The 115343-nt window shown below is 33.3% G+C and carries 132 protein-coding genes, 2 tRNA genes and 4 pseudogenes (2 of these 138 cut by a window edge); 63 read left to right on the top strand and 75 right to left on the bottom strand.

The window, feature by feature from the left end:
- The 3 genes from nadA to DSQ20_RS07890 form a co-directional block, all read right to left on the bottom strand.
- Positions 1-275, bottom strand: the beginning of a protein-coding gene (nadA, locus tag DSQ20_RS07880; RefSeq protein WP_179365227.1) for a quinolinate synthase NadA. Its footprint begins 682 nt before the window's first position; only the first 275 of its 957 coding nucleotides appear in the window; its start codon is at positions 273-275; its stop codon lies beyond the left edge, outside the window.
- A 92-nt stretch (positions 276-367) separates the two neighbouring features.
- Positions 368-1186, bottom strand: a complete 819-nt coding sequence (locus tag DSQ20_RS07885) for an aspartate dehydrogenase (RefSeq protein WP_179365228.1) — start codon at positions 1184-1186, stop codon at positions 368-370.
- A gap of 19 nt (positions 1187-1205) precedes the next feature.
- Positions 1206-1790 carry a PEFG-CTERM sorting domain-containing protein gene (locus tag DSQ20_RS07890; protein WP_255458202.1) on the bottom strand — a complete coding sequence of 195 codons (585 nt, stop codon included), beginning with the start codon at positions 1788-1790 and terminating at the stop codon, positions 1206-1208.
- Between the two features lie 115 nt (positions 1791-1905).
- Between DSQ20_RS07890 and DSQ20_RS07895 the strand changes: the two genes are divergently transcribed.
- From DSQ20_RS07895 to DSQ20_RS07915, 5 genes are all read left to right on the top strand, one after another.
- Positions 1906-2928 carry a hypothetical protein gene (locus DSQ20_RS07895; RefSeq protein WP_255458203.1) on the top strand — a complete coding sequence of 341 codons (1023 nt, stop codon included), beginning with the start codon at positions 1906-1908 and terminating at the stop codon, positions 2926-2928.
- A gap of 74 nt (positions 2929-3002) precedes the next feature.
- On the top strand, positions 3003-3839 hold the full coding sequence (locus tag DSQ20_RS07900; RefSeq protein ID WP_179365230.1) for a DNA double-strand break repair nuclease NurA: 837 nt from the start codon (positions 3003-3005) through the stop codon (positions 3837-3839).
- A complete protein-coding gene (locus DSQ20_RS07905; protein WP_179365231.1) occupies positions 3836-5368 on the top strand; it encodes an ATP-binding protein in 1533 nt (510 codons plus the stop codon). Before DSQ20_RS07900 ends, DSQ20_RS07905 begins: the two co-directional genes overlap by 4 nt.
- Positions 5368-6522: a DNA repair exonuclease gene (locus DSQ20_RS07910; RefSeq protein ID WP_179365232.1), complete on the top strand. Its 1155-nt coding sequence runs from the start codon at positions 5368-5370 to the stop codon at positions 6520-6522. Before DSQ20_RS07905 ends, DSQ20_RS07910 begins: the two co-directional genes overlap by 1 nt.
- Positions 6506-8584: an AAA family ATPase gene (locus DSQ20_RS07915; RefSeq protein ID WP_179365233.1), complete on the top strand. Its 2079-nt coding sequence runs from the start codon at positions 6506-6508 to the stop codon at positions 8582-8584. Before DSQ20_RS07910 ends, DSQ20_RS07915 begins: the two co-directional genes overlap by 17 nt.
- 102 nt (positions 8585-8686) lie before the next feature.
- Here DSQ20_RS07915 and DSQ20_RS07920 read toward each other — a convergent pair whose 3' ends face one another.
- Entirely contained in the window at positions 8687-10444 is a 1758-nt protein-coding gene (locus tag DSQ20_RS07920; RefSeq protein ID WP_255458204.1) for a plastocyanin/azurin family copper-binding protein, read from the bottom strand.
- Between the two features lies 1 nt (position 10445).
- Entirely contained in the window at positions 10446-10934 is a 489-nt protein-coding gene (locus DSQ20_RS07925) for a HEAT repeat domain-containing protein (protein ID WP_007551095.1), read from the bottom strand.
- 103 nt (positions 10935-11037) lie between these two features.
- Between DSQ20_RS07925 and DSQ20_RS07930 the strand changes: the two genes are divergently transcribed.
- Complete coding sequence (locus DSQ20_RS07930; protein ID WP_179365235.1) at positions 11038-11700, top strand: peroxiredoxin; 663 nt, start codon at positions 11038-11040, stop codon at positions 11698-11700.
- Positions 11701-11702: 2 nt separating this feature from the next.
- Here the strand turns inward: DSQ20_RS07930 and DSQ20_RS07935 are convergent, their stop codons facing one another.
- From DSQ20_RS07935 to DSQ20_RS07950, 4 genes are all read right to left on the bottom strand, one after another.
- The gene (locus tag DSQ20_RS07935; RefSeq protein WP_179365236.1) at positions 11703-11954 is read right to left on the bottom strand and encodes a hypothetical protein; all 252 of its coding nucleotides are present in this window, start codon (positions 11952-11954) and stop codon (positions 11703-11705) included.
- 287 nt (positions 11955-12241) lie between these two features.
- Positions 12242-12385, bottom strand: a complete 144-nt coding sequence (locus tag DSQ20_RS07940) for a hypothetical protein (RefSeq protein WP_179365237.1) — start codon at positions 12383-12385, stop codon at positions 12242-12244.
- Between the two features lie 52 nt (positions 12386-12437).
- Positions 12438-13268, bottom strand: coding sequence for a CFI-box-CTERM domain-containing protein (locus DSQ20_RS07945; RefSeq protein ID WP_255458205.1), 831 nt, complete (start codon positions 13266-13268; stop codon positions 12438-12440).
- Position 13269: 1 nt separating this feature from the next.
- Complete coding sequence (locus tag DSQ20_RS07950) at positions 13270-13728, bottom strand: 50S ribosomal protein L15e (RefSeq protein ID WP_007551103.1); 459 nt, start codon at positions 13726-13728, stop codon at positions 13270-13272.
- Positions 13729-13935: 207 nt separating this feature from the next.
- Here DSQ20_RS07950 and DSQ20_RS07955 point away from each other — a divergent pair, with 207 nt between their 5' ends.
- Genes DSQ20_RS07955 through DSQ20_RS07960 form a run of 3 tightly spaced genes read left to right on the top strand, consistent with a single transcriptional unit; the run spans position 13936 to position 15077 of the window.
- A complete protein-coding gene (locus tag DSQ20_RS07955; protein ID WP_255458206.1) occupies positions 13936-14565 on the top strand; it encodes a hypothetical protein in 630 nt (209 codons plus the stop codon).
- A 3-nt stretch (positions 14566-14568) separates the two neighbouring features.
- Positions 14569-14754 carry a hypothetical protein gene (locus DSQ20_RS10860; RefSeq protein WP_255458207.1) on the top strand — a complete coding sequence of 62 codons (186 nt, stop codon included), beginning with the start codon at positions 14569-14571 and terminating at the stop codon, positions 14752-14754.
- Positions 14721-15077, top strand: coding sequence for a hypothetical protein (locus DSQ20_RS07960; RefSeq protein ID WP_255458208.1), 357 nt, complete (start codon positions 14721-14723; stop codon positions 15075-15077). The genes DSQ20_RS10860 and DSQ20_RS07960 overlap by 34 nt, the downstream gene beginning before the upstream one ends.
- Before the next feature lies 1 nt (position 15078).
- Here the strand turns inward: DSQ20_RS07960 and DSQ20_RS07965 are convergent, their stop codons facing one another.
- From DSQ20_RS07965 to DSQ20_RS07975, 3 genes are all read right to left on the bottom strand, one after another.
- Positions 15079-15927: a hypothetical protein gene (locus tag DSQ20_RS07965; protein ID WP_255458209.1), complete on the bottom strand. Its 849-nt coding sequence runs from the start codon at positions 15925-15927 to the stop codon at positions 15079-15081.
- Between the two features lie 98 nt (positions 15928-16025).
- Positions 16026-16958, bottom strand: a complete 933-nt coding sequence (locus tag DSQ20_RS07970; protein WP_179365238.1) for a D-2-hydroxyacid dehydrogenase — start codon at positions 16956-16958, stop codon at positions 16026-16028.
- A 74-nt stretch (positions 16959-17032) separates the two neighbouring features.
- Positions 17033-18427, bottom strand: coding sequence for a multicopper oxidase domain-containing protein (locus tag DSQ20_RS07975; RefSeq protein WP_179366362.1), 1395 nt, complete (start codon positions 18425-18427; stop codon positions 17033-17035).
- A 127-nt stretch (positions 18428-18554) separates the two neighbouring features.
- On the opposite strand from DSQ20_RS07975, the gene DSQ20_RS07980 reads away from it, so the two are divergent.
- From DSQ20_RS07980 to DSQ20_RS07990, 3 genes are all read left to right on the top strand, one after another.
- Positions 18555-19916: an aspartate ammonia-lyase gene (locus tag DSQ20_RS07980; RefSeq protein WP_179365239.1), complete on the top strand. Its 1362-nt coding sequence runs from the start codon at positions 18555-18557 to the stop codon at positions 19914-19916.
- A gap of 3 nt (positions 19917-19919) precedes the next feature.
- Positions 19920-21188: a tRNA (N(6)-L-threonylcarbamoyladenosine(37)-C(2))-methylthiotransferase gene (locus DSQ20_RS07985; RefSeq protein ID WP_179365240.1), complete on the top strand. Its 1269-nt coding sequence runs from the start codon at positions 19920-19922 to the stop codon at positions 21186-21188.
- A 73-nt stretch (positions 21189-21261) separates the two neighbouring features.
- Positions 21262-22212: a cell division protein FtsZ gene (locus DSQ20_RS07990; RefSeq protein ID WP_179365241.1), complete on the top strand. Its 951-nt coding sequence runs from the start codon at positions 21262-21264 to the stop codon at positions 22210-22212.
- 34 nt (positions 22213-22246) lie between these two features.
- Here DSQ20_RS07990 and DSQ20_RS07995 read toward each other — a convergent pair whose 3' ends face one another.
- The 3 genes from DSQ20_RS07995 to DSQ20_RS08005 are packed head-to-tail and all read right to left on the bottom strand — an operon-like array spanning position 22247 to position 23542.
- A complete protein-coding gene (locus DSQ20_RS07995) occupies positions 22247-22798 on the bottom strand; it encodes a 50S ribosomal protein L31e (RefSeq protein ID WP_179365242.1) in 552 nt (183 codons plus the stop codon).
- Positions 22799-22957: a hypothetical protein gene (locus tag DSQ20_RS08000; protein ID WP_007551116.1), complete on the bottom strand. Its 159-nt coding sequence runs from the start codon at positions 22955-22957 to the stop codon at positions 22799-22801.
- Between the two features lie 36 nt (positions 22958-22993).
- Positions 22994-23542 (bottom strand): CoA pyrophosphatase, encoded by a 549-nt coding sequence (locus DSQ20_RS08005; protein WP_007551117.1) that lies wholly within the window; start codon positions 23540-23542, stop codon positions 22994-22996.
- Between the two features lie 74 nt (positions 23543-23616).
- Between DSQ20_RS08005 and DSQ20_RS08010 the strand changes: the two genes are divergently transcribed.
- Entirely contained in the window at positions 23617-24366 is a 750-nt protein-coding gene (locus tag DSQ20_RS08010; RefSeq protein WP_179365243.1) for a methylenetetrahydrofolate reductase, read from the top strand.
- Here the strand turns inward: DSQ20_RS08010 and DSQ20_RS08015 are convergent.
- A complete protein-coding gene (locus DSQ20_RS08015) occupies positions 24363-26864 on the bottom strand; it encodes a dihydropteroate synthase (RefSeq protein WP_179365244.1) in 2502 nt (833 codons plus the stop codon). The two genes, DSQ20_RS08010 and DSQ20_RS08015, sit on opposite strands and share 4 nt — an antisense overlap.
- Before the next feature lie 32 nt (positions 26865-26896).
- Entirely contained in the window at positions 26897-27859 is a 963-nt protein-coding gene (locus DSQ20_RS08020) for a homocysteine S-methyltransferase family protein (protein ID WP_007551121.1), read from the bottom strand.
- A gap of 110 nt (positions 27860-27969) precedes the next feature.
- Here DSQ20_RS08020 and DSQ20_RS08025 point away from each other — a divergent pair, with 110 nt between their 5' ends.
- Positions 27970-29094, top strand: coding sequence for an MFS transporter (locus DSQ20_RS08025; RefSeq protein ID WP_179365245.1), 1125 nt, complete (start codon positions 27970-27972; stop codon positions 29092-29094).
- Here the strand turns inward: DSQ20_RS08025 and DSQ20_RS08030 are convergent.
- Genes DSQ20_RS08030 through DSQ20_RS08040 form a run of 3 tightly spaced genes read right to left on the bottom strand, consistent with a single transcriptional unit; the run spans position 29075 to position 31628 of the window.
- Entirely contained in the window at positions 29075-29833 is a 759-nt protein-coding gene (locus DSQ20_RS08030; protein WP_179365246.1) for an ABC transporter permease, read from the bottom strand. The two genes, DSQ20_RS08025 and DSQ20_RS08030, sit on opposite strands and share 20 nt — an antisense overlap.
- A 9-nt stretch (positions 29834-29842) precedes the next feature.
- Positions 29843-30601: an ABC transporter ATP-binding protein gene (locus DSQ20_RS08035; RefSeq protein ID WP_179365247.1), complete on the bottom strand. Its 759-nt coding sequence runs from the start codon at positions 30599-30601 to the stop codon at positions 29843-29845.
- Positions 30588-31628: an ABC transporter substrate-binding protein gene (locus tag DSQ20_RS08040; RefSeq protein ID WP_179365248.1), complete on the bottom strand. Its 1041-nt coding sequence runs from the start codon at positions 31626-31628 to the stop codon at positions 30588-30590. The genes DSQ20_RS08035 and DSQ20_RS08040 overlap by 14 nt, the downstream gene beginning before the upstream one ends.
- Before the next feature lie 126 nt (positions 31629-31754).
- Here DSQ20_RS08040 and DSQ20_RS08045 point away from each other — a divergent pair, with 126 nt between their 5' ends.
- The 13 genes from DSQ20_RS08045 (at position 31755) to DSQ20_RS08105 (ending at position 42585) form a co-directional block, all read left to right on the top strand.
- Positions 31755-32954 (top strand): argininosuccinate synthase, encoded by a 1200-nt coding sequence (locus DSQ20_RS08045; RefSeq protein ID WP_007551128.1) that lies wholly within the window; start codon positions 31755-31757, stop codon positions 32952-32954.
- Entirely contained in the window at positions 32951-33118 is a 168-nt protein-coding gene (lysW/argW, locus tag DSQ20_RS08050) for an alpha-aminoadipate/glutamate carrier protein LysW (RefSeq protein ID WP_007551129.1), read from the top strand. The genes DSQ20_RS08045 and lysW/argW (DSQ20_RS08050) overlap by 4 nt, the downstream gene beginning before the upstream one ends.
- The gene (lysX, locus tag DSQ20_RS08055) at positions 33118-33975 is read left to right on the top strand and encodes a lysine biosynthesis protein LysX (RefSeq protein ID WP_179365249.1); all 858 of its coding nucleotides are present in this window, start codon (positions 33118-33120) and stop codon (positions 33973-33975) included. The genes lysW/argW (DSQ20_RS08050) and lysX (DSQ20_RS08055) overlap by 1 nt, the downstream gene beginning before the upstream one ends.
- A 28-nt stretch (positions 33976-34003) precedes the next feature.
- Positions 34004-35050, top strand: coding sequence for an N-acetyl-gamma-glutamyl-phosphate reductase (gene argC / locus DSQ20_RS08060; RefSeq protein ID WP_179366363.1), 1047 nt, complete (start codon positions 34004-34006; stop codon positions 35048-35050).
- Positions 35051-35052: 2 nt separating this feature from the next.
- Positions 35053-35856 (top strand): [LysW]-aminoadipate/[LysW]-glutamate kinase, encoded by an 804-nt coding sequence (locus DSQ20_RS08065; protein WP_179365250.1) that lies wholly within the window; start codon positions 35053-35055, stop codon positions 35854-35856.
- On the top strand, positions 35849-37024 hold the full coding sequence (locus DSQ20_RS08070) for an aspartate aminotransferase family protein (protein WP_179365251.1): 1176 nt from the start codon (positions 35849-35851) through the stop codon (positions 37022-37024). The genes DSQ20_RS08065 and DSQ20_RS08070 overlap by 8 nt, the downstream gene beginning before the upstream one ends.
- Positions 37017-37436, top strand: coding sequence for an HTH-type transcriptional regulator LysM (lysM, locus tag DSQ20_RS08075; RefSeq protein ID WP_179365252.1), 420 nt, complete (start codon positions 37017-37019; stop codon positions 37434-37436). The genes DSQ20_RS08070 and lysM overlap by 8 nt, the downstream gene beginning before the upstream one ends.
- A 116-nt stretch (positions 37437-37552) precedes the next feature.
- The gene (locus DSQ20_RS08080; RefSeq protein ID WP_179365253.1) at positions 37553-38719 is read left to right on the top strand and encodes a LeuA family protein; all 1167 of its coding nucleotides are present in this window, start codon (positions 37553-37555) and stop codon (positions 38717-38719) included.
- A 22-nt stretch (positions 38720-38741) separates the two neighbouring features.
- A complete protein-coding gene (gene lysW/argW / locus DSQ20_RS08085) occupies positions 38742-38909 on the top strand; it encodes an alpha-aminoadipate/glutamate carrier protein LysW (RefSeq protein ID WP_007551139.1) in 168 nt (55 codons plus the stop codon).
- Positions 38906-39754 carry a lysine biosynthesis protein LysX gene (gene lysX, locus DSQ20_RS08090; RefSeq protein ID WP_179365254.1) on the top strand — a complete coding sequence of 283 codons (849 nt, stop codon included), beginning with the start codon at positions 38906-38908 and terminating at the stop codon, positions 39752-39754. Before lysW/argW (DSQ20_RS08085) ends, lysX (DSQ20_RS08090) begins: the two co-directional genes overlap by 4 nt.
- Positions 39755-39757: 3 nt before the next feature.
- A complete protein-coding gene (locus DSQ20_RS08095) occupies positions 39758-40885 on the top strand; it encodes a M20/M25/M40 family metallo-hydrolase (protein WP_179365255.1) in 1128 nt (375 codons plus the stop codon).
- Complete coding sequence (gene dph5, locus DSQ20_RS08100) at positions 40885-41922, top strand: diphthine synthase (RefSeq protein ID WP_179365256.1); 1038 nt, start codon at positions 40885-40887, stop codon at positions 41920-41922. Before DSQ20_RS08095 ends, dph5 begins: the two co-directional genes overlap by 1 nt.
- A 45-nt stretch (positions 41923-41967) precedes the next feature.
- Complete coding sequence (locus DSQ20_RS08105; protein WP_007551145.1) at positions 41968-42585, top strand: adenylyltransferase/cytidyltransferase family protein; 618 nt, start codon at positions 41968-41970, stop codon at positions 42583-42585.
- Positions 42586-42597: 12 nt separating this feature from the next.
- Here the strand turns inward: DSQ20_RS08105 and DSQ20_RS08110 are convergent, their stop codons facing one another.
- From DSQ20_RS08110 to DSQ20_RS08135, 6 genes and pseudogenes are all read right to left on the bottom strand, one after another.
- Positions 42598-43281: a DUF120 domain-containing protein gene (locus tag DSQ20_RS08110; protein WP_007551146.1), complete on the bottom strand. Its 684-nt coding sequence runs from the start codon at positions 43279-43281 to the stop codon at positions 42598-42600.
- A 9-nt stretch (positions 43282-43290) separates the two neighbouring features.
- A pseudogene (gene dnaG / locus DSQ20_RS11035) lies at positions 43291-44435 on the bottom strand (DNA primase DnaG).
- Between the two features lie 153 nt (positions 44436-44588).
- Positions 44589-44939 carry an iron-sulfur cluster insertion protein ErpA gene (gene erpA / locus DSQ20_RS08120; protein ID WP_007402159.1) on the bottom strand — a complete coding sequence of 117 codons (351 nt, stop codon included), beginning with the start codon at positions 44937-44939 and terminating at the stop codon, positions 44589-44591.
- A gap of 91 nt (positions 44940-45030) precedes the next feature.
- A complete protein-coding gene (locus tag DSQ20_RS08125; protein WP_007551148.1) occupies positions 45031-45792 on the bottom strand; it encodes an enoyl-CoA hydratase/isomerase family protein in 762 nt (253 codons plus the stop codon).
- A 36-nt stretch (positions 45793-45828) separates the two neighbouring features.
- The gene (locus tag DSQ20_RS08130) at positions 45829-47946 is read right to left on the bottom strand and encodes a 3-hydroxypropionate--CoA ligase (RefSeq protein ID WP_179365257.1); all 2118 of its coding nucleotides are present in this window, start codon (positions 47944-47946) and stop codon (positions 45829-45831) included.
- Between the two features lie 42 nt (positions 47947-47988).
- Positions 47989-48672 (bottom strand): type 1 glutamine amidotransferase, encoded by a 684-nt coding sequence (locus tag DSQ20_RS08135; RefSeq protein WP_179365258.1) that lies wholly within the window; start codon positions 48670-48672, stop codon positions 47989-47991.
- Positions 48673-48721: 49 nt separating this feature from the next.
- On the opposite strand from DSQ20_RS08135, the gene DSQ20_RS08140 reads away from it, so the two are divergent.
- Positions 48722-49099, top strand: a complete 378-nt coding sequence (locus DSQ20_RS08140) for a toprim domain-containing protein (protein ID WP_179365259.1) — start codon at positions 48722-48724, stop codon at positions 49097-49099.
- 2 nt (positions 49100-49101) lie between these two features.
- Here DSQ20_RS08140 and DSQ20_RS08145 read toward each other — a convergent pair whose 3' ends face one another.
- A complete protein-coding gene (locus DSQ20_RS08145; RefSeq protein ID WP_179365260.1) occupies positions 49102-50376 on the bottom strand; it encodes a Glu/Leu/Phe/Val dehydrogenase in 1275 nt (424 codons plus the stop codon).
- Between the two features lie 79 nt (positions 50377-50455).
- Positions 50456-50842, bottom strand: a complete 387-nt coding sequence (locus tag DSQ20_RS08150) for a winged helix-turn-helix domain-containing protein (RefSeq protein ID WP_179365261.1) — start codon at positions 50840-50842, stop codon at positions 50456-50458.
- Between the two features lie 121 nt (positions 50843-50963).
- Here DSQ20_RS08150 and DSQ20_RS08155 point away from each other — a divergent pair, with 121 nt between their 5' ends.
- From DSQ20_RS08155 to DSQ20_RS08165, 3 genes are read left to right on the top strand one after another with little or no spacing between them, the layout of a single operon-like run.
- Positions 50964-51689, top strand: a complete 726-nt coding sequence (locus DSQ20_RS08155; protein ID WP_179365262.1) for an archaeal proteasome endopeptidase complex subunit alpha — start codon at positions 50964-50966, stop codon at positions 51687-51689.
- Between the two features lie 52 nt (positions 51690-51741).
- Positions 51742-52431, top strand: a complete 690-nt coding sequence (locus DSQ20_RS08160) for a class I SAM-dependent methyltransferase (protein ID WP_007551158.1) — start codon at positions 51742-51744, stop codon at positions 52429-52431.
- A complete protein-coding gene (locus tag DSQ20_RS08165) occupies positions 52428-53588 on the top strand; it encodes an MFS transporter (protein WP_179365263.1) in 1161 nt (386 codons plus the stop codon). The genes DSQ20_RS08160 and DSQ20_RS08165 overlap by 4 nt, the downstream gene beginning before the upstream one ends.
- A 17-nt stretch (positions 53589-53605) precedes the next feature.
- On the opposite strand, the gene DSQ20_RS08170 is transcribed toward DSQ20_RS08165, so the two are convergent.
- Positions 53606-53920, bottom strand: coding sequence for a P-II family nitrogen regulator (locus DSQ20_RS08170; protein WP_179365264.1), 315 nt, complete (start codon positions 53918-53920; stop codon positions 53606-53608).
- Between the two features lie 138 nt (positions 53921-54058).
- Here DSQ20_RS08170 and DSQ20_RS08175 point away from each other — a divergent pair, with 138 nt between their 5' ends.
- Positions 54059-54406 carry a twin-arginine translocase TatA/TatE family subunit gene (locus DSQ20_RS08175; RefSeq protein ID WP_179365265.1) on the top strand — a complete coding sequence of 116 codons (348 nt, stop codon included), beginning with the start codon at positions 54059-54061 and terminating at the stop codon, positions 54404-54406.
- On the opposite strand, the gene DSQ20_RS08180 is transcribed toward DSQ20_RS08175, so the two are convergent.
- Complete coding sequence (locus DSQ20_RS08180; protein ID WP_179365266.1) at positions 54407-55180, bottom strand: site-specific DNA-methyltransferase; 774 nt, start codon at positions 55178-55180, stop codon at positions 54407-54409.
- Between the two features lie 106 nt (positions 55181-55286).
- On the opposite strand from DSQ20_RS08180, the gene DSQ20_RS08185 reads away from it, so the two are divergent.
- From DSQ20_RS08185 to DSQ20_RS08205, 5 genes are all read left to right on the top strand, one after another.
- Positions 55287-57797 (top strand): DEAD/DEAH box helicase, encoded by a 2511-nt coding sequence (locus DSQ20_RS08185; protein WP_179365267.1) that lies wholly within the window; start codon positions 55287-55289, stop codon positions 57795-57797.
- A 41-nt stretch (positions 57798-57838) separates the two neighbouring features.
- On the top strand, positions 57839-58669 hold the full coding sequence (locus DSQ20_RS08190; protein ID WP_179365268.1) for an SDR family oxidoreductase: 831 nt from the start codon (positions 57839-57841) through the stop codon (positions 58667-58669).
- A 75-nt stretch (positions 58670-58744) separates the two neighbouring features.
- Positions 58745-60412: a DNA topoisomerase I gene (locus DSQ20_RS08195; protein ID WP_179365269.1), complete on the top strand. Its 1668-nt coding sequence runs from the start codon at positions 58745-58747 to the stop codon at positions 60410-60412.
- An 81-nt stretch (positions 60413-60493) separates the two neighbouring features.
- A tRNA-Met gene (locus tag DSQ20_RS08200) sits at positions 60494-60608 on the top strand.
- A gap of 144 nt (positions 60609-60752) precedes the next feature.
- Positions 60753-61007, top strand: coding sequence for a hypothetical protein (locus tag DSQ20_RS08205; RefSeq protein ID WP_179365270.1), 255 nt, complete (start codon positions 60753-60755; stop codon positions 61005-61007).
- 82 nt (positions 61008-61089) lie between these two features.
- Here the strand turns inward: DSQ20_RS08205 and DSQ20_RS08210 are convergent, their stop codons facing one another.
- The 5 genes from DSQ20_RS08210 to DSQ20_RS08230 form a co-directional block, all read right to left on the bottom strand.
- Positions 61090-61437: a hypothetical protein gene (locus DSQ20_RS08210; protein WP_179365271.1), complete on the bottom strand. Its 348-nt coding sequence runs from the start codon at positions 61435-61437 to the stop codon at positions 61090-61092.
- A 284-nt stretch (positions 61438-61721) separates the two neighbouring features.
- Positions 61722-63011, bottom strand: coding sequence for a sorbosone dehydrogenase family protein (locus DSQ20_RS08215; RefSeq protein WP_255458213.1), 1290 nt, complete (start codon positions 63009-63011; stop codon positions 61722-61724).
- A gap of 105 nt (positions 63012-63116) precedes the next feature.
- Complete coding sequence (locus DSQ20_RS08220) at positions 63117-63746, bottom strand: DM13 domain-containing protein (RefSeq protein ID WP_179365272.1); 630 nt, start codon at positions 63744-63746, stop codon at positions 63117-63119.
- A 93-nt stretch (positions 63747-63839) separates the two neighbouring features.
- Positions 63840-64019, bottom strand: a complete 180-nt coding sequence (locus DSQ20_RS08225) for a hypothetical protein (protein WP_179365273.1) — start codon at positions 64017-64019, stop codon at positions 63840-63842.
- A 124-nt stretch (positions 64020-64143) separates the two neighbouring features.
- Positions 64144-65025: a methyltransferase domain-containing protein gene (locus DSQ20_RS08230; protein WP_179365274.1), complete on the bottom strand. Its 882-nt coding sequence runs from the start codon at positions 65023-65025 to the stop codon at positions 64144-64146.
- A gap of 78 nt (positions 65026-65103) precedes the next feature.
- On the opposite strand from DSQ20_RS08230, the gene DSQ20_RS08235 reads away from it, so the two are divergent.
- Both DSQ20_RS08235 and DSQ20_RS08240 read left to right on the top strand, forming a co-directional pair.
- Entirely contained in the window at positions 65104-66318 is a 1215-nt protein-coding gene (locus DSQ20_RS08235; RefSeq protein ID WP_255458214.1) for a hypothetical protein, read from the top strand.
- Between the two features lie 3 nt (positions 66319-66321).
- Positions 66322-67140, top strand: coding sequence for a SirB1 family protein (locus DSQ20_RS08240; protein ID WP_179365275.1), 819 nt, complete (start codon positions 66322-66324; stop codon positions 67138-67140).
- On the opposite strand, the gene DSQ20_RS08245 is transcribed toward DSQ20_RS08240, so the two are convergent.
- The 3 genes from DSQ20_RS08245 to DSQ20_RS10875 form a co-directional block, all read right to left on the bottom strand.
- Complete coding sequence (locus DSQ20_RS08245; RefSeq protein WP_007551204.1) at positions 67137-67307, bottom strand: hypothetical protein; 171 nt, start codon at positions 67305-67307, stop codon at positions 67137-67139. The genes DSQ20_RS08240 and DSQ20_RS08245 overlap by 4 nt on opposite strands.
- A 74-nt stretch (positions 67308-67381) precedes the next feature.
- Positions 67382-67543: a hypothetical protein gene (locus tag DSQ20_RS08250; protein ID WP_007551205.1), complete on the bottom strand. Its 162-nt coding sequence runs from the start codon at positions 67541-67543 to the stop codon at positions 67382-67384.
- Between the two features lie 210 nt (positions 67544-67753).
- A complete protein-coding gene (locus DSQ20_RS10875; RefSeq protein WP_255458215.1) occupies positions 67754-68230 on the bottom strand; it encodes a hypothetical protein in 477 nt (158 codons plus the stop codon).
- A gap of 429 nt (positions 68231-68659) precedes the next feature.
- On the opposite strand from DSQ20_RS10875, the gene DSQ20_RS08260 reads away from it, so the two are divergent.
- Together DSQ20_RS08260 and DSQ20_RS08265 are read left to right on the top strand one after the other, a co-directional pair.
- Positions 68660-70546, top strand: a complete 1887-nt coding sequence (locus tag DSQ20_RS08260; RefSeq protein ID WP_255458216.1) for a sensor histidine kinase — start codon at positions 68660-68662, stop codon at positions 70544-70546.
- Between the two features lie 32 nt (positions 70547-70578).
- Positions 70579-70944, top strand: coding sequence for a response regulator (locus DSQ20_RS08265; RefSeq protein WP_007551210.1), 366 nt, complete (start codon positions 70579-70581; stop codon positions 70942-70944).
- Here the strand turns inward: DSQ20_RS08265 and DSQ20_RS08270 are convergent.
- The gene (locus DSQ20_RS08270) at positions 70941-71786 is read right to left on the bottom strand and encodes a hypothetical protein (RefSeq protein ID WP_179365277.1); all 846 of its coding nucleotides are present in this window, start codon (positions 71784-71786) and stop codon (positions 70941-70943) included. The two genes, DSQ20_RS08265 and DSQ20_RS08270, sit on opposite strands and share 4 nt — an antisense overlap.
- A gap of 127 nt (positions 71787-71913) precedes the next feature.
- On the opposite strand from DSQ20_RS08270, the gene DSQ20_RS08275 reads away from it, so the two are divergent.
- The 3 genes from DSQ20_RS08275 to DSQ20_RS08285 all read left to right on the top strand — a co-directional run bounded on the left by DSQ20_RS08275 (position 71914) and on the right by DSQ20_RS08285 (position 74483).
- A complete protein-coding gene (locus DSQ20_RS08275; RefSeq protein WP_179365278.1) occupies positions 71914-72123 on the top strand; it encodes a hypothetical protein in 210 nt (69 codons plus the stop codon).
- On the top strand, positions 72113-73123 hold the full coding sequence (locus DSQ20_RS08280) for a hypothetical protein (RefSeq protein WP_255458217.1): 1011 nt from the start codon (positions 72113-72115) through the stop codon (positions 73121-73123). Before DSQ20_RS08275 ends, DSQ20_RS08280 begins: the two co-directional genes overlap by 11 nt.
- A gap of 82 nt (positions 73124-73205) precedes the next feature.
- On the top strand, positions 73206-74483 hold the full coding sequence (locus DSQ20_RS08285) for a hypothetical protein (RefSeq protein WP_179365279.1): 1278 nt from the start codon (positions 73206-73208) through the stop codon (positions 74481-74483).
- 278 nt (positions 74484-74761) lie between these two features.
- On the opposite strand, the gene DSQ20_RS11040 is transcribed toward DSQ20_RS08285, so the two are convergent.
- From DSQ20_RS11040 to DSQ20_RS08300, 3 genes are all read right to left on the bottom strand, one after another.
- Positions 74762-74887 carry a hypothetical protein gene (locus tag DSQ20_RS11040; RefSeq protein WP_179365280.1) on the bottom strand — a complete coding sequence of 42 codons (126 nt, stop codon included), beginning with the start codon at positions 74885-74887 and terminating at the stop codon, positions 74762-74764.
- Between the two features lie 443 nt (positions 74888-75330).
- Positions 75331-75417 (bottom strand) — tRNA-Ser (locus tag DSQ20_RS08295).
- A 32-nt stretch (positions 75418-75449) separates the two neighbouring features.
- The gene (locus tag DSQ20_RS08300) at positions 75450-76196 is read right to left on the bottom strand and encodes a metallophosphoesterase (protein ID WP_179365281.1); all 747 of its coding nucleotides are present in this window, start codon (positions 76194-76196) and stop codon (positions 75450-75452) included.
- A gap of 108 nt (positions 76197-76304) precedes the next feature.
- On the opposite strand from DSQ20_RS08300, the gene DSQ20_RS08305 reads away from it, so the two are divergent.
- Positions 76305-77336, top strand: coding sequence for an isocitrate/isopropylmalate dehydrogenase family protein (locus DSQ20_RS08305; protein WP_179365282.1), 1032 nt, complete (start codon positions 76305-76307; stop codon positions 77334-77336).
- Between the two features lie 8 nt (positions 77337-77344).
- On the opposite strand, the pseudogene DSQ20_RS08310 reads toward DSQ20_RS08305, so the two are convergent.
- From DSQ20_RS08310 to DSQ20_RS08365, 12 genes and pseudogenes are all read right to left on the bottom strand, one after another.
- A pseudogene (locus DSQ20_RS08310) lies at positions 77345-77883 on the bottom strand (methyltransferase domain-containing protein).
- On the bottom strand, positions 77858-78565 hold the full coding sequence (locus tag DSQ20_RS08315; RefSeq protein ID WP_179365283.1) for an rRNA adenine dimethyltransferase family protein: 708 nt from the start codon (positions 78563-78565) through the stop codon (positions 77858-77860). Before DSQ20_RS08315 ends, DSQ20_RS08310 begins: the two are co-directional and overlap by 26 nt.
- Positions 78562-79128 carry a DUF655 domain-containing protein gene (locus DSQ20_RS08320; RefSeq protein ID WP_179365284.1) on the bottom strand — a complete coding sequence of 189 codons (567 nt, stop codon included), beginning with the start codon at positions 79126-79128 and terminating at the stop codon, positions 78562-78564. Before DSQ20_RS08320 ends, DSQ20_RS08315 begins: the two co-directional genes overlap by 4 nt.
- An 18-nt stretch (positions 79129-79146) precedes the next feature.
- Positions 79147-79470: an RNA polymerase Rpb4 gene (locus DSQ20_RS08325; protein WP_007551223.1), complete on the bottom strand. Its 324-nt coding sequence runs from the start codon at positions 79468-79470 to the stop codon at positions 79147-79149.
- A gap of 2 nt (positions 79471-79472) precedes the next feature.
- Positions 79473-79772 carry a 50S ribosomal protein L21 gene (locus DSQ20_RS08330; RefSeq protein ID WP_048109986.1) on the bottom strand — a complete coding sequence of 100 codons (300 nt, stop codon included), beginning with the start codon at positions 79770-79772 and terminating at the stop codon, positions 79473-79475.
- 43 nt (positions 79773-79815) lie between these two features.
- Positions 79816-80877 (bottom strand): 23S rRNA (adenine(2503)-C(2))-methyltransferase RlmN, encoded by a 1062-nt coding sequence (gene rlmN / locus DSQ20_RS08335; protein WP_179365285.1) that lies wholly within the window; start codon positions 80875-80877, stop codon positions 79816-79818.
- Positions 80878-81000: 123 nt separating this feature from the next.
- Positions 81001-82164: a DNA repair and recombination protein RadA gene (gene radA / locus DSQ20_RS08340; protein WP_179365286.1), complete on the bottom strand. Its 1164-nt coding sequence runs from the start codon at positions 82162-82164 to the stop codon at positions 81001-81003.
- A gap of 116 nt (positions 82165-82280) precedes the next feature.
- Positions 82281-83153: a matrixin family metalloprotease gene (locus DSQ20_RS08345; protein ID WP_218841286.1), complete on the bottom strand. Its 873-nt coding sequence runs from the start codon at positions 83151-83153 to the stop codon at positions 82281-82283.
- A 364-nt stretch (positions 83154-83517) separates the two neighbouring features.
- On the bottom strand, positions 83518-83700 hold the full coding sequence (locus tag DSQ20_RS08350) for a 30S ribosomal protein S30e (RefSeq protein WP_007402857.1): 183 nt from the start codon (positions 83698-83700) through the stop codon (positions 83518-83520).
- A gap of 40 nt (positions 83701-83740) precedes the next feature.
- Positions 83741-85465 (bottom strand): radical SAM protein, encoded by a 1725-nt coding sequence (locus DSQ20_RS08355; protein ID WP_048109988.1) that lies wholly within the window; start codon positions 85463-85465, stop codon positions 83741-83743.
- Positions 85466-85517: 52 nt separating this feature from the next.
- The gene (locus DSQ20_RS08360; protein ID WP_048109990.1) at positions 85518-86330 is read right to left on the bottom strand and encodes a dihydroorotate dehydrogenase electron transfer subunit; all 813 of its coding nucleotides are present in this window, start codon (positions 86328-86330) and stop codon (positions 85518-85520) included.
- Positions 86314-87225: a dihydroorotate dehydrogenase gene (locus DSQ20_RS08365; RefSeq protein WP_179365287.1), complete on the bottom strand. Its 912-nt coding sequence runs from the start codon at positions 87223-87225 to the stop codon at positions 86314-86316. Before DSQ20_RS08365 ends, DSQ20_RS08360 begins: the two co-directional genes overlap by 17 nt.
- A gap of 88 nt (positions 87226-87313) precedes the next feature.
- Between DSQ20_RS08365 and DSQ20_RS10885 the strand changes: the two genes are divergently transcribed.
- The 3 genes from DSQ20_RS10885 to DSQ20_RS08375 are packed head-to-tail and all read left to right on the top strand — an operon-like array spanning position 87314 to position 89571.
- On the top strand, positions 87314-87529 hold the full coding sequence (locus tag DSQ20_RS10885; RefSeq protein ID WP_255458220.1) for a hypothetical protein: 216 nt from the start codon (positions 87314-87316) through the stop codon (positions 87527-87529).
- 11 nt (positions 87530-87540) lie between these two features.
- Positions 87541-88971, top strand: coding sequence for a ribonucleotide-diphosphate reductase subunit beta (locus tag DSQ20_RS08370; protein WP_255458221.1), 1431 nt, complete (start codon positions 87541-87543; stop codon positions 88969-88971).
- A gap of 57 nt (positions 88972-89028) precedes the next feature.
- A complete protein-coding gene (locus DSQ20_RS08375) occupies positions 89029-89571 on the top strand; it encodes a fibrillarin-like rRNA/tRNA 2'-O-methyltransferase (RefSeq protein ID WP_370464185.1) in 543 nt (180 codons plus the stop codon).
- 50 nt (positions 89572-89621) lie between these two features.
- Here DSQ20_RS08375 and rnhB read toward each other — a convergent pair whose 3' ends face one another.
- A complete protein-coding gene (gene rnhB, locus DSQ20_RS08380; protein WP_048109992.1) occupies positions 89622-90248 on the bottom strand; it encodes a ribonuclease HII in 627 nt (208 codons plus the stop codon).
- Positions 90249-90309: 61 nt separating this feature from the next.
- Here rnhB and DSQ20_RS08385 point away from each other — a divergent pair, with 61 nt between their 5' ends.
- The gene (locus DSQ20_RS08385; protein ID WP_179365288.1) at positions 90310-91476 is read left to right on the top strand and encodes a tRNA (guanine-N1)-methyltransferase; all 1167 of its coding nucleotides are present in this window, start codon (positions 90310-90312) and stop codon (positions 91474-91476) included.
- Here the strand turns inward: DSQ20_RS08385 and DSQ20_RS08390 are convergent.
- The 4 genes from DSQ20_RS08390 to DSQ20_RS08405 form a co-directional block, all read right to left on the bottom strand.
- Positions 91449-92042, bottom strand: coding sequence for an RlmE family RNA methyltransferase (locus tag DSQ20_RS08390; protein WP_007551237.1), 594 nt, complete (start codon positions 92040-92042; stop codon positions 91449-91451). The two genes, DSQ20_RS08385 and DSQ20_RS08390, sit on opposite strands and share 28 nt — an antisense overlap.
- The gene (locus DSQ20_RS08395; RefSeq protein ID WP_048110507.1) at positions 92039-92398 is read right to left on the bottom strand and encodes a transcriptional regulator; all 360 of its coding nucleotides are present in this window, start codon (positions 92396-92398) and stop codon (positions 92039-92041) included. Before DSQ20_RS08395 ends, DSQ20_RS08390 begins: the two co-directional genes overlap by 4 nt.
- A gap of 98 nt (positions 92399-92496) precedes the next feature.
- Positions 92497-92799 carry a hypothetical protein gene (locus DSQ20_RS08400; protein WP_179365289.1) on the bottom strand — a complete coding sequence of 101 codons (303 nt, stop codon included), beginning with the start codon at positions 92797-92799 and terminating at the stop codon, positions 92497-92499.
- Positions 92800-92849: 50 nt separating this feature from the next.
- A complete protein-coding gene (locus DSQ20_RS08405; RefSeq protein WP_179365290.1) occupies positions 92850-93308 on the bottom strand; it encodes a hypothetical protein in 459 nt (152 codons plus the stop codon).
- A gap of 103 nt (positions 93309-93411) precedes the next feature.
- On the opposite strand from DSQ20_RS08405, the pseudogene DSQ20_RS08410 reads away from it, so the two are divergent.
- From DSQ20_RS08410 to DSQ20_RS08425, 4 genes and pseudogenes are all read left to right on the top strand, one after another.
- A pseudogene (locus DSQ20_RS08410) lies at positions 93412-95504 on the top strand (AAA family ATPase).
- Between the two features lie 99 nt (positions 95505-95603).
- Positions 95604-97766, top strand: coding sequence for a biofilm-associated protein (locus DSQ20_RS08415; RefSeq protein ID WP_179365291.1), 2163 nt, complete (start codon positions 95604-95606; stop codon positions 97764-97766).
- A gap of 39 nt (positions 97767-97805) precedes the next feature.
- Positions 97806-98318: an adenine phosphoribosyltransferase gene (locus DSQ20_RS08420; RefSeq protein ID WP_179365292.1), complete on the top strand. Its 513-nt coding sequence runs from the start codon at positions 97806-97808 to the stop codon at positions 98316-98318.
- A 1-nt stretch (position 98319) separates the two neighbouring features.
- Positions 98320-99111, top strand: coding sequence for an S-methyl-5'-thioadenosine phosphorylase (locus DSQ20_RS08425; RefSeq protein ID WP_179365293.1), 792 nt, complete (start codon positions 98320-98322; stop codon positions 99109-99111).
- Here the strand turns inward: DSQ20_RS08425 and DSQ20_RS08430 are convergent.
- Genes DSQ20_RS08430 through DSQ20_RS08445 form a run of 4 tightly spaced genes read right to left on the bottom strand, consistent with a single transcriptional unit; the run spans position 99108 to position 100431 of the window.
- Complete coding sequence (locus DSQ20_RS08430; protein ID WP_179365294.1) at positions 99108-99392, bottom strand: hypothetical protein; 285 nt, start codon at positions 99390-99392, stop codon at positions 99108-99110. The genes DSQ20_RS08425 and DSQ20_RS08430 overlap by 4 nt on opposite strands.
- Positions 99393-99791: a hypothetical protein gene (locus tag DSQ20_RS08435; RefSeq protein ID WP_179365295.1), complete on the bottom strand. Its 399-nt coding sequence runs from the start codon at positions 99789-99791 to the stop codon at positions 99393-99395.
- Between the two features lie 22 nt (positions 99792-99813).
- Positions 99814-100167 carry a hypothetical protein gene (locus DSQ20_RS08440; RefSeq protein ID WP_048110511.1) on the bottom strand — a complete coding sequence of 118 codons (354 nt, stop codon included), beginning with the start codon at positions 100165-100167 and terminating at the stop codon, positions 99814-99816.
- Between the two features lie 33 nt (positions 100168-100200).
- Positions 100201-100431: a hypothetical protein gene (locus DSQ20_RS08445; RefSeq protein ID WP_179365296.1), complete on the bottom strand. Its 231-nt coding sequence runs from the start codon at positions 100429-100431 to the stop codon at positions 100201-100203.
- Between the two features lie 70 nt (positions 100432-100501).
- Between DSQ20_RS08445 and DSQ20_RS08450 the strand changes: the two genes are divergently transcribed.
- Positions 100502-100957 (top strand): Hsp20/alpha crystallin family protein, encoded by a 456-nt coding sequence (locus tag DSQ20_RS08450; protein WP_007551253.1) that lies wholly within the window; start codon positions 100502-100504, stop codon positions 100955-100957.
- Here DSQ20_RS08450 and DSQ20_RS08455 read toward each other — a convergent pair whose 3' ends face one another.
- The 7 genes from DSQ20_RS08455 to DSQ20_RS08485 all read right to left on the bottom strand — a co-directional run bounded on the left by DSQ20_RS08455 (position 100958) and on the right by DSQ20_RS08485 (position 106297).
- Positions 100958-102064 (bottom strand): DNA topoisomerase IV subunit A, encoded by a 1107-nt coding sequence (locus DSQ20_RS08455; RefSeq protein ID WP_179365298.1) that lies wholly within the window; start codon positions 102062-102064, stop codon positions 100958-100960. It abuts the gene before it with no gap.
- Complete coding sequence (locus DSQ20_RS08460) at positions 102051-103889, bottom strand: DNA topoisomerase VI subunit B (RefSeq protein ID WP_179365299.1); 1839 nt, start codon at positions 103887-103889, stop codon at positions 102051-102053. Before DSQ20_RS08460 ends, DSQ20_RS08455 begins: the two co-directional genes overlap by 14 nt.
- A complete protein-coding gene (locus DSQ20_RS08465; RefSeq protein WP_007551256.1) occupies positions 103876-104448 on the bottom strand; it encodes a pre-rRNA-processing protein PNO1 in 573 nt (190 codons plus the stop codon). Before DSQ20_RS08465 ends, DSQ20_RS08460 begins: the two co-directional genes overlap by 14 nt.
- Entirely contained in the window at positions 104445-105254 is an 810-nt protein-coding gene (locus DSQ20_RS08470) for a serine protein kinase RIO (RefSeq protein WP_179365300.1), read from the bottom strand. Before DSQ20_RS08470 ends, DSQ20_RS08465 begins: the two co-directional genes overlap by 4 nt.
- 112 nt (positions 105255-105366) lie before the next feature.
- Positions 105367-105663: a DUF424 domain-containing protein gene (locus DSQ20_RS08475; protein WP_048109998.1), complete on the bottom strand. Its 297-nt coding sequence runs from the start codon at positions 105661-105663 to the stop codon at positions 105367-105369.
- Positions 105663-106085 (bottom strand): translation initiation factor IF-2, encoded by a 423-nt coding sequence (locus DSQ20_RS08480; RefSeq protein ID WP_048110000.1) that lies wholly within the window; start codon positions 106083-106085, stop codon positions 105663-105665. The genes DSQ20_RS08475 and DSQ20_RS08480 overlap by 1 nt, the downstream gene beginning before the upstream one ends.
- 68 nt (positions 106086-106153) lie before the next feature.
- Entirely contained in the window at positions 106154-106297 is a 144-nt protein-coding gene (locus tag DSQ20_RS08485) for a DUF5679 domain-containing protein (protein WP_007551261.1), read from the bottom strand.
- Positions 106298-106548: 251 nt separating this feature from the next.
- On the opposite strand from DSQ20_RS08485, the gene DSQ20_RS08490 reads away from it, so the two are divergent.
- From DSQ20_RS08490 to DSQ20_RS08505, 4 genes and pseudogenes are all read left to right on the top strand, one after another.
- Positions 106549-107037 carry a hypothetical protein gene (locus DSQ20_RS08490; RefSeq protein WP_179365301.1) on the top strand — a complete coding sequence of 163 codons (489 nt, stop codon included), beginning with the start codon at positions 106549-106551 and terminating at the stop codon, positions 107035-107037.
- A gap of 75 nt (positions 107038-107112) precedes the next feature.
- Positions 107113-108257 (top strand): annotated as a pseudogene (locus tag DSQ20_RS08495) (DUF373 family protein).
- Between the two features lie 133 nt (positions 108258-108390).
- Positions 108391-109134 (top strand): polyprenyl diphosphate synthase, encoded by a 744-nt coding sequence (gene uppS / locus DSQ20_RS08500; RefSeq protein ID WP_048110515.1) that lies wholly within the window; start codon positions 108391-108393, stop codon positions 109132-109134.
- A 16-nt stretch (positions 109135-109150) separates the two neighbouring features.
- On the top strand, positions 109151-109576 hold the full coding sequence (locus tag DSQ20_RS08505; RefSeq protein ID WP_007551266.1) for a bis(5'-nucleosyl)-tetraphosphatase: 426 nt from the start codon (positions 109151-109153) through the stop codon (positions 109574-109576).
- On the opposite strand, the gene DSQ20_RS08510 is transcribed toward DSQ20_RS08505, so the two are convergent.
- From DSQ20_RS08510 to DSQ20_RS08520, 3 genes are read right to left on the bottom strand one after another with little or no spacing between them, the layout of a single operon-like run.
- On the bottom strand, positions 109550-110290 hold the full coding sequence (locus DSQ20_RS08510; RefSeq protein ID WP_179365302.1) for an orotidine 5'-phosphate decarboxylase: 741 nt from the start codon (positions 110288-110290) through the stop codon (positions 109550-109552). The two genes, DSQ20_RS08505 and DSQ20_RS08510, sit on opposite strands and share 27 nt — an antisense overlap.
- On the bottom strand, positions 110271-110948 hold the full coding sequence (locus tag DSQ20_RS08515; RefSeq protein ID WP_048110003.1) for a hypothetical protein: 678 nt from the start codon (positions 110946-110948) through the stop codon (positions 110271-110273). Before DSQ20_RS08515 ends, DSQ20_RS08510 begins: the two co-directional genes overlap by 20 nt.
- A 50-nt stretch (positions 110949-110998) precedes the next feature.
- Positions 110999-112000: an adenylosuccinate synthetase gene (locus DSQ20_RS08520; protein ID WP_179365303.1), complete on the bottom strand. Its 1002-nt coding sequence runs from the start codon at positions 111998-112000 to the stop codon at positions 110999-111001.
- Positions 112001-112080: 80 nt separating this feature from the next.
- Here DSQ20_RS08520 and DSQ20_RS08525 point away from each other — a divergent pair, with 80 nt between their 5' ends.
- Positions 112081-112542 carry a hypothetical protein gene (locus DSQ20_RS08525; protein WP_179365304.1) on the top strand — a complete coding sequence of 154 codons (462 nt, stop codon included), beginning with the start codon at positions 112081-112083 and terminating at the stop codon, positions 112540-112542.
- Here the strand turns inward: DSQ20_RS08525 and DSQ20_RS08530 are convergent.
- Positions 112539-112820, bottom strand: a complete 282-nt coding sequence (locus DSQ20_RS08530) for a Fe(2+)-trafficking protein (RefSeq protein WP_048110517.1) — start codon at positions 112818-112820, stop codon at positions 112539-112541. The genes DSQ20_RS08525 and DSQ20_RS08530 overlap by 4 nt on opposite strands.
- Positions 112821-112926: 106 nt before the next feature.
- Here DSQ20_RS08530 and DSQ20_RS08535 point away from each other — a divergent pair, with 106 nt between their 5' ends.
- The 4 genes from DSQ20_RS08535 (at position 112927) to DSQ20_RS08550 (ending at position 114990) form a co-directional block, all read left to right on the top strand.
- Positions 112927-113136, top strand: a complete 210-nt coding sequence (locus tag DSQ20_RS08535; RefSeq protein WP_179365305.1) for a hypothetical protein — start codon at positions 112927-112929, stop codon at positions 113134-113136.
- 60 nt (positions 113137-113196) lie between these two features.
- The gene (locus tag DSQ20_RS08540; RefSeq protein WP_048110005.1) at positions 113197-113835 is read left to right on the top strand and encodes a hypothetical protein; all 639 of its coding nucleotides are present in this window, start codon (positions 113197-113199) and stop codon (positions 113833-113835) included.
- Positions 113836-113959: 124 nt separating this feature from the next.
- The gene (locus DSQ20_RS08545) at positions 113960-114247 is read left to right on the top strand and encodes a winged helix-turn-helix domain-containing protein (protein WP_007551274.1); all 288 of its coding nucleotides are present in this window, start codon (positions 113960-113962) and stop codon (positions 114245-114247) included.
- 221 nt (positions 114248-114468) lie between these two features.
- A complete protein-coding gene (locus DSQ20_RS08550) occupies positions 114469-114990 on the top strand; it encodes a THUMP domain-containing protein (protein WP_179365306.1) in 522 nt (173 codons plus the stop codon).
- Here the strand turns inward: DSQ20_RS08550 and cgi121 are convergent.
- On the bottom strand, positions 114982-115343 hold the end of the coding sequence (gene cgi121, locus DSQ20_RS08555) for a KEOPS complex subunit Cgi121 (RefSeq protein ID WP_179365307.1). Its footprint extends 412 nt past the window's final position; the window shows 362 of its 774 coding nt (coding positions 413-774); the start codon falls outside the window, past its right edge; the stop codon is at positions 114982-114984. The two genes, DSQ20_RS08550 and cgi121, sit on opposite strands and share 9 nt — an antisense overlap.

A 115343-nucleotide genomic window follows, 5' to 3' on the forward strand; every position in this document is an offset into this window, starting at 1 on the left:
GATAGGGAACATCCAGCTTCCAAGTCAGGAATCAGCACTCTTTTTTCAGGTGAGATGATTGCAGCAGTCTCTGCCATAAAGTGGACACCGCAAAAGAGAATTGTTTTTTGTGGAACTTTGGCTGCTTGTCTTGATAGACCTAGCGAGTCCCCAGTAAAATCTGCGATATCTTGGACATCTGGAATTTGATAATTATGAGCCAGGATAACAACGTCTTTTTCTTTTTTTAGACGCATGATTTCCTCTTTGAGACTAGATGATTGTTGAACCAGCATTTCCAAAGTCAATGCATGCGGTAGTCATTTAAAGAATAAGATCAAGTCTGGTTTACTCTAAAAAATAGGCAATTATGGCAATTCTTGCCATATTATGTTCCAATAGATATTCCACTGGAACAGTATTTTCTCAGAGTTTCAATGGCAGATAAAATTGCCAGTTTACTTGTTTTTGGGTTTGTCTCATCTGGAATATTTTCAATGTTAAATGACATCTTTCCAAACTTTCCTTGAGCAACAATGGTGTGAGTATTTTTGTCAGTGTTTGGGTCTGCAACAATTTTTACCATTGTTTTTTCACTTCCCATTCCAACTAGACTAAGTAATGCTGCAACGTTAATGTTTGCAGGAAATAATGTTACTGCTTCTTTGGCTGTTCCTTCAAAGATGATTGTTTGTGTTGTGATTTTTTCAAGATCAATCTTTGATGTCTCAAAAAATTTTGCACCCTTGAGTGATTTTGGATGTTTGGTAGTAGTTAGAGTAACTGATTCTAGTAAATTGGAAACTGATTTTATTGCATCCAGTCCACCAATTGCACCAGATGGCAAGTAGATTGTTTTATGAAAATGCTCACATGCTTCAGACAATATATCATAGATGGATTCGTCAAGTAATGCGCCAACACTCATGATCATCAAGTCTCGTTTATTTTGCAAGACACTGTGAGCTACATTTCTAACTGCTTCTTGTGATGCTGCCTCGACTACAATGTCAACTGGATGGGAGGATAGAAGGTGTGGATTTTCAACAATTACGGGTTTATTTTTTAATTTACTAACTAGGGCATATGATGCGTCTTTTGAGGCATCATACACATGAGTTAGAGTGCCAGGAATTTTACCTGAATCAATTGCCAATGCAATTTGAGTTCCAATTGCACCGCACCCCAAGAGTCCGATTCTTTTCAAGCGATATTGCTTGGAATTATCACTTAATTAATTCTAGTCTTGAGATAATAGAAGATTTTCTAGCAAGACAAACTGCACCAACAAGAATAATTCCTAAAATCATAATTGGCAACATTCCAAATTCAGGAACAACATATGTTCCAATAATTTCAACGTTTTTTGCATCCTTTGGAAGCATCATTCCCAATGCATAGTTGTCAGGATATTTGATTAGGTCGTATGGTGTATCCACGCCATCAATTGTTAGCTTGTATTGTGCACCTTCAGCAGAAATTACGTCAAATGGTAGTCGTAGCCAAAAAATGCTAGTTGAAGGGACACTCTCCATGGTAATTTGAATTGACTTTCTTTCAGGGACTATTTCCATAAAAGATAGCTTTGGATATTCTTCTGATTTTTCTAAATTGACTTCAAAACTGCCATGATACCCATAATGAATATCATATGTCTTATCATCAATTGTTAGGACATATTTTTCAGAGGAAATTTGAGTAATATCCAGGTACTGGGCAAATGCATCCATATCATCAATGACATGGCTGCCAAAAGCAAAACTAGTTGGAATCAACATCAAAAGAGTAACAGAGACAAAAACAAATTTCATAATAAAAAATTAATTTTATTAAATATAATTAATTGTCAGATTATCATAGTCGATAATTTGAAACAAGTATGATTTATCATCAATCTATTTATGGTAAAAAATGAATAATAAAATTATGAATTTTGGTACAAATGTATCATTTGGAATTGCCTTATTTTTGATATTATCTGTGGGAATTGTAGGGAGTTTCACTAGCGCAGACGCAGAATCGCCAAGAAAGCAGATGAAAAGAGGTGTTTCTGTAGAAGATATTTCTTGCAAAGATGGTCTTTCCTTAGTGATTAGAAACAATGGGTCTCCAGCATGTGTCAGCGAGGAAACTGCAGAGAGATTAGAAAAACGAGGTTTAGGAAAAATTGAAGTTAGAGCAGCTCAAGTCACTACAAATTCAGATGTTTCCATCAAAGATCTAGAAAAGACTACGACTCCAATAAAAAAACAGGAAAGTGTCAAAGTTGTTCCAGCATCAACTGGTAGTGTGATTAATTTTTACATTCAAGATGATGACTTGAATGTGGCCCATAATGGAGTAGAGACTGTATCGACTGCAGGATTGTTTGAATTTACAATTAATGGAATTTCAATTGATGGTCCTCCAACGATGATTGAAACTGGACCTAACACTGGAGAGTTTTATGTGAAATTACAATTACCGGATACCATTAATGGAAGACCTTTGAGTCAAGACGATGTTGTCTTGATAAAATATTTGGATGCATCAGATTATTCAGGAGATAAACAAACGATAACACAATCAGTTTCATTGTCAAAATCATATGCAAATGTAGAAAGTGTTGGTGGTGGTTCCAGGATAGGCCATGAATTCACACTACGAATTTACGAGCAAGATGCAAACAGGGATTCCAAAAATGAAGACAAGATATCTTTGAGTCAATTTGAGTTTAGAGGAGAAGGAGGAATTAGAACTAGTTTATCAAATCCTGATTTTGATGCAAATTCCAATTATTTAGTAGAGACTGGAAAAAATACAGGAATATTTGAAGTGACAATTAAAATTCCAAGAACCATAAATGGAAAGACAATTCACATTGGTGACGAGTATGAAATAAGATATGTAGATAGTTCAACGCCATCAGGCACTAGTGAAAAGATTGTTTTGAAAGGTAGAATTGGTTAAGTTTAACTTAAGTGTCACATAGGTGAATAGTCAGCATAACCTAAAGATTTTATTCGAACCAACAAAGTATTATTGTGCTAAATACTGTATACAAAGATGCCATCATCAACAGAGAAAAAATGCTGTCCATTCTAAAAGGACCTAAATTTGAACAGATTTTACAGAAAGCAAAGCAGAATTGGGTAGAATTTACGCCTACAAAACAAGACGTGAGTACTGCTGGAATAGACAGTAGTTTTAACAATACAAGATTTCAAGGAATTGAACTTTGGGCAACAACTGCAGTATCAATTAAATCAAATGGAGAAGTATTGATAGATTTACATGATTCCGGATTAGGTTCGGATATAGATCTATCAAAAATTGCAAGCAAAATGGAAATTGAGGCATGTGGAAAAACTGTTGATTCAGTAGATTTGGTATTAATGGATGGGTCACTTCATTCACAATTTATGACAAGACAATCATCATTAGATGCAATGGTTGTAAAAACAATAAAAAAAAGAGACAATGTAATTTTTATTGCAAAGACGTCAAATACAAAAAAACAATTTGAGAATCTAGGTTCGTTAGCAGGAGATATTTTTTATTATAATCACATAACAAAAGGTGCAGGGTTTAGCAAGATATTTGTTGAAAAGAAATATGGAGCAGATAAAGTAATTTCTTCGACATTTGTGAGATTAAGTGATTCAACACCAATCATAAAGCTAGAATTTTTAGGTGGAAATAGAGATAACGATGAAATAAAATCAATAATGAATAAACTATACAAAAGTAGTGTTGGAGGATACCCATATGCATTGAAGCTGGCACATAACAACTGTAAAATATCTGACAAAGAACTTGCAAAAATGGTTAGCTTGTTAGGATTGAGTAACGAAATTGGTTCACGTGAGGTTTTAAGTTGAACACAGGTTTTGTAATAGGAGAATCAAAGCCCACATTTGTAACGGCTATTACATCAAGACCGCTTTCGGTTGGAGAATATATTAAAATTGATTCAGATGAAGGAGAGATTCTAGGATTAGTTGAAAAATCATCTGTGTCAAGTGCCGCATTTGCAGATGTTAAAAATTTTGACGAAGCATTTGAAAGCACAGAAATTGCAGAGATAAACAAGAGAGATAAAACATACACTGCACATATCGGAATTTTAGGATTTTTAGAAAATTTACGAAAGGGACAATCAATTATACCAGCAGTTCCACCAATTCCAGGAACACCAATATCACAGCCAACAAAAGAGGATTTGGAGGCTATTTTCAGCCCACAAAAAGATGGTTGGGTCAAAATTGGAAATTTATTAAGAGAAAAATCAATTGAAGCTAAAATCAATCTTGATAAAATTGTTGCAAGACATTTAGGAATTTTAGCGATGACTGGAATGGGAAAAAGCAATCTTGTTTCATTAATTACAAAACAGATTGGTAAACTAAAAGGGACAGTGATAATTTTTGATTATCATAATGACTATACAACGTTAAACATTCCACGAATAAATGTAATTGATGCAAAAATTAATCCTAGATTATTGGATGCAGATCAATTATCAGAAGTTTTAGAAATTAGAGACGGTGCAAATGTACAACAAAGAGTATTAAGAATGGCATTTACAAAACAAGTAAAAGAATCAAAAGAATTTTGGAAGAAATTAGAAACAGAAGTAGAATTCATTGTAAATTCAGAAGACAAAAAAATCAAAGAGATCAGAACATCAGCGTATAGAGTTCAAGACATCATAGAGGAAGCTCAAAGAAGATTTGAAGACATATTGGATCCAGATATGGGAGACCCAATTAGTTTTATCAAAGAGGGACGGACAAATATTTTAAATATTTCAGAATTATCTGAAAAGCAAGCAAACGTTGCACTGGCATTCTATTTACAACAACTACTCAAAGACAGAAAAGATGCCAGTATTGTAAAACATGGAAGATCAAAAAGAGAGAGAAATTACAAGTTTGATTCACCTATTTTTGTAATAATAGAAGAAGCGCATGTGTTTATTCCAAAAGATCATGACACAAGTGCAAAATATTGGGCAGCCAAAATTGCCAGAGAAGGAAGAAAGTTCGGATTGGGTTTAGGAATAGTATCACAGAGACCAAGAAGTGTAGATCTGAACGTTCTCAGTCAATTAGGATCTTTTGCTATAATGAAAATAATACAAGAAGATGATCAGCGTCAAATAGCAGCTGCCACAGAATCTACTAGTCGTGAATTAATTGCTCAATTGACTTCTTTGAATGTAGGAGATGCAGTACTGGTAGGACAGTGGACCAATTTACCCTCGCTAGTACACGTTGAAGAAGTAAAGGAAAAGATCATGGGAGCAGATCAAAGTGCAGTTAATGCATGGGCAAATGCAGAAAAGATGAATGAGATTGCCGTAGAATCAACTCAAGGACTTGTCAAGAAAGATTTGTTGTTAGACTAATGCTATTTTCACATATTTCAGATACTCATCTAGGACTAGTACAGTATGGTTCAGAGGAAAGAGAACATGATGTATATCATGTTTTTAATCAAGCCATAGATATTTCAATTAAAGATCATGTGGATTTTGTAATATTTGCAGGAGATATTTTTCACATACCAAATCCAAACGGTACTGCAATTGTTCAAATGGCAAATGCGTTAAAGAGATTAAAAAATAATAGCATTGATTCATTTTTTATTTTAGGAGAGCATGATATAAGTAGAATTCGTGCAACTCCAATCCCATATGTGTATCACAACTTAGAGTTTTCAAGATACATCGGACAGGGAAATCCAATTAATCATAAAGGAGTGTTGATAGCGGGATTTGATAAAATAAGGAAAACAGAAATTCCGCAATTTGAAGAAAAATTCAGAGTAGTGGATGAAATTGCAAGCAAACATGTAGGACATAAAATTCTAGTATTACATCAAGGAATTACAGAGTTTAACAAGTTTGCAGGAGAATTACAGTCAACAGATTTACCAAAAAATTTTACATATTATGCAATGGGTCATTTGCATGATCATGATATCAAACAATTTAGTCATCTAAACGGACCAGTAGCTTATCCAGGATCAATAGAATTAACAACAAGTGAAGGAATCAAGGAGACGAAGAAAGGATTCTTTGAAGTAGATATTTCTGAAAAAGAAATAAAAAACAATTGGATTGAGTTAGATACAAGACAACAATTTTCATTTAAAACAAACTATGACGAATTAACAAAAGTAGTAGATGAAATCTCTTCAAAAATAGGCAATATAGAGCGAAAACCAATAGTAGAAATAAAAATTCAAGGTGAAAACATAGAAACTGACCAAATTCAGGCACAAATTTCTAGGTTATACCAACAAACATTGAGATGTTTTTGGCGAATTACATCTAAAGAGATATCAGAGTCGTCAGTATTCCTAGAAAGACCAAATACAATCGATTACGAGATGCTCAGATTAGCAGTTGATGCAAGTGGTTCAGAACAAATTGCAAATTTCGCCATAAAGGAATTACTTCCATTATTGTCATCTGCTCAGATCAAAGAAGCTACTCAGATCATTATTGAAAACTTTGAGAAATACAAAAAGGAGAAAGTAAATGATAACGGCAATTGAATTAGGAGATTTTTTATCACATTCTCAAACAAGATTAGAATTTGGAAATGGAGTAACGGTATTTGTAGGACAAAACGGAGCAGGAAAATCAAGCATCATAGACGCAATTACATTTGCATTGTTTGGACAACATACTAGAAAATCAAATAAGGGATTGATAAAAAGAGGGTCTAATCAGGGATTTGCTAAAGTAGAATTTAACATCAATGGCAAACAATACCAAGCAGTAAGAAAAATAGATAACAAAGGTGGACTTGCTGCAAAATTCAGTGAGAATGCTAATGATGAATTTTTAGAAATTGCAGCTGGTGAAAGAAAGCAATTTGGTGAATCGATGACACAAGAGGTTGAAAAAATAATAGGATTAGGTTTTGAGAAGTTAAAGATTGCATCAATAGTGCAACAAGGAGAATTAAATGCAATAATCAAAGCAAAACCAAAAGAGTTCAAAGAACTACTAAATGCAATAATTGGAATCGATAAACTGGATGTAGCATCAGAGGCAATGAAAACAATTACAAAAAATTTCCGAGAAAAGATAAGAAATGAAAAAGGATATGATGATACACATATTGATATTTTATTACGAGAATTACAAAAATTCATAGCAGATCTAGAAGAATCTAAACCACAAAAAGAACAACTTGTTTTAAAACAAATTGAATTACAAAAAGAAGTATCATCACTCAGAGCAAAATTAGAGATAGAATCCCCAAAAATAGATAAGAGGAATCAACTAGAATTAAGGAAAAAAGAACTGCAGTCATATGCAAAAGAGGCAATTCAAGAGATTCAGCGAGAAATTGCCGAAAAAGAGCACAAAATACGTGATTGTGAGGGATGTTTTGAGCATATTAGTCTGAAAAATGATTTAGAATCAAAAATGGAAAGAATAGAATTTGCAATAGAAGAAAACCAGAAAAGAATTCAGGAATTGACAGGCAAAGTTGCATCGCTTAAGGAAAAACAAGCATTAGCTGAAAAAATCCAATTAAAGGACAACAAATGTCCAGTATGTGACTCTAAAGTTGAAAAACTAAATCCATTATTTCAAGAAGAGCATCTAAAGCAAGAGATCGTATCTATTAAAGAACAAATTATTTCAGCAGAAAAAGAACGTTTATCATATAATCAAAAAAGGGCAGAGTTTTCTAAAAGACTTCAAGACGTAAGAAATGCTGAAGCAACATTAAGAGCACATGCCATTAAGGATCAAGAAGATATAAGAAAAATTCAAGGAGAAATAAAATTAAAAAAAGAAAACGTACAAAAAATTCCATTATCTATTAACGGTAATTTATTAGAAATATCTCAGATAGACTCTAATGCAAAAAGAATTTTTGAGATCATTACAAAATTAGAGCAAGAGACTAAAGGGTTTAATGAAGATGAATTTTTAAATCTAAAAAAATCAATTAATGAAAAACAAACTGTTCTTTCACAAACAGATCAACATCTAGGTGCAATAATAGAAAAAATATCAAAGTATGAAGAGCAAATAAAAACAACGCAAAAAACAGTATCAGATCTTAAAGTCGTTAAGAAGTATATTGAAAAATTAGATATCATTCAAATGAATATTTTTAGCAGAGATGGTCCTGTTGCAATGAGTTTAAGATCATGGGCACTAAATACAATCTCGGCAAAATCTTCGGAGTATCTCACACTGCTTAATACAAAAATTCAAAGAATTGCTCTATCAGAAAAAGCAAGAGACATATCAATTACATGTTATTCCAAAAGTGAAATGTTAGATTTAGAATCCTTAAGTGGTGGAGAACAAGTCAGTGTTGCACTTGCCCTCAGGTTAGGCATGGCGAGTTTGCTTGGAGCATCCAATCTCAATTTAATGATATTAGATGAGCCTACAACTCACCTTGATGCAGAACGTAAAAAAGCACTTGTTGGAGTATTATCTCAATTATCAGATATCGCAAACATTGGAAAACCGATGCAATTTATCATAATTACGCATGATTCAGAGATATTTGAGGATTCAAATGTGGAAAAAATATACAAATTTGAATCCGCAGAACATGGAAGTAAGGTAATTGCACTATAAGATGATTTTACAATTCAGATTAGAACATAAGAAGGATGGAATTTTTTTAAATTTCTTTATTCCAAATCGGTCATTTAGATATATTTTAGAATTTTAAAGAATCTACTGAACGATTACTTTGCCTGTCATCCAAGGATGTAACATACAATAATAATCATACTCACCAGCATCAGTAAAGAAATTTTCCCATGTTTCTTTTGGTATTATCATTCCTGAATCAAATAATCCATTATGTACTGCATTTACTCCACTAGTTACTGTATGAGCTGCAGAATCAGCATTAACCCAAACTACTGGCTCTCCAGAGTAAATTTCAACTGTATAAGGAATGTAACATTCGTTTGTAGTTTCACATCCAGGTGCACTAGAGCCTAATGCCATTGTAACTTCAACTGGTGCTGAACGTTTCTCTGTTGGTTCAGAAGTTGGTTCTGCAATTGGTTCTTCAACTGGTGCAGGTTCTTCAACAGGCTCTTCAACTGGTTCTTCAACTGGTGCTGGTTCTTCAACTGGTGCTGGTTCTTCAACTGGTGCTGGTTCTTCAACTGGCTCTTCAACTGGTTCTTCAACTGGATTTACATACACTTCTTCAAATTCATTTACACCAATTTGTCCAATCATCCAAGGATGAACCAAACAAAAGTAAGGATATGTTCCTGCTTTATCAAAAGTAAAATCAAAAGTAGTTCCAGACATAAACAATCCAGAATCAAACAGACCGTCCATTCCATCTGGAGTTCCTGAAGTCACAGTATGTGCTGCAGTATCATCATTACTCCATGAGACAGTATCGCCAACATTAATCTCTAAAGAATATGGCAGATAGCAAGTATCACTAGTCTCACATCCAGGAGATGACACACCTTGCGGAATTGAAACTGTATGAGTTGTTGGAAGAGCAGGCATTGTCATAACGGGAGATTCCATTCCAGGCGATTTCGTAGCACTGACAGAGTAACTTACTGTAAATTGAGTAGTGTTTTTAGTGTGAACTGCAAGTGCGTTTCCTGAAAACTCCCAAGAGCCCATTGCATTTTGAGGATCAACAAATGTCATCTCAAAAATATTCGTACCATCTACAGTCCAAATTTTTTCTGGATTTTCATCAGGACCAATTGGACCTCTTAATGATATCAGTTGAATTGGCTCAGATGCAGAGTATGAAAGAATTCCAGTATAGACATCACTTGATGGAGCAATAATTACTGCAATCTGGTGGGATTCATGTCCCATTCCAGGGTCTTGCACTGAATCCATAGTTCCAGACATTACAGTATCAGACATCAAACTATCTACTTTGTAATCAACAGTAAATGGGGTAGTATTTTTTGTGTGAATTGCAACTGCATTACCTGCAAACTTCCATTCTCCAATGGTATCATCTGGAGTTACAAATGTAAGTGCATATTTTGTTGTACCATCCAAAGTCCAAGTTGGTTGTCCTTTAGCTTCGCCATCTTTTAGTGGACCATGTAAAGCAATTAGTTGAATGGGTTCAGATGCATCATAGTGTAATGTGCCCGAATAAATTTCATCAGATAATGGAATGACTGAAACTGATTGATGTGATTCGTGACCAACTCCTGGATGTTGTGTAGATGTCATTCTGGTAAATCCATCTTGCAATGGTTTTTGAACTACACATTCACCAGGATACGCAAGTTGTACATTTGCTGCACCTAACATACATGAATTACCATAAGTGATATCATCAACACCGCAAACTGGATCATACTGCATAGTACATGCAACAGGTTTTGCTTCAGGTTCTACAATATATCCAGGATCCATTGAAATGAAAACCAAACTGATTGCCACTAAAACACCAACTGCTGCAATTATTCCAACTGTAAAATTCATCTTATCCACCTGTTAGTTTTGCAAACTTTTCATTCTTACTTAACTTTTCCATAAATTCAATATTAGATAATGCGACCACAGCAGACTCTACTACCGGAGTCTCCGGATCATTTAACGCTTTTTCTAAAACTGCTTTTGCGTCTTTTGAGCCAATCACACCAAGTGCTATTGCAGCTTCGTGTCTTACAAACAAACTAGGGTCATTAAGTGTGGCATCAGCCAAAGGAGGAATGCAACTAGACAAACACATCTGCCCAAGTGAAAATGCAGCTTCGTGTCTTACAAGCTCATTTGTATCATTTTTCAAAACTTGCGCCACATGTGGAACTTTATCTTCGCCACCAAAATCAACTAGAATGCAAGTAGCCCTAGTTCTTATTACAAAATCTGGATGAGTCAAAAGATTCACAAAGTAGGCAGTATCTTTTTTTTCATATTTTGCCTCCATCTCTGCAAATAGATCCAATCTGTTTTGAGTTACTGCCTGCATTTTGCTTTCAGGTTTTTTATATCCTATATTAGGTTACCCGAAATATCTACATCATCTTGAATATGCGTTATCTTTTTAAAAGAAAAAAAATCAACGTCGAACAATGAGTGTAGTAATAGGACAAAAAGCGCCAAATTTTGCAGTCTCTGATTGGGTTCAAGGCGCTCCTACAAACTTTGATCAGGAAAAAGATCACATCGTACTAGTCGAGGTATTTCAGGTAAATTGCCCTGGCTGCTTTATGCATGCACTACCTGAGGCAATTAACATCTACAACAAATACAAAGATGATGGAGTACGTGTGATAGGAATCGCTACTGCCTTTGAAGATTATGATAAAAATACTCTGGATAATTTAAAAAAATTAGTTGAGACAGGCGAAGTAATTGGAGAGACAAAAGATGCACTGTCAATGTACGGTCAATTACAATCAGGTAACAAACTACCATACAAGATTCCATTTCCATTAGCAATGGACAAACTAACCAAGATAGACGGTAAAGTAAGTGATGATAAAGTAATGCAGTTTATCTATGGACAAATTCCAGAATTTGATTCACAGCCAGAAGAATACAGAAAACAGATAATCCAGAGAGTCAGAGATTATATGAAATCAAAAGAGTATTCAGCAGAAACTTTTGAGAAATTTGCTTTACAAGGAACACCCTCGATGATCATAGTGGATAGAAAAGGAATCTTGAGAGATGTCTCCTTTGGACAATCAGGAAATGTAGATGCAGTTATTAGAAAACTGTTAAGCGAATAAAATTATTTAGATTTTTTATCTTTCTTTGATTTACTTTTATTTTCCAAAAGGTCTATTGCTCGTTGATTTGATAAAGTCCAGGCTTTGAACATCTGCCTAAAAACTTCATTTAGCTGTTTGTTCTCCGAAGTTCCTATCTGTACCTTGTAAGACTCCCAAGCAGCAATGATTGATTGATTGCTTTTTTTTAAAAATGCTAGCGCCTCTTTTTCTCCCAATAATGAAGGTGGTAAAATCACCGCTATTTTAGGCAATATCTAAAGTAAAACAAGCAACACAGACAGCATCACAACAATACAAAATCCGCCAATTAATGCAACCTTTCCATTATCCACAAGTATTCACTATACAGACAAAATAAAAATAAATCTCAAATCAATACCCCCAAAATGGAGTACTAAGTAGCATCATCATTATTCCATAAAATGCAGCAACACTGATTGCAACAGCAATAGCGCCTTTAGTGGTTTTTTTCATATGGTGATACAAACTAATTCAAACTTAAGGATTTTTAAAATTCATTTTCAAATTTGTAATCAAATTAACGTAAAGCTTGTTTCAGAGCATCATTGATTACTTTGGAATAACTGTAAGAGGAGTTTGTTTTCTGTATGATTTTTGCCTGTTTAGCACGAAGTTTCTTGTCAACATCATCTGCAATCATCACTGTGATTCTTTTTACCATGATTATTTTATGAATTATTATATTTAAGAGAAAAAGAGCTTTCTCACTAGTGCTAATTATGATAATCTTTATTGATGAGTTTGGAATTTAATTTCACAATTACTACTGCAGGTGCTACAAAATACATTCCAATGTTTAACAGTATTACAGAAAGTCCCAATCCAACAACCATAATTTCAGAATCGTCAGATAAAGACAATATAGACAGAGATGTAATCATTGGTGTAATTGTAATCTTTACTAGTTCTTTGAAAATTGGATTCTCACGCTCGTAATCAGCTATTACAGGACTAAATGAATAATACACATCATTAAAGGAATTCATAAATAATTTTCCAGATTCTGTTTTGAGTAATTGATTGTCTCTAATTTCACGTAGTTGTTGTATCTGGGGAGCTAGTTCACTACCATATGCTGCAGTTGCAATAAGACAACCGCCACCATTATCAATTTCTTTAGATGGTTCATCAGGTACAGTTTGATTTAATCCACGAAGATAATCAGTGCCTATAATCTCAATTTTACTATCACCAGAGCCTGTAAAATTTAATGTAATAAATGAAATTTGATTATTGATCTTTACATTTGGATGATATTCCTCACCATTTATGTAAAAAGTAAAATTTCCACTCAAAAGAGTTTGTGGAATGTATAGTTCACCTAAATTATTTTCAAGACCACTAGTGATGTATAGAGTAAGACGTTTTTGATCATCATCAAATTCATAATTTGAAATATCAAAGTTGGAGACTGTTTGAACTTCAAAAGAATGTCCACCGGTGTTAACTTCTAATCTATTTACCAATCCAGTCCTATCAGATAGTTGAGCAAATGCAGGTGTAATTACTAGTAGTAAAAGTAAAACGAATAAAATCGATTTCAATTTATGCGGTAATTTGAGGAATTCTTTGTCGTAACTCTTTGTCTTGTGCAATTCTTGGATGCATTGGGTCTGCCAAGATAACTTCAAACCAGTAATGCATACCGTCTTTGTAAACAAAGTATGAACCTAAAAGTTTCATGTTTGGATATCTTTCAAGTACTCTTCGTACTGCAACTGTCCTCATGTCATCATCTGCTTTGATTCTAGTAACACCAAGATGTTTTGGTCTTCTTCCTGCAACTGGTCTTTGTTTTCGCATACCACCAGTACCTACTCTCATTCTAACAACGACAATGCCTTGTTTTGCTTTGTAACCTAATCTACGGGCTCTTTGCAAACGACTTGGTCTATCTATACGAGTAATGGCATTATCTTTACGCCATTCTACTACTCTGTCTCTAATTTCTGGAGTATTTTCTTTCCATAGTTTGATCCAAGTCTTGTCTTGTATACTAGGCATATCGATTTTAGTAAAATCACCCTTTAATAACTTAAATCGTCTAGCATCCGCTAAGATATCAAAATGCTCCTTGAGTGGGTATCTCAACCGCACCCAAAGAGTTTGCATCCGCAGAAAACTCGATAATTCAGGTCATCATATTTTCATTAAAAAGGATTTCTGAGCATAGATTTGAGATTTTTATTGAGTAATCATAAAGAAAAGCAGATGAAGACAACACAGGGGATACTCATCATGGCATTGGTAGTTTTTGGCACTCTACCAAGTGTTTACGCCATACCCTCTGTTGAAATTATAATGGAAAAGACCACATACAATTATTGTGAAAAATTATTCTATACCATCAAAGTCTCTGAAATTACAGGAGACCCTGCAATATTACACATTACTGACCAAGCAGGAAAAGGAAGTAGTGCAATTCCAATTCCAATATCTAATTTAGAAACTCCAATTCCATCTGTGATGCCATTTGAGGCAGAAATTTTTCCACCAGGAAAATATACGTTAGATGTTGAATATTCAGGTGGAAAAGACACTATATCATTTGATTTGTTGGATTCAGAAAATGTGTGCATATCAACTGTAATGAAACAGTTTGCATTTAGTTGGCTGAACAACCAAATTTCTGATGGATTTTTCATAGATGCAATAAATAAATTTGTAGATAAAAAAGTGATCAATATTCCAGATAATATAAGTGAAAAAAATCTTCAAGATATACATATACCAATTTGGGTAAAAAATGTAGTTGCATGGTGGCTTGAAGAGAAAATTTCAGATGGTGAAGCAGCAAAAGCAATTCAATATTTGATTAACAAAGAAATTATTGTAATTTAAAAAATGAATAGATACTCAAAGATAACATTAGTGGCAATAATTGTCATAATAATTCCATTTGCATATTCAATATTGAATATCTTTGCAGCAGACCAGTTACAATTCAGATGGAGTGAAGGAAAGTTTAGTTTTTTGAATTATCAAATGGCGGAGATGTGGAATTTTGTAATACGATGCCATATTGGATGAGTTTTAAGAAATTTGAAATAATTACTTTTTATGATATGAAACAAAACGGAATATTTACGGTATATCCACTTACAATAAATCCAGCATCGACTGCTGTTCAAAAAGGAGTATTTACCTCTGAAGAATTTACTGCGGCCCAATATTTGTTTATGAACTTGGATTTTGAATTCGATGGAGGTGATATTAGAATAGACCCAAACAAGTTGTATGTAATGGTAAACATCAGTACTCCAATTATTGGAATAATCCCATATACTACCACTTTACAATATTCAGGATTTGAATTTAGTAATTTAATGAATAATGAAAAATTAAGTTGCTAGATTATTTACTACTCTTACTTGCTTTTGACATTATAGCCAAAACAAGTCCAACAATACCTGCAATAATAAATCCTGCAACAACTCCAATGACTAGTTGTTTTCCTAATCCTTGAGGTGCAACTTCAGATTCTGTAACTGGTTCTACTACGCATTCACCATCTTCAAGTACAGTTCCAGGTCCACATCTTTCATCTAAAATACAAACGCCATCTTTGAGAATTGTTCCAGGTCCACATTCTGTCTTTGGTTTCTCATCTACTGGTTTCTCAATAGGTGTAGGAATTGTTACTTCCTCTTCTTCAGGTTGAATAACTTCTTCCTCTTCTACTGGCGGAGTTACTTCCTCTTCAGGTTGAGTTACTTCTTCCTCTTCTACTGGTGTATCTTCAGACGAACCAAATTGAGAGCCAATAATTTCAATCTCTTCAGTTCCAAAAGGCAATGAAATGCTTAGAGTTCTACTTTGATCACTAGTGTTAGTTTCAGAATATTCTGGCTCATCACCATCGACTAGAACGATAAAGTCATCATCTTCACCTTGATAAACAGAATCAAAAAAGTTTCTATCCAGTGTAATGTCCAAAGTTCCTGGAGAACCTGTAACATCCACTTCAATAATCAAAGAAACAAAATCAGCATCAGCAGTAATCGAAGAAACAGTTACTTCGGTGCCAGTATAATCAACATCATAAGAGATTCCATTTACCACAACAGTGGAGGTCTCTGCATAAACAAAAGCTGAAGAAACAATTGCAACTAAAATTAATCCAACTGAGATTTTTGCAAGTGAACCCAAACTTGGCATTCTTCCTAGTCGGTCAGATTGTGCACTCATACCTTGACTTTGCATAAGGAGTTTCTACAAAATCCGTCTTAAAAAGAATGGGGCGATATTTAATCACGTATCAGTCAAGCTTTTTTGGGTTATTCTTCTAGTTTACGCAGAAATCAGATTACGCCACGCAGAATCTGAATAATTTTCTCCCCAATTATGTTGGCTGCCAAAGATTGAGCCTCCTTTGTCTGAGCCCCAATGTGAGGAGTTAGAATGACATTATCCAACTCGGCTAATTTGTTTCCTATTGCAGGCTCTTTCTCAAATACATCCAAAGCAGCACCACCCAAATTACCATTTTTTATTGCTTCATACAAAGCATCTTCATCAACTACTCCGCCTCTTGAAGTATTGATAATTTTTGCAGTCTTTTTCATGGTAGCCATTTTTTGAGCATTAATCAAATGATATGTAGAATCTAACAAAGGCACATGTATGGAAATGTAATCAGAACTTTGTAATAATGTGTCCAAATCAGCTTTCATCAATCCAACTTCTTTTGCAAACTCTTCATCAATTGGAACTACATCATAACCAATAATATTCATGTTTAGTCCTCTTGCAAGTCGCCCTAATCTTTTTCCAATATTTCCTAATCCAATAATTCCAAGATACTTGCCTCTAAGCTCTGTTCCTTTTAATTCATTTTTCAACCACTGACCATTTCTTATTGCTCTATCACCTCTTGCTGTTTGTCTAGACAAAGTCAGCATAAATCCCAAAACTAATTCAGCAACAGCATTCATTGCACCTTCTGCAGCATTAATTACTCGAATGTTTTTTTCTTTAGCTGCCACTTGATCAACGTTATCTAATCCAACTCCAACCCGGGCAATGATTTTACATTTATCAGCTTTTTCGATCATCTCTCGTGTGATAGTAGTTCGACTTCGAACAATCACAATATTGAAAGTAGAAATTTTTTCTTTAATCTGTTCAGGAGTAATTTTTGGTTCATAAGAAACTTTCAATCCATTATCCTGCAATATTTTATTCAAAACCGGATCTACTTCATCACAAATTAAAACAGAATCATCAAATCCCATGTAATTAAGAAAAAAACTACAGAATATAACTCATTAAGAATAGAAAAATAGAAAAAGTTGAGTTTAGTACCTATCTAAGGTACTGGTGGTAATGTTGGTATTACTTCCCATAAAGGAATCATACCTGCATCTTTCATTTCAGAAGCTACTTCATCAGTGTATAGACCATGAATGTTTACTGCTGGATGTGCAATACTGTTCATTCCCATTGGAGGGACAGCATCACTTGGGTTACCCAATGCGTAAGCATATGATGGAACTGGTGCTGGAATTACTCCTGCATCAACCAATCTTGGATTCAATCCAAATGGATCACCTGCTACAAATACCGTAGCTGCGCCAGTGTAAATTGCGGCATAGTCGTGATTAACTGCTGCATATGCACCTGGTTCGTCAAATACCAAATCAACAATCATTCCTTGTGAGCCACCGAGTAACCATGTTTCAGTTGCTGCGGATTGTACTCTGTTACCTTGTGTAACTCTGTCCAAGATTTCACCAACAATGTGGAAAAATACTGGTTCGTTACCTTGGTTTTCAACAAAGAGTCTTACATGCTGATCATTTTCAACAAATAAGAGTTGTGATTGGTACTGCTTGTGTTCAAGTCCATTCCATGGTTGTGCAACAAAGATGTTCTTGTTTGCATCACCTTTTACAAGGATGTTATGTAACATGTTTGGTACATAACCAAATTGCATTCCGTTAACAACTGTTGCAGTGTTTTGATGTCCGAACATTTTTCCGGCATCATAATTACCTTCAGGTGTAAGGTACAATTGGTTGTATTGGAGTGTGAACTCTAATGCATCTGCATCGTAGAACTGTCTGTCTAATGTTACTTTGCCATTACTAACTGCTGTTTTCTCGACCATTAATTTGTTGTAACCATCGATTGGGTCAACAATTGTTAGTCCGTACATGCCGGAAAGAACGTGTTGATCCATTCCAATGAGTTTGACACCAGAACAATGGTATTTGAAAACACCAGCTGCTTCTGCAATGTAGCAGTATTGACTTGTTTCACCCGGATTAACGGATTCAAAGTTTCCTGCAGACATTTGTGATGCATGCATGTCGTTACCGTGTCCAGTAACTTCACCTGCTGGGATGGTTAGTGTCATTTTTACGACATCACCTTGAGTAACTCTTAGTGTTGGTCCTGGGACTTGTCCACTAAAGGTCATTGCATTGAATGTCTTTCCTCCCATGATTGGAAGGGTAACACTTTCGCCAGTCAAGTTGAACTCTACGACTTTTCGTCCAGAGTCTGCTAATGCGCCACAATCAGTTTCTGCGAATGCCTCTGGCATTACAAGCTGTAAACCGCCCATTTGGTGGATTTGTTCAATTACATCGGCATTCATTTTTGAAACGTCGAGTGATTGTCCACTAATTTGGGTTTGTGTGTATGTGCTTCCGAATAAGGTTGCCCCCATTACAGCGACTGCTGCAATAGTAAAGAGCATACTGATACGCTTATTCATTATGCAACGTGTTCATGTTTCATATATAATAATTCCCATTTTACTACCTAAAAATAAAAAAAAATCACTAGAAAAAGAATGAATAATGGTAAAATAAAGAAAAATCAATATGAAATTTAGATTAGATGAAGATTCACTAGGCAAAGTCAAAATCCCATCAGACGCATACTATGGAGCATTTACAGGAAGAGCAGTAAAACAATATCACGTAACAGGAAACAAAGCACATCCGAATTTAATAAAATCATTTGTCATGATAAAAAGATCTGCAGCAATTGCAAACATGAAGACAAAAGCAATTGATGCAAAACGTGGAAATGCAATAGTTTCTGCATGCGATAAAATCTTGGCAGGAAAATTCACAGACCAATTTGTAATCGATATGATCAATTCAGGTGCTGGAACAGCTTTCAACATGAATTCAAATGAAGTAATTGCAAATGTCTCCTTAGAAATACTACACAAAAAGAAAGGTCAGTATCAACACCTACATCCAAATGATCATGTAAACATGTCACAGTCAAGTAACGATACTTATCCAACTGCAATGCATGTTGCAATTCTAATTAATCTAAAAGATACGATTCCAGCAATTGACACACTAATAAAATCATTAACAAAAAAAGCAAAAGAATTTTCATCATTTAAAAAAATTGGAAGAACACATTTGATGGATGCATTACCAGTAACACTTGGAAGTGAATTTACAGCTTATGCTACATCAATTACAAAAGCACGAAATGTAATTGTTTCATCTCAAAAAGAATTACAAAACATAGCACTAGGAGGAACTGCAGTCGGTACTGGAGCCAACACTCCAAAAGGTTATAGAAAAATTGCAATAGATGAACTTGCAAAGATTTCAAAATTATCTCTAGTTCCAGAAAAAGATATGCAGTTTGGATTGCAAAGTAAATTTGCAGTAGCAAATCTTTCAGGGGCATTACGTAACTTAGCACTTGAAATTGGCAAACTTGCAAATGACATCAGATTAATGGCTTCAGGTCCAGTTGCAGGTCTTTCAGAATTAGGAATTCCTGCAGTGCATGCCGGCTCTTCCATCATGCCAGGCAAAGTAAACCCATCACTAGCAGAATGCATGAACATGATTTGCTTTAACATAATTGGAAATGATACAGCCGTGTCATATGCAGCACAAAGTGGACAGTTTGAACTAAATGTAATGATGCCAGGTATGCTAAAGTGCATGCTTGAATCTACAGACATGTTGAAAAATTTCTTACCAATATTTTCTGCAAATCTAATTGATGGATTATCTGCAAACAAAGAAAAACTTCAAAGTAACATAGAAAACAGTCCAGTGATCGTAACACTTCTCACACCAAAGATTGGTTATCTAAAATCTGCAGAACTGTTCAAAGAATCCCTAAAAACTGGAAAATCAATTAGAGAATTAGTCACATCAAAGAAACTGATGGACAATAAAGAAATTGATGCATTGTTTAGATAAATCATGGCAAAGATTTTCGTAGAAGCATACGGATGTTCTGCTAGTTTTGCAGACTCGGAAATGATTTCAGGATTAATTGTAAACGGAGGTCATACACTAGTCAAAGATTCTTCAGAATCAGATTTGAACATAGTAGTAACATGTTCGGTAAAAGATTCAACTGCAAATAAAATGATGCATCGAATTAATTCTCTGAAATCAAAACCATTAGTTGTTGCAGGTTGTCTTCCAAAAGCTGAACAAAACACAGTAGAAAAGATCACTCAAAAAGCAAGCTTGCTAGGACCAAACTCATTAGGAAAGACATTACAAGTTATAGATTCGACATTAAGAGGAATAAAACAAGTAGCACTAGAAGATTCTGACCTATCAAAAGTAGGATTACCAAAAGTAAGATTGAATCCAGTAATCGGAATTATTGAAATTGCAAGTGGGTGTATGAGTGAATGTACTTTTTGTCAGACCAAATTATCTAAAGGCGATCTCAAGAGTTACAGATTAGGAGATATTGTTAGACAGGTTGAAACTGAAATAAGTGAAGGATGTAAAGAAATTTGGTTAACTTCAACAGATAATGGATGTTATGGTTTGGATATCAATACAGATTTGCCTACTTTGATAAATGCTGTAACAGAGATTACAGAGGATTTTATGATAAGAGTAGGTATGATGAATCCAATGTACATGCCAAGAATAAAGAATGAATTGATAAAGTCATTTGATAGCGATAAAGTTTACAAATTTCTGCATATCCCTGTACAGAGCGGCAGTAACAAAGTCCTAAACGATATGAAACGAGGTCATACTGTAAACACGGTCAAAGAAGTAGTAAAAAAAGCTAAAGAGCGATTTGAAAACTTTACAATTTCAACTGATGTCATAGTAGGATTTCCATCAGAAACAAATGAAGATTTTGAGAAAACATTCGAACTCATTAATGAAATACGCCCAGACATCGTGAATCTTTCAAAGTATAGTGCAAGGCCAGGTACAGAAGCTGCAGAATGGGATCAGATAGAAGCATCAGAAGTAAAAAGAAGAAGCAGAGTCATCTTCAATCAAATAAATAAAATTTCATTAGAGAATAACCAAAAATGGATCGGTTGGAAAGGCAAAGTTTTGTTTGATGAAGAGACTAGTGAAGGGATCAAAGGAAGAAACGAGGCATACAAATCAGTATTTGTCAAAGATAAAATCAAGATCGGCCAGACTCATACAGTCGAAATAATAGATGCAACTACGCATAGTATTCTTGGAAAGATCGTAAGCTAATTTTTTTAGATTGAAGATTTGATTAAAATAACGTAAGAAGGTTTTTTATCCAAATCAGTGAATAACACTTGAAATGACTTTTCAAGTAAAAGAACCGATCTTAATTATTGGTTTAGGTGGCGCAGGCTCAAAATTAGCAATACAAGCCAAAGATACTATAAATTCAGATTGTCTAATTATCAGCAATGATCAAAAAGACCTACAATCAGAAAATGATTCAATCAAGGTTTCTACTGATTCAGTCATCAATCCATCTGTTCAGTTAATCAGAGGCTCAACATACAAAGTGGCAGACCAGATAAAGTCCAAAATTTCAAACTATTCTACAATCATACTAATGACCAATTTAGCAGGAAAAACAGGGTCTGCAATATCTCCTGTAGTCTCAGAAATTTGTAAAGAATCAGACAAAGGACTAATTTCATTTGCAATAATGCCATTCAAATACGAAAAAGATAGAATTTTCAATTCAGGTATTTCATTAAAAAGAGTGAAAGCAGATTCACAGTGTACCGTTGTTCTAGATAACGATTCATTATTAGAAAGTAATCCAGATTTAAGCCCAAAGACATGTTACAAAATTGCAAATGATGCAATAATGCATGTAGTTAGTTCATTGAGTTCCTCAGAAATTCCAAATGAAACAAACATACTAACAACTAGCAAAGATGGTCAAAAAATCGAAGAATCTTTAAGAGATTCACTCAAAATGTTATATGAAAATGCACCACCACACTCTGTAAAGCATTCAATGCTCTATGTGGTAGGCGGAAACAATATTCCAGCAGGAGTATTAAATTCAATTTCAAATCTAACCAATGGAATACTAGGTGAATCTAGTTCACATATTGATATGTCATCATCTTCAAGTGAATCAAAAATAGTAATGTTATCTTCCATTCAAGGAATGACAAAATTCGAAAAATATGATCCACTGGGAATTATTCCTCAAGAAGATACGCTTGATTGGACACATCCTGACTGTAGTATTGATTATAAATTAGATCTATACCAATTAGAATAAAATTATCTTTTAATAATTTTTAGAAACTAAATTTTTATTTAGATTTTTTAACTGTTTTTTTAGCTGGAGCATCTTTCTTTACTTCTTTAGCTGGAGTTTCTTTTGGTGTTTCTTTCTTTACTTCTTTAGCTGGAGTTTCTTTTGGTGTTTCTTTCTTTACTTCTTTAGCTGGAGTTTCTTTTGGTGTTTCTTTCTTTACTTCTTTAGCTGGAGTTTCTTTTGGTGTTTCTTTCTTTACTTCTTTAGCTGGAGTTTCTTTTGGTGTTTCTTTCTTTACTTCTTTAGCTGGTGTTTCTTTCTTTACTTCTTTAGCTGGAGTTTCTGGTTCATCAGTAAATGGGGAAACCAAAATGTAACCTTCATCTGTTTTACTCATTCTAACTCTAATTTTTCGTGGAGGACTACGTACCCCTTTTGACCAAATAATATGAGCAAGATCTTCTTCAATTTTGATTTCAGATGTCTTCATGTGATGTCGAGCAAATTCTTTAATCATGTTAATAGCTCGTGGTGCACGATGTGTATCCACTGAAAGTAAAACTTTACCTAAATTGATAGTATACACTCTTTCTAATTCTTGAGACATCTAGCCAACCTCCACATCTGTTGATCTCCAAGCTCTACGCTTTGGATTTGATCTAACGTCTCTTTTAGTCCTAAGAATAATCCAAGCTGGGACAGCTGAAGTCTGTCTAGTCTTTTTTAACAGACGAATTTTTCTTGGAGATGACTTGCGTGCAGCCATATTTTTCAGGCACGAAGAGCTCTTTTTAAATGAATCTCAGGAATTTAGGCGATGTGTAATTTGTTTTAGTATTCTTGCAGAAGCTCCCCAGACAATTTTATTTTGATACTCAAAGGTAAACATTTCTTGAATTCGGTTATGACTTGGGTCGGGATCCTTGGCCATTGTTTTCAAAAAAGGATCTAAAGGAATATGAAAAATTTTTTCTACTTCGTTGTTTGCTGAAAGCGATGTGATTTCATCAACTATTGAAACAAATGGCAAGATAGTAAAACGAGAATTAAGAGTTACAACTGGTTCCAGTTGCCCTGTTACTTGTTCTTTTGAAATTCTCAAACCAATTTCTTCTTCAGTCTCACGTAATGCAGTATCTAAAAGATCAGAATCGCTAGAATCAAATTTTCCTCCTGGAAACGAAATTTCCCCAGCATGAAAATTCAGATGCTTTGGTTTTTCAGTCATAACTACAAACGGTTCTTTTCCATAAATCACAACAAGTACAGATGCTAGTTTGTTTGTTCCATTATTCTCTAAAACAGGATTGATTTTACTTGAGAGTAATGATTTCAAAGTTTTCAGATCCATCATAGATATTTGAATTATCTATTTTATGGAGTTTTTGTTTAAAGGTTTTAACCAAGTTAAATTGGAGATTCTTTGTGGCAATAATCTACGAAATAAATCCACCAAAAATACCAGATGGAGAGATATCAGATGATGAAATAAATTCATCAGTTGAAAAACTCCTACAAAGAGTTTCAGATATTAGTAATTTTTGTGATGGCATACACGTAACAGATTCTGTATTAGGCACTAAACGAGTTTCGGCATTATCTATTGGGAGATTATTAAAGAGCATTCATCCTAATTTGCAAATTACCATTAGCATGAGAGTTAGAGACAAAGATATGAATTTGATTAAACATCTCACCCAAGAATCAATAGAATTGAAATTAGATGGAATTTTAATTTTAAAAGGAGATCCATCCAAAGAAAATCCAACAGATTCTGGTCTAATTCCAAGTCAAGTTGTAAAGGAATTAAACGAGTTAGGCTATGGAAATAAAATTGACTTTTTCTTGTCATTACCTAGTAACCCTAACTTTGAAAAAATTCAGAAAAAAATTGCCGCCAAACCAAAAGGTTTCATGACACAAGTAATTCATTCTACAGAACAAGTTCAAAGAATTTCTAACGAATTAAGACCAAAAGGATTGAGAATTATCCCATGTGTGTTATTACCCTCAGATAAAAACAATAATTCAGCAAAGTTTTTGGAATTAGATTGGTCAAATTACAAAGAAAACCCATCTAATTTTATTAAACAAATTCATAATATGTCAGGAGATGTATTGGTTACATCACCAAATGATTTTACATTTGCAAAAGAAACACTAATGAAAATCTAAAGCACAAAATATTGTGATTCTGGATGATGTACCACAATTGCTGCTGTAGATTGCTCAGGAATTATTTGCCCAGATTCAGTTAGCGTCATTCCAGATTTTTCTGGTTCAAGCAGTTTCCAAACTAGTTCATGCTGCATTACATCAGGACAACTTGGAAATCCCCAACTGTATCTAAGACCTCCTTTTTCTCCCAGTTTGAATTCAGATTTTATTTTACGATTTATCCACTCTGCTAGTGCCTCAGCAACTTCAACTGCCAAACCATGCAAATAGTATGCATCAGTATACTTGTCTTCTTTGTTCCATTTCTCTATAACATCTGAAGCTTTAGTTCCAACTGTAACTGCTTGAAATGCAACAATATCATCTTCGCCAAAATAATCAGTAAGACATAGATGACTAGATTTTGAAGAACGCGGAAAATCAAATACAACACTATCGCCTTTTGGATCATCAACTACAAGTTTTCCATCTTTATTGTGACATTTGAAAAATCCATAAACAATTTCGGGTTCAAATAATTTTTCTCTAATTATTCGAATTTTCCACTCATTTAGCAATATTTCATGATCAGCCTCAGAGTCAGACCCAGCCTTACCACGTAATCCCCATGATAATTTGAATAATGATTTTTTGTCAATCAATTCCCAAACTTCATTCATTTTGATTTGATCAGATTTCAATCGTATCGGAATTCCAATAATTGATGGAGTATGCGGTACCACGGGTTTAGTATCACTTTTTGGAAGAGAAGAGGTGTCAACAACCACCGTAGACCTATCTTTCCAATTTTCAAGTTTCTCCTTCCACTGAGCTATGAATTTAGGTTTTTCATTTGAAACTAGCGTATCCATAGTTTTCAATCCTTCAAACATTGTATTACAATAAAATACTCCAGATTCGTAAATGCCATCTTCTTTTGCAATTCTGTTGATATAGTTACTATTGATTGCAGCACCACCGCATAAAATTGGAATTTTCATTTTATTTTTTCTTGCATGTTCTACAAAATATTGCATCTGCTTTGATGTAGAAACCAAAAGTGCAGACAGTCCTATAGCGTCAGGATTCACTTCATCAATTTTTTCCAAGAATTTTTGTAATGGAACTTGTTTTCCAAGATCATAAACAGTATAACCATTATTTTGGAAGATTGTTTTAACTAAATTCTTTCCAATATCATGAACGTCACCATAAACGGTTCCAAGAACCAGTTTACCTTTTGATGTACCTTCTTCTCTAATCAGATATTTTTCTAACTCTCCTACCGCTGCCTTCATACATTCAGCAGATTTGAGAACAAATGGGAGAATTAATTCTCCTGAACCAAATTTATCACCAACCTCCTTCATAGCAGAGAGTAAATCCTCGTTTAGTGTTTTGATTGCACCATCATGAGTAACTTCAGGAGGCGCATTCAAAGAAAGAACTCCATCATGATCTTCAATTATGTCATTTTTGCCTATCTTTTCTGCAATAGCAGAGACTACATCATTTTGTATTCCGTCTTTGAGTCTATTTACAATTCTAAAGTTTGCACGTTTTCCAGCGGGCCATGTTGGATCTACATCCTCTTTTTTAGAAGTATCACTTACTAACGAACCTGCTTTCTCAAAATGAATAATTAATTCAGAAAGGGCATTTGGATGAGTATTAAAGATTAAATCTTCAGCAAGTTTTTTTTCTTTTTCATTAATTTCCCCATAAGGAATTATCTCTTTTGCATTTACTATAGCTGTGTCAAGTCCATATTTTACTGCATGATACAAAAATACAGAATTGAGAATTTTTCGAGCGTATGGTGCTAATCCAAAACTAATATTACTTAATCCCAAAGTAGTAAAAGAATTTGGAAATTTTGCTTTGACAAGTTTTATTCCTTCCAAAGTATTTTTTCCTGCATCCAAGAATTCATCTTCCCCAGTAGCAAGTGTAAATGTAAGAACATCAAAAATAAATTGCTCAATTTTTAATCCATATTTTTTTCCTGTTTCATAAAGTAATTCTGCAGTTTCAACTTTCTCTTGAGGAGTTTTTGCCATGCCTTTTGGTCCAATACACAGTGCAATTGCAGGTAAACCATACTTTGCCATAATTGGTGCAAGACGTTCAAATCTACTCCCATTACCTTCAAGATTAATTGAATTAATTATTGGTCGTCCAGGAATTTGTTCCACAGATGCTTCTATCACATCAGGATCTGTCGAATCAATAACTAGTGGAGCATCAATTTCTAAACTTAATTTTTTAACAAGATTTAACATGAATTGTTTTTCATCAGCTCGTTCAGTAGTTGCAACACAAATATCAAGACAGTGTGCACCGTCCTCTACTTGCGTTCTTGCCAAGTCAATTAATCCATCATAATCATCATTGAGTACAAGCTGTTTTGCTTTTCTAGAACCTTGAGTATTGATTCTCTCACCAATTATTAGAGGTGGAGGTAATTGCTTCAAATCAACTGCTTTTTGTGCTGAGCTAACTCTAGGAATAGTCAATGTGATAAATTCTCCTCAGTTTTTCTAAATACTTAACCCTTGACAGAATAAGCTTTTTCGTCAATTACTTTCCGTAGTACAGCAATATGCTCAGGATTTGTTCCACAACAACCTCCAATAATTCGAACCTTTTTGTATTGTTTAAGAAAATCACCTAACAATTCACCCATCTTTTGAGGAGTCATTTTGTAAACTGCTTGTCCACCTTGATTTTCAGGCATGCCAGCATTTGGTACCACCAGTAAATTATGCTCATTTTGCTCATCAAGCCATCTAACACTTGGAGTCATTTCAGCTGGACCAGTAGAACAATTCAAACCAAAAACATCAATCCCCATATCAGATACGGTGGTATATGCAGCTTGGATATTTGTTCCAAGTAACATTTTTCCATATTGATCTAAAGTAGTATTTGCAATAATCGGAACTTTTTTTCCAGTTTTCTTCATTGCATTATGACATGCCTCAATTACAAGTTTAACTTCCAAAATATCTTGACTTGTCTCAATTAAGAGAGCATCAACTCCTCCAAGAATCAAACCTTCTGCTTGTAATTCAAATGCATTTCTAATTTCACCTAGAGGTTTTTGTCCTAAATCAGGATCGTTTGAGCTTGGAAGATAACCAGATGGACCCATTGAACCAATTACATATCGAGGTTTGTCAGTATATTCTGAACAAACTTCAACTGCTAGTTGTGCTATTTTTTTATTAAACTCTATTGTTTGATCACCAAAACCATATTCATCCAATTTAATTTTGTTTGAACCAAATGAATTAGTTTCAATGCAATCAGAACCTGCATCCAAATAATTTTTATGAATTTTTTTTATCCAATCAGGATGAGTGATAACTAAACCATCGTTAAACCCATCTTGATTATTTGGAAAATCTTCAGGTTTAGGATTATATTTTTGAATCTCTGTTCCCATTGCCCCATCAAAAAGCAATATTCTATTTTGTAATGCAGTAAGAAACGGTTCTTTTTGTACCAATTATTTTTAAAATGTCCAAGTACAGTTTAACTCTTTTGAGAAAAACCCTCAAAGAATAGGGGGTTAATCCGTATATTGAAATTAGGTGAAATGAAGTTTCTAATACATTTATGCAAAATATTCAATTAAACAATCTAGTTCGTAGTGCGACATTTTTTCAACATGCAGGAATCTCGATGGTCTTTGTATTCATGCCATTAATTGCAAAAGGAGTCACAAGTTCTATTTTTGAGATTGGTTTGATCATAGCATCATTTAGCTTTGCACAAATATTATCAGAAATTTATTTTGGCAGACATTCAGATAAGAAAGGAACTAGGCTCAAATTTATCAGAATTGGCTTTATTGGATGCGCCATTACCTTTGGTCTACACTATTTTGCAGACGATATAACATTGCTATTTCTAGTAAGAATTGCTGCAGGTGTTGCAAGCGGCATTATGATTCCAGCCATGATTGCCTATACCTATGAGGCAAATATTGAAAAGAAAAGAGCTGCAACTGTAATCTCATTTCATGCATTAGGATGGCTTGCAGGAATTGCAGCCGCAGGTCTTGCAAGTGATCTAAAGTTACTTTTCATGATGAGTGCTGCATCGTTTACAATTGGATTAATTTTTACATTTAAGATGCCAAATCCGGTGCAAGAAAAGGAAATAGAACCAGGTACAACAAAAAAAGTTATTTCAAAAAATAAATTTCTGTTTACATCATTATTACTAAGACATGTTGGAGCTGCTGCAGTATGGACCATATTTCCAATAATGTTAATGGAAAAATTAGGAGCAGAACTTTATCAAGTATCAATTGTATATGTTGCAAACACATTGACTGCATTTATCCTGATGAATTTAATGGCAAGCAAAATCAAAATTTCAAATGTAACTAAATTTAAGATGGGCATAGGTTGTACAACATTTGTATTTGTGGGATTATCAATAATTACAGAATGGTGGATGGCAATGCCATTTATGGCACTTGTTGGAGGAACTTGGGCATTTTTATTTATTGGAGGAAACTTTCATCTTATGGATAACAATCCTCGTTCTACATCAACTGGAATATTCAGTTCAACAATATCAATCGCTACTGTAATCGGTCCTGTAATTGGAGGAAGTATTGCATTTGTATTTGATTATATTGCAGTGATGTATTTTGCCATAGCAGTAATCATTGTTGGATTTGTAGTGTCTCTAAAAATAAAAGCTGAAAAGATTAACGAAGTCCCCATCTAGACATTACCTTATTTTCAATTCGCTTAAAGATAATTCCATCAATAACAATACCAATCATCATAATTACTAACATTATTGCAAATACTTGAGAGATATCATTTAGTTGTCGTCCTACATTAAGTAAAAAGCCCAATCCTAGAAATGAAAATAGCAATTCTGCTCCAATTACACCTCGCCATGCAAAAGCCCAACCTTGTTTGAAACCTGAAATCAAATGAGGAAATGCTGCAGGAATTAAGACATATGTGGCTAATTGAGTGCCTTTGGCTCCCATATTTCGTGCAGCCTCAATATAGTGGGGGTTGATGGTTTTCACTCCAGTATAGGTAGAGATTGTTATTGCAAACATCGAACTAACTGCCGTGACAAAAATAATTCCACCATCAGTTAATCCAAACCACAATATTGCTAATGGGACCCAAGCAACAGAAGGAATTGATTGCAATCCCAATACCAAAGAACCAATAGTTTGATTTACAGTTTCTATTCTAGCCATTAAAATTCCAAGCAACATTCCGCCAACTATTGCAATAGTCAATCCAATCAATAATCGTAAAAGACTAGTTCCAATTCCAAAGAACAAGCTACCATCGGATGCAGTATAAACTAGATCTTCAGCAACTTCATAAGGTGACGGAAATAGATTATTTGGCCATACACTAGACATTGCAATAAGTTGCCAAATTACAACAATAGCAATATAGAAAATAATTTGTTTAACTAGAGAAGGTTTTTTCATCATACATCACTAATTTTTCTTAACCTCAGGTCGTAATTCTGATAAAATTTCTTGTTGAAGCGGAAATAAATTTTGATCCTCAACTAATCGTGGTCGTTTGTAATCAATGTTAATGACTTTTTTAATTGTGGATGGCCTATTACTAAATACTGCAACTCTAGTTCCAAGTACTGTAGCTTCAGTTACATTGTGAGTTACAAATAAAATTGTCTTTTTTGTTTTCTCCCAAATCAATTGCATTTCAACGAGTAACAAATCTCTTGTTTGTGCATCAAGTGCTGCAAATGGTTCATCCATTAGTAATACATCAGGGTCCATAACAAGTGCTCTAGCTATCGCTACTCTTTGTTTCATTCCAGTTGAAAGTTGGTATGTATACGAATCAGCAAATTTTGTCAACTGCATCATATCCAGATATCTTTTGGATATCTGAGCACGCTCTTCTTTTGGAATTCCTGCCATTTTTAATCCAAATTCTACATTATCTTGAACTTTCAACCAAGGAAACAATGCACCCTCTTGAAAAACAATAATTCTTTCAGGGCCAGTGGATGTTACTGGTTTTCCATCAAAGAAAATTTCACCCTCATCAGGAGTTTCCAAACCTGCCACTATTCGTAAAAATGTAGATTTACCACATCCAGATGGACCAACCAGACATACAAACTCACCATCTTCAATTTGTAAATTCACGCCACCTAATGCCTTGAGACGATGACTGTCATGTTTGAAATATTTTACAATATTTTTAGCCTCAAGTTTGGTCATTATTTACTAAAACCTCCTGTGATTGGGAATTTGAATTTTTGTCAAAGAAAAGTCCATCTAAGTTATACCCATGTCTTCCTAGATAACCAAGTGAGTCCGCTCTTTTAGCGATTGTGTTAATTGAGCTTACAATTGGATCCGAAGTAATTTCTAAATTAGATAATGATTCATCAATTAATTCAACTGGTAATGATTTACCCATTTCATTTTTCATAAAATCAAAGAAAATAGTTTTAGTTTCTTCTTTATTGGAATTAATCCAATCCGCTGTTTGCTGATGTGCTTCAAGCCATTTCTGTATAATTTCAGGATGTGAATTCACATATTCTTCTTTAGCAATCAACACCACGGTTGCAAACTTGTTTTCAGGCCAAAGTTCATTTTCATTAAACAATCTTGTTCCACCCAATTGTTGAACCAATATTGTAGCAGTAGGTTCTGGAACCCATGCACCATCAATATCCCCCTTTGCAAATAATATGTAGATATCAGAGTTACCAGTATTCAAAATAATTACAGAACCACCCTTTTCGGCAGGCTTTAATCCATTATCAGAAAGATAAGTTCGAAGAGAAATATCCTGTGTGTTTCCAATTTGAGGAGCAGCAATTCTTTTTCCAGCAAAATCAACAACAGATTTAATTTCAGATTTTGGATGAACAATAAAACTAACACCTCCACTTGCAGCACCAGATAAAATTTTCACATCATGTTGTTCAGATTTCAAAAATGCATTGATTGCAGGTCCAGGACCAACATATGCAATATCAACAGAACCGGCAAAAATCGATTCAATTACCTGAGGTCCAGAATCAAACAAGATCGGTTGAATATCAATGTCACTTCCAATGTGATTTGAAAAAAATCCTTTTTCAATTCCAACAATTGGTATTGCATGAGATATGTTGGGAAAGTATGCCACTCTAATCTTGTTTTCATGCGTATTTTGATCCTGATTTGTTATAATTCCTACAGAGATCAAAGTTATTACCACAACACCGATCAAGATATAGATCTGAATTTTCATAAAACAGCGTTATATTCTGGCTGTTAAATAATCATCGAATTTTAGCTCAAGCTAGTTTGAGAATTTTTTGATTTTTTCAGCGTAACACAAAAGATAAATTCCAAATTACGACGGGGAATGTGTTTTATGGCTGAAAAAGGAATTCTTGCATTTTCTGGTGGATTAGACACATCAGTTGTGATAAAATACCTTCAAGAAGAATACAACATGGATGTCATCACAGTAACTGTTGATGTAGGTCAAGGCGATGATCAGAAAAAAATTGAAGCTAAAGCCAAAAAACTCGGAGTAATAAAACACTACAATATCGACGCCAGAAAAGAGTTTGTTGAAAATTTCATTTTTCCGTCAATCAAAGCAAATGCACTCTATCAAAAAAAATATTGCTTAGCAACTGCATTAGCTAGACCATTAATTGCAGAAAAAGTTTTAGAAATTGCAAAAAAAGAAAAAGTAACATCATTAGCTCATGGTTGTTCAGGTAAAGGAAATGATCAAGTTAGATTCGACATTACATTACGTTCTGGTTCTGATTTACCAATCATTGCACCAATTAGAGATAAAAATTTAGACAGAGTGACTGAATTAGAGTTTGCAAAAAAACATGGAATCGAAATTGACTCAGTTGCAAAGAGATTCAGCATTGATCAAAATTTGTGGGGACGTGCGATTGAAGGTGGAGTACTAGAGGATCCATACAATGAACCTCCAGAAGATGCATTCATTTGGGTAAAAACAAAAAATTTGCCAGATAAACCAACATACTTGGAAATAAAATTTGAGAAAGGAATACCAGTTTCAGTAGATGGAAAAATTCTTGAACCAATAAAATTAATTGAATATGTAAACAAAAAAGCAGGAGATGCAGGAGTCGGAATTGTTGATCATATAGAAGACAGAGTTGTCGGAATTAAATCTCGTGAAGTTTATGAAACACCAGGAGCATTATGTCTTATTGAAGCTCATTCAGATTTAGAAAAAATGGTCCATACTAAACATGAAAATAAATTCAAATCAATTATCGATGATGAATGGGCATACCTTGCCTATTCAGGATTATGGCAAGACCCATTAAAACAGGATCTTGATGCATTCATTCAGGCATCACAAAAACCAGTATCTGGAACTGTAAAACTAAAGCTCTTCAAAGGAAGCATTCGTGTTGTTGGACGAAAATCAGACTATTCATTATACAATCACAAGATCGCCACTTATGGTACTGAATCAACTTTTGATCAAAGATTGGCAAAAGGATTTGTAGAATTGTGGGGAATTCAATCAACAGAAGCTAATAAATTACAAAAGAAAAGGTCAACAAAAACATGAACTGTCAAGAATGTGATGCAACTCTTAACATCCCAGACGACGCCTCTGTTGGAGAGATAATCTCCTGTCCTGATTGTGGCGCTGACTTTGAGATCGCAAAAAAAAATGGATCTACTGTTGAGCTAAAACAAGCAGAAAGTGTAGGCGAAGACTGGGGAGAGTAATGTCAAAAATCTGTATTGTGTTTGATCGCCTAAGATCAGAAGAGAAGATGCTCGAGAAAGAGGCATTGAATCTAGGTCACGAGGCAGTAATGCTAGATGCTAAGATTACCCAAATCAATACAGATAGTAAAAAAAGCGATTTTGATTTTGGAAACGTGGTTTTAGAAAGATGTGTTAGTTATTTTAGAGGACTTCATTTTACTGCCAGTCTTGAATTTATGGATGTACCAGTACTCAACAAATTTTTTGTTGCCTATCAATGCGGAAATAAAATGTTCATGACTCTAATGCTAAAAAAATACAATGTACCAACACCAAAAACATATTTTTCGTTTTCAAGTGAAAGTGCATTAGAGAATATAGAAAAAATTGGATATCCACTAGTAATCAAACCGGTCATTGGAAGTTGGGGAAGGGGAGTTATGCAAATTAAAGACAAAGATACTGCCGATGCATTATTTGAGATCAGAGATATTACTGATAGTCCACACGATAGAATTTTCTACCTTCAAGAGGTGATAAATAGACCGCCAAGGGATATTCGAGTCATCACAATTGGGGACGAACCAATAGCAGCAATGTATAGAAAATCATCAGGTGGTTTTAAGACAAACATAGCATTAGGGGCAGACCCAGAATTATGTGAGATCACAAAAGAGATCGAAGATGTAGCAATTAAAGCCTCAAAAGCTATGGGTGGAGGAATTTTAGGTATCGATATTATGGAAGACGAAAAACGCGGATTTGTTGTACATGAAGTTAACAATACTGTAGAGTTTAAAGGACTGTCAAAAGTTTCAAAGCGAAATATTCCAAAAGAAATGGTAGAATTTGCTTTAAACTATGTTAGGAAATAAATTATAGTTCATTATCGGGAGAGTTATGATAAAAGTCGGTGTTGTAGGAGCATCAGGTTATGTTGGTGGAGAAACACTTCGTCTTCTAGTAAATCATCCAGATGTTGAGATCACAATGGTTACCTCAAGACAACATGTGGGAGAATATCTCCATAGAATTCAACCTAGTTTGAAAGGATTTACCGATCTAACTTTCTCAGAATTAGATTATGATAAAATGACAGATAATTGCGATATTGTATTTACTGCAGTTCCACATGGAACTGCAACTGAAATTGTAAAAGCATTGTATGACAGAGGCCTCAAAGTCATAGATTTGAGTGCAGATTATAGATTACATACTGCTACTGATTATGATAAATGGTATGGATGGGAACATCCACATCCAGATTACTTACCAAAATCAGTATTCGGAGTACCAGAATTACATAGAGAGGCAATCAAGAAAGCTCAGCTAGTTTCTTGTCCAGGATGTATGGCAGTAACTTCCACATTAGCCCTTGCACCACTAATTCGACACGACTTGATTGACACAGAACACATCATTGTAGATTCAAAGATTGGATCATCTGGTGCAGGTTCTGGTTCAGGAACTGCTCATGCAATGAGAGCAGGAGTAATCAGACCATACAAACCAGCAAAACACAGACACACTGGAGAGATAGAACAGGAGCTAAGTGAAATAGCAGGTAAAAAAATTCATGTTTCAATGAGTCCACATGCAGTAGATGTAGTTCGTGGAATTTTGTGTACAAACCACACATTCATGAAAAAAGACATGGAGGAAAAAGAATTATGGAAAATATTTCGTGAGGCTTATGGTCAAGAGAGATTTATTCGATTGATTAGAGATAAAAAAGGATTGTATAAATTCCCAGATCCAAAATTCGTAGTCGGTTCAAATTTTTGCGATATAGGTTTTGACATAGATGAGGAAAATCATAGATTGATTGTAATGTCAGCATCCGACAACCTAATGAAAGGCGCAGCAGGTTCTGCAATACAAAACATGAATGTGATGTGTGGCTTTGATGAAATGGATGGCTTGAAGTACACTCCACTCACTCCAGTATAGAAATGATCACAATTAAAATCGGCGGAAGTGTAGTAGATAATTTACATCCATCAACTATTGCAGACATGAAAAAAGTTGCAGAGACAGAAGGATTAATCATAGTTCATGGCGGAGGAAAAGAAGTCACAAAAGTTTGTGAACAACTTGGAAAAGAACCGAAATTTGTAACATCACCTAGTGGAATAAAAAGCAGATACACAGACAAAGAAACTGCAGAGATTTTTACAATGGTAATTTCAGGAAGAATAAACAAGACAATTGTTCAGATGCTTCAAAAAAATGGAATAAATGCAATTGGATTGTCAGGAGTGGATGCAAGAATTATCGAAGCTGAAAGAAAAAAGACATTATTAATTATCAATGAGAAAGGTCGAAAACAGGCAATTGATGGAGGATATACAGGCAAAATTACAAAAATCAATGCGGAATTCATTAAATCGCTTTTAGCCCAGGGCCTAACACCGGTAATCTCACCCATTGCAATTAGCGAAGAGTCAGAGTTCCTCAATGTCGACGGAGACAGAGCCGCAGCATATGTAGCAGGAAATGTAGGTTGTGACAAGATATTATTCATAACAAATGTAGACGGACTCTTGATGGACGATAAACTGGTAACAAATCTAACATTAGCACAAGCAAAAGAAATTAGACCAAAAATAGGCCCAGGTATGGAAAAGAAGATACTAGCAGCTACTGAAGCTTTAGACATGGGAGTAAAAGAAGCACTTATTGGAAACGGTCAAAGAGAAAATCCTATATCATCAGCCATTTCACATGACAATTGTACGGTGATTCAAAATGACTGAAGATGACTTTATGGGCGGTTTGTATCAGAGGTTTCCAGTTACAATTGAAAAGGGAGTAGGGGCTCATGTTTGGGACATTAATGGAAAAGAATACATCGATTGTATGGGCGGATATGGTGTAGCAATTGTTGGACATCAAAATAAAAGAGTAGTAAATGCAATCAAAGAACAAGTAGATAAAATAATTACTGTACACAGTTCACTTTACAACAAAACAAGAGAAGAATTTCTCAAAACACTAATCAGTCTTGCACCAAAAGGCTTGACTCAAGTTCATCTAAACAATAGTGGAGCAGAAGCAATCGAAGCTGCAATAAAATTTGCAAGAAAGTTTACAGGTAAAAAAGGAATGGTTGCAATGAAAGGATCATATCATGGAAAATCACTTGGCGCATTATCATTAACATTTAATCCAAAATACAAAAAAGCATTTGAACCATTAGTTGAAAAAGTTTCTTTCGCATCATTTGGAGATATAGAGTCTCTCCGTTCTACAATTGATGATGACACAGCATTTGTTATTTTAGAACCAATACAAGGTGAAAGCGGAATCAACGTTGCACCAGATGGATTTTTACAAGAAGTAAGAAAACTTTGTAATGAAAAAGGAATCCTTCTAATTTTTGACGAAATACAAGCTGGATTAGGTAGAACAGGACGACTTTGGGCATGTGACCATTGGAACACAGCACCAGATATTTTATGTCTGGCAAAAGGAATTGCTGGTGGAGTACCAATGGGTGCAACTCTAGTAAGACCAGACATCCTTGCATCAATGAGTAAAGGCGAACACTCTTCAACGTTTGGTGGAAATCCACTTTCTTGTGCTGCAGGAATTGCAACTCTACAAGCACTTACTCAAGATAATCTCATTGAGAATTCTGAAAAGATGGGAAAACTATTCAGAGAGGGATTAGAGAAATTAAAAGAAAAACACTCCATAATCAGAGAGGTAAGAGGAAAAGGATTGATGATAGGAGTTGAATTGAAATTTGAGGTAAAAGATGTTTTGATGAATCTTATGAAGGAAGGCGTTCTTATGCTTTATTCAGGTAGAAATATTCTCAGAATACTTCCTCCACTTGTAATTTCTAAAGAAGACGTAGCGAAAGTCTTAGAAACCCTAGATGGTGTACTAACTATAGAGGAGCAAAAAAATAATGTATAAAGACAAAGTAGATGAAAAGATAATTAACTTTCTCAAAGAAGATTCAAGAGAATCATTTGTAGATATAGGTAAGAAACTAAAATTATCAGAATCCGCAGTTAGAAGAAGAGTAAAAAACCTAGTAGATAGTGGAACAATCAAAAGATTCACAGTTGAGGTAGGAGAAGAGAATGCAACAAGCGCTATTGTATTGATATCAGTAGACTCTACAACTGAAACCTCAAAAGTTTCAGAGAAACTTGCAAAGCTAGAAGGTGTAAAAGTAGTTTATGAGATTACAGGCCAGTACGACATCATTACAATAATTAGTGCAACAAACATCTCTGAGATCAATACCAGCATAGATGCGTTAAGAAAGATACCAGGAGTAATTGACACTAATACTGTGATTATTTTAAGAAAAGTGGCATAAAACGACTTTCGGCACATAATTTCTATACTTAACTAAATTAGGATCATCGCAAGTAATTTTCAGCGAAGTTAGTACGATTATGTTTATATTCTCAATTATTATCAACGTTTTCTGTAATGAAAGATCCGAATCACTATGCAGACATTTACAATGCATATGAAAAAAATCCAAGGAAGATTAGAGTATTAGATAGTACTCTAAGAGAAGGAGAACAACACCCTGGCGTTTCATTTACAAACAAACAACGAATACAAATTGCATGGATGTTAGATTATTTTGGAGTAGATCAAATAGAAATCTCTCCAGTTGTTTCATCTGATCACAAAGAAGCAACTAAAACAATTATCAAACAAGGATTAAAAGCAGATATTGTATCTCATGGAAGAGCTCTCAAAGAAGACATTGACATTTCATTGAGTTGTGATGCAAAGTGGTGCGCTGCATATCTTGGAATATCAGATATTCATCTTAAAGACAAATTACGAATAACAAGAGAAGAGGCACTTGACAGAGCAGTTGAAACAGTAGAGTATGCAAAATCACATGGATTAAAAATCAGATTCACAGTAGAGGATGGAAGTAGAGCAGAACCAGAATTTTTACTCAAAGTATGCAAAGCAATCGAAGAAGCAGGAGTAGATAGAATAAGTCTTCCAGATACGGTAGGAATTATGAGACCAATTGGAATGTATAATTTTGTTAAAACTGTAAAAGAGGTAATTGATGTTCCACTTGATGCACATGTCCATAATGATATTGGATTTGCAGTAGCAAATGCATTTTCTGCATGTGATGCAGGAGTAGATCAGATACACACCACAATTGACGGAATTGGAGAACGAACTGGAATTCCACCTCTTGCCGAAGTTGCAGTTGCATTGACTTATCTTTACAAATCACCAAACGATTTTAGATTAGACATGCTGTTAGATTTATCAAGATTAATTGAAGATTATACTTCGATTAAACCATATGACTCAAAACCAATAGTAGGTTCTTCAGCTTACAAACACAAAGCAGGAACACATCTTGCGGCAATTCTACGAAATCCTGCTGCATACGAACCAATCCCACCTAGAGCCGTTGGAAACACCCGTAGAATTGTATTTGGAGAATTAGCTGGAAAAACAGGAGCTGCCTATTTGATGTCCATTTTAGGCCTTGAAAAAGATGATGAAGGAGCCAAAGCAGTGGCAACAGGTCTAAAAGAACTCAGAATGGGTGATTTAATCGAGATTCCACTAGCAGATAGACTCGAAAAAAAGATAATTAATGATAAATAAAGAGGGAAAGTTGAGAGATAACATGTCAAAATGTGAAGAATGTGATGCAGATATTTCCATTCCAAAGGATGCTATGGAAGGAGAAATTGTAACATGTCCGGAATGTGGCGCAAGTTTTGAATTAGCAAAAGGCTCAGAAGGTTTCCAATTAAAGCCTGCCCAATCGGTTGGCGAGGATTGGGGGCAGTGAGTCCTGACATTACAATTCTTTATGATACCATCCGTTGGGAAGAAAAAGCTCTGCTAGAAGCAGGTAAAAAAAAGAACATCAACATACAGATGGTAGATTGCAAGAATTTAGCTTTGGATTTAGATAAAAAACCAGAAGATTATGGTCCAGTAATTCAAAGATGTGTTAGCTACTATCGAAATTTACATTCAACTGCTGCACTTGAAGGAATGGGTGTAAATGTTGTTAATTGTCTAAATACAGGAATTTTTGCAGGAAATAAATTATTTACACACATGTTATTAAAAAAATACGGGGTCCCAACACCATATGCATCTGTAGCATTTTCAAAAGATGCAGCAGTAGAACATTTAGAAGCACATGGATATCCAAAAGTAATCAAACCAACTGTAGGTAGCTGGGGAAGATTAATTTCAAAATTAAATGATAAAGATTCAGCAGAAGGAATTATTGAAAGTAGAGAGAGCATGTATCCAATATACCAAGTTCATTATTTAGAAGAATTTGTAAATAGACCACCAAGAGACATTCGAGCCATCATGGTTGGAGATAAGATTGTTGCAGCCATTTATAGAACTTCAGGTAATGGAAATTGGAAAACAAACATGGCACTTGGAGGAACCGCAGAACCATGTAAAGTTACACCAGAGATGGAAGAAATGTGCATAAAAGCTAAAAATGCAGTTCAAGGTGACATAGTTGGAGTGGATTTGATGGAAAGTGAAGAGCGAGGATTAGTAGTTCATGAAGTTAACAATACAACTGAATATAAAAATACGGTAAGAGTATGTGGAATAGACATACCTTCCTTGATGATTGACTACGTAATAAAAAATAAAAAGTGAGAATTGGAAACAACATTCACAGTAACACCAAGATTTGCAGTAAAGATGCTAGAGAAAGCACTTAGACTGTACACACCTTCACTTAATGAAAAAGCAATGGCGGAGTTTCTTGCAGATAAATGCGATGATTTAGGATTTGAAGACATTCACATAGATGAGGTAGGAAACATAATTGCAAAAAAAGGTACAGGTTCACCAAAAATATTACTATGTGGACACATGGATGTAGTTCCAGGAAAAGTCAAAGTTAGAAAAGAAGGAGATTCACTTTATGGTCGTGGTGCTTCAGATGCAAAGGCTCCACTAATGGCAATGTTGTTTGCCGCAGCATCAGTGCAAAACAATAACGGTACTGTGATTTTTGTAGGTACTGTAGATGAAGAAGGGAATGCAACTGGAGTGAAGAACCTAGTAAAAAATCACATGGACATAGATTACGCAGTATTTGGTGAACCAAGTGGGATTAAACAAGTCACTATCGCATACAAAGGAAGATTAGCAATCAATCTCAAAGTAAGTGTCAATGACAGTGCACATGCAAGTGCACCATGGCTTTCAAAAAATGCAATTGAAGAAACAATGATCTTTTCAAAAGAACTCAAAAAAGGTTTAGAGGCAGATCAAGATAAAAAAAGTAAAGGAATGTTGCTTACTGCAACATTAACTGAAATAAATGGCGGAACTAGCCACAACGTTACACCAAAAGAATGCGTATCCACTTTTGATATCAGAATTCCAGTAGATACGAATTGTAAGATAGTTGAACAAAAAATTTCTGTACTTGTAAATGAAATAGCAAAAAAAAGACAAGTTGAAGCATATTATTCAATTATTGATGAGACAGAGCCTTTTGAGGCGCCTCACAACTCTGCCATAGTCAGAGCATTTACTTTAGGAGTTATGGATGTGGAACATACAAGACCAACTCTAATTAGAAAAACTGGAACTGGAGACATGAATGTAATAGGAAACCAATGGAGTATTCCTGTAGTCACATATGGTCCAGGAGATCCACATGAAGCTCACACGATAGACGAAAAAGTATCCATCGACGAATATCTAAGAGGAATCGAAGTTTTAAAGAGAATGATACACCATTTAAAAAGACTACATGATAAAAACATGCAGTAATGCTTTGGTTTGTAGGTTTAGGAATTTCAGGATCCAAATCAATTCCTGTTGAAGCTCTAGAAGTTTTATCAAAAGCAGACATCATTTACCTTGAACAATTTACCAGTCCAATTGGAAAATCAGACTTGTTAAAAATTAAAAAAATGACAAACGGTGAAATCAGAGAAGGTAAAAGATGGCTAGTTGAAGATGGAACTGAGATTTTAAAACATGCAAAATCAAAAAAAGTAGTATTGTTATCCTATGGAGATCCTTACATTGCCACTACACATATTGAATTAAGAACCAGAGCCATTCAAGAAAAAATAAAGACCTACTCAATTCATGCATCTTCATCTTTAACCTCAATGGTAGGAGAATGTGGGCTTCATTTTTACAAAGTTGGAAGAATTGCAACAATAATGAGCGAAATGAAATCACTGACAACCCCATACTATGTAATTTACAAAAACATCATAGAAGGCAATCATACAATATTACTATTAGAGTACAATCAAGACAAAAATTTCTTTATGGACCCAAAAGATGCGTTGGCGGGATTAATAGAAACTGAAAAAGGACAGAAAAGAAATGTGATAAATCTATCAACGTACACAATAGTCGCATCACGAATTGGATTTAAAGATCAGTCAATAATATCAGGAAAAATTTCTAGTTTAAAAAAAATAGATTTTGGCAAACCGCCACACACAATCATCATAACTGGAAGACTTCATTTTACAGAGTCTGATGCGTTAAAAATACTAGGAAAATGTTTAGACGAACCAAAAGATAACTCTGAAGAAACAAAGAAAATTTCAATTCAAATGATGAAAAAATATGTTCCAATGGTAAGAGAAGCACTAGAAGAGATTACACCATACTATAAAGATCAGAAAGAATTTAGTGTGATTCTTGAAAATGCGGAATTATACATTCAAGATGCAGAGAAATTTCTTGAAGAAGGTCAAGATGAAGTTGCAATTTTGAGCATAGGTTATGCAGACGGCTTGGTGGATGCACTCAGATTGGCAAAAGGCCTAGAACCAAAAATGTGATATTTTATCGATGAATTAAAGTGAGAGTAGTTTTAAAAAAGAACATTGGAATTAATTGAAAAAATAATTTTGACACAGATATACCTATCTGGAATTACCGGTAAATCATACAAAGATAATCTTAAAACAAAAAAAGGATTCACTGAAAATATTATTAATTCAAAAATTGATGAACTGGTAAAAAATAAATTAATTACTGAAGATAAAAGCGCTTTAACTGAATTAGGCAGATCTTCACTTAGAGTTGTTTTAGCCGGAGGAGTTTTTGATATAATTCATCCAGGACACATTCATACTCTTAATGCCGCAAAAATATTGGGTGATGTTTTGGTAGTAGTTGTAGCCACAGATAACACTGCAATAAAAATGAAAAAAAGACAACCATTGCACAGTAAAGAACAAAGACAGGAGTTGGTCAATTCACTCTCCATGGTAGATCTTTGTCTCATAGGACAAGAAGACGACATTTTCAAGACTGTAAATCTTGTAAAACCACAGATAATTGCATTAGGGTATGATCAGGTACATCAAGAGAAATTCATCATAGAAGGATGTAAAAAAATAAATCTCGATGCAAAAGTTGCTAGACTACAATCGCCAATTCCTGAGAGTTCAAGCTCAAAAATTCAAAAAGAATACGGTGAATCTATTCACGGAATTTAGAAGATAATAAAATTAGGAATTAATTGGAATAGATACAGTAACTGGTGAGCCATCCTCAAGTTTTCCAGTTTTTCTAATACATACATCAGAAATTAATTCAATAATAGAATCATCATGATGTGTTCTCTCAAGAATTATCAATTCACAGTTAATAGATTGATTAATTTTTGCATGAAAGCAATTAACCCACCCATAGGTTCTTTTCCCATCTGAAAAACTATCAATTTTAATTCCATCTAGACTTTCAAATTGTTTTATAGCTTCTTGATGCACTTTTTTATTCAATTTCACATTAAGAGTTCCAGGATATGGAATGTAACCAATTTTAGATTTGAATTGTTTTGTGTACCCTTTTAGAGACATGTAGTATGCTCCTTCACCCATTCCAGAAACTATAGTTCCTTTAAGCTCAACAGATGATGGTGATGAATGAAGACTTTTTTGGAGTGCAGTAGATAGTTTTACCATTTCAGAAAATCCCTTTGAAGTAATTTTTACAGAAATGTTTCTTCCATCGATTATCCTTTCAATGAATTGATTATCTTCTAGTTCAAGTAAGTGCTTTGATGCAGCCTGTTGTGATTTTTTTATGTTTTTACCTAATGAATTAGTAGTAATTGTAACAAAATTATTCTTTGCACCTTTAGAAAGAAGATAAGTGAGGGTGAGTATGTGCTGAATTTTTAGTTCAGTCATCAAGTAACCCTATGCTACGCCTAGGTCACCGAATGTTTTTAGATTTAGCCCATCAGAGTTTGTTAATTTTGCAACTCTGTGTCCAATAACACATTGAATTCCAGCGTTTTTGGCGCCTTCTAAAAGCCTCTGTGTGATAATACCATCCAATAGAAGGTATTTGATACCAGATTGTGTTGAGAGTTTGCTAACTACTTCACTGATTGGAACTTTGAAAATTTCTTTTTCATTCTCGTCTAATGCTACAGCCTCTAGTGTCTCATTTAGATTTGGAAAAATTCTTGATGCTATTTCAGCTACAGGTTTATCATCTGAGCTTTTCAAAACAGCTGCAGGTTTTCCATGTTTAATTTCATCAGCAATTGGTCTTAGAATCTCATCTATTCTTTGTGGAGTTAGTTCTTCAACTTCTACTCCAGTATCTGCTCTTAACTCATAGTCAATCTTTACAACTGATGAAAGTTCTTTTAGAATAAAACCGCCAGCTCTGTCTCCATCAATAAATGCAACTACGGTATCTTTTGAAGCACATAGCTCTTTAATTGATTCATCAATTTTTGCACCTTCTATTGCAATTGCATTATCATATCCAGCTCTTAGAAGATTAATGACATCAGCCCTGCCTTCAACTAAAATTATCCATTTAGAATCAAACACTCCAGAACTACATGTTAACTTAGATGGACCATAAGTAGACAATCTTTTAGAATCACCCTCATGAACATCTTTTAGCATACTTTCTCCTTCACTAACTGTTTTTGTAGCCCAACGTTGTTTGATTTCTTTAGCACGTCTTACAATGTCATCTTTTTTGCTGCTCTTACATCATCGATTGCTTCTAATTTGAAAACACAGTCAAATGGACCAACTTTATCAATGCTTTCAATTCCTGCTGCAATTAATGCGCAAGTATCAATATCAGTACTCATTGGAATAAGAGCATCACCGTTTGTAGTATTAGAAGTAGACTTTGTGTTTACTTCGATACGACCTACTTTAGAAACTCGTTGTAGTTCGTTCAGATTCATCTCTGGGCCTAATAGTCCTTCGGTTTGACCGAAGATAGCCCCGATTATATCTGCTCGTTCAACAAGTCCGTCAACTTCAAAGGAAAGTTTAACATGATATTTGACAATTCCTGATTTATTGGACATACTTTCTTCATCTCCTTAATTATCATAATTTTGGTGTCTATTCTCGATATATGAGGGTATCGCAAGTATTTTCAATAAAGAAATGTAATTTTATAAAAAACATTCCAAGTAGAGTTTACACTAGTTAATCAAAAAATGAAAAATGTTGTTTGTTTATTCAGTGCTAAAGGAATGACCACATGAACAGGATTTTGTAACATTTGGATTATTGATTTTAAATCCAGATCCCATTAGGCTTTCAATATAGTCTACATTTGCACCTTTTAGATGATCAACACTATAACTATCTACAAGTAGCTTGATACCAGTTTCTTCCATGACTAGGTCATCTTCTTCTGGTGCTTTTTCAAAGCCCATGCCATAAGATAGACCAGAACAACCGCCACCTTGAACATAGACTCTAAGGTATTGTGGGTTATCGGCTTCTTCTTTCATGAATTCTTTGATCTTTTCAGCTGCTTTAGGTGAAACAGTGATCATTTTCTGTGTTTGTTCAGATGCCATAATGATACAATTGATGATTCAAATTATAATAAGCTTTTCACCCTGAGCCTACTAGTAATTCAATAAAATAAGAAAAGAAGTTAGGTATAGCTTATTTTTTAGATTTATTTACAAAAGCTGTCATGCGTTCTTCTCTATCAGGATGAGTAAAACAATTTCTCCAAGCAAGTAGTTCTACTGCAAGTCCAGTATCAAGATCTGCATTTCTTCCTTTGTTAATAGCAACCTTTGACATTTGAACTCCCATTACAGAATTGGCAGCAATTTGTTGCGCCATTTTCAAAGCTTCTTCTTGAAGTGAAGCAAGTGGTACTACTTGATTTACTAAACCAATTTCCTTTGCTTCATCTGCTTTGATCATTTTACCTGTATAGACTAGTTCTTTTGCCTTTGCTATTCCTACAATTCTCATCAATCTTTGAGTTCCACCCCATCCAGGAGGAATTCCAATTGTAACTTCAGGTTGACCAAGTCTTGCTGTGTCTGCTGCAATTCTAATATCACATGACATTGCAAGTTCACAACCACCACCAAGTGCAAAACCGTTGATGGCTGCAATTGTCGGTTGTTTTACAAGTTCAACTGTAGCTGTTACAAGTTGTCCTGTTTTTGCATATGCAACTGATTCATCTGGAGATATTTTTGACATGTATTCAATATCTGCACCAGCAGAGAATGCTTTTTCTCCTTCACCAGTTAAGATGATCACTTTGACATTATCATCTTTGTCCAGGTTTTCAAAAGTTTTGATGAGTTCTTTTGCAACATCACTATTCATGGCATTAAGTTTGTCAGGTCTGTTAATTTTGACAGTACAAATACCATTAGAAGTTGATGTGGTAACTAATGACATGTTAATTTTCCAAGATATGTGAAACTTAAATGTTCTCTATTTTCCGAGTACTTTGCCCCATTGAGCTAATGCCGATGCAGCTGCAACCCAAGTGCGAAGATCACCATAAACAGGAACCTTATTTGCTTCAATTAGTTTTCTCATTTTCTCGGTATATGGACCCCCATTACCTCCAGCTAAAATTGGTTTTATTTTTTTATTTGATAATTCAGCTAGATGTTCAACTATTGTTTCTTCTAGTGGATCATCTTGGAAAACAAACCAAGGCATAGCAATATCGATATTCTTTTCGTCAAGAAATTGTTGAATGACAAACTTGTAATCATCTGCGTTTGCACCGCCACCAACATCTGCGGGATTACCATTATGAATCGGGACAGTTGGTGGGAAACGTTCCTTCATCTTTTTGAGTAATGGTGGAGATAACTTTCCAATAGTAAGACCTAGTCTTTCTAATTGATCAATTCCACCAATCATTGGACCTGCACCATTACTTGTCATGGCAACACGATTTCCTTTTGCAGGAGGTTGCCATGCTAGTGCCTTTAAGACTCCAACAAGTTCTTGATAGCTATCAACTGAAATTATTCCTGCTTGCTTGAATGATCCCATAATGATTGCATTGGAACCGCCAAGAGAACCAGTATGTGATGCAGCTTGTTTTGCGCCTGCTGCAGTTCTTCCACTCTTCCAAATTACGATAGGTTTCTTTGTCTCTTTCATCACACGTTTAGCAGTATTGATGAATTTTCTACCATCACCAAATCCTTCAACATATAAGCCAATTACTTTGGTTTGAGGATCATTTGCAGCATACCAAATCATATCTGCTTCATCAACATCAGAACGATTACCAAAACTAATCATTTTAGATAATCCAAATACATCAGCACTTTCCAGCATACTAATTCCCATAGTTCCACTTTGTGAGAAAAATGCAACATTTCCTAATTTTGAACGGACCATTCTCTCTTGTCCTTGGAATGCACAATCAAGACGATTTGCAGCATTAAACATTCCAATACAGTTTGGACCAATTACACGAATTTTGTGTTCTAGAGATAATTCTTTTACTCGAGCTTCCATTGTGGCTCTGTCACCACCAAGCTCTTTGCCTCCACCAGAAACAATTACAACATTATGAATTCCTTTCTTTGCACATGTCTCCATAATAGGTCCACATTCTGCAAGATCAATACAAACAACAACCAAGTCAACCTTTTCAGTAATTGCATCTAGTGTTGGATAACACTTGAGTCCAAGAATTGATTCTTGTTTAGGATTAATTGGAAATACTTTACCTTTGTAATCTTGTTTACCAAGTGCAATCAATACTGAATTGCCAATCTTTCCAGGTGTAGAAGATGCACCTACCAGTGCAACAGATTCTGGAGTAAAAAATGACTCCATGGATTCGATGTTTGGTTTAGCTTTTGAGATTGAATTCTTTCTAATTTCTTTATTTAAAATAATTTTTGCATCAACTACAAAATGAGATTTAGGATAAACAATTACAGGGTTGAAATCAATGCTGTTGATGTAATCAGCATTATCTACTCCTAGTTTTCCGATTTGTACAAGCATATTTGCAACCATGTTTGTATCAATTGGTTCACTTCCTCTGAATCCTTTGAGTAGTGCTGAACCTTTGAGTTCATTAATCATAGATTTTGCATCTGAAGTTGTAATAGGTAACATGCGGAATGCAACGTCCTTCATGACTTCAGTCATAATGCCACCTAGTCCAACCATAATTACAGGACCAAACTGAGGATCATTTTGAATACCAACAATTAGTTCAACACCTTTTGGAACCATCTTTTCAAGAAGAATTCCTTTAACTTCTACTCCTTTCTTTTTAGATAGTCTACCATACATGTCCTTGAATGTTTTTTTGACATCATTGACATTATCTAGTCCAACTTTGACACCACCAACATCAGTTTTGTGTAAAATTTGTGGAGATACAACTTTCATAACAAGAGGAAATCCAATCTTTTTTGCTTGTTTGGCTGCATCTTCAGCAGTGGTAACAAGTGCAAAAGGAGGAACTTTGACACCGTATGTTTTGAGTATAGATTTTGATGATTCTTCTGTGATAACTTTATGACTTGTTTGAATGACTTCCTCGAAAACTTTTGTCACAGAATTCATAGTTAGATCGATAAAACAAAAACTCTGTATATTAAACTTTGGTCAAAGATGAAACAATGATTTGAAATTAGTGTAAAAATTATCCATATTATTTTTGACAATTGAAATATTTTCATCAATATCAGAACGGATTTTCTTAGGATCGATGTATGGAATCAGTTCTAGTTTTTCCTGAGTCTTAGCAAGCCAAAGATTAATCATTTCCTCATTAACTTCCATATGGAATTGCAATCCAACTGCACTGCCAATTTGAAAAGCTTGATTAGGATAATTTTTAGAATGAGCCAATCTAATTGCTTTTTCAGGTAAATCAAAAGTATCGCCATGCCAATGAAACACAGTAAACGGATTTGTAAATCCAGAAAATAATTTAGAATCATTATCAATTCTCAAATCATTGTAAAATCCAATTTCTTTTTGTGGACCAGGATAAACTTTTCCACCAAAAGTTTTTGCAATCAATTGCGAACCCAAACAAATTCCAAGTAGCGGAGTGTCACTCTCTACAGTTTTTTTAATTAGTCGTTGTTCTGCTTTTAGATAATCAAAGTTATCGTTAGCACTTTCAGGAGCACCAAGTATCACTACAAGTGAATAATTTTTTTCTGGAAGTTTTTCATGTTTTGCATTTACAGAATCAATAAGAAACCCGTCTTTTTGTAAAAGTTCACCCAAATACCCTGAACCTTCAATTCTGGTATTGTGAACAATCAAAACATCAGACATAATTATTTTTTAGCAAAAGCGATTAATATGTTAAAGCAAGCATGATATTGTGCTTGTTACAGAACAAGAAATTCAAGATCTTAAAAAATTTGTATTTCAACTAAATTTAATGAAAGATAGTGTTGTCGTAGTAGAAGGAAAAAATGACGCTACCGCGTTAAAAAATATAGGATTTTCTGGCAAAATAATCGAGTTTCATAAATTTGGAGGAGTTGTAAATTTTGCAGATTCTGTAGCCCGTTATGAAAAATTAATAATTTTATTTGACCGAGATCGAAAAGGCAGACACCTTACAGAAAAAACAATTCATCTTTTAGAACGTAGAATCAAAATTGATCTTTCATTTAAAAGAAAGCTTACAACAATCACCAAGGGAAAAATAAGATTTGTTGAACAGTTAGTATGTTACGAATCGTATCTAGTCTAAGATTATGGCCAAATGCCTTTTTGATTAAAGGCTTCCACAACTCTACCTACTGCTAAAGCCATAGTAGCTCGTCTCATGTCAATTTTATGCTTTTTTGCTAATGCATGTGCATCTTTGAAACCTTTTGTGATATTACCTTCCATCTTGTTTGCAACTTCATCAAAAGACCAATAGTATCCCATGTTGTTTTGAACCCATTCCAAGTATGAAATGCATACACCACCAGAGTTTGCCAAAATATCTGGAATTACTAGAATATTCTTTTTGAAAATTATAGGATCTGCTTCAGGTAATGTTGGACCGTTTGCAGCTTCTGCAATAATTTTACATTTGAGATTATTTGCAATTTTTGCATTGATTTGATTCTCTAATGCGCCTGGAACTAGAACATCACATTTTGTTGTTAATAATTCCTCAGTTGAAATTTTCTTGCTACCAGGGAATCCAACTACAGTCTTATTCTTTTCTTTAAATTCAAGTAACTTGCTGACCTTTGCTCCATTTGGAATTGAGATTGAACCTTTAGAATCACTTGCACCAATTACTTTGGCACCCATCTTTTCTAAATATTCTCCAGCAAACGTAGACGCATTTCCAAACCCTTGTAAAACAACTTTAGCACCTTTCAAATTAAGCTTGATTGCTTTTGCTGCTTCTCTCACACAATATGCAACACCCAAACCGGTTGCAACGTTTCTTGCAAGTGAACCACCCATCGAAATTAGCTTTCCAGTAATAACACCAGGAGCATACACATTTCCATTTAATTTGCTAAATGTATCCATAATCTGAGTCATCTCTCGACCAGTTGTGTAAACATCTGGTGCAGGAATATCTTTACCTGGTCCAATTATTTCAAATATTTTATATGCAAATCCTCTGGTGAGTCTTTCCATTTCACCATCACTTAGTTTTTCAGTTTTTGGATTAACATAGATTCCACCTTTGCCTCCTCCCAATGGAATATCCACAATTGCACATTTCCAAGTCATCCAAGAAGATAGTGCCATGACTTCACGTTCCATATACTCAACTCCACCTTCAGGGTTAAAGTATCGAATTCCACCTTTGTATGGACCTCTATCATTATTATGCTGACTTCTAAAACCAATAAAATTTCTAATTTGTCCATTATCCATTCGAACTGGAATTTTTACTCGAAGAACTTTATTTGGTGTTGCTAAATATTCTCGTAAACCTTTATCCTTAATTCCAAGAACATCGCATGCATCGTTTACTTGCTTTGTTGCATTTGCAAATGGATCTAGACTTACCAAGACGATCGATTTTGAAACAGCATATTATATTAAGTTTAGTTCAAAGTATCAGATCGCATACCATACAGATAGGATTTGATTAAAGGTAAACCTTTTTTTGATTTATTTTCTGATCTAGCTTATCTATTGCCATATCAAGCGCACTGATGTTAACTTCTAAAAATGTAGACAAGTGAAAAATTGCGCCATATTTATCGCCAAGTTTTAAGATCATGTTATTTTTTTCAAGTACTTTCATGTGATGCTGAATAGCCTTGTAATCCAAATCTAGTTCCTGTGCTAATTGATGTGTGTTATAGGATTTTTCAAGTAAGAGCATAATTATTCTCAATCGTGTAAATCCACCTCTAGTGCTGGTGAATAAATAAAATAACAATTTACTTGTCTGTTTATCGACTTTTCTTTGTTCAGTTTTGGTTTTAGATCTCAAAAGTTCTTTGAATTCTAATAATTGTGCACTTGTCATGTTCCTTGCGTATTATGTGAGAAAATTGCTTAAAACACTATTTCCAGATCCTATCCAAATCTATTACAAATTAACGAATGACAATTACCCTTAAATTGACTAAGAAGGGAATCGATACAATATGATGGCATCACGTGGGTACGACATGACCCCTACAATGTATTCCCCTGATGGGCGAATTTATCAAGTCGAATATGCCATTGAGACCGTAAAAAGAGGCACACTGGCAATAGGCATTTGTAGTAAAGAAGGAGTAATCATGGCAGTTGAGGAGAAACCAAGAGCCTTACAAACATTAAACGTTACACAGAAAATTTTTCAAGTAGATTATCATATAGGAGTAGCAGCTGCAGGATACATTCCAGATGCACGTGTTCAAGTTGATAATGCTAGATTTTTTTCACAAGGCAATAAAATGACTTATGATGAATCGGTAGAGGTTGCAACTGTTGCCAAGCACTTGGCTGATCAGTCTCATCAATTTACACAGTATTCAGGAGTAAGGCCTAACGGAGTTGCTCTGATAATTGCCGGAGTTGATCAAAAAGGAGAATCAATCTACGTAACTGATCCTAGTGGAACTTATGTCCAATATGCAGCAGTTGCAATAGGATCTGGTTCTGATGATGTTAATGCATTTTTAGAAAAACATTACAATGAAAACATGTCCTTAAGCGATGCTGCAGCACTTGCAATTGCGGCAATTAATCTAAAAGCCGAACAAAAAGAAAGTTTGAATCACATTAAAATGGCCAAAGTCACTACTGAGAAAAAAATATTTGAGAAAGTATCAGAGACAGATTTACTTAATTATTCTAAAAATGCATCTAAATTTCCAACATCTTAAGTTTGGATTTAGATTTGAAAACTATTCAAACTAGTCTGTAAGAACGATAAACATGGGATTAGGAAGTTATTGGGGAGAAGTCATTGAAGTACTTCGTGAAATTATACCAATTTATGATAAAGTAAATTCATACATATCTCTTGGAAAAGATGTCGAACACAGGAACAGAGGAATTACAGGGAGAGTATTTCCAGGAAATAAAATTCTTGATGCAGGTTCAGGTTTTGGAAACATGTCCAAAACTGCCTTAAAGATATGTGATGGAAAAATTTCAATCACACTTTACGATCCTCTTGTACCAATGTTAAAAAATACTGGAACACATTTTGAGAATGTGCCGGATTTGGTGAATGGTGTTTTTGAACATATTCCTTTTAAAAATGAAGAATTTGATGCGGTTTTATGCGGATATTCTCTAAGAGATGCCATTAATTTGAGAATTGCAATTTCAGAGATTCACCGAGTACTAAAAAATGAGGGTAGATTTGTAATTGTAGATTTAGGAAAACCAGATGAAGTAATAATTAGAGCTGGAGTTTCATTTTATCTCAAATTTATTCTTCCAGTACTAGCATTGATTGCAGGAGGAAGATTAGGTTTGAAATTTGGTACTCTTTATGGAACATACAAAAGATGGCCACAAAACAAAAAATTGGAAAAATTATTGCTTGAAAAATTTTCCAAAGTAGAATTTGAGAAAGATCTTATGGGCGGAGCAATAATGGTTGCCGCATACAAATGAACAAGACTCTAGTACTTGTAAATCTCACAGGTTTAATCATAGGAATCTCATATGGATTACATGGTCCAATATTACCAGTATTTGCAAAAAATATAATCGGAGCATCGTACTCTGAACTTGGTTTTATTGGATTAGCAAATTTCATTCCATACATGTTCATTCCAATATTTGTAGGAATTCTTCTTGACAAATTCAATAATGGTTACATTTTAGCAATAGGTGCATCAATCAATTCAGCATCAATCTATCTTCTATCAATAGCACAAACAGTTCCAGAGATAATGGGATTTAGAGTAATGACAGGAATAGCTCATGCATTTTTTTGGCCTCCATGTCAATCCATTATTGCTAATGAAAGCAATGAAAAAACTAGAGTTAGAAACATCTCATGGTTTACAATGTTTTTTGTGATGGGATTTATGATAGGCCCATTATTAGGTACGGTATTTCTTGAAGGACTAGACATCACATATAGAATTCTATTTCAAATAACGGCATTTATTTTGGCTAGCGCCATAATTATTTCTCTTTTGATTTCAAGAAAGAGTGTGACAAAGTATCATGAGAAATTCTCATTTTTATCAATCAAAGAGATGAAAAGATTTCCAGAAGTTATAATACTATTAATTTTTTGTACCTCTTCTTTTGGAATAATTCTATCAATTTATCCAGCATTCTTAAATGACAGCGGAATGTCAGATACAGATATTTTGTTATTGTATTTTGCTTTTGGAATTTCAAGAGTAATCTCACTTGCATTAGCAGGCAAGTTCTCAAAAAGAACCAGTCAGACATTGATTGCAGCTACAATTGCAGTTTCTATCGGATTGTTAATTTCTGCAGTTTCAGATTCGATCATCATGTTTGCAGTGGCACTTGTATTGATGGGATTTGGATTTAGCATATTTTTCCCATTGACTCTAGAAATAATTCTTAGTAAAACAAGCAAAACAATATCAGGAAAAATAATAGGAGCATACGAAACAGTTTTTGGAATAGGTTGGGTAATTGGACCTACATTAGGAGGACCTATAGCACAATCATTTGGAAATCAATCACCATATATTGTATTTTTTATAATCGGAATCGCAATTACAATTTTAGCTATCACACATAGAAATAAACTGGAACCAAAAAAATACAAAATATCTAATTAAATAATTGAAATTAAAAGCTAGATTGAGGTGGTTCCTCGTTTTTGTGTACAGATGTCAAGTGCATCTTCCACTGTAGTGACAAAGACTTTACCATCCCCTTTTGTTTTTGTGCATGCAGCTTTTGCAATAGCATTTAAGATGTCATTTAATTTTGGATCATCTACAACACAAATTATCAAATCTTTAGAGAAATATTGTCCAACTAATGGCGGATCATCTGAGCCTTGACCTTGAACATGGCAGACAGTTACACCTCCAACGCCAATTTTTTTAATTGCAGCTACAGTTTTGTCTTTAAGTTCAGGTCTAACAATTACTTCGATTTTTTTCATTAGTTAACATAAGAATAGTTGTTTTTTAAAACAATAGGGACATTCTCGAAGTTGATTTTCAGTGATGAATTTGTGAAAAATAGAGATTTGAAATTTCAAAAACATTACATTTAATTTCAAATAAGCCGATTTTATTTTATGTTTGATTATTCATTAAACATAATGGGTAGTGAATGGATAATCATAATTTTTGTTGCCCTAGTATTGATTTTAGGAACTAACCAACTTCCAAGCGCTGCAAGAAAATTAGGAAAAGCTGTAAATGAATTTAACAGAGCAAAAAATGAGGTTCAAAGTCAGATGAAAAGTGTTTCAGATACAAATCTAGACACATCAGAACCGTTGGAGACAGAAAGGCAGAAACTAGAGATGATTGCAAAATCACTTGGAATAAACTCTAAAGAAAAATCAGACGACGAACTTCGAAAAATAATTTCAGATAAAATGGGACCAAAAAAAACAGATAGTTCAGAAAATAAAATATAATTATTCAGATTTAATTCGATAGAGATTTTTATCTAGTCTTTTTTTTGCAAATTTATAATATTCGGGGACAATTTCAAATCCAAGATATTGTCTATTCAATGATTTGCTAACTACTGCAACTTGTCCTGACCCTAAAAATGGATCAAATACAATATCTTTTTTCTCACTAGAATAATCCAGTAGTTTTTCAATTAATTTAGCAGGTAATTTAGTGGGTGTTTTTTCATCACCTGTCCAATATTCACGTTTAATTTCCCACACATCTTCTTTGTCCCTATAATGCAGACTTCGTCCTTCTTTGGTTTTAGAATCTTTTTTAAATCTAGAAAATGGATAAAATTTTCTCTGTTTATCATTTTTGCAAACGTAAAGACAATGATAATGGGAAGTAACAAATTTTCTTTTGGTTACAACACCAAATTGATATTTCCAAATAATATGGTTAACGGTGATAAAACCTACATCGTCTAATGCCTTTAGAATATCTTTGAGATTATTCCATCCAGAAAAAACATACATGCTTCCTGTATCTTTAAGAATTCGAAATGCTTCTTTCATCCAATTATATGTAAAATCATAATAATCGACAGACTTTATTTCGTTATAACCTTGCATCACTCTAGAAGAAGTTCGATTATAATTTGCCTTGGTGGCCTTAAAATTAATAGCAAATGGAGGATCAGTAATAATCAAATCAATTTTATTTTTAGGGATTAAGCCCATACCTTCAATACAATTCATATTGTAAATTTTGTTAATCTCAATTTTCTTCATTTTTAAAATCAAGGCGGTATCCTCGTTTAATAATGTCGTGAAATACTGTTTTTGCCAATATTAACAGTCAACCAATAAATCTTGAGTAGATTAAATCAAGTTTAACTTGAAATTTTCCTGTCCAAATTGTAAATCCAATTTAGAGATACAAAAAACATTCAACAAAAAAATTCACATCTCATGTAGTTGCGGAATGGAGGATTTACTTGAATTTTCAAAAAACATTGATGAGGTATTTTTAGAATTTCTTTCAAGATTTGATGAGGGGTTAGTTACAAAAAAAGGAATTTCAGAAGGTCTAAAAAATGAAGGAATCATCAGGGACAAAAAAGAGATCAAGGAGATGATTGGAAAAAACAATCCAGACAAGACTACAGAAGATATTCTTTTTTCAAAAAGAGATTTTATTTCACAGTACAAAGTTCTGACTAATCCCGAGCCTAAAATGGGCATTGACGTAGAAGATATGGGACTAGATGAATCAATAAGCAACCACCTAAAAGAGATTGGAATTAATCAGTTTTACAAATTTCAAGAAGAGGCAATTCAAGAGGTTTCATTTGGAGAAAATGTAATCATTGAAGCACCTACAGCATCTGGAAAGACAGAAGCATTTTTGATTCCAGTAATTCAAAAAATAAAAAAAGAAGCAAACAATGTAAAAGGTGTTTTTGCGGTATTTGTTTACCCTACAAAAGCTCTTTCAAGGGATCAATATCCAAAAATCTTAAAGTTTGCAGAAAAAATTGGCATCAAAGTAAAAGTTTTTGATGGAGATACTGAACAAATAGAGCGAAGAGAAATTCTAGAGAGTCCGCCACACATACTTGTTACAAATTTTGATGTAATACATTACCATCTTTGGCATCAAACAAGATTTTCATCTTTGCTTTCAACTATCAAAGTATTAGTGGTGGATGAGACACATGTGTACTCAGGAATTTTTGGCTCAAATGTCCATTACATAATTAAAAGACTGAAAAGAATTTGTAGTAATAAAATACAATTCGTTGCGGCATCTGCAACTCTAGAAGATGCTAAAAATTTTTGCGAGCAATTGTTTGGAGTGAAGATGAAAATAATTCAGGGTTCTGGCAAAAAAGGACAGACAGATTTTGTGATGTTGTTTCCATCACTTAGAACTCAAAGATCTCTAATGATTGATTTGACAAAGAAGATGACTGAAAAAAACCATAAAACAATGGTATTCAATAACTCACATCTTAATTCAGAACTCTTGGCAATTCAAGCAAAAAAACAAAAAATCAACATCAAAGTTCACAGGGCGGGCCTAATGGCAAATTATAGAAAATCAGTCGAACAAGAGTTCAAGAGCGATAAACTCCAGGCTATTTCATGCACACCTACGCTTGAACTTGGAATTGATGTCGGAAACGTGGATTGTGTGATTTCATCTACAATTCCAGTAAATAGACTGATTCAAAGAATTGGCAGAGCAGCACGAAAAGGACAGCGAGGATATGCATTTTTAGCACTTGGCAATGATCCAATTTCACAATATTACAAGAATCATCCAGATGATTATTTTGAAGATATTGAAAAAACATACATTGATCCAAAGAATCCATTTGTAGAAGAGTTTCAAGTATTGGCAATGGCATGTGACAGACCAATTTCAAAACACGAATTAAAAGAACATGAAGGAATTATCAAACAACATATAGAAAATGAAAATCTAATGATTTACAATAACAGAATTATACCAAATTTTGACAAGATCTCCTCTTTGTTAAATGATTACAGCATAAGAGGAATTGGAAAATCGCTAGATATTTTCCTAAATGAAAAGAAGGTTGGAGACAGAGTACTTCCAATTGCATTAGAAGAACTTCATAAAGATGCAATCTACTTTCTTGCGGGTATCAGATACAGAGTAAAAGAATGCGGATATCCTCAAAGAAATTTTGCAAAGCTAGAAAGAATTTCAAGAGATTATCCGTATTATACCAAAGCATTAACAGAAGAATGGCCAACAATTGAAACGGTTTTTGAGACAAGAAAAGCATATGGAATAGAAGTTGCATTCTGCAAATTACATATTCAAAAAAAAGTCTATGGTTATGTCAACATAGAATTGGGACAAGAGATCACTCAAGGACAAAAAGTCTTACTAGATTCACCTTTAGAATATGATTTTATCACAAAAGGAATTGTGTTTCATGCTCCAAGACCTATAGACCAAATCAAAAAAGCTGAAGATGAAGAATACACTGAAGCAAGTGGATATCATGCAACAGAACATGTTGTAATTGAAGGCAGTAACATGATAACTGGAGGAGTATCTCAAGATTTAGGAGGCATATCTTTGGGGACTTCAGGCTTGATTTTCATCTATGATGGAGCAATTGGTGGAAATGGAGCAAGTAAGGCACTATTTGATAGATTTGAAAAAGCACTTGAGCGAAGTATGTTCATTGTAAAAGAGTGTCCATGTCAAAGTGAGGCAGGTTGTCCACGCTGTACATTCTCTTATAGATGTGGAAATAACAATGAATATCTTCACAAATATTCTGCATTAGAAATTCTTCAAAGAATCAACAAGGGTGAAGAAACTAAACTAGAAGAACCGACAGAAGGAGACAAACCACTAGTCTAAAATCAAAATGGGATAAATATAACAAAATTTCTATAAATCATATGGAAAAAGTAGCAATTGTAACTGGAACAACATCAGGAATTGGATATGAAACTTGTCTGTCACTTGCAAGAGATGGATTTTACACATTTGCCACAGTTAGAGACATAAAAAAAGTAGAAAAAATAGTACAAATTGCAAAAAAAGAAAATCTAAAGATAGAAATTATTGAATTAGATGTTGATGATGAAAAATCAATCAGTACGGCAATTCAAAAAATTCTTTCAAAAAAACAACAGATTGATGTTTTAGTAAATAATGCGGGGTGGGGATTATTTGGAAGCGTTGAAGATGTACCAGTAAAAGATTTTAGAGCACAATTTGAAACAAATTTCTTTGGAATAATAAGCATAATTCAAAAAGTTGCACCAGTGATGAGAAAACAGAAATCAGGCGTAATTGTAAATATCAGCTCAGTTGCAGGAAGAATTGGTTTTCCAGGATCGCCTGCATACATTAGCTCAAAATTTGCTCTAGAGGGATTATCTGAATCATTACGGTATGAATTGGGACAGTTTGGAGTAAAAGTAGTTATCATTGAACCCGGTGTAATAAAATCAAACTTTTTCTCATCTATGAAGATAGCAGAACCCAAACCAGATTCACCATACAAAGAAATAACTGAAAAGGTGATCATGGGGGTAAAGATGATGGCAGAGCTTGGAACTCCCCCATCAGAAGTAGCCACTACAATATTGAAGGCAATTAAAGAAAAAGATCCAAAACCAAGATATGTTGTAGGTAATGACGCACAGATGTTTTTGGAAGCAAAAAGGGCAAAAACAGATACAGAATTTGAAAATTATCTCAAAAAAGAACTATTTCCAAGTTAAAACCATACCTACGTTAAATTGATATACACATAGAATAGAGTTTTTGTCAAAGTCCGCAATTTTAACTGATGAAAAATGAAATGGAAAACACTACAACATAACGGAATCTTGTTTCCTCCTGCCTACGAAGCGCATGGAATTAAGATAAAGATCAAAGGAGAGAACGTAGACCTTAATCTCAATCAAGAGGAGATGGCATACCAATGGGCAAAAAAGAAAGACACTCCTTATGCTCAAGACAAAGTTTTTCAGCAAAATTTTACAGAGGATTTTGCTAAAACATTACCAGCAAAATTCAAAAATATTTCATATCAAGACATTGACTTTTCTCATGCTTACAAAATAGTTGACAAAGAAAAAGATCTCAGAGAGATGATGACAAAAGAGGAAAAGAAAGCCCTAGCTCTTAAACGAAAAGAATTACGAGAAAAACTTGTTCAAAAGTATGGCAAAGCAATCATGGATGGAAAAGAAGTCGATGTTGCTAATTACATGGCAGAACCTCCTGGAATTTTTATCGGTAGAGGGGATCATCCACTTAGAGGGAAATGGAAACCCAGAGTCACTGCAAAAGATGTAACGCTAAATCTCGGTAAGGAAGCCAAGGTTCCAGAAGGAAACTGGGGAAAAATTGTTCATGATAATGATTCTATGTGGTTAGCTGGATGGACAGACTATCTTACTGAGAAAAGAAAGTATGTTTGGCTTGCAGATACAGCGGGATTAAAACAAGATAGAGACAAAGCAAAATACGAAAAAGCTGTAAAGCTATCAAAAGAGATTGAGAAAATAAAGGAAAGAATTGTCAAAGACATGAAGAGTAAAGATCCAAAAATCAGCAGGATTGCAACGGTATGTTACTTGATTTATAGAACTGCAATGAGAGTAGGTGACGAAAAAGATCCTGATGAAGCAGATACAGTAGGTGCAACTACATTAAGAAAAGAACACATCAACATTACAGAAAATACAATCGAATTTGATTTCTTGGGAAAAGATAGTGTAAGATGGCAAGAAACAGTCAAAGCAGAAGGTAATGATAAGCAATTCCAAGAAAATCTAAAAAAACTAATTCAAAATAAAAAACCAAAAGATGAGATTTTTGAAGATATAACTTCAAGACATGTAAATGCATATTATTCTAGCATAGTAAGCGGGCTAACTGCTAAGGTTTTCAGAACCTATCTTGCTACTACAATGGTAAAAAATTATCTAAAAGAGCATGACAACATCAAAGGAAAAACACCCAATGAAAAACTGTATCATGCAAAATTAGCAAATTTGGAAGCAGCTATAATGTGCAATCATAAAAGAACCATCCCGAAAACCTATGAGGATGCACTTCAAAAGAAAAGAGATACGCTAAAAAATATAGCCAAAGAACAACCTTGGAAGAAAACCATGGATGCATTAAAAAAAGCAGAGACCATGGATGCTAAAACAGATGTTCAAAAAAAGAACAAAGCAAAAAAAATTAAAACACTAAATGAACAAATAAAAAAACAGAAAGAAAAACACAGTGAACGAGCAGAAAAGCTACAATTACAAATTGACTTGTCAGAGAAAACTAAAGATTACAATCTTGGGACATCATTAAGAAACTACATAGATCCACGTATCTTCAAAGCTTGGACCAATGAAGTAGGCGTAGAATGGGAGAAATTATACACTGCAGCATTGCAAAAAAAATTCCTTTGGGTACAAAATGAAAAAGTATCGTGGTCCGAATTAGCTAAAAATTAAGAATTTGTTTAAAAATCATCAATAGTCATTTGGTGTGATATACGTAGCATTTAATTTCTCAAATTATCTGAAATACTTTATGCCGGGGTAGCTCAGCCTGGTTAGAGTGCCAGTTGATTGGTAAACTCTACCGGTTCTTCCAAAAAAGGCAATACTCATAATCTGGAGGTCGTGGGTTCGAAACCCATCCCCGGCACACACAATTTCATAAAATAAAATTGTACGGATCTTATCGATTATAGCATTATGATTACAATTAGAAATATCATGTTTAGAAATAATTTCCAATAAAGTTGCTCAAAATCTTATTAATAAGAAACAGGTAGTATAGGTGAAAATAATGGCTAAAATAAAAGTACGATCAGGAAGAGGTACAAGAATTGTTGAAGTCGATGATTCTTCAAATTGGGTAGGTTCTGAATTCAAAAAAATTCAAGAAGCAAAAAAAGCAGAATCAAAAGACAAGTATGTTTCCGTAGGACGTGGAACTGGCAAGATAAAATTTAGCGACATTCCATCTACTGAATCCAAGTCAACAAAAGGCATGTGGGTTAGTTCAGGAAGAGGAACTAAGAAAAGAAAACTCGACGATTAGAAAAAACACATTCGCCTCAAAAAATACGTTTACGTGTATAGCATTAGCTAAATTAAAAATAGAAAAAAGTAAGGTGTTGTAATTATTTGAATGAACGTACCTTACGAATTACTTTGTTATGATCAAATGAAGCAGTTGTAGTTACATACACAATATGATCTTTGCCAGCAGGAATTACTATCCTCTTGACTTTATCATATTCTGCAACTACGTATTTACATGGTCCAAGTGATTTCAACAGTTTTTTTCTTTGTTTCCAGTCATATGCTGCAGCCTTTAATGATGCCAAACTTTGTTTCTTTGAGACCAAAATCTGTACTTTCTTTGAACGAGCAGAAAATACCAATTTGCCTTTCAGATCACACAAACTGACAATTCTGACAGATGGACTGATCTTCAAAATTTTTTCAACTGCTTGTTGAATTTCCATAATTATAAGAAAACTTTCTAGGTGATAAAATTTTCTATAAAAATTTTAAATAGCAATCCTTAGTACCAATTAGGCTCATACTCAAACAAATGGAATAATAATAGAATCAAAAAGTATCATTTGAAAGTAGATAACATTGAATTTAATTTGTATGCATTGCAGTAAACCATTTGAAGGTGAAAATACAAAATTTTGCTCTCAGGGTTGTAGAGACTCTCAAATAGTTGCTCTAGAGAGAAAAATACGAGAGATTGTAGACAATGATACTAGTCATACCAAAAAATTTAGTCGAGGCTACTAGAATATCCACGATCAACTAATTTTGCAATACTTTCAGATTTAACACATGCAGGATGAAATGAATTAATCTTAAAAATTAATTCTAATCCTTCCTTACATGAAATATTTTTAGGCAGAATTCCTGATTTGAGTTGTTTTAAAGGTGAAAGAGAACTATTTCCTTTTTCCATATCAGATTCTAATGGGGTAATTCGTAAAATTCTATCATCATTATGTGTTGGTGCCCCTCGACCATCTTGATTACTAGTTAGAAGATACAAATATCCATCTGGACTCATATTCACACTACGTAAACGACCAAACTCTCCATCAAGTAATACATTACTACTAATTACTAGATTATTTTCCAAATCTAAATCCAACATTCTCAAATGATTTCCACGTAATGTTGCGATAAAGTATTTTCCATACCATTCAGAAATTTTATCTGAATTATAAAATACAGAACCAGATGGAGCCCATGTATCATCACCAGTATGTAAAATTGGATTTATGAGATCCACATTTGTCTCATCACCCACAATGTTTGGCCAACCATAATTATTACCGGGAAATATTACATTAACCTCATCATGAGCATTTCCTCGTTCACCAGATGGACCATGTTCAGTTTCAACTAAAATTCCACTTTCTGGATGCCAATCAATTCCTTGCGGATTTCTATGTCCTAAAGAATAGACAGGAGAATTTGGGAATGGATTATCTTCAGGGATTGTACCATCGGAATTTATTCGTAAAATTTTTCCGGCTAAAGAATCGAGATTCTGAGCCGCTTTAGAATTTGCAGCGTCACCTGTTGTAATGTAGAGTTTTCCATCAGGACCAAACTTTATTCGTCCTCCATCATGTATTTGACTTCCAGGAATTTTATCAAGTAAAATCGTTTCATTAAATAATTTATTATCAGATTCAACATAACGAACAACTTTGTTATAGATATCAAAAAAATCTGAATAACTATAATATAGATACAAATAATGATTTTCTTCAAAATCAGGATCTAAAGCTAATCCAAGTAACCCTCCTTCAGAACCAGATACTTTTAATGAAATTATAGGTTCAGAAACTAGATTATTTTCAATTATTCGCAGATTACCAATTCTCTCTGTAAAAAAAATTCTACCGTCAGGGGCAAAATCAATTTCCCAAGGTATTTTCAGGTTTTCTGCAACTGTTTCAACTTTAATGCCAAGTTCTGGAAATTCTTGAGCAGATGAAAATGAAACAAAACCTATTGAAAAAATACCGAAAATAAAAAAGAAAATTTTAAGCACAAAAATACTTTGATGTTATCAAATTAAAACATGATCTTGTATAAATTAAACAAAATGTATTTCAAATTTAAATTGTGGATTTAGAGATCATCAATAAATAAAAAATTATTGGGGGGATAAATCAGCATTGCCAAAAAGAACCCCAAAAGCCTTACACCAAATCAAAACTTTACTATATTTTTCAAGATCGGTATTTTCTGGTATGTCATAATTTTGGTTTCCATTATTTGCTTTGAGCTTACCAAGACTAACAAATTCGGAGGCTTTGTTATCTGTAGACAAATAAACATACAAATCAGGACCATTAGTTGCTTTGAAATTTTCTAATCTTAGGACATTATTTCCATCGTTTAGCGGAATTGTTCTTACCATTCCTTGTGCATCGTGTATTCCATCACCCACGCCAACAAATGTGCCTCCGTATGTTTGCATTTGCATATCTTCCATAATTGGTTCATCTTTCATCATGGATTCATCTTTCATCATGGATTCATCTTTCATCATGGATTCATCTTTCATCATGGATTCATCTTTCATCATGGATTCATCTTTCATCATGGATTCATCTTTCATCATGGATTCATCTTTCATCATTGTTGTATCTTCCATTTTTAATGGAATTGCAGAATTAGGTAGTGCTTCATTCACAGTACTACTTGTAAAGTACGGAGAAATTGCATATGTCACTCCTATTCCAATTATTGCAACTAATGCAATAATTATCAATTTGTTCATAATACAAAATTTTCTTAAAGATATAAAACCAATTATCCAAATTATATCCAATTCTTTTTGAATATTATTTTAAATGAAGAGTAAAAAATTGCATTATTGTTTTAAAATACACCAATCACAAGGAGAAAAATTTTGACTTTTTGCGTTTTCAAGTGTATCAGGAGTGAAATATTGCCTATCAGTTATTTTCATTTCACTAATTTTACATTCTTTTTTCAAGCCATCTAAGTGATGTACAAGTTTAGTTTTTTTATCACCTAATAATCCAATCATACTAATCAATTAGATCATAACTGGAATATAAGGTAAGAATTTCAAAATCTAGATTTTCAAATGTAACTAAAAATCAATTACTTGATAGATATGCTTACAAATTCATGATTTGTTTTGAAATCTTTTATTGTAATAATTTTTTTGCCACTATCAAATCTACTTTATAAGTTAAAGTTGAGCGTGAATTTAGTTTTAAATTCCAAGTAATAAAAGAAGGTTTTTTTGTCTTTTTAGTAATTGAAAACATCAGCCTTTCCAAGTTCGATCTCAATGTCGATTCATCAAGGAATTTTTTAACAGAATTTTTACCTCTGTCAAAGTCATAAGGATCGGATATTACAAATGTACCTGCATGAATTTGTTCAGAGACTTTTTTTAGATAATCTATCGGTTCAATTAATTCTAAAACATTTAATGCTAAAATCAAATCAAATTTTGTCTTACCAAAAACATTAGATAGAAAATCAGCCACAAAATAATCTAAATTATCTTTAGATGTTTTTTTTGCCATACTTAATGCACTAAAAGATCTATCTATTCCAAATACAATTTGATTGGTATCTGCAAGATAATTACTCATAGTTCCAATAGAGCAGCCATATTCTAACACAAGTTTTGATTTTGGTAATGCATCCAATTCATTTTTAATATTGGAATAGAATTTTGATTTTTGACTATTTTGATAGATTTTACTCCATCTATCTTCAAGTAATGTTCTATCGTCAGTTTTTCGTATACAATTTGATAATGAATGTTTAAGAAATTTTTTCATTTTTTCGTCAGATGCAGAATTAAATAATTTCCCTCCCAGCATAATTCTCTCAGAGAGATATTTTGAAAAATCATCCCAAAGAATCGGAATTTTGTTAATTATTGGAAATGATAACGAACATTTTTTACATTCCAAAATACCTTCTTCAATTTCATTTTCTTTTTTAAATACATCAAGATCTAACTTTGAGCTACATCTAACACATCTAAGAAAATCAAGACTAAATTCATGCATTTTTGTATACCAATCCAAATAATTTGGAACTAATAATTTCTTTTAGATACATAGAGGAATAATGTTAAATGGAGTATTTTGAAGATTTTATGCGATTTGGGAGAATTTGAAGAATTTGCAGAGGCGTTGTTTGGTCAATTATCTGTAGAAATCAATGAGGAAAAAGAAATTGTCAAACTTGCAAACTTGGCAAATGATGATCTCTCGCAGAAAGTTACATTTGAAAAATTAGAAGACATAGCTAATCAGGCATATCCAACATTAAAGAAAAAGGTCGAGGAATTTTTAGAAATTAAAATTGCAGATAATTTAAAAATAGAATTTCCAGAGTTGGTTGAGTTAAAAAAATTAAAAGGTGAAAAAGTATTTTCAGACGAAAAATCAAAAGTGTTTGTAAGAGAATTATTTGGTGCAGTTGCAAATGAGGATCTTAATAAAATTGCAGAGTTGATGAAAAAAGATACTGCAAAATATCTTGTCTATTCTACTTATGCCATACAATACATCTCAAAAATATCTACAACGTATGGAGATTATCTAGACTCTATAATTTACCTTAACAAATTCGTACTTTCCAGATACCCACAAATTATCTTACACAAACAGAGAGAACCTTATGAATCAAGATTTGCAAATGTAAATTCAGGCTATTTGGGAGCTGTTAAAATGACTGTACTTGAAGAATTAATCCATTCAACCCAAGAAAAATTACATCAATTAAACAAAAGTGCTGCAACTCAGGTTAATCTAATTAATGAAGAATTGGCAACAATAATCTTAGAATTAAATAATCAAACTGTAAATAATCTGTCAGAATATTTACAACTCCAAGCTGTCCCAGATGATTTTCCATTTGCAAAAAAAGCAAATCTATTTTTCTTTTTAAATCCTGATCACTTCTTAATTGAGCAGATTGGTCCTGATGTAATGACATTTACACATGTGGAAATTGATCCTAAAATTTCAAATGCAATTCCTCAATTGCTAGACATTTATAAAAAATGGTTAAATCCAATTCAACAGCACCATGCAGCTTTTACATTAATGGAAGGAATGGCAGGATTTGCAATAGAAAATATCTTAAAAGATGATCAAGACTTTCAAAATTATCTGACCACCTTTATGGGCACAGATTTCTCGTCATATCAGGTTCGAAAAAGTATGGGAAAAGACTTCACAAGAATAATCTACGAGAAATTAGGGAAAAATGCATTCAAAAAATTAATTGAATACCCACCAAATACAAGAGAGATAAAAGAGCCACAATTATACTTGAACAGGATAAAGCAGTAACAATTGCCAGAAAAATTTGATCCCTTAGTAGCTGAATGGCTTTCATTTGCAAAAAACCCAAACTTCAATTTAGTCGAAAAGTGTCTCAAATTTGCCCAAATTCTAGAATATCCTGATCTAGAAATTGAAAAATACATTCAAAAGATTACAGTAATTGGAAAGTCATTAAAAGAATCAATCAGTGACGTAAAAAACCCTACATACCAAGTTTCAATTTTAAATGAACATCTTTTTCAAAATTTAGGATATAGTGGCGATACTGATGATTACTATAATCCAAAAAATAATTTTTTAAATGAAGTAATTGATAAAAAATCAGGACTTCCAATAACAATCTCTATACTATATGCTGAAATTGCAAAATTTATTGGATTAGAGCTTAAGATAGTAGGATTTCCAAGCCACATATTGGTAAAATATAATGAAGAAATGATTTTAGATCCGTTTAACGATGGAATGCTATTAGATATAGATGACCTTCAAGATATTTTAGATGAAAATTTTGGTGGAGAATTAGAATTCAAACCAGAGTTTCTTGATGAAATAAGTCATGAGCAAATTCTTGTCAGATTAGCAAGAAATTTAAAAAATTCATATGTTCAATCTTTTGTTTATGACAAAGCATTAAGATGTACAAACATGGTGTTAGCTGTTGAACCAAATTCACCAGACGACATTAGAGATAAAGGAATACTAGAAGAAAGACTATTGAATTCAGACATAGCGCTGGAATATTTGAACCGATATTTAGAAATTAATCCAAACGCAGAAGACGTAGATTTTATTTTAGAACTAATAAGAAGTATTAAAACAAAAAACTAGTCAATAATAGAACTAATATCTTGTCCATTTTTGATCATTGATATCTCGTGTCGGGCAATCTTGTTTCTTAATGCTCTTTTAAGAATATCAACTTCGCTTCTAAGTAATGCAATTTCATCTTCTAACTTTGCTACTCTCTCATAGATTGTTTCTGCTTCTGAACTCATGATTATCTATCATAAAAAAATTGTCTTAAAAAGTTATGGGTAAATATTTTGATGGGCTGGTTAGTTTTTTGTAACTATAATTCAAATTCCTGGCGACATTTCTCGCATTTTCCTCTTTCTTGCCCAGGCGGACCAAGAAGGAATACTTTACCAATTGTCTTACATAATGGACACATTCCAGTAGTTGCATTTTTTGGGCCACTACGAATGATTTTCTGAGTTTTTCTACGTCCCATGTATTTACCTCTGAAATCGGTCTATTAAGTTTAATTTTTCAATGCCTAAACGAATACAAAATCGACCTGAATTTAATACAAAAACTACTAATAATCTATGAAAAATGCCAATTAATCGAAGATTCAAGTAAAATATATGATTTCTTTCAATTTGATCATATTCTTAATTGAAGAATTAATAAAAAATTAGAAAAAAAAGATTCAAGAAATTTATAATTTAGGAATGAATCCTAGTGAATTATAAAGTTCCATTAGTCTTTTTATCGATGCATCTTTTTGGTTAGTAGATGGTAATTTAGACAATATACTTTGGGCCTCTGTTAATGCATCAGTTTTGAGAATCATTGTTGCACCAAGTGTTTTACCGTCATTTGCTTTCATCACAGCACCATAGAAAGAACATTGTCCTTTTGGAATGACATTGTTTACACCAAGTGTTATTTTCTCTACATCTGATTTAAGATCAATCATAGCAACAGCTAATGGGTAATCTGTAGCACATGCCTTCACAATATAGCTCCAATACGGAGAACCCTTCTTGTATTGTTCAACTTTTATTTTAGTCAAGTACTTACTAATAGATCCATCACCACTTACATACGGTGCAGCCTCTGTGCTTTGTAGAGGAGCTATAACTAACGAACCTACTAGTGCAGCTAATGTAAAGAAGATTATTTTTTTATTCATAAATTCACCTCCTCAGAAAATTGACGAGTGTGAAATTTGCTCTTAGCAAAAGAAATCAAAGTATCACATGATAAATGAGTACCTGTGATGATGTCCCTTTGGCAATGAAGACATTTTCTAATAGATGCTCTTTTACAAACCAAGCACACGGCAATAGGGGCCAAAGGACCATCACAGTTTTCACATGCATACAAAAAATTACATGGAAAACTAGAAGAAACAAAATTGTTTTCTACTCTGTTTTCAAATGCAGGGGAGCCTGGTAAATGAGGGGAATGACGATTATTTGAAATCAGTTTTTGATTTTGTTCTTCTATGTGACTCATTGAATCATATTTCATAGTTTGTTATTAGACAATAACTTAGAATTTGTGGCATGCCTTAATTTCAATTATTTTTAAAACAGTTTAAATCACTGAATGACTTGATGTGAATTCATTGAAATTATCTACAATGTTAATCATAGGAACGTTTGGAATTTTTCTAATTTTTGGAGTTTATGGATATTATTCATTTTCAATATCAATTCAAGAGGTAAATAAGTTACTTACAACTAGAAATGAAGGATTCGCATTTAACATGATGCAAGATCTTGATGAGTATATTGATAAAAGAATTGAAGATTTTAGACAGCTAACAAAACTTCCAATAATTCAAGAATCGTTAATGAAATCTAATCAGGAGTTTCTTCATAGACAACAAGTACAAGAAATAATGAAAGAACAAGATCCTCTTACAAATATTGAAAATCAACCATTTATTTCACCAACTGTTAATACAGAATTGATATCAGAATTAACTGATGTAATAGATTTCTATAAATCAGAATACGATTACGATGTGGTATCAGAATTATACATTACAAATATCTACGGTGCAAACGTTGCATTAGATTCTGAAACATCAGATTATAGACACGATGATGAAAAATGGTGGCAAGAAGCAAAAGCTAAAGGTACCTATATAGGAGAAACAGAGTATGATGAAAAATTAGGAAATTATATCATAACAATAGGTTTGAGAATAGATGATCAAAATAGAGAATTTTTAGGAGTACTTAGAGTTTCATTAACATTAAATGATTTAATTCATGAATTTATTAATGATGCAGAAATTCTCAATTTACAAAACAGATCAATATTATTAATTAATGAAAAAGGACAAATAATATACTCAAATGGAATTCAAGATTTTAGAGAAACTAAAGCTGTTACGTATTTTGATTTAATTCAATCTTTGAAAGATGTAGGAACTGTGAACATTTCGGATAATCCAGACGATCCAATTTTCATATCATATGCAAAATCTACAGGGTATAAGCAGTTTGAAGGTTTTGGATGGACATCAATAGTTGATCAATCCAATTCTTCATTTACTGAAGAATTTGTTGATCTGAAAAATTCTTTTCTTGTAATATCGATTTTGGGAATGGTATCATCAGTAATGATTGGACTTATTTTATCATATTTTATTTCAAATCCATTACGTCTGTTAAGTAAAATGGCAAAGCAGTTCTCAGGAGGAGATTTTGACTCTAATTTCAAAGGCTCAAAAATTATGGAAATCAATATGATCGGTAATTCATTTAATTCAATGGGTCAGTCTCTCAAAAAATTAATTGAAACTGAAAAAAAATTAGCTGAATCTCACGCAATGATGAAAAATGAAAGATTAGGAGCTATTGGCCAGCTTTCAGCAAGTATGGCACATGATCTAAAAAACCCACTTGCCACAATTAAAACATCAGCAACTATAATTCAAAAACAGGTAATCAACACAGATCCTGAAATAGAAAAGGCAATGCAAAGAATGGATAGAGCCATATTCCGTATGTCTCATCAAATAGACGATGTTTTAAATTTTGTACGAATCACTCCGTTAAATTTATCTGAAAAAAGAATTACAGATATCATAAATGAATCAATCGATTCGTTAGAAATACCAAATAATATTAAATTAAAAATAACAGATTCGGATTTCATAATTTTATGTGATGTAAAAAAACTAGAAATTGTTTTTACAAATATCATTTTAAATGCAATTCAGGCAATTGGTAAAGTAGAAGGACAGATAGACATAAAATCACAGGTCATAGATGACAATATCAAAATAGAAATATCGGATTCTGGACCAAAAATACCTTCTGAAATATTAGATAAAGTATTTGAACCACTTTTTACAACCAAAGAAAAAGGAACAGGTTTAGGTCTTTCATCATGCAAAAATATCATAGAACAACATGGAGGAACTATCTCAGCTCATAACAATCCAACCACATTTACAATAATACTTCCAAAAAAGACAAAGAATCAGTAAGAGATTTTAACAGAAAACGAACATACTTTACAATGGATAAAAAAAAGATCGTTCTTATCGTTGATGATGATGTAGATCTTTTAGAAAATACTGTATTTTTGATAAAAAGTGCAGGATATGATGTAGTAATGGCTCAAAATGGTGTTGAAGCGGTTCAAAAATACAAAGAAACTAATCCAAATCTAGTCTTAATGGATGTAAGGATGCCTATCATGGATGGATATGACGCATTTTTTAAGATTAACCAATATGATTCCAATGCCAAAGTAATTTTAATAACAGCATATGCACATGATGAAAAAAAACATACCAAAGCAAAAAATCTTAATCTAATTGATACAATCTCAAAACCTTATACTATTGAACAGCTTGAAGATATCATCTCAAAAAATATTTAGGATTTTAGCTTCTTTATTTGTTTGAATCTGTTTGTATAAAACGATATTGCCTCATCGACGAATTTGTAGTACCATTTTTTTAATTCAGGATCATTGTCTAGTAATTTTTTCCATTGTTTAGTGTTATTATTTGATTTCTTGGAGGAGATCAAAAGATTGGTATAAAACCAATAAGATATTTGATTGGCAAGATCTTCTTCATTTATCTGCTCAAAATTATTCTGATATTTTACATTAATGTATGTCATCAATTCATAAATTGGCAAAGCTGTAATATTAGAAATTTGAATATTATCCATAAACATTCCAGATGCCAATGTCTTTAATCTGTCTGTATCATTTCCTATGATTGATTTTACATAGTTCCATTTTCCAAAAATCTGTGGCAACACATCGGAATATTTTTCTGCCATCTTTTCAATGTCTTTTTCGGATAAATTCATCACATCTAGGCAATACAATATTCCATGAAGAGATAATCGGTAAAGATCTGATGGTGCTTTTTGAATATTTTTTCCATCTTTTACTACTAATCCAACATCTAACAAACCCATAGTATGTTTCCCTCTAGCCATTCTTCCAACCAATAGTCTACGATAGTCTTTTTCTTGTGTTCTTATATTAGAAGAATCTGAAAGATGTGTTTTTGCCATACCCCATGTAGTGAGTCTGCCATTTACTGCTAGAATCTCTAGTAATCTTTGCACGTTTTCATGGTGTTTTGGACCTTTTCTATTTCGGTACGAATATTGTCCAAAAATACGATGCGCGGTAGGCCTAGTGTATTGTTTGTATGCTGAAAGATTCCCATAAACTGCACCTTGTTCTTTTATTGATGGCATGCCACAAACCAATATGTATGAGCATATAATAAGCTACAAAAGCAAATTTATGATAAAAACCATAAAAATACATATTTTAGAATTTAGCTCATGTGATTTAAAAAATTAGAACTGGATGATATAGATTATGGAATCAAGAAACACGTATGTATTAGCAATCCTAGGTTGCATCATCATAATTATTGCAATGTTTTTTAGTTTAAGTTTAGATAAAATAATTATCAAACCTCTTATCAAAAATTATGTAATACTAGATACATACATAAGATTAGATCAATCAAAATCGCTTACTTTATTGACAACAAATATTTTAGATGTAGTACCACATGGAAAATAAAAAAGATGTTTTTGCTATGAACTTTATTTTCACATTATTATTAATAATTGGAATTATAATGTATCCAGTATCTAGTTTTGCAGAATCATATGTCAATTTAGATAAAAAGTCATATACAATTGGAGATGAAATTAAAATTTCAGGAAGAGTCGTTTATGAAGAAAACGTACCTATAGTGATTCAGGTTCGTAGTATTTCAGATTTAGTTGCAATAAAGCAATTTTTCCCGTTAAAATCAGGATCATTTTCAACAGATATTGATGTAATTGGTCCTAAATGGACACAGTCAGGATCATATACTGTAATAATTTCATATGATGATGAAAAATTCGAAAAGATTTTTAGTTTTTCTACAAACATATCTGAAAAAAATGAATCTGAGCAAACAAGACATACTCAAGAAACAATCCAATCTCAAAAACCTAAATCAAAAATTTCAATATCAGATTTTCCAGATCCCACACTTTCTCCAAACCATTACATTAACTTGTATAACACTGATTCCGATTTTAAAAAATTATTTGATACTTCGTTCCCTGAATATAGAATTCAAGAAGTAGTAGGGTATGAGTTAACAGATATTCCAGGATTTCCTGATTATAATTTATCCCCACAATATTATGTGGACAGATATTCAAATGAGCCTAGATTTAGAGTATGGTTTGATTCACAATTTCCTGACAAAACAATTTATGATATCGTAGGCATGTCTGAAAAAACTAGACCTGCGATGCCCAGTTGGATTAAACAATACGTTCAACTATGGTCTACAGGAGAGATAACAGATTCGCAGTTCACTTCAGGAATTACAGAATTAATTCAAAAAAAGATACTGATACTTAGTGACGACATAATAAAAACAAAGAATTTAGATGACAACATTCCATCATGGTTTAAGAATACTGCAACATGGTATTCAAATGAAACAATTACAGAAGATGATTTTTTACTTGGATTGCAGTTTCTTATTGAAAAAAAGATAATCACAATTCAAATTTAGGTAATTCATGCTAGTTAAAAATCAAAAATAATTAAATAATGGAAATGGAACTTTTAATAATCAAATACAATATAAGAGAATATTGAATTTAAAGATATTATTTCTAATTGTTATAGTATTTACTTTTGCAGGATTGTTATTTTCAACGTCATACGCTGATGTAGCATCACCAAAAAAGCAATTATCTTTTGGGATCGATTTAGAAGATATTTCATGCAAAGAAGGATTCATGCGCGTATATTTACTAGAACATGAAACGCCTTCATGCATAAAGATTTCATCAGTAAAAAAATTAGTGCAGAGATATATGATTTCAGATTTTGATCTAAAGCAGTTTGAAAAGAAAGAAAAAACAACACTTCAAGAAGTTGGTTCCGTTAAAATAGAATCCACGGTTCAATCCCTTTCAAAATCTGGTAAATCGCAGATTCCGGTATATGATGTGATATTCAATATTTGTTCCATATCGCAATCTATTGAATCACCAGTAATTGAACTTAAATCAAATGCCGAAAAAAAACAAATCCAACTTGCAAATAGTATAGAAGCAAAATCATGCCAAATATCTGTAGGACAAATTCAGGCTACCAATCCAGAATCAATATCAATACAGCTAATCAACAAGGGTACAATTTCTCAAAAAGTTAATGATTTAACGCTAACCATTAATAATTTACAACTTGAGCTTGAAATTCAAAGAAAAAATCTTTCAGAATTAATCAAGTCTGAAAAATCACTTGAAGTAAGCTCAACAATTGAACATATTTCTAAACTAAGAAAACAGACTAACGATGTACGTGATGAACTTAATTCATATTTATTATCATTGAATCTTACACCTACAACTACTAAAGATACTTTAAAGATACCAACACCAACGCCGCGAAAAGCATCAGAAGGAATGATTGTTAAAATTATTTCAAAATATGATAATCCAATAAAAAATAATTACGATATTGCATTTGAAGCATGTTCAGGAAAAGAAATTTTGAGAATCCCCATAGTTACAGTAAGTTCAGATTTAGAATCAAAGACAACTCAATTAGGAGATAAAATATCTCCAAACTCTTGTTTGATTTCTGGAACTAAGATAAGTGCCAGTGATCCAAATACTATCCAAATAAGATATCAGGATAGCGGTGCAAAAGCCCAACAAATAGATGATTTAGATAAAAAACTAGATGAATTAAATAAACAATTCTCAGAAGTGAAAAAATCGCTTAATGACTTAATCAATCTCAAACCTCGTCCTGTAGACTTTGCTAAAAAGACAGATGATATATCACAAAATATCATTAAATTAAGAGATGAAATTTTGCACACAAAGTCTTTAAAATATAAAATTTTGAGTACTGAATAATTTCTTGTTTGAAAATTTCTTGTAGGTAAAAAAATAATGAATTTTTAAAGAAAATTAGATTTTAAGATTACCAGATTTAACATGTTTGTATTTTGATAAATCTAAAATATTCTCTATTTTAATATCGGATTGATACTTAGCGTTTACATATGTCCTATAATCATTACATGTGTCCTTTTTTAGAATTTTGTTTGTGACCCCAATGTATTGTTCAGATTTTGACTGTATTAGAAAAGAAGGTTTTAGGATTGTGGAATCTGCACATGCTTTGAATTTAACTAAAAACTTTTCAGAATCGGTAGGAATTGAATACAATATCTTAACATCTGCTTTTTTACCCAGTTTATTGTGAGATAATAATTCAAGATTTGAATAATATTTATCAATTTTACTTTTTCCGACAAAATTCCAATCCAAATTTTTGTAAAGTTTTATACAATTGTATATAGATTGTCTGTCCTTATATTTTTCTTGAAATTTCTGATTTCCCATCTCTTTGTATCGAACATACATTTGTTTACACATATTTTCATCGACTTTCACCTCAGCGAAGGATAACGGAAGTACAATCACAGGTAACAATAATAAAAAAATAGAAAAAATACCCAATCGGTTTAGATTATGTTTAGTTTTCATCAAATCACTTTAAAAAAATTTGAAGAAACAAGTACAATTATTGAAGATAAAAGATCTTGGGCTGTAAACGATACCGGTGTACAATTGATTTCTTCGATTTTTTGTATTTTCGTATTTGATTTGCTAAATTAATAGTATTATTGTATAATTATTGGTTTGTGGCATGCCATAGATGAGAAAAGAGTATTCCTCATTTAGATAATGAATTCTATGGCGCGGGGAGAGGGATTTGAACCCACGGGTCATTGCTGACATGGGATTAGCAATCCCACGCCCTACCAAGCTAGGCGATCCCCGCACAGACTGCCTTGAATTAATCTGTAAATAAATTCATTCTTCACCAAATTGGTGGTAATTAGTCACAATATCATCAAGTTTCATTCTTTTTCCACCCACAATTTTTAGTTCAACATGGATAGATTTGTTGGAAACGGTAATGATATTGTATGTATTTTCAAACAATCCCCTAACTCTTTCAGATGTAGCAGTTCCGGCATTTACAACCATTAGTTTTCCAAAATTCCACTCCCAGGGTCTATGTTTATGACCACATAAAACAAGATCAACTTTAGTATCAAGTATAGTTCTTAAAACATCTCCTGCATCTACTACAGTTAATTGATCAGAACCAGTATCCGGAATTGCTATTAGATGATGATGCATTGCCAAAATCTTTACTTTATCTTTGTATTTTTTCATTGTTCTCTCAAGCCACAAATTTTGACGATACCCCACCTCACCTTCGTTTCTATCAGGACGAGCAGTTCCAAGTGTTACCAAAACAACATCATCACTTAATTCATTTATTGCTTCAAAGGGGAAAAATTTCTTGAATAATAGATAACCGGTATTTCTATAGTCATGATTTCCGCTAATAGTAATAATTTTTTTAGTGTTAAATTTTTTCAATAATGTCTTACATTCTTCATATTCTTGCATTAGTCCTTCATTTGTAAGATCACCAGTAACAACAATAACATCGGGATTAAGATGATTTACCTCATCAACTAGTTGATCAAATTTATTTTGAAGAAATTGTGAACCTACATGAAGATCAGAAATTTGTACAATTAGCATTTTTCTTAATTTAGTAAATTCCGCTATTAAACTATCTCTATAGTATCTACGTAAACAATTCAAACCCAAGGTAGGATTAAATAATAAACATAGCAAGTTTTTGCAGTTTTGGGCAAAAAAGCTGCAGTAATGAGAGGGGACGGAATAGGTCCTGAAGTCGTAGACTCTATGCTCAGAGTTTTAAAAGAATGCAATTCCCAAACAGAAATTATTCTATGCGAAGCAGGCTCTGAACAGTGGGATAAAAATGGCAGAAAAGACAAATCATACATTCCAGATGCCACAATGAAGACTCTAGAAGAGACAGATGCTTGTTTTAAAGGGCCGACGACAACAATACCAGTACCAGATGCACCAAGAAGTGTAGCTGTTACATTACGCCAAAAATTTGAATTATACTCTAACATTAGACCAACTAGAACATATGATAGATTAACACCAAATCGGAAACTAGATTGTGTTTGTTTTAGAGAAGCAACAGAAGGACTCTACACAGGTTTGGAAGTAAAAGTCACAGATGATGCAGCAATTGCAATTAGAAAGATCACTAGACAAGGATGTAGCAGATTTATGAACTCTGCAGTAAATTGGGCAAACAAATACAATATGAAGAAAATGGTTGCAATCACTAAAAGAAACATCCTAAAACAAACAGATGGAATATTTTGGGATGAAGCGCAAAATTCTATTAAAGGTACAGACATTAAATTATCTGAAATTTACATTGACAACATGGCACAACAAATGGTAGTTGCCCCAGAACAATTCAATGGATCAATCTTGGTAAGTACCAATTTGTTTATGGATATAATATCAGAATTAGCATCTGGACTTGTAGGATCAATAGGACTGATTTATTCTGCAAACATGGGAGATAACTATGCAATGTTTGAAGCAGCTCATGGAAGTGCACCACAGTTCGCAGGACAAAATAAGGTAAATCCAACTGCAACAGTTCTATCAGGAGCTTGGATGGTAGAATATCTTGGAGAAACAGAAATACGAAATGCAATTTTTGCTGCAACAGAACAAGTGATTAATGAAGGTAAAATTGTAACATGGGATATTGGAGGTAACGCAAGTACAACACAAATGACAGATGCCATAATATCATATGCAAAACAGAATCTTCGAAAATAAAGAAAACCTTACTTTTGTCTGACAGCTTCAACTAGAATTAACTCTTCAAAAAACAATTTCTTTTTGGCAAGAATTCGTGGTTCCAGGCATAATTTTTGTGTGTATTCCATTAATTTTTGGTAATTAGAAAGAGATGTAGTTACAAAAAGAAATTTTCCGCCAATTTTGATATTTTTATAAATTGAATCAAATATTTTTTTGGAATTTCAAAGCCTTCAATTCCTCCATCAGTTGCAGCGTCTAATACTTTATCAGTTGCAAGATATGGAAGATTGCACACAACTAGATCAAATTCTAAATTTAATGCATCAGAGCCATTACAACAGACCAAATTTTGCGTAGGATATGTTTGATTTTTTAATACAGTAAAATTAATGTCGGTTCCAACAACAAAAGCAAAATTCTCCCACAAAAGTTTTGTTAAATATCCAGAACCACTTCCAACATCTAGAGCAGAGAATCCTTTCTCTTTTTCAATATAATCAGATATGAAGAAGGTGTCTTCAGATGGAGAATACTCCTCATCTCTTAAGAATTTCTTTTGCAAGTTCAACTATGTCATCACCTGAAAGATCATCTAATCGTTTCTCAATAACAGTTTCTTTTCCAAACTGCTTAAAGATATTTTGAAGTGTTTTTCTTCTGTATGAAAACATCTTGTTTATAACATGAATAAGATCTTTTTCAAGTGATTTTTTTTTAGTAATTCTAAGAACTACAGAATCAATCTTTGGAGGAGGTGAAAAATTTTGTTTTCCAACATCTAAAATTTTTTCAATCTCAAAAGCAGAGTTTGCAATAATACTTACAGATCTTCGGTTCTTTGAAGATTTTGCAAGTAATTTTTCTGCAAATTCTTTCTGAACCATAATCACACCATGAGAAAAAGGAGTATTTGCAAGCCATTCAATAGCATCCTTACTTTTTGAATAGGGTAAATTAGATACAAAAACAGAAAAGACATTATCTTGTTTGAATCCATCACCAAACTTTAAAGAGAGATTTGAAATTTTGGAAAAACGAGATTTTGCTTTTTCGTATAATTCCCTATCAGCATCAATTGAAATCACTTTTTTTGCATTTTCACACAATAATGGAGTCAAAATTCCTAATCCTGTCCCTATTTCAAAGACAATGTCATTTTTAGTAATATTAGCCTCTAAAGAAATGGATTTTGCTATTACATTTGAGGTTAGAAAGTGTTGGCCTAGTCGTTTTCGTTTAATCATTTTTTGACAAAGAGATTCATCCTACTTTCACCAGTAATTTCATCCATGATTCTCTCTGAGATATGTTTGATTGGTTCTTTGAATCCCACGCGCTCCTGCAAATCAGCATAGCTTGCAAATGCCTTCTTTTCTCTTTCTTCTAACATTATTTTCATGTATGTTTTTCCAATTCCTGGAATTAATTCCAGGGCATGAATTCGAGGAGTCAATGGTCTTGCATTGTTAAGATAATCTACAAATCTAGTTTCATTGTGGGTGACAATATTTTCAACTACTCCCCGTAATTCACTTTGAGCAGATGACGAAATGTGTTCATATTCTAGCTTTCCTAAAACTGAAAGAACTTTTGTTCTTCCCTCTTTTCCAATGTAGATTCTTTCTCCTACATCAAATGTTGAATTTGGAACACCAAGAACTTCAAGTAAAGTAAGTCTGTCCTCACCAATTGCAGTGATAATAATTCCGTCACGTCCACGTACTGTAGATGATTTTCCACGCGGATTAAAATCTAAGACATATGCATATTCCTCATATTTTCTAGGAGGGGATTGTGCCCTGTGCAAAATAAATCTCCTTGAAACTTAGTTCCCCTTGATTATCTTGAGCATTTTTTCTAGAGTTTCAGCAAGAATAAGTTTCTTCCAACCAAATGTAAATGAACGTAGTTCAGCCAAACTAGTTGGTCTGATATTTACAATTTCTACTGCTTCTTCCTCAGTTAAATCACAATCTTTCATTAGTTGTTTCTTCATTTCTTTAGCATCCTTTGGATCAATGGTCACAAATTTAGAGACATAATCATATGTCCATCGTTGAATTTGATCCATTTCTTCAACATCAACTTTACCTAAAATCTCTTTAACTTCTGATAGAGAAATGCTTTGTTTCTTTTTTATCTCTTCCATGATTATACACCGAATGGTTTGATATGATCTAATCTTGTGATTAAGGTTTTTGTTTTATTCCCTAATTTTACATCTAGAGTAATAGCACGTCTACCTACATGTGTAATGTTACCTACTTTCCCATGATAGCGTCTATGAGGCAAACCTTTGTGTTGTCTAGGATCTATAATTACAAGTGCTTGTTCTCCTTCATGATATTCTCTAAGTAAGAATGATACGCCTCTAGGAGCAGTTTTTGTCATCACAGATCTTGCTTTGTGCTTAAATCCGTGTGAACGACCATGAGATTTCTTAGTTGCCATATCTGAGTAGATTCCCCAGTGACCCTATTTTAACAGTTTCTAGTCATGCATTAGAGATGATGTCGGTTCTGAGTTGTCCACATGCAGCTGAAATTTCAGATCCCTTCTCAACTCTTACTGTACAATTTACATGAGATTTTAGTAGTATTCTTTCAAATTCAAGTATACTCTTTTTTGATGGACGCTGAAAATTTCCGGCAGTAGAATTTATTGGAATCAGATTAACATGAGAACCATTTCCCTCTAAAAGAAGTGCAAGTTCCTTTGCAATTTCTTGTGAATCGTTAATGTTTTCAATTAAAGCGTATTCAAATGTAACACGTCGTCCAGTTCGCTTAAAGTAGCGTTTTCCTGCTGCAACTAATTCATTTACTGAATGAGGTCCAGCTGTTGGAACTAATTTTTTGCGTAATTCATCATTTGGTGCATGTAATGATATTGCTAGTCCGATTTGAAGATCTTCTTCTGCAAGTTTGTCAATACCAGATATTATTCCAATAGTAGATATCGTGATGTTTCTCTGTCCGATTCCAAAACCTCGTGGATGTGTAAGTAAACGAACTGCACGAATTGTTTCATCGTAATTTGCAAGAGGTTCACCCATTCCCATAAAGACCAAATTTGTTATATGCTGATCTCGTTGCTGAAGTAAATTTGCAAAGTGAATAACTTGTGCTACAATTTCTTCTGCTTTTAGATTTCGCTCAAAACCCATTTGCCCAGTTGCACAAAAAATGCATCCCATTGCACATCCAACCTGAGTTGAAACGCAAATAGTAGACCTAGGATGACCACCAATCTTTGTTGGTTCATATTGTATAAGAACTGTTTCAACTGGAGTTCCATCTGTTAGATTAAGTAATAGTTTTGTGGTATCACCATCATCACTTACTACTCTATGAGTTTCAGTTGCAGACCCAATTGTGTATCCATCTGCAATTAATTTATCTCGCATTGCAGTAGGTAGTTGTTTTAACTCGGTGATAGTTTTTGGAAATTTATAATACAATGGGTAAAGTATTTGATCTGCTCTATATCTTGGCTGGCCCATATCCATTACCAATTTTTCCATTTCTTCAGGTAACAAACGATAAAGATCAGTCATTATACTTTCACGATGCCTCTCATATTCAACAATTAAGGCTCTGTTATAATATTATAATTTAATCGAGTCTCAATTTTTAAAATAAAATAAAATTTTTGAAAATAAAATAAAAAGAAAAGAAGATTACTCTTCTAGTGACTCTAAATCATCATCAGAGTCAAGATCTTCGGTTGCTTGAACCATTTCTAGTTCTGCAGTTCCAGATGTAGATTCAACCAGTGTTTCAGGTGTAGAATCAATAATAGATTCAGTTGTTTCAGGTTCTGATTCTTTTTCTTTTTTAGTTGCTTTTTTGGCTGTCTTTTTACCTGGCTTTTTCTCTGTATCTTCCAAGTCCATCACTCCTGCTTCACCCAATGCAAAGATTACTTCTTCTTCTGGATGGTGTGGACTGTCTACCATTCGTGCGATTCGTTTCTTGCCGGATTTCTTAAAGTATATTCTGTATGTACTTGTGTGTGCAACTACGTTTCCACCTATTGGTCGAGTTGGATCACCAAAGAAAACATCAGGAGATGCCATTACTTGATTTGTGGCAATTGCAGCACAGTTGTAAGTTTCTGCAATTCTAGACAACATGTGAACAAAATGATTCAGTTTTTGTTGTCTATTTGACAATGTTCCTCTACCAAGATATTCAGCACGGAACAATCCAACTGCAGAATCTGCAACGATTAGTCGGATATTGTTTTCTTCGATTATAGGGCCAGCTTCTTCTAGAATCAATGTTTGATGTGCGCTGTTATATGCACGTGCTACAATTATTCTGTCAAGAACTTTTTCTGGATCCATTTCATGTGCTTGTGCAATAGATACTATTCTTTCTGGTCTGAAAGTGTTTTCTGTATCAATATACAAAACACCGCCATCCAATCCACCTTCTGTTTTTGGTTTTTGAACCATTACAGCTAGTGTATGTGCAAATTGAGTTTTGCCTGAACCAAATTCACCATAAACTTCTGTAAGAGCTTGTGTTTCAACACCTCCATCAAATAGGGTATCAAGACAGTTAGTGCCAGTTGTAATTTTACCAATATCTTGTCTGCGTTTGTATACTTCACTTGCAGTAACAAAATCCCTGGAGATCAATCCAGTTTCAACGAGATGTTGTCTTGCCTTGTTTACAATTTTTTCTGCGGTATCTTTTTCCATTCCAGTTATTTCTGCAATTTCCACAGGACCTCTTACGATAAGATCCATAACATTGTGTACTCCTGCGTCGGATAATTTTCTAGTAGTTACAGGACCTACGCCCTCCAAACTATCTAATCTTAAATCTTCTACCATACTGTATGGTACGGTACTAGTACTTTATAACGTTATTGTTTTTAGGTTCTGTCAAATCTCCGTCGGATCTCCTCACTGTCAAAAGTCATCGGATGCGGTTTTGAGCAGTATCGTATTTACTGACAGATGATTTCACTTTTCTGTTCACCATCATACAATCCGATTATTCCTTGAACATCACATGGAGAAATATATGGATAGTTTGTCTTTATTTCAGGATACATCAAATCATCTGGATTCTGTGAGTGTGCAAGACCAAAAGCATGACCAAGTTCATGACGTAGTATTGATTTGAACTCCTCTGTGGATAATTTGTCAACTGAAAATATTGTAATTTCTGATTTTAAAATTTGATGGTTTGCTTCATCTACTTGCGACTTTGTATATCCTGAATATCCATCTCCGTTGTTTTGTGTTGTTAGTCTTATTGTGATGTGACCTGATCCTGTATCTGTAATTATTGAATGATAGTGTATCGGGATTGGGAATTTTGTATTATATGATGACTTTTCTAATGCCCCATACCATCCCTTGTAATACGTTTCTCCACCAAGATTTACTGCTTCAGTGGAGAACACTACATCGTTTATCATGTCTAGTTGCTTTTGTGATATGTTGGGCGAATCCACAACATGAATGTGAAAAGAATCGTCAGGTTCAATCTTCCACGAAACAAATGTGTTTATTTTTTCTCCTTTGAGATTTTCAATTACATACCCGCTTGAAAGTGTCGTTGGGTATACAACTTCTATGATCTTGCTAGGATATGTTGGAAGGGTATTTGTGGTGATCATAGCGATAATTATCATAATCATTGTCACAACTGCAATCATTATTGTTGACTTTGTCTTGATTGTTTTAGTGATTCTTTTTTGTTCTATCTCAAATGATTTTACTTCATTTTCAAGATTGGAGATTCTGTCGATTGTTTCTTCATTATCCAATGGCGGAATTTTATTTAATGGATTTTTTCTATCATTTGTAACCACCCAGACTAATGTCGTTACTAGTATTTACCCAATTTTGGGAATCTAGTCATAATTTATGAAAATATGCTAACATAGATAATCCACGACTATCAAGGATATCTTGAAATCTATCCTAGTCATATTTTTTATCTTATGCTTGCATTCTGAATCAGGGTTTTCCACTTGTTCTCACCCTCAATAGTAATTCTACAGGCTTCGGCAGGTGTCTTACCGTCTAATCCCATGTGATTTCGAATGTAATTATGGTATAGTTGGTAGCCGTCAATTATTGCTGAATTTTCCTTTTTGATTCCCCTTATCCTACTGTGTATAAAAAACCTGTTTTGAAAATGATCGTAAAAATATAACTTGTAACAATTTTGAGCTAACGTCTCTTTCTTCTTTGTCCAGGCTTATTTTGCCCTGGAAATCTACCTAACTCAAATCGCTTTTTGAAGTTACTCTTGTTTCTAAGACTAGAGTTTGTACCAACAATTTTTCTGCCTTCAACTTTAGGAGTCTGTCCTCTTACTTTACCTGCTTTGGTAAGTGAACCGTGGGTTGCCATACTTAATCATCTAAAATAGCAAATTTATGTATTTGTATGATTACCAGTATTTTGCCTTGATTGTCTCAATGACGTGTTCATGTTCTTTACTTTTATGACGTGCATATCTTTCCATTGCACCTAAAGGAATACCTCCTAAAGATCTCGCAATTGCGTTAAAGAAATATCGCTGTGGTCCTTTTGCACCAGTTTTTGTCATGAATTTCTGAATTCCATATTTGAAATTATGCTGCCAAGTTTTATAGAGTACGCCTAATTGTGCAGGTGTCATTTCATTTCCAATGTTGAAGAAATCAGATTTTTCTAACAATCCAATTGGAACAAAAGTAAGCGCTGTAGCAGTAAACATCGAGTCTGGTTGTTCATGTTCTAATTCTGTGATTAAACGAATAGTATCCCAAGAATCTTCGGGTTGTTCATCATTGTCAAGTCCCATAATCAAAGTAAATGCAGGAATCCAATAATCCTTATTCAGAGTTTTTACACCTTCTTTTACTACCCAATGCCATTCACTTGGATCGTATGGAGCAAGTTTTCTATCAGCATATTTTCCAATTAATCTCAAACTTCCTGTTTCAAAACCAGCTTGAATTCCAATCATGTTATCAGGACTGGATTTAATTATTCGTGAAAGGTTTGGAATTAGTTTCTCATCAGCTATTGCACCTGCTAAAGTACCATGAGTTGGGTTTGTATGGCCTACACCAGTTGACATGATAGCAGTAAATAATTCTTCAAGGGCTTCTCTGTTTGGCTCCATTCCTTTAGCAGTTCGAGGATCCATTCCATATACAAAAATATCATCGCTATGAATCCAAGCCGATTTTGCACCGCCTTTTTTGATGTTGACTTCGATTTCACGTTTGACTTTTTCTGGTGAATAGTATCTTAATGATCTTAATGTAACATCGCAGAATTTACAGCCTCTACCACATCCTCGCATCACTTCAACCATTCCATGCATGCTTGGTTCTACAATTTCAGGGATTTCATCTAAATCTGGTCTATCCCAAAAATTTACAAATCTTCCATGAATTTTTTTCCCATTTCTCTCAAATTCTTTTATGTTTACTTTAAAGTCACTACGCTTTCTAAATGGATCCATATTTTCAAAATCGCCATTAATCAGATAATTGAAAAATCTGCCTGCGTGTCCGTCAATTTCTGGAGCAATACCACCAAGTTCTCCTTCCAATATAGCATAGATACCAAATTCTTCAATTTTTTCTGGATCATAGTTGTATTGCCATGTACCAGAAGCACCAGAAATAACTTTGGCTTTACTTCCTGTCTTTAGTTTTGCAGCTTTAATTCGTTGATGTAATTCTGTATTGTAAAATTCATCATAGGAAGTTTGTTTTCGTCCATATGTGAAAGTCATTGTAACAGGACCCATTCCTAACGGATCCATTTCATATGTACCAACAACTTGCGTATCAGGTCCGATGAATTTTTCAATGTGATCAGGATGTGCAACAACAACATCTTCACGTCTAAATCCGTCGCGCAGTAAACCTGCCTCTACTTTTCGTAATCCATATGGAGCGTAGTTTGCTACACCATTTGTGTGAGGAATGTAATTGCAAATAAAATCAAATAAAATCTTTGGAGTAACCTGATTTCCTAGAATTTTATACAAAAGACTTTTCTTATCACGATTTGGATCTACTGCAGGAGCGCATCCGAAAAACGTAGCTAGAGATAAACCACGATAGGGAGACATTAATGTACGATCTGCAGTTAATACTATTTTTGGGGTACCCAATGCTCTTCAACGCAATAATTTCATGATTTATTTTAAACCTTGCTGACTAAACTTAATAATTTTCTAGTATTCCAGCCTTATTTCTATGAAAACGACCAAATTCCTTGTTTGAAATTAAATGATCACCATCAAACACTGTACCATCTTTACAAACCAAATCTTCTCCAACACAGCAACTCCCACAAATTCCCACGCCACATTTCATCATACGTTCAAGACTTGCTTGAACAAACAATCCTCTAGAATGAGCTAGTTGAACAGTTTTGTACATCATTATTTCAGGACCACATGTGTAGATACCATCAAAATTAATTTCATTTACAAGTTTTTCAACCATACTAGTAACAAATCCCTTCTCTCCATAGGTTCCATCATCTGTAGTAACAATTACGCGGTGAGGATTATTTTTCAATAAATTATTTGCCAAGTCTTCAAAAAAAACTTCATTCTTTGATTTTGCACCAATTAGAACTGTAACATCGTCATTAGGTTTGATGTGTGTCAATAATCGCATCATAGGAACTAGTCCAGTTCCACCACCAACCAGCAACAGTTTACCTTGTTTTAGATCAAATGAATTTCCATATGGTCCTCTTACACCAATTTGCTGGCCTACCTTAACATTGAACAAACCCGTAGATGCAGGACCGTGTTTTCTAACAGTGAAAGCAGCTTTACCAGACTCTTGAGCAATCATCACACTCATTGGCAGTTCATTGATTCCAGGTATCCATACCATTGCAAATTGACCAGGTAGAACACTTGACATTACATCGTCTGAAAAAATCAGAGTTCGAACAGTAGGGGTTTCATCAATTACTTTTTCAATTACACAAATTTTTGTATGATTAAGATTTCTTTGCAAGTCCTATCATCTCATCTATTTTTGAATATCCTTTTCTTTTCATATATTGAAGTATTCCTTTGTTAATATCATTAAAAACATGTATCCAATTATCACCAATTACACTTCCTATTTGAATTGCAGATGCACCTGCCAAAATAAATTCAATCGCATCTTCCCATGTAGATATTCCACCACATCCAATTATAGGAATGTCATATTTTGAAGAGATTTCATAAACACATCGTAAGGCAATGGGTTTAATCGGAGTACCAGAGAGTCCACCGAATTTATTACTGAGAATTGGTCTTTGTGTTTCAACATCAATTGCAATAGCTCGTATTGTATTAATTGCAGTTATTGCATCAATGCCAGAATCAATTGCAGCACTTACAGTATTAAGATAATGAGTTGTTCCCAGCCCTACTTTTGCAATTACAGGTACATTAGTAGAATTTTTTACAGTACTGACAATTTTTTTTACTAATTCTGGATCATCGCCTACTTCTAATCCAACTTTGGCAACATGAGGACATGATAAATTCAATTCGTATGCAATAACTTTAGAATTTTTAAACTGTTCAACCATTGTTGAAAAATCTTCAGGAATGGAGCCTACAAGACTAATAATTATCGGAACATCTTTGTTAGGTTCTATCATTTTGGCAAAATTTGGAGCGCCTGGATTTGATAATCCTACTGCATTAATCCATCCGCCACCATTTATTCCAAATATTGTAGGATTTGGGTATCCATCCCACGGTTCTGTACTCAGTGATTTGCTTACAACTGCTCCTGCACCTGAACGATAAAGTCGATTAAAGACATCTAACGAAATACCTAATATTCCAGAGGCCAGCATTACAGGTCTTTCTAGTTGAATTTTTCCTATAGAAGTAACCAGGCTGGATTCCACTTTGAATCATGTACGTGGTTTCGAATATAATAGTTGATTCACCGTGTTTTTAGTACCTTTTTAAAAGGAGACCTGAAATTAACAATTCATGTATTCTGTAATATTAACAGAATTTGGAATCGTAGTTTTTAAAGATGAGAAACTCGAAAAAGCATTTCCTTTCAAAGATGCAGTTCGAGATTATATTTCTGTGAAAAAAAAGGAATCAAAATTAAATGAACTTGTGAATTATCTCGGTCCTCTTCAAAGAGGCATTTCGGTTAGTGATGAATCATTGATGACATTACTGAAAAAAGTTCCATAGATGCACAAATGATGGAAGAATCAGAATTAGAAGAGATTCAATCCACAAAACCACAAATTATTGTTGATTCAGGATTTGCAAAAAACATTTCAGAAGCATTGTCAAAGCTAAGAGAATTTGCAATGGGATTATCATCATCAAAGGTTACAGAAGTTTCTGAGAGTCCAGATCTTCACATAATTCAAGCAATAAATTCTTTAGATGAGATTGATAAAATTGCAAATGGACTTAGCTCAAGATTACGAGAGTGGTATGGTTTGCATTTTCCAGAATTGGACAACATTATTGATAGCATTAATGGTTATTCTCAAATTGTTTTGGCTGGAAAGCGAGAATCATTAACAAAAAAAGTGTATGAAGAAGCAGGATTTCCAGATTCGAAAGCAGATATGATTGCTTTGCTTGCATCAAAAAGTAGAGGAGGAGATATTTCAGATATCAATTTAGCAATTGTGCAATCAATTGCTAAACAAATTCTAGATTTCCATGACTTACGAAAAAAATTAGAAGCACATGTAGAGCTAGAAATGCAAACTGTTGCACCAAATCTTTCAGCAATTCTTGGAGCTGCCGTAGGTGCTAGAATATTAGGAAAAGCTGGAAGCCTAAAGAAATTAGCATCCATGCCAGCAAGTACTATCCAAATAATTGGTGCTGAAAAAGCATTGTTTAGATCATTAAAGACAGGCGCTCAGCCACCAAAACACGGATTATTGTTCCAACATGCTATGGTTCACGCAGCACCCAGATGGCAAAGAGGAAAAATTGCCAGAGCAATTGCTGCAAAAGCCGTGATAGCTGCTAGAGTTGATGTTTATGGAGAAGGCATCAATAAAACATTATTAGAAAAACTAAACATCAGAGTAAACGAGATTAGTAAAAAATACGAAACTCCTACTGAAAGAGAAACCAGACAACCCGAATTATTCAGAGAAGGTGGAGAATCTAGAAGAAGAGAAGGTGGAGATTTCAGAAGAAGAGAGGGAAGTGATTCTAGAAGAGAAGGTGGAGAATCTAGAAGAAGAGAAGGTGGAGATTTCAGAAGAAGAGAGGGAAGTGATTCTAGAAGAGAAGGTGGAGATTTCAGAAGAAGAGAGGGAAGTGATTCTAGAAGAGAAGGTGGAGATTTCAGAAGAAGAGAGGGAAGTGATTCTAGAAGAGAAGGTGGAGAATCTAGAAGAAGAGAAGGTGGAGATTTCAGAAGAAGAGAGGGAAGTGATTCTAGAAGAGAAGGTGGAGAATCTAGAAGAAGAGAGGGAAGTGATTCTAGAAGAGAAGGTGGAGAATCTAGAAGAAGAGAAGGTGGAGATTTCAGAAGAAGAGAGGGAAGTGATTCTAGAAGAGAAGGTGGAGAATCTAGAAGAGAAAATAAAAATTATAGAGAAAGAACAGATTCAAAATCAAATAAAAATAAAAAGAGAACCAAGTTTGAAAGAAGATAATTTTGAATTTTTTTGGATAAATTCAGATGGTGAAAAAAAACTAGCTACTGAAATTTAGTGATAGGTAATCAAGTATATAATGAAAAATTAATTACAAAAAAAGGGACAGAATATAGATTATGGGATCCTTTTAGAAGCAAATTAGCTGCCGCAATAATGAATGGACTAGAAATATTTCCATTCAAAAATAAATCATCAGTATTGTATCTCGGAGTATCAACAGGTACAACAGTTAGCCATATTTCAGATATTGTTGGACCATCAGGAATTATTTTTGGAGTTGAACATGCTAGTAGAGTAGCGCGAGATTTCTTAGATAGAGTTGCTTCACATAGAGCAAATATAATTCCAATTTTACAAGACGCGAGAAAACCAAAAGAGTATTTTTCAGTATTTGGAAAAGTTGATGTAGTTTATGTAGATATTGCACAACCTGATCAAACAAACATAGCAATAGAAAATTGTAAAATGTATCTTAAGAAAGACGGTTATTTCTTTTTAGTAATAAAGACCAGAAGTATAGATGTAACAAAATCTCCAAAAGAATTGTTGAAGAAGAGATACAAAGAATGGAAGTTTATTTTGAGATTCTACAAGTAATAGATCTTCATCCTTATGACAAAGACCATGCAATGGTAATTGCAAAGTTCCTAAAGTGATTTTTTATTCAATATTTGTTGAGTAGGTTTCCAACTTTTACGCACGAAAATAGGTAGTACTTGATTGATTTTATAATAAGATGCAACAAAATCAATTGTTTTTGAATCAGATGGATATCCACTTCCTAAATCATAATTTTTTCTGAGTTTTAGTATAGCCCTATCTCTAGTAACTTTGGCAATTATTGATGCAGCTGATACCACGATAAATCTGCTATCAGCATGATGGTATGAACGAATTTTTTTATGTTTAGATAATTTTGCTATTTCTTTTCCAAATCTTTTTGGATTTACATCACACGAATCAACATATGAAGTATCAGGATTTAATTTTGAAATGACTTTTGCCATATATTTAGCCTCTAAATGATTAAGATTGTGTTTGGTTACACTGGCATCAATTATTTTTGGAGAAATTTTTGTTACATAGTAATTATCAACTAATGCGATTATTTTTTTGTAAAGTTCTTCTCGCAATTTTGGAGTTAGTTGTTTTGAATCTTTTACACCTAACTTGGATAGTTTAGGAATATCTTTTTTTGATATAATGATGCCAGCGATTACTAGAGGACCAAGCATAGAACCACGCCCAGCATCATCAACTCCACAAATCAGCATTGATTCTGTCTTAAAACACATGTATTAAACCGTTATAGGTAAATGAAATACAGATTAAGAATTGCAAATTCCAGATGAAACTTTACAAGAGATAGTAGAAGGGCAAACAAAAATTATCGTTCCAAAAAAATCATTGACAGATAAAGTTCCACCGAAAGAACCAGCATTTTTTAATCCAAAAGCAAAAGTGAGTAGAGATTTCTCAATAATTGCATATGGAGCATTTCTAAAAAAATTTAAAGGTCCAAAAATATTTTTAGAAGGATTATCAGGTCTGGGAGTAAGAGGATTACGTGTTGCTAATGAATTACAAATGGATAAAGTAATAATTAATGATCTAAATCCATCCGCATTAAAATTAGCAGAATACTCTGCACGATTAAACGATTTAAAGAATATCGAATATTCAGAAATGGAAGTATGTAGATTTCTTAGTAAATATTCCACAAAAGGCGAAAGAGGTTCAATTGTAGATATAGATCCATTTGGTTCACCATCCCAATTTTTTGATTGTTGCCTTAGAGCTACTATGCATGGAGGAATTCTTTCCATAACGGCAACAGATCTTCAGGTTTTAAATGGCCTTTATCAAAGCGCATGTAAGAGAAAATACGGTGGAGTGCCAATAAGAGCAGAATATGGTAATGAGATGGCAATTAGACTGATTCTAGGATGTCTCAGAATGGTTGCAGGAAGAATAGGTATTGAAATTGTTCCAATATTTGCAGAAAGCAATATGCATTATTACAGAACATATGTGCGAGTACTTATTCGACAGGATCAAAAAGAAAATATTGGATACATCATACATTGTAAAAGTTGCGGACATAGAAAAATAGTATTAGAACAAATTAATGAATGTGAATTGTGTGATTCAAAATTAAACATTGGGGGACCTTTATGGATTGATAAAATTTTCGATAAAGAATTTGTTAATGATATGATTTTAAAACTACCAGAATTATCAGTAGGAAAGGTTTGTGAAAAAACATTACAAAAATGTTTAGTAGAATCTGAAATGCCTGGAATCTATTTTACATTAGATGAAATTGCATCTAAAATGAAAGCATCACCACCAAAATTAGAAGACGCAATCATAAATTTACAGAAAAACGGATATCTTGCTAGCTCTACGTCGTTTAATCCTACTGGATTTAGAACAAATGCAAACATAAATGAAATAATCAGTGTTTTTTCAGATCAGCCAGTAAATCCCAAGCAGACATAATACAACTCACTGCTTTGTTTTCTACTGGCTTCAGGTTTTGTAAGATTTATTCTAGCAAATTTCTTTTTAATATAATCTTTAAATTCCATAGAATATTCTCCATCAAATACTTTGAAAATCGCATTACCTTTATGCATTAGAACCTTATCCATAATTTTTGTACATTCATAATTCAATGAAATTTGTATTGCATGATCAACAGACCAATTCCCAGTAACTTGTGGAGAAAGATCACATATCACTGCATTAACTTTTCTTTCAAAATAAGACATAATTTCGTCAACTACAAACTCATTTTCAATATTTTCTCTAATTATATGAGCTCCAGGTATTTCCTCAACATATGAAGTATCAATACCCATTACCTTACCTTTGTTTCCAGCAAGTTTTACGGCCATTTGAGTCCAGCCTCCAGGGGCACATCCTAAATCAAGAACATAAAATCCAGGTCCAATGATTCGATAAGATTGATTTAGTTGTTTGAGTTTGTATGCAGCTCTACTTCGATAACCCTGTTCATGGGCTAATTTTCTGTATTGATCTCGACGTGCATCTATTAACTTCATTTGGCTTTCGTAGGTTTTTTCATCTCTGATAGTACCCAGTCTTCAATGAATTGACAATTACGTGGGCTTATTTCTCCTTCGAGTGAACATTTTTGTTCAACGGGACAAACAAGACATGGGGCATTCTCAATTGATAAAGTGCTGATAGGAGTCTTCTTTAGAATTAATTTATACGTCCAACGACCTTTATCAAGAATTTTTTCTCGGTAAATAGTTCCCATTCTTTCTAACTTTAATGCAAGTCTAGAACCATCTCTACTAGTTAGCTTTAATTTTTTCCAAAGTTCACTTTGGAACATTCCACTAGATTCACGCTCAGCTAAAACATCACATATTTTATTTGTGAGTCTCTCCATGTCAACTTTTTCAATTTGGAAATTTTCAATCTCTTCATCGGTAAGTTGTTCTTCTAATTCTTCTTCTAATGTTTTTTCAGCTTCTTTTTTAATTTCTTCTAATTCTTTCTTAGTAAGCTTTTTTGGTTTGGGTGCTGCTTCTTTTTTTGCAGGTTTCTTTTCTTTAGGTGCTGCTTCTTTTTTTGCAGGTTTCTTTTCTTTAGGTGCTGCTTCTTTTTTTGCAGGTTTCTTTTCTTTAGGTGCTGCTTCTTTTTTTGCAGGTTTCTTTTCTTTAGGTGCTGCTTCTTTTTTGCAGGTTTCTTTTCTTTAGGTGCTGCTTCTTTTTTTGCAGGTTTCTTTTCTTTAGGTGCTGCTTCTTTTTTTAAAGGAACGTCAGATGTTTTATCTTGTTTTTTTGCCATCAAATCACCTTAATTTTTAATATAACTCCTAATCATACAATAATTCATTCCTATTTAATGGTAAATTTTCCACTTGTAGTTATAGTACTCTTTTGATTCTGATCGGTCATTTTCACGACTAGATCATACTGTCCAGGTTTATCTATTATTTCAGAGAAATCATCATCAACAGGTAAAAAAGAGTTGTTTTCATCAAAACATTGTTTTAAAAATCCACTTTGTGTAACTATATGTTTTTCAGAATAAACAGTAACATACAGATCTCCACAGTCAAACTGAGAATCATCAATTTTTACTTGAATTTGTACAGGGGATGAAATAGAATATTGATTTTCTAATCCAATGATGGAGATATCTTCATCATTTTTCATGATTTCAGAATTGCCCATGGGCCACATATTGAGTTCACGATCCGGCGATTGAAGAACATCAGCCATAACAACAGTACCAAAAGCAATTGAAAGTACAATTGGCAAAACAAATACAACATATACTAAACTTGTTGCCATTTCGTTTTTCACCTGTAAATCCCTTATATCTATTTAGCAAAATTCCAATACGCATGATGAATTTGACGAATGAGTTAAATCGGACCCGACTAAATATTGCTAGATGCGACTTAGAAAATTTAGAGTTAGAGCATATCGTTGCATTCACGATTCTGGCGAAATTACTGTTGGTGATTTAGCAGCATTTGTTGGAAGAAATGAAAGTGGAAAAACAACAATTCTACAAGCATTAACATTATTAAATAAAGATGAAAAATTTCAGATTTAGATCTTTGTGATGAATTATCAGAAGAGTTGAAAGGAGAAGTTATACTAGCTGAAGGAGAATTTGAATTAAGTTCAAACGAGGTTAAATTAATCAAAGAAGCGTTTCCAGGTTTACCAGATATAAGAAAAATAAAATTATTTAGAACAAATAAAATACCTAGAGTACAATATGAGTTTGAAAATATTCAACTTAGTGATGAACGAAATAATGAAATAAATTCTTGGGAGAATTTTTCAAGGCAGATTAAGAATTTTTTAGATACAATACCAAATCATCTTAAAATTCAAATCAATACTGAATTATTTGATGGTCCTCCACCAAAGAATCAGCAGATATTCAATAGCGGAATGGCTGAATTTAGCAATCAATTTCACGTAATAGCTGTTCAAGAGCCTAAAGTAATAGAAGAATGGCAAAAAATATACCATAATCCGGAAAATCAGTATCATAAACTTCTTAGTGGCAGTAGTGAAAAATCAGCTTTAGAGAATTTCATTGCATCTGAATTACATCCTCGATTTGTTTATTTTTCTGATTACAAAAAAATCTATGGCAATATCAATCTCAATGAATATCTTAGAGAAGAAAAAGGAGTCAGGGCAAGCTCAATTGAATTTATTGAAGAATTTGACAAGGCAGAAACAGTAAGAAATCTTTTCTATTTGGCAGAATTAGACATTAAAGCATTAGATGAAGTAAAAGAAACTCCATCAAAATGTATCAAATTATTGAATACAGCAAGTAATAGATTAACTAAGAAATTAAATCCAGCATGGAAAGGCGACCCAATCCATGTTGAATTAAGATACAATCCAGGAAATATCATGAGTGTAGTAATTTCAGATATTCATCGTGATGGAACGGTAACCAACACAGGATTGCTAAATAGAAGAGCAGAAGGTTTCAAATGGACATTTTCGTTTATTGTAAATTTTGCAGCAGAAACACAGAGAGCAGAACTCAAAGAAGCAATATTACTTCTCGATGAACCAGCAAGAAATCTTCATCCTACCCAACAACGAGGAATTTCAGATTTGTTAAAGAATCTTGCAGGCTCAAATCAAGTTTTGTATGCAACACATTCACCATTTATGATTTTTGATTATACTCCAGGAAACTTGTTGGTAGTAGAATTAGATAAAAGAAAACACCTTAGTAAAATTTTTTATGATTACTGGAATGCCGATGATAAAACACTAACCCCAATTCTATATGGATTATCAAGAGGGTTGGTCGAATCGATTGTAGATAGAGAAATTGGAACTAACTCAAGACCAGTAATTATTGTTGAGACAATGTCAGATGCAATGTATCTTAATGCTTTTGATAAATTTTTACAAGATCCAAACATATCAATGAATCCACTTAATGTAGTAGCTGCTTATAATAAAAATTCAGTATTACCTCTGGCAATATTTTATAGAAATCACGGGTATAGGACATTTATTTTATTGGATGATTCAGATGAATCTAAACAGATTTCAGCTCAACTAACATCAAATGATTTTTCACCAATACAGACAATACTTTTTGAAAGAGATGGTAAGAATTTGGAATCAATTGAAGATTATATTGTTTTAGAAGATTATCTTCATGCAGTCAATCAAACTTATGAGATCAGATTGAGAAAAGAAGGCTATTCAAATCTTAAACCACTTGATGTAACTTCAAAGGGAAAGAAAGGCGTTTTAGAGAATTTAAGAAAAATTTGGGAAGAACATAATGATGATGATTGGGGTCAGTTCGATAATGAGGAGATTACTAGGTATATTTGTGAAAAAATTACCTTAGAAGAGACTGATTTCTTATCAGATAAAACTAAAGACCAATTTAGAACATTGTATAGATTAATTGCTGAAAGAATCAGACAATATCAAAACGTCACTACAAAGGCAGATTTAGCCAAATTTCAGAGAGCAAGAAATTAGGATTAAAGAAGTTTACTGATGAAAAATACTTCATCAACAAATACAAAAGCAGTAAAATACCCTTTAAGGTTTAATTGAGATATGAAATTGTTTGAAATTATGAGCAAACCCTCAATCAGAGGAGTTTTCCTTTCCATAATCTTATGTTTAACAGTGGCAATCATCATTCCAGCACATGCTGAAGGAACAGTAGATGCAAAAAGTTTTTCATTTGAAGAAACTACGATTATTGAATTTACTAATACTGGAAATGTTGATGTAAGTGCATTTAGAATTTGGTTAGGTAGTGATAATAATTTTAAATCATTTAAAACAGAAAATGGATGGATTGGTGAAAAAACTCCTCAAGGAGTTATAATATTTACTTCATCATCAGAAGTTATCAAACCAGGAGAATCAATAAAGATTGGAATTAAAACAGATAAAATATCTTCAGGAATTAATTGGAAAGCACTTGATAAAAGTGACCAGCAGATAGAGATTGGAAAAACGATTGCAGGTGAATTACCCAAACCGGTAACAATTTCTAAACCAGTACCAAAATCAGATACAACAGTTTCAGAGGAAGGGGTTTTAGCAAATTCAGCTTTTAGAATTATTCCAGAAAAACCAAATGTGGGGTCAACTATAAGAGTGACTGGAGATAATTTTGGAGCAGGACAAGAATTAGATTTTTTTATAAATTCTAATAAAATTTCTAGCTTTGTCACGAATGATGCGGGTTATTTTATTACTACGGTAAAAATTCCAGAAAATATTGACGCGGACAGAGTAGACTTCATAATCAAAGATAAAGACAATCAAGAAAAAAAGATCAGTTTAAGATTAGAAGAACCAATGAATAGAATTCCAGAATCAGATAACATCCCACTAACAATTGTCGGACTACCAGAAATATTACATAGAACAGATTTTTTAGAAATTTCAGGTACGGCACAGCCAAATAGTGCTATAACAGCATCAGTAAAAGATCCTGAGGGGAAGATCATCAACACAAGAACAGCAAAAGCAGATGCAAAAGGAAATTGGAAATTAGCAGAACCAATAATTGTTCCGTTAGATGCGCCATTTGGAAGATATAGTGCAATTATTTCAGATGGTAGAGAGGAAAAGACAACTTCATGGACGATAGAAACATCAAAAGTAATTCTCATAAAACCAATAACCTTGAAATTTAATCCTGGAGAGACAATGAAGTTTAATGGTACCGCATTGCCAAATAAATCACTAGAGTTAATTTTAGAAGATCCACTTGGAATTGAAAAAACTTCAGATATCATTGAGATAGATGAGACAGGAAATGTTGAATTTGAATATCCAACAATAGCAAATGTAGACAAAGAAGGTACATGGACATTAGTTGCAGAACAGGATGGAAAAAGAGAATTCATTTACGCAGGATTAGGAGAGATCCCATCAATACCAATTAACATTGAATTTGATAAATTAAATTATAAATCAACAGAAACTGCAAAGATATCACTAACGGGAAAGCCTCTAGATAAACTAACTATGTTAATTGTTGATCCATCAGATAAACCAAAAATAATTGCAGATAATAAAAATACTGTTTCCATCACATTAGGTCAAGACGGAAAAAAAACATATGAATTAGAACTAAGTGGATATTCGTCAGGAGCATATACTGCTATTGTCAACAAAGGCGCTTCTAAAAGTTCTGAGGTATTCACAGTGGGATTACAAACAGGTTCCGGTACAATTAAAATTGGTAGCACAAAATTAGATTATAGACCTGGAGAAGCAATCTTAATTTTGGGAGATACAAAAGAAAACTCACTTTTAACACTCACACTAAGTGACCCTGATGGAACAGTATGGAAAACTAAAGAAATATTTTCAGATAAGAATGGAAAGATTGCAGATGATAGTTTAAGATTACCATCATCAGCAGAACCAGGCATATGGATAGTCAATGCAAAAAGCGGTTCAAACTTCGATAATGTTGAGATCGAAGTAATAACTTCTAAAGAAGAAGGACTTGTAGTCACAGTAGAAGATGGTATAGAAATTTCAGGATATGGAAAAAGTATCAACATCAAAGTGATAAATGCAGAACAAACAGTAAAAATGTCAATCCTAAATTCAGATGGTGAAGAAATAGAGACGTTATCATTCCCATCTAATAAAGAAGGCGAAATTAAACAACCATGGTTTATTCCAAAAGGCACAATACCAGGAACATATACTATCAAAGTAACTGATGCTCATAATACTGCTGAAACAACATTTACTGTAAAATAACTTCAAACAATTTTATTCCACCTATTTTAAATTCAATGCATGAATCTTAAAGAGAAAATATCTGAATTTCCAAATTTCCCTAAAAAAGGAATATTATTTAGAGATTTTAGTCCACTTTTGAAAGATCCATCAGCATTATCATTTATTGCAGATGAATTTACAAAGCATTTCCATCCAAAAGATATTGATTTGTTTGCAGGTATAGAATCAAGAGGGTTTTTACTTGCATGTATTTTGGCTACAAGATACAATAAAGGAATGGTAATGATTAGAAAAGCAGGAAAATTACCAGGTAAGACTAGCAAACTATCATACAAAATTGAATACGGTCAAGATACAATTGAAATTCAAAAAGACATAATCAGTAAAGGACAGAAGATCCTAATTTGTGATGACTTACTTGCTACAGGAGGAACTGCAAAAGCATCTGCAAAATTAATAGAAAAAGTAGGTGGAAAAGTTGCGGGATTTGCATTCATTATTGAGTTAACAGAACTAAACGGAATTAAAGGAATAAATCAATACAATTGTAAATCATTGGTCAAGTATTAACATGGAAAAAAATGTAGAGATCGGAATTTTTGGAGGAACAGGAATTTATGATTCCGGAATACTAGAAAACCCGCAAGAAGTTACAATAGATACACCATATGGAAAACCATCAGATTCAATTACAGTGGGAATTTTCAAGGGAAGAAAGATTGCATTTTTACCAAGACATGGAAAAAAACACACAATTCCCCCACACATGATAAACTATAGAGCCAATATTTGGGCATTCAAAGAATTAGGTGTAACTAGAATAATTGCACCTTCTGCAGTTGGAAGTTTGAAAGAAGAGATAGAGCCAGGTCATTTTGCATTACCTACACAGTTCTTAGATTTCACAAAATCAAGAAATGGCTCATTTTCAGAACTTGGAAGAGTTATCCACATATCAGTAGCAGATCCATTTTGTCCTGAATTACAATCATCAATTCTTAAAGTAGTAAAGGAGAAAAACTTTCCAATTCATCAAGATTGCACATATGTTTGCATTGAAGGACCAAGATTTTCCACCAAGGCCGAATCAAAATTCTACAGAAGTACGGGTGCCGGCATTATTGGAATGACATTAGTTCCAGAATGTCAGCTAGCAAGAGAAGCTCAGATGTGCTATGCATCAATTTCAACAGTTACAGATTATGATGTATGGGCAGAAAAACCAGTAACAGCCAAAGAAGTATTAGAAACGTTATCAAAAAACGTAGAGCGAACAAAAAAAGTTCTAACAGATTTAATTAATCAAATTCCAAAAACAAGAAGTTGTTCTTGTTCTAAGGCTTTGGCAGAAGCTGAATTCTAGTCATCAACAAAAGACTCTCTTTTCAAACCCTCAGGTAATGTAAGATCTCCTTGAAGAAGGTTCAGCTGTAATGAATTTATTACTTCATCAACATTATATCCTAATTTTTCTAATTCTTTTTCTGTGACTTTGGAAATTTTTGCACCTATGTTTTGACCTCCAATTCTACCAAACGCTATTGCATTGAATCTAAAAGAATGAGCATCGATTGTAAAAGTACCAGTTATTTTTGCTGCCATCTGGCTTCCATGAACATTATTAATGTGAACTTTAAGATTCATTTAGATTTCTACTGCTTTGTTGATATTATCATCAACCAAAAAGCTCCAGTGTTTATCATCTTCAACTTTGAAATTATTTACTTTCAGAGAGACAATTTGTTCATCTAAACATTCATGTTTTATTTCAGAATTTTCTTTCAGTCTAACTAATTTCCATTTGTACTTTCCTTGTTGTAATTTACATACAGTAACACCCCATTTTGCATCTGGATCAATTTTTGGCATTCCTACCAAATCTGCTAATTCTTCAATTCCAAGCTGTTTTTCCTCACAAAATCGTTTTTTACATACACCGCATCTCCAGACATCAACTGAACCTATGGTTCTCTCGTCAATGTTGATGTTAACTACCCCAAAATACACTGGTTGATGTTTACAAGATTCGGTATCAATACTCAATGTTGTTCACAAAACATTAGGATTATTTAGTTCTTGCATCATCGTATGATTTTTCTAGAACCACACCTATATTGTCAACAATCTTATTTCTCTTAAATTCGATATTTTCACGTTCGCAGAATTTTCTATACATGTTTACAGCAGTAAATCTAGGATGCATTGCCTCAAACTCAGTTTCAGAAATATCTATGAAAGCACCCAATGTCATTAGTTCCTTAGCAGTTTTCAAAGCATCCTCAGTTGAAATATTTAGTTTTTCTGCAATAGTTGTAGGAGTCATTTTTCCATGACATGTAATTAAGAGAAATACTTTAGCTTGCAATGGAACTAGTTTTATTTCTGAAATTAGATCCTTTTCTACTCTAGAAATTTCCATCATTTTTAAAATAAAATCTAAGCAAATAAAGAATTATTTTGATTCCTTTTTTACCAATAGTTTCTTGGATATTTTTAGTGAGAATCCCATAGCAATAAAATGAATTACACCGCCTATTATTGCAGCTTGCATCAAATTATCAAGAATAAACCAAGATATTGCAAAAGTTGTAATTGATGGAACTGTGACAATTACAGCAATAATTGAGCCTTTCAAAATAATCTCTTTCATAGTAAGTTTACTGGTTTTATTATCACTAGACATAAACAATTTTCAAAAAATGGTAATAAAAATCAAAGATACTTTATATTTGGTCAGAGTCAAATTGAGTTACTTGGCAAGTTATAAGGGAACATATTCAAATGAACAATCGTTAAACTTTGTAATTCCAATAATGGTAATTTTGTTTTTAGGAATTATTTACATAATGACCCAAAGAGCAGGTTCAGGTTTTGTTAGTTTTATCCTAATTGGAGCTGCGGCAATTACAATGTTTTATTGGATTCATGTTCTAAAGAAAATGACGAAGGATCAAAAACCAGTATACAATGCTAGGGAGCAAGAAACTAAAAATTGGGTCTATGATTTGATCAAAGGAGATGCAGATTTTGTATTTGTATCAGAAGTTCCTGGTCCAGAAGACAAGATATCAGTTAGACTAATTGATGGTGTATTGTATATTCGCGGTTCTGGAGGATTTTCAAAAGAAGTTCCAATAACAGGATCAAATGAAATGCAAATTCAGGATTTCAAATATAGAAACGGCGTACTTACACTAAGAATAAAATAACTACAAACTTTTTGCAAGTTCTAATTTTTGTGGAAGATATTTATCAGTAATGTTTGTCAAACCGTATTTTGAAAATGCTTCTAATTCAGCTTTTCTTTTAATTTTAAGAAATACATCCAGTTCTTTTTTCCAAATACCTTCTTGATATCTTGGATCAGTTTGTAAATCATAGCATCGTTTAATGTCTGACTCAGTCATTGGAATTGTAGGAAGTTTGAATTTTTCAATATCAGTAGCCCATACACCTACCCATTTTGCATCAGGAACAGTGAGTTCTCGAAGATGTGCAGCATTTGCTGAACCAGATTTTATTACCATTGCAATATGTTCTCCATACACATCACCATCTGTCAGAATAATTACTGGTAGTCCTAATTCATCATGAAGTCTCTTTAAAAGAGTTCTAGTAGAACGAGGAGCTTGTCCTCCAGTATTAATGATAATAGATTTGAATTTCTTATCAACTTGTTCTTCAACAAATCTTGTAAACAAACCACCTTTTTCAATGGCAATTACGATTTCAGCACTTGTATCTAATAATTCGGCAGTAGTAAGACTGGGGCCAATAGAGTAACCATCAGGATGGTTTGAAAGATTCATTTTTTTTCCTTCGTATCCAGGAATGGTGTATTCTATATTCAAATCTCCAAAAATGGAGCTTCTCTCTTCAGGAAAAATATGAAAATCTTCACGAGGTTTTGACAGTACCGCTTCGAGGTCAACTATAATGTTATCAGATTCAGATTGATCTTCAAATTCAATTGCGAATGCTTGAGATGAATAATACACATCTCTTAACGTAGATGATTTTTTTTCTTGTGTTAATCGGTTAGCAAAAAATGCCAACCACATTAATTGTGTAAATGATCTTAATTGAGATGAGTTTCTAGAACTTCTAACAGCAGCAGAGTTTCCTAAAATATATTGTCTAAGTTTTTTATCATAAACAATATTACTGACTGATCTGCTAGGTATTGAAAATTTTGGAAATTGTCCGTTATCTAAATCACCATAAACTTTAGCGCCATGATCTTTTAGGGCATCGATGATATTCTGCTGTTTTACTTTTGCTTTTTGTTTACGATCTTTAATTTTATTGGTCGTCAACTGTAATCTCCTCTTCTAATAATTTCTTATAATTTGGTTCTTTAGTCTTTCCGGAAAGTTCTGTACAAAATTGCGAAATAAGTGGTAGATACTTTGCATATAGATTTGCTCTCTTTTTTGCCATCTCGGCTTGACCACGTTTTGACATGTATGCTGCAAGTTTTCTAGAAAGAAATTGTAAACCTAGTCTTAATTCACGTTCTATTTCTTGTCGATCAGCAACATTTTCTTTTCCAACTGTTTTGTAAGGGATTCTAGTTGAACAAATATGAGATACTATAACAAAAGGAGGATCACCTTTGACTTTATACCTACTCCAATCAGTATCATTTACAACTTTGAGAACTACATCGCTTCCTTCATCATAAAGTAATGGAATTCGATTAGCATAACGGTAAACATGTGGCCCACCTGGTTTAATTTCACCACCATAAGCAATACCCATCTCCACAACAAAGGGAAAACCAGAATAGGCAGATGCTGGACGCTGAACCACTGCGCAGAAATCAGGTTTGAAGAATTTCTTCATGCCTTTCTCAAGGGGTTCTTCCCCTAGGGGAGCTAAACAGCTAGGATCAGGTGAAAGAAAATCCTCAAATTTCTGTAATGAATCACTTAGTTTTACAAGTTCTTCATTTGTCAATGATCCCATCCGTTTTTCAGGTTTGAAACCTGCAAACTCTGCAAACTTGACAGCAGTTGAAGGTCCTATTCTTTGAAATCGTTTAGTTAAAAATGCAGTTAGTGTTTCACCCTGAACCGTACCAGTTAATTGTTTATAGTAAGGATTATCAGAATCAAGATCAATTGTTTTTGCTTGTGAATCACCAAAATCCCAATAGTATAATTTTTTATTTGGTACATCAATATCATCAATTCTAACTTTACTAAGTTTATCAAAATCCATTTCAAGAAATGACATCAAAGAAATAACAACTCTTACAGGTCTGGAAAGAGTTTTCCAACGTTTTGCTGCTTTATCCATAATTCCAGTAAAGGTGAGATTTTTTTTTGCCAGTCCTAAATCTTTCCTAACTTTTTCAATCATTATATCATCAATGTTTGGAATTTCGAATTGAGATTCAACCATCATACGTCTAATTGTTTCAACATCAATACCATGTGCATGAGGTCTAATGATTGTCGGTGCAGGTGGCATCTCATTTACAATTTTAGAGTAATGGAATTTTTCTCCTTTAGGATCATCAAAAGTTATTGTTGCATATGGCGTAATCAGAGAGGTTTCATAAACATAATCTTTAATTTTTGAACCTGCTTTTGCATAATCGCCTTCAAGACAAATACTGACAGAAAGACCCCTTTTTGTTACTTCTTTGGTATTATGTTTTAAAATCACAGGTTTGTTTTTTTGAATATCCAACAACAATTCAAACTCGTCTTGAATTTTTCCATCAGTGGAACTTTTAACATAAACCGGTTTGTTTGTGGTAATTTGTCCATAGAGAATCGCCATTGTAGCTCCCAGACCAAACATTCCTCGTGCCTGTTTTAATCCAAATTTAGAGCCATAAAGTACAGTTCCAAAGGCTAATGGAACATGTTTAGATTCTATTCCAGGGCCATTATCTTTTACAGTTAGGATGTATGGTTTAGGATCCGGAGCATCTGGATCAATAGCCTTTATTGAAAGATGGACATCAGGAAAGATTCCTTTTTGATCACATGCATCTAAAGAGTTTTCTACAAACTCCCTTACAGCGGTATAAAGTGATCTAGTAGGATTGCTAAATCCGGCTAGATCCCTATTCCTATAAAAAAACTCACTTGGTGAGATCTGATTAAATTTTTCTTTAATAGAAGACATCTTGATTTTCCCACAGTTGCATTTTTTCTTGTTTACTTTTTCTATTTGCTGCTTCTAATTTGTTGTAAACGGCACCATGTATACTACCATTTGATATTGAGGATATTGCATCTACAACCAATTTTAGTTTACTAGTATCTCCAATTATTGAAACAGTTTTTCCATATACAGAAATATGAGTCCCAGTTAAATTTTCCATGTTTTTTCTTGCCTTACCGCCTTCTCCTATAATTCTCCCTTTTATCCTTTCAATATTTGCATTTGATTTTCCGGCAAACTCCCTCAAATCTATCACGTGTAATGCATTTTCACCCTTTAGTAAACTCATTGCATTATCAGGAGAAAAACCTCTACCTATTGCAGTTACTATCTCCATAGCTTTGAAAGGTTGAATACTTTCAACATCACCGTTAGATTTGATAAAAACTTCGCCTGATTCACCATCAATATCTAAAGTAACATAACATAGCTGTTCAATCTTAGATTTTACTGAACCGGATTTGCCAATTAATACAGCTATACGTTCATTTGGAATTCTAAGTATTTTTTCAAAACTCATCCTACGATATCCTCAAATATTTTAATTGGATCTTCAACTGAAATTCCTCTTTTTGAAAAGAATCTTGTTATATTATTAATGTCTCTTTTAAGAAATTCTTGAGCATTAGGATGCCTAAGATCAACTGCAGACCCGAGATCAAAAAGAACCAACCCATTAGGAGTTTTAAAAATATTATATTCTGAATAATCGCCATGAACTAATTGTGCCTTTTGATAAAGTCTGGTAATTATAGAAATTGATTGGGCATAATCATTTTCATCAACTTCTGATTCAAGTAGAATTTTTGCGGGTGAACCGTGCTCGCCAATAAAATCTAAAGCAAGAACATTATTTGATAAATAAAGAGGCCTGGGGACAGGAATTCCACATTTGTAAGCCTGTGTTAAATTTCGATATTCTTTTTTTGCCCATAAATAAATCAGATTTTTTGTTCCTCTTTTTATTTTTGAAAATCTTGGATCACCCGTAATGTATTGTTCACGTTTCTTAAAATTTGAAGCACTAATCAAATAAATTTTTAATGCAACATCATTATTTTTTTCATCAACGGCCCAAAATAGAACTGACTCTTTTCCTGCACTTACAGGACCATTAACATATGCAATAACATGATCTGTGATCATTTTGTATAATGTCATAACAGTTGGTTTGTCTAAGACTTCGTTGATCACTTTACCTTTTTTGAATCCATCGTCTAATCCTCCTCTTTTTGATTTTGAAGTTAATTTATGATCAACTTTGGATTCTAGTTTTCTACTTAGATCATCATATAACAAATCATCGGACATTAGATCATCGGACAATGAATATCATCACACTTACTAGATAAAAGAGATTTCCTTTAGTGAATTTGATTTAAAAAATATACTAGATGTTGATAGATAAAATAACTTCATAGTTTTTCATTGAATGAATTTACATTTTAAAAACGATCAAAAAAGGCACTCCAGAAATTTTTTTCACTCCATTTTCAGAACCAATTCCAAGTTCTAAAGAAAGAGAGATAGTATCTTTGCCAACCATATTAATTATATTTGAACTTTCTAGCAATTTTTTAGCTTCATCAATTTCAATTATTTCATTACCATAATAGCTCTCACTAATTTTCATGGTCAACTCATTTTCGGATATACTTTTTCCAAGAAGTTCTGCATCGCATATATTTAACATTAAATTTTTTTGATATTCAGTAGTTTTAACTGAGAATCGCATTACGCATATTTACCTTTTAGAGTAGATTTAGCACCGCAAGCTTCACAAATCAAAAAAGAGATCCTATTTTCTTTTAGTATTTTTGTATCAGGACTTTTACAAGTATGACACTCAAGATAATCTTTAACATAAATTTGGAAAAGACGTGTAAAGTCATCAGGAGCTCTTCTCCCAACAAACATAGCCTTGTCACCTAAGCGTTCAGCTGGAACTGCAAATTCTTTAGAAAGATATTGTAAGACTTTATCAGGATCCCGACGAAGTACTTTAGGAAATTCTGAAAAATTACGCAGAAATGTTTTTTGGCCTTCCCACATAACATCCACTACAGGAAGCTCAAATCTAGTAGTAGATACTTTTTTAGAATCGCCTAGTTTATCTTGAATTCTCTTAAGCAATGTTTCGTAATCGGATTTAGCCACTGAAAATTTGTGTATACTGTACCCTATATTGGTTTTTGAAAAAGAGAAATCGTGTGGATTTTGTTGGCCTACATCTTTCCTATTCGGAAGACGTTAGTTCCACATGTTGGACAAGTGCCTTTTACAGCAGGGCGTCCATTTTTTAGTTTAGTTTCTTTGGGATCCTTTACTTGTCTTTTAGCTCTGCATTTTACGCAATATGCTTCTACCATTATGAAAAATGTCTCACGTGGTGGTATTTAGGAAGAGCCTGTGAAAATTATTTAACTATAGACTAGATGGGCGTAAATTTTCTTACACATCAATAATCAAAGATTATAAAAAATAATAAGAAATATTGTAATTTTTTTAATATTTATCATAATAATTATACCTGAATGGATTTTTTTTACTATTTATTCAACATTAGACTAAATTTTGAAAGGTTTACCAGTTATAAACACCATGATTCTAGAATAAAAAAATGGCATCTAAAAAAGGAATTATAATCACTATTATCATTTTAGCATCAATTACAGCTGCCAGTTTTCTCCTTTGGATTGTACCTCAAGAAAATCCAGCAACTTTGGTCGTTTCAGACTATGAAAACTATCTTGAAGGAGTAAAGAAAATTCATCAAGTATTACAAGAATCTATAGAAACTGAATTTCAGAATCTTTTAGATGGAAATACTTCTCCAGATGAGTATATCTCAATAACAGAAGTAACGACTTCGCAAGTTACAGCTCAAATTAGTGAGTTTGTAACATCAAAACCAACAGAAGAATGGCAAAATAGTTACATTACCTATATGGAAGCTATGAAAAAATTTAATGAATATATTATAGAAACTAAGGTTGCAGCAAATATGCTAAAAGTGGGTCAAATAGATGCTGAAACTTTACAAAATATTGAATCATTAAGATTAGAAACGCAAGAATTAATCAAAAAATCAGATGAGTTAAGACCATAGTCAGGCTCAAAACATAATTATCATATTTATAAAAGTTGGAAATCGTTAAAAAGCAATTCAACGATTAGAAAAAGAATGTCTCAGAGATCCGACATAGAAAAAGATGTCAATGCTTCAACTTCAAACAAGTTACTAGTAATTTGTGTAGATAGAGACAATGATGTAGGTGAAAAAGCAGGTATAACTACTCCAATAATTGGAAGAGATGCCTGTATTGATGCTGCACAAAGATTAGCATTGGAAGATCCTGAAGATGCAGATTCAAATTCAATGTTTGCAGCAATTAAAACATACGAAGATTTAATCAGTAAGGGTTACCAAGTAGAAGTTGTAATTGTTGCAGGAGTAAAAGAAAGAGGAGTTCAAGCTGATGAAAAAATCCTTAAAGAAATTAAAAAATATTAGAAATATTTTCTGCGAATGGAGCAGTTATTGTATCCGATGGAGAAGATGATGAGAGTGTAATTCCAGTTATTCAAAATGTATTGCCAGTAGTTTCAGTACAAAGAGTTGTGATGAAAGTAAGTAGAAGTGTAGAATATTCCTATGCAGTTTTTGGAAAATATCTAAAAATGTTAGCATATGATTCAAAGTATTCTAAATTTTTCTTAGGAGTTCCAGGTATACTTTTGCTAATTGGTGGAGTTGCAACAGTATTTGGATATACTGAAGAAATATTTGCAGTGTTAGTTAGTATTTTAGGTATTTCATTTTTAATTAGAGCATTTGATGTAGATAAAGCATGGTCTAACTTGACAAGACCTACGCCGATGGGTTTTATCAGAATTTTTACAATGGTCGCTGGCATATTGTTGATTTTATCATCCATTCCAACTGGAATAAGCTCTATTGATCCAGGAGTGTTAGGTGATGAGACAGAAATACTCAGAATAGTTACAGACAAAATAATAATTGGTCAATTCATCACAGGAGCTTTACCAATTCTATGGATGGGTCTTGGAGCAATTTTTGCAGGAATATTACTTAGCAATTGGATTGGGGGAGTTCCAAGACAAATTACAGATATTTTAAGAATTGTAGTTCTTGCAGCGTTATACCCTATAACATCACAATTTATCCTCATAATGATGAACGGTGACGTTCAATCAATCACACTAGTGCCACCATTACTAGCAGGACTAGCTGCTACGTTAGTATCAGCCACAATTCTATTTAGAAAATATAGAAAACACAAACATCAAGAAATGATCGTAGACTAAAAAAGTAAGAAATTCTTTATAATATCTTTATTCCTGAAAAACACTGATATCATCTAGGGTTATTGATCATGAATGGTGATTGGAAATTAATAAAATAAAAGATACAGTATTTCAATTATCAGGATTATATAGAATATATTCAAAAAGGCTTGAAACCGAAATACGTGGCGGTGATATACCAAATCATCTTGCTTTAATTTTAGATGGAAATAGACGATGGGCAAAAAGACATCTAACTATTCCTAAAACAGGACATTGGAAAGGAGCAGATGCAGTAGAAAATCTTCTGGACTGGTGTGAGGAATTTGACATAAAAATAATTACTTTGTATGCACTTTCAGCAGAAAATTTAGATCGAGACGATGAAGAATTAAGTCATCTTTATGAATTAATTCGAATTAGATTAGAAAAACTGTACAATGATTCAAGAATTCATAAAAACAAAATGAGAGTTAAAGGAATTGGAAGAATAGAACTATTACCAGATTCAATTAAAGATGTTTTAAAACGATTAGATGATGCAACAAAAAATTATGATAACCACTTCCTAAATATTGCACTAGCATATGGAGGACAAAATGAGTTAGTTGATGCTGTTAAAAAAATAGCTGAAAAGATCAAAGATGGTTCAATCGATGTAAAGGATATTACTAAAAAAGAAATTGAATCTAATTTATACACATCTCATTTACCACAATCATCACCAGATATGATTTTAAGAACATCGGGAGAAAAAAGATTGAGTGGATTTTTAATGTGGCAAAGTGCATATAGCGAATTAATTTTCATGGACATATTTTGGCCAGAGTTTAGGAAAATTGATTTGATGAGAGCCATCAGAACATTTCAAGAAAGAAAACGAAGATTAGGTAAATAATTGGGAGAATATTGAAATGATTGAAGAAACTTCTGCAGGAGTAGTAATATTTAGAAGAGAAAATTCAAAAATTTTATTTTTATTATTAAATTATCCATCTGGGCATTGGGATTTTGTCAAAGGAAAAATGGAAGAGGGTGAAACAACTCATCAGACAGCAATACGAGAAACTCGAGAAGAGACAGGAATTACAGATATTGTATTTTTAGATGATTTTGAAGAATGGATAAAATATAATTTTCAATATCATGGGGAATTAGTAAATAAGAAAGTGGTTTTTTTCTTGGCAGAAACAAAAACAGAACAAGTTATAATTTCTCATGAACACCTTGATTATATTTGGGCAGATTATGAAACTGCGATGGAAAAAACAACGTTTGACAATGCAAAATCAATTTTAACTAAATCAAAAGAACTACTTGGAAAAACTTTGCAGTTGTAATTCTTTAGAAACAGATACAGGATTTTTATCATTGATTATAGTTCGACCAACGATAAGATAGTCAGTACCTGCAGAGAGCACATTTTTTGCACTTCCACCCTGAGTACCAATTCCTGGCGAAAAAATATCTAATTTAGAGCCTGCTTTTTTGTGACAATATTGAATAATTTCTGGAAATGTTGCCCCGACTACAATTCCATCAACTTTTGAGGTAATTGCCCAATCCAAAAATAATTGATATAATTTCTGCGATTTACCCATCTTGATTTCCATATCGTATGATAGTTTTGCTTCAGGTGCGCTCATATGACATAATGTAATTACTCCCTTGTTTTCCTTGTGAGACGATTTCACTAGTTGTTTTAGACTATCTAATCCCATAATTGGGTTGGCGATTACTGCATCAAAACCCAAATTCCAAAGATGCTTAGTTGTGACTTTATTTGTATTACCTATATCGTTTAGTTTAATGTCAGCAATTGTTTGCAATCCGTAGTTATGGGCAGTTTTATTTATTTTAGAAATTTCTTTAAAACTTAATGGCAATAATAAATGAAAGTTTAATTTTATTCCACAGAGATATGGATATAATGTTTTGATATTTTGTATTGTTTTGGTAGTTAAATTTTTTTCAGATGAATCATAATCATTAGCAAGAATAATTTTACCATTCTTTTTTGATATCTGAGAAAGTCTAGTTTTGAAGGTGGCCATAATCAACTAAGGGATGCGTCTCTTTTAGTTTTATAATTTTGATGTAAGAATAACCATGTTCAGAAGGATTATCAACAAAAGAAGGTTCAGATCCATTATTAGTGGTGAATTTTAAAAATGGTTTTCCAGGATCAGAATCAAGAACAACATGACAAAAATAAGATGCACCTTCTTCATTAAAATTCATAAAAACTCCAACTAGCCATTTATTTGCATGTGGAAATAAAAACAGCGGAAATGGAATTTCTTCAAAACCCCAAGTAAGCTTTGCAAGACTAGATAGATCTTCAAGCTCAATTGGCAAATATCTGTCAGCAGTTCCATTTCCAGGTTTTAATGCATCAGGAAGTGATTTTATTCTAACGATTGGAGAATATAGCTTGCTTGCATCAGATGTAGAATTTACAATATCAGATTCCTCTTTTCCACCTTTTAATCCATAACAGATGTAGTGACCATCATTCTCAAATGGCGTGTAATACACAATTGGTTTTTCTTTTAGTATATCCATTTGAACTGATAAAACTTTTTTTCCATTATGCTCATGAAGAAATGATACACGTGGTGCACGCTCAAGTGCACAAACGAGCCTAGAAAATTCTAACGTAGAAGAAACCTCGATGTAACGAGGTAATTTATCCACAATTAATTTTTCCACAAATAATTTTTGTGTAATACTAAATTAAACTTACCCTAAAATTTTTCAGGCTATTTTCTTCTATCAATAATTTCATTGACATTTGGTCCTGTTCCAATTATAGTTACAGGCGTGTTTAATTTTTCTTCAATATTTTTTATGAATGATTTAGCATCAATAGAAAGTTCCTCAAATGATGTTTTACCTGCACAATTTGGAAATAGAACATCTAATTTTGTAATAGAGATTTGTGTTGCACTATTAAGCATGATTGCACGCCTAGCTAAGTCAAAATCAAAATCAGCTGCCCGCCTCTGTCGTCCAGTTACAGTTCCAAATTCAGACCAACCTTTTCTTTCAGCTTCTTCAAGAGAAAGTTCTTTTGATAATGGTCCAGTACCAACACGTGTAACATATGCTTTGAAAACAACAATTACTTCATCTACTTTTTTTGGTCCGAGCCCAACATCAGCACATATTCCAGATGCAGTAACGTCTTTTGAAGTTACAAAAGGATATGTCCCATGCCACAAAGATAAGAAAGTTCCCTGTGTTCCTTCAACTAGAACATTTTGATTTAAAGAAAGGGCAGTGTTAATTTCTTCAGGAACATCTACAATCAATGAAGATAATGAATCAATATCTTTTGCAAGTTTTAAAATTCTCATGGCTCTATCGGCATTTGCAGGTCCTGTACCAGAACCAGTACTACCAATTTTTTCTTTTAATTCTCCTTTAGAATCACGGAGAAGATGGCTTTCTTCAATAATTCCACAGTGTTTATCAATAAATGCACGACCAGATGCGTCAAAATCTTGAATCTCTTTTAATAAAACACTTGGATTAATTACAACGCCCGGGCCAATCATTACTTTTGCAGTTTTATTTAAAAATCCGCTTGGTAACATTCTGACTTTGTATGTTTTATCACCATCTCTAATTGTATGACCTGCATTTGGACCTGCTCCACCTCTAACAATAATTTTTGGGTTATCTTTTATTGCCAAATATGAGATAATCTTTCCTTTACCTTCATCACCAAAAAATCCACCAACAACAACAGTAGAAGACATATTCTCGAACTCAAATTTCGTTTATTTAAGCTAAAGTGTTATCAGATGATTTAATATTCAATTAAAAACAGAGTTGATCGTTGGCAGGACCTAATTATGCAGGAAATATCATAGTAATTTTAGCAAATCTTCCAGATTTTCTCAGAATACCTGTTTTGAAAAAAAGAATGGTTGAATTTTTTTCAATGAGTGATGCAGAAAAAATGGAGATCATAAATAACGCACTTGAAGCTGGGCCTACAATTCCGTTTCCAAATTTTGCTAAACTATTCAAGACGTGGTTAGAAATTCTAACTACACTACCTGAAGAACAAAGAAATGGATTATTCTCAGGGTACATCAATGAGGTCTCAAAATCACCTCAGAAATTAATTGAGTTTAATCTAGATGGAATACTAGAGATTTTCCTGACGCTAAAGAACGAGGAAAAAGAAATTCTTGTCCAATCAATTAAGAAGATAGTAAGTGAACTAGATGTTGAAGATAAAAGAAAATTAATGCTAATTATACCAGATAATGCTAAAATACACTTGAATTTTTAAGCACCAGGCGGCTTGTCAGGTTTTCTATTATCTTCATTGGTATAATCTACAATTTCTCCTTCAGGAGTAAGTACGCCTGCAAAGATTTTTTCGTGTTTTTTTAACAGTTTTCTATGATCTGGCATGGACATGTCTAATCTCATTTCATTCATTACCATTACACGGTATTCCTTCCATTCAGCCCAACACTTGTTGCAAACTGGATATTTTTCAGCAACCATATCAAGTTGTTCTGTATCTGGGATGGAATTCTTACATTTTGTACAAGCTCGACTCATAGATTCTAACAAAATAGAACTCCTTTTATCTTTTATCAAGTGAAAACCATCAGATAGGCATTTTACGAATGTAAAGTAATAATAAATAACAAATGCAGAATTAGTTGTGAAAATAAAATGTCCAAAATGTAAGAAAAATGCAGAATTATCAATGGATTTTTCTTTTGTAAAATGCGATAACTGTGATTTAGATATGAGTTATGGTGAATATGTTAAATTTGTTGCTCATAACGAAACAACGTATTCGGATATTCTCGGTGACTATACAGGTAGTACTGAAGGTCAGGCTGCAGGGTCATTAGATGAATGGGATTAACCACATGGTAAAATCATTCAGCAGATTAAAATAATTAGATTGATGAATCGTTAATCATCATTGGAATTTCTACTAGAAAACATATTAAATTTAATTGGATTTTTAGTAGGACTTGCAATAGGGATAATGTCACTAATTGGATTTAGAAATACCGGTAGCCCTACATTATTTCGATTAACAATTGCATTTTTTTCAATAAGTGCGGGATTTTTTGTAATATGGGCAGGATATATGGTGGAAGATTTCATAACAAAATCAGGAAACATAGAAAGATGGATTCAAACTCTAGGAATTGTTATTCAAACAATAGGATATTTCTTTATAGCATTTTCACATAGCATTAAATCATTTTTTCCAAAATCAAGATACTTTAGATCAGTTGGAATTTTTCCGTTATTTTTAGTGTCATCTGTACAAATAGAACACATCTTTAGATCTATTTCATTTATTTTATTGGCTTATGGTGCGATTGAAACAATGTTATCATATTTTGAAAACAAAAACAAAGGAGCAATATCCGTAGCTGTGGGATTAGCATTATTAGCTCTTGGAGAGTTTTTAGGATGGTATTCGTTTGTATTTCCAGAATCTATTTTGTACTCAATTTCTATGGCAATCAAGATTGGAGGTCTAATTGCATTGTTTATTCCAGTAAGCAAAATCCCACTAACCAAGATAAAATTCGATGATCTGGATTAACAAGTATTAGGCTCAAATTACTTTCAAAATCAAAATTTGTCAAATTCTTTTATCTTTTTAGTATATTGCAAAATATCAACTGACTCTCATAGAAATTATGCAATTAAAGTATACAGGGATATTAATGACAGAGTACAGAACGCATATGAAAATTATTGGCGACATACTTGCCACCACACGTGATGATCTACAAGATGAAGATGGAGCCTCAGTAACTTATCTCATTAGAAAAGCTAATGTCTCACATTCAAGAATTTCCAGAATTTTAAAGACACTTGTATCTCAAGGATTATTAGAACAAGATGGGACAACTGGTTCAAATAAATATAGAATTAGTCAATCCGGACGAGAATTTCTTCAAGCGTATTATACATTCACATCTTTTGCAGATAACTTTGGATTAACTATCTAGTCTTCAATTTCTTCAAATTCATCTAAATCATCATCAAAATCATCTTGAAATTCATTGTCCTCATATTCTGACGATGGACTAGACATATCTATGATAAGAAAATTCAGTCAATTAAAAAACTTATTCAAATGTAAATGAATAATTAAAGAAAGAATGATAGTAAATCAGTTGAGAATCCATAGACATATAGTTTTAACACGAGGGGAGATCCTGAAAATACTTTGAATCTAATAATTACGTGTGCCAGACATTTAGAATTAGAAACTAAACAAGAAATATCAAATATTTTAGATAAAATAGGAGATTCAGAACCAAAGATAACCATTACAAACATGTCTGGGATATTGACTGCGGAAACAAAACTAGACCCAATTGATGTAGTAAACAAAATCAAAGAAAGGATATTAGATGAACCATGGTGTATTAGATATTCTTTAAGAATTATTCCAATTCAAAAAATTACAGAAACAAAGATTGAAAGTATCGAAGAAGGAATTTCAGATTTAATTAAATTAATTTTTTCTCATGATTCATACCGAATATCAATTGAAAAAAGAAATTCAGACATTTCAAGTCAGGAGCTAATTTCAAGAATAGCAAATAAAGTTAAAAATAAAGTATCATTAGAATTTCCAGACAAAATCATATTAATTGAAATTTTGGGAAATAAAACAGGAATTGCCATAGTCAAAAAAACAGATATTTTGAGCGTAGAAAAAACAAAGAGAAGTATGTCAGAGTAAAATTGCTGCTTTTTCGATCAATATATCTTCAAGAGGATTTTTTGAGATAACTGCATCAAGTTGCTTATCTGTTATTTTATAATATTTTTTTAAAAATGATGTATGATCTGTTGAAAATAACGGAATTGAAATAATTTCAATCTCATTGTAAAGCTTGTCTAATATTTTTCTATTTCCAAGCGCAATTAACATAAAGTTTTGTTTTGGTTTCATTCCAGCAGAATTAATTGCAGTAGAAATTTGAGATGAAATAGCAAAACGCATCAAAATATCCATTTCAAATTTATTTGAAAGTAAAATATCATTCTTCTCAGAATAAACAGATAATGAAATAATTTTTTTAAGATGATATC

It is taken from the genome of Nitrosarchaeum sp. AC2, from assembly GCF_013407385.1.
GTDB lineage: Archaea > Thermoproteota > Nitrososphaeria > Nitrososphaerales > Nitrosopumilaceae > Nitrosarchaeum > Nitrosarchaeum koreense.

Excerpts from the sequence above, each read along its gene's own strand:
- DSQ20_RS07890 (WP_255458202.1), bottom strand. The coding sequence starts at position 1,790 with ATGAAATTTGTTTTTGTCTCTGTTACTCTTTTGATGTTGATTCCAACT.
- DSQ20_RS07895 (WP_255458203.1), top strand. The coding sequence starts at position 1,906 with ATGAATTTTGGTACAAATGTATCATTTGGAATTGCCTTATTTTTGATA.
- DSQ20_RS07910 (WP_179365232.1), top strand. The coding sequence starts at position 5,368 with ATGCTATTTTCACATATTTCAGATACTCATCTAGGACTAGTACAGTAT.
- DSQ20_RS07915 (WP_179365233.1), top strand. The coding sequence starts at position 6,506 with ATGATAACGGCAATTGAATTAGGAGATTTTTTATCACATTCTCAAACA.
- DSQ20_RS07920 (WP_255458204.1), bottom strand. The coding sequence starts at position 10,444 with ATGAATTTTACAGTTGGAATAATTGCAGCAGTTGGTGTTTTAGTGGCA.
- DSQ20_RS07925 (WP_007551095.1), bottom strand. The coding sequence starts at position 10,934 with ATGCAGGCAGTAACTCAAAACAGATTGGATCTATTTGCAGAGATGGAG.
- DSQ20_RS07930 (WP_179365235.1), top strand. The coding sequence starts at position 11,038 with ATGAGTGTAGTAATAGGACAAAAAGCGCCAAATTTTGCAGTCTCTGAT.
- DSQ20_RS07940 (WP_179365237.1), bottom strand. The coding sequence starts at position 12,385 with ATGGTAAAAAGAATCACAGTGATGATTGCAGATGATGTTGACAAGAAA.
- DSQ20_RS07950 (WP_007551103.1), bottom strand. The coding sequence starts at position 13,728 with ATGCCTAGTATACAAGACAAGACTTGGATCAAACTATGGAAAGAAAAT.
- DSQ20_RS07955 (WP_255458206.1), top strand. The coding sequence starts at position 13,936 with ATGAAGACAACACAGGGGATACTCATCATGGCATTGGTAGTTTTTGGC.
- DSQ20_RS10860 (WP_255458207.1), top strand. The coding sequence starts at position 14,569 with ATGAATAGATACTCAAAGATAACATTAGTGGCAATAATTGTCATAATA.
- DSQ20_RS07965 (WP_255458209.1), bottom strand. The coding sequence starts at position 15,927 with ATGCAAAGTCAAGGTATGAGTGCACAATCTGACCGACTAGGAAGAATG.
- DSQ20_RS07970 (WP_179365238.1), bottom strand. The coding sequence starts at position 16,958 with ATGGGATTTGATGATTCTGTTTTAATTTGTGATGAAGTAGATCCGGTT.
- DSQ20_RS07975 (WP_179366362.1), bottom strand. The coding sequence starts at position 18,427 with ATGCTCTTTACTATTGCAGCAGTCGCTGTAATGGGGGCAACCTTATTC.
- DSQ20_RS07980 (WP_179365239.1), top strand. The coding sequence starts at position 18,555 with ATGAAATTTAGATTAGATGAAGATTCACTAGGCAAAGTCAAAATCCCA.
- DSQ20_RS07985 (WP_179365240.1), top strand. The coding sequence starts at position 19,920 with ATGGCAAAGATTTTCGTAGAAGCATACGGATGTTCTGCTAGTTTTGCA.
- DSQ20_RS07990 (WP_179365241.1), top strand. The coding sequence starts at position 21,262 with ATGACTTTTCAAGTAAAAGAACCGATCTTAATTATTGGTTTAGGTGGC.
- DSQ20_RS07995 (WP_179365242.1), bottom strand. The coding sequence starts at position 22,798 with ATGTCTCAAGAATTAGAAAGAGTGTATACTATCAATTTAGGTAAAGTT.
- DSQ20_RS08000 (WP_007551116.1), bottom strand. The coding sequence starts at position 22,957 with ATGGCTGCACGCAAGTCATCTCCAAGAAAAATTCGTCTGTTAAAAAAG.
- DSQ20_RS08005 (WP_007551117.1), bottom strand. The coding sequence starts at position 23,542 with ATGGATCTGAAAACTTTGAAATCATTACTCTCAAGTAAAATCAATCCT.
- DSQ20_RS08025 (WP_179365245.1), top strand. The coding sequence starts at position 27,970 with ATGCAAAATATTCAATTAAACAATCTAGTTCGTAGTGCGACATTTTTT.
- DSQ20_RS08030 (WP_179365246.1), bottom strand. The coding sequence starts at position 29,833 with ATGAAAAAACCTTCTCTAGTTAAACAAATTATTTTCTATATTGCTATT.
- DSQ20_RS08035 (WP_179365247.1), bottom strand. The coding sequence starts at position 30,601 with ATGACCAAACTTGAGGCTAAAAATATTGTAAAATATTTCAAACATGAC.
- DSQ20_RS08040 (WP_179365248.1), bottom strand. The coding sequence starts at position 31,628 with ATGAAAATTCAGATCTATATCTTGATCGGTGTTGTGGTAATAACTTTG.
- DSQ20_RS08045 (WP_007551128.1), top strand. The coding sequence starts at position 31,755 with ATGGCTGAAAAAGGAATTCTTGCATTTTCTGGTGGATTAGACACATCA.
- lysW/argW (WP_007551129.1), top strand. The coding sequence starts at position 32,951 with ATGAACTGTCAAGAATGTGATGCAACTCTTAACATCCCAGACGACGCC.
- lysX (WP_179365249.1), top strand. The coding sequence starts at position 33,118 with ATGTCAAAAATCTGTATTGTGTTTGATCGCCTAAGATCAGAAGAGAAG.
- DSQ20_RS08065 (WP_179365250.1), top strand. The coding sequence starts at position 35,053 with ATGATCACAATTAAAATCGGCGGAAGTGTAGTAGATAATTTACATCCA.
- DSQ20_RS08070 (WP_179365251.1), top strand. The coding sequence starts at position 35,849 with ATGACTGAAGATGACTTTATGGGCGGTTTGTATCAGAGGTTTCCAGTT.
- lysM (WP_179365252.1), top strand. The coding sequence starts at position 37,017 with ATGTATAAAGACAAAGTAGATGAAAAGATAATTAACTTTCTCAAAGAA.
- DSQ20_RS08080 (WP_179365253.1), top strand. The coding sequence starts at position 37,553 with ATGAAAGATCCGAATCACTATGCAGACATTTACAATGCATATGAAAAA.
- lysW/argW (WP_007551139.1), top strand. The coding sequence starts at position 38,742 with ATGTCAAAATGTGAAGAATGTGATGCAGATATTTCCATTCCAAAGGAT.
- dph5 (WP_179365256.1), top strand. The coding sequence starts at position 40,885 with ATGCTTTGGTTTGTAGGTTTAGGAATTTCAGGATCCAAATCAATTCCT.
- DSQ20_RS08110 (WP_007551146.1), bottom strand. The coding sequence starts at position 43,281 with ATGACTGAACTAAAAATTCAGCACATACTCACCCTCACTTATCTTCTT.
- erpA (WP_007402159.1), bottom strand. The coding sequence starts at position 44,939 with ATGGCATCTGAACAAACACAGAAAATGATCACTGTTTCACCTAAAGCA.
- DSQ20_RS08125 (WP_007551148.1), bottom strand. The coding sequence starts at position 45,792 with ATGTCATTAGTTACCACATCAACTTCTAATGGTATTTGTACTGTCAAA.
- DSQ20_RS08130 (WP_179365257.1), bottom strand. The coding sequence starts at position 47,946 with ATGAATTCTGTGACAAAAGTTTTCGAGGAAGTCATTCAAACAAGTCAT.
- DSQ20_RS08135 (WP_179365258.1), bottom strand. The coding sequence starts at position 48,672 with ATGTCTGATGTTTTGATTGTTCACAATACCAGAATTGAAGGTTCAGGG.
- DSQ20_RS08150 (WP_179365261.1), bottom strand. The coding sequence starts at position 50,842 with ATGACAAGTGCACAATTATTAGAATTCAAAGAACTTTTGAGATCTAAA.
- DSQ20_RS08155 (WP_179365262.1), top strand. The coding sequence starts at position 50,964 with ATGATGGCATCACGTGGGTACGACATGACCCCTACAATGTATTCCCCT.
- DSQ20_RS08160 (WP_007551158.1), top strand. The coding sequence starts at position 51,742 with ATGGGATTAGGAAGTTATTGGGGAGAAGTCATTGAAGTACTTCGTGAA.
- DSQ20_RS08165 (WP_179365263.1), top strand. The coding sequence starts at position 52,428 with ATGAACAAGACTCTAGTACTTGTAAATCTCACAGGTTTAATCATAGGA.
- DSQ20_RS08170 (WP_179365264.1), bottom strand. The coding sequence starts at position 53,920 with ATGAAAAAAATCGAAGTAATTGTTAGACCTGAACTTAAAGACAAAACT.
- DSQ20_RS08175 (WP_179365265.1), top strand. The coding sequence starts at position 54,059 with ATGTTTGATTATTCATTAAACATAATGGGTAGTGAATGGATAATCATA.
- DSQ20_RS08180 (WP_179365266.1), bottom strand. The coding sequence starts at position 55,180 with ATGAAGAAAATTGAGATTAACAAAATTTACAATATGAATTGTATTGAA.
- DSQ20_RS08190 (WP_179365268.1), top strand. The coding sequence starts at position 57,839 with ATGGAAAAAGTAGCAATTGTAACTGGAACAACATCAGGAATTGGATAT.
- DSQ20_RS08195 (WP_179365269.1), top strand. The coding sequence starts at position 58,745 with ATGAAATGGAAAACACTACAACATAACGGAATCTTGTTTCCTCCTGCC.
- DSQ20_RS08205 (WP_179365270.1), top strand. The coding sequence starts at position 60,753 with ATGGCTAAAATAAAAGTACGATCAGGAAGAGGTACAAGAATTGTTGAA.
- DSQ20_RS08210 (WP_179365271.1), bottom strand. The coding sequence starts at position 61,437 with ATGGAAATTCAACAAGCAGTTGAAAAAATTTTGAAGATCAGTCCATCT.
- DSQ20_RS08220 (WP_179365272.1), bottom strand. The coding sequence starts at position 63,746 with ATGAACAAATTGATAATTATTGCATTAGTTGCAATAATTGGAATAGGA.
- DSQ20_RS08225 (WP_179365273.1), bottom strand. The coding sequence starts at position 64,019 with ATGATTGGATTATTAGGTGATAAAAAAACTAAACTTGTACATCACTTA.
- DSQ20_RS08230 (WP_179365274.1), bottom strand. The coding sequence starts at position 65,025 with ATGCATGAATTTAGTCTTGATTTTCTTAGATGTGTTAGATGTAGCTCA.
- DSQ20_RS08245 (WP_007551204.1), bottom strand. The coding sequence starts at position 67,307 with ATGAGTTCAGAAGCAGAAACAATCTATGAGAGAGTAGCAAAGTTAGAA.
- DSQ20_RS08250 (WP_007551205.1), bottom strand. The coding sequence starts at position 67,543 with ATGGGACGTAGAAAAACTCAGAAAATCATTCGTAGTGGCCCAAAAAAT.
- DSQ20_RS10875 (WP_255458215.1), bottom strand. The coding sequence starts at position 68,230 with ATGAATAAAAAAATAATCTTCTTTACATTAGCTGCACTAGTAGGTTCG.
- DSQ20_RS08265 (WP_007551210.1), top strand. The coding sequence starts at position 70,579 with ATGGATAAAAAAAAGATCGTTCTTATCGTTGATGATGATGTAGATCTT.
- DSQ20_RS08270 (WP_179365277.1), bottom strand. The coding sequence starts at position 71,786 with ATGCCATCAATAAAAGAACAAGGTGCAGTTTATGGGAATCTTTCAGCA.
- DSQ20_RS08275 (WP_179365278.1), top strand. The coding sequence starts at position 71,914 with ATGGAATCAAGAAACACGTATGTATTAGCAATCCTAGGTTGCATCATC.
- DSQ20_RS08280 (WP_255458217.1), top strand. The coding sequence starts at position 72,113 with ATGGAAAATAAAAAAGATGTTTTTGCTATGAACTTTATTTTCACATTA.
- DSQ20_RS08300 (WP_179365281.1), bottom strand. The coding sequence starts at position 76,196 with ATGCTAATTGTACAAATTTCTGATCTTCATGTAGGTTCACAATTTCTT.
- DSQ20_RS08315 (WP_179365283.1), bottom strand. The coding sequence starts at position 78,565 with ATGATTAAACGAAAACGACTAGGCCAACACTTTCTAACCTCAAATGTA.
- DSQ20_RS08325 (WP_007551223.1), bottom strand. The coding sequence starts at position 79,470 with ATGGAAGAGATAAAAAAGAAACAAAGCATTTCTCTATCAGAAGTTAAA.
- DSQ20_RS08330 (WP_048109986.1), bottom strand. The coding sequence starts at position 79,772 with ATGGCAACTAAGAAATCTCATGGTCGTTCACACGGATTTAAGCACAAA.
- rlmN (WP_179365285.1), bottom strand. The coding sequence starts at position 80,877 with ATGACTGATCTTTATCGTTTGTTACCTGAAGAAATGGAAAAATTGGTA.
- radA (WP_179365286.1), bottom strand. The coding sequence starts at position 82,164 with ATGGTAGAAGATTTAAGATTAGATAGTTTGGAGGGCGTAGGTCCTGTA.
- DSQ20_RS08350 (WP_007402857.1), bottom strand. The coding sequence starts at position 83,700 with ATGGCAACCCACGGTTCACTTACCAAAGCAGGTAAAGTAAGAGGACAG.
- DSQ20_RS10885 (WP_255458220.1), top strand. The coding sequence starts at position 87,314 with ATGTATTCTGTAATATTAACAGAATTTGGAATCGTAGTTTTTAAAGAT.
- DSQ20_RS08370 (WP_255458221.1), top strand. The coding sequence starts at position 87,541 with ATGGAAGAATCAGAATTAGAAGAGATTCAATCCACAAAACCACAAATT.
- rnhB (WP_048109992.1), bottom strand. The coding sequence starts at position 90,248 with ATGCTGATTTGTGGAGTTGATGATGCTGGGCGTGGTTCTATGCTTGGT.
- DSQ20_RS08390 (WP_007551237.1), bottom strand. The coding sequence starts at position 92,042 with ATGAAGTTAATAGATGCACGTCGAGATCAATACAGAAAATTAGCCCAT.
- DSQ20_RS08395 (WP_048110507.1), bottom strand. The coding sequence starts at position 92,398 with ATGGAGAGACTCACAAATAAAATATGTGATGTTTTAGCTGAGCGTGAA.
- DSQ20_RS08400 (WP_179365289.1), bottom strand. The coding sequence starts at position 92,799 with ATGGCAAAAAAACAAGATAAAACATCTGACGTTCCTTTAAAAAAAGAA.
- DSQ20_RS08405 (WP_179365290.1), bottom strand. The coding sequence starts at position 93,308 with ATGGCAACAAGTTTAGTATATGTTGTATTTGTTTTGCCAATTGTACTT.
- DSQ20_RS08415 (WP_179365291.1), top strand. The coding sequence starts at position 95,604 with ATGAGCAAACCCTCAATCAGAGGAGTTTTCCTTTCCATAATCTTATGT.
- DSQ20_RS08420 (WP_179365292.1), top strand. The coding sequence starts at position 97,806 with ATGAATCTTAAAGAGAAAATATCTGAATTTCCAAATTTCCCTAAAAAA.
- DSQ20_RS08425 (WP_179365293.1), top strand. The coding sequence starts at position 98,320 with ATGGAAAAAAATGTAGAGATCGGAATTTTTGGAGGAACAGGAATTTAT.
- DSQ20_RS08430 (WP_179365294.1), bottom strand. The coding sequence starts at position 99,392 with ATGAATCTTAAAGTTCACATTAATAATGTTCATGGAAGCCAGATGGCA.
- DSQ20_RS08440 (WP_048110511.1), bottom strand. The coding sequence starts at position 100,167 with ATGGAAATTTCTAGAGTAGAAAAGGATCTAATTTCAGAAATAAAACTA.
- DSQ20_RS08445 (WP_179365296.1), bottom strand. The coding sequence starts at position 100,431 with ATGTCTAGTGATAATAAAACCAGTAAACTTACTATGAAAGAGATTATT.
- DSQ20_RS08460 (WP_179365299.1), bottom strand. The coding sequence starts at position 103,889 with ATGTCTTCTATTAAAGAAAAATTTAATCAGATCTCACCAAGTGAGTTT.
- DSQ20_RS08465 (WP_007551256.1), bottom strand. The coding sequence starts at position 104,448 with ATGAGTTTTGAAAAAATACTTAGAATTCCAAATGAACGTATAGCTGTA.
- DSQ20_RS08475 (WP_048109998.1), bottom strand. The coding sequence starts at position 105,663 with ATGCGATTCTCAGTTAAAACTACTGAATATCAAAAAAATTTAATGTTA.
- DSQ20_RS08485 (WP_007551261.1), bottom strand. The coding sequence starts at position 106,297 with ATGGTAGAAGCATATTGCGTAAAATGCAGAGCTAAAAGACAAGTAAAG.
- DSQ20_RS08490 (WP_179365301.1), top strand. The coding sequence starts at position 106,549 with ATGGCATCTAAAAAAGGAATTATAATCACTATTATCATTTTAGCATCA.
- DSQ20_RS08505 (WP_007551266.1), top strand. The coding sequence starts at position 109,151 with ATGATTGAAGAAACTTCTGCAGGAGTAGTAATATTTAGAAGAGAAAAT.
- DSQ20_RS08510 (WP_179365302.1), bottom strand. The coding sequence starts at position 110,290 with ATGGCCACCTTCAAAACTAGACTTTCTCAGATATCAAAAAAGAATGGT.
- DSQ20_RS08520 (WP_179365303.1), bottom strand. The coding sequence starts at position 112,000 with ATGTCTTCTACTGTTGTTGTTGGTGGATTTTTTGGTGATGAAGGTAAA.
- DSQ20_RS08530 (WP_048110517.1), bottom strand. The coding sequence starts at position 112,820 with ATGAGTCGAGCTTGTACAAAATGTAAGAATTCCATCCCAGATACAGAA.
- DSQ20_RS08545 (WP_007551274.1), top strand. The coding sequence starts at position 113,960 with ATGACAGAGTACAGAACGCATATGAAAATTATTGGCGACATACTTGCC.